Source organism: Streptomyces sp. BK208 (genome assembly GCF_004364245.1).
In the GTDB taxonomy this organism is placed as follows: domain Bacteria; phylum Actinomycetota; class Actinomycetes; order Streptomycetales; family Streptomycetaceae; genus Streptomyces.
Genome location: NZ_SOAV01000002.1, coordinates 399,839 through 515,181, shown reverse-complemented (window position 1 = coordinate 515,181; position 115,343 = coordinate 399,839). Strand labels below are relative to the sequence as shown.

The 115,343-nt window shown below is 72.6% G+C and carries 92 protein-coding genes and 2 tRNA genes (1 of these 94 cut by a window edge); 42 read left to right on the top strand and 52 right to left on the bottom strand.

The features are described from left to right. Positions 1-16 precede the first annotated feature (16 nt). The 6 genes from EV562_RS06860 to EV562_RS06835 all read right to left on the bottom strand — a co-directional run bounded on the left by EV562_RS06860 (position 17) and on the right by EV562_RS06835 (position 4,391). Entirely contained in the window at positions 17-688 is a 672-nt protein-coding gene (locus tag EV562_RS06860; protein ID WP_133885747.1) for a histidine phosphatase family protein, read from the bottom strand. After that, complete coding sequence (gene rsfS, locus EV562_RS06855) at positions 685-1,131, bottom strand: ribosome silencing factor (RefSeq protein WP_133885746.1); 447 nt, start codon at positions 1,129-1,131, stop codon at positions 685-687. The genes EV562_RS06860 and rsfS overlap by 4 nt, the downstream gene beginning before the upstream one ends. A gap of 91 nt (positions 1,132-1,222) precedes the next feature. Beyond that, positions 1,223-3,127, bottom strand: a complete 1,905-nt coding sequence (locus tag EV562_RS06850; protein ID WP_133885745.1) for an LCP family protein — start codon at positions 3,125-3,127, stop codon at positions 1,223-1,225. A 16-nt stretch (positions 3,128-3,143) separates the two neighbouring features. Next, positions 3,144-3,860: a nicotinate-nucleotide adenylyltransferase gene (gene nadD, locus EV562_RS06845; protein WP_133885744.1), complete on the bottom strand. Its 717-nt coding sequence runs from the start codon at positions 3,858-3,860 to the stop codon at positions 3,144-3,146. 58 nt (positions 3,861-3,918) lie between these two features. After that, positions 3,919-4,086 (bottom strand): hypothetical protein, encoded by a 168-nt coding sequence (locus tag EV562_RS06840; RefSeq protein ID WP_133885743.1) that lies wholly within the window; start codon positions 4,084-4,086, stop codon positions 3,919-3,921. Positions 4,087-4,229: 143 nt separating this feature from the next. Beyond that, positions 4,230-4,391 carry a hypothetical protein gene (locus EV562_RS06835; RefSeq protein WP_133885742.1) on the bottom strand — a complete coding sequence of 54 codons (162 nt, stop codon included), beginning with the start codon at positions 4,389-4,391 and terminating at the stop codon, positions 4,230-4,232. A gap of 162 nt (positions 4,392-4,553) precedes the next feature. On the opposite strand from EV562_RS06835, the gene EV562_RS06830 reads away from it, so the two are divergent. Further along, entirely contained in the window at positions 4,554-5,747 is a 1,194-nt protein-coding gene (locus tag EV562_RS06830; protein WP_133886056.1) for a M48 family metallopeptidase, read from the top strand. Positions 5,748-5,765: 18 nt separating this feature from the next. Here EV562_RS06830 and EV562_RS06825 read toward each other — a convergent pair whose 3' ends face one another. The 5 genes from EV562_RS06825 to proB form a co-directional block, all read right to left on the bottom strand. Further along, on the bottom strand, positions 5,766-6,836 hold the full coding sequence (locus tag EV562_RS06825) for a hypothetical protein (protein WP_133885741.1): 1,071 nt from the start codon (positions 6,834-6,836) through the stop codon (positions 5,766-5,768). An 86-nt stretch (positions 6,837-6,922) separates the two neighbouring features. Next, positions 6,923-7,492, bottom strand: a complete 570-nt coding sequence (locus tag EV562_RS06820) for a hypothetical protein (protein WP_133885740.1) — start codon at positions 7,490-7,492, stop codon at positions 6,923-6,925. 96 nt (positions 7,493-7,588) lie between these two features. Then, on the bottom strand, positions 7,589-8,875 hold the full coding sequence (locus EV562_RS06815; protein ID WP_133885739.1) for a glutamate-5-semialdehyde dehydrogenase: 1,287 nt from the start codon (positions 8,873-8,875) through the stop codon (positions 7,589-7,591). Positions 8,876-8,948: 73 nt separating this feature from the next. Next, entirely contained in the window at positions 8,949-9,479 is a 531-nt protein-coding gene (locus tag EV562_RS06810) for a hypothetical protein (RefSeq protein WP_133885738.1), read from the bottom strand. Positions 9,480-9,614: 135 nt separating this feature from the next. Further along, positions 9,615-10,718, bottom strand: a complete 1,104-nt coding sequence (proB, locus tag EV562_RS06805; protein WP_133886055.1) for a glutamate 5-kinase — start codon at positions 10,716-10,718, stop codon at positions 9,615-9,617. Positions 10,719-10,949: 231 nt separating this feature from the next. Between proB and EV562_RS06800 the strand changes: the two genes are divergently transcribed. The 3 genes from EV562_RS06800 to EV562_RS06790 all read left to right on the top strand — a co-directional run bounded on the left by EV562_RS06800 (position 10,950) and on the right by EV562_RS06790 (position 19,420). Further along, positions 10,950-13,082, top strand: coding sequence for a hypothetical protein (locus tag EV562_RS06800; protein WP_133885737.1), 2,133 nt, complete (start codon positions 10,950-10,952; stop codon positions 13,080-13,082). Positions 13,083-13,601: 519 nt separating this feature from the next. Next, complete coding sequence (locus EV562_RS06795) at positions 13,602-15,833, top strand: bifunctional glycosyltransferase family 2 protein/CDP-glycerol:glycerophosphate glycerophosphotransferase (protein ID WP_133885736.1); 2,232 nt, start codon at positions 13,602-13,604, stop codon at positions 15,831-15,833. 23 nt (positions 15,834-15,856) lie between these two features. Continuing rightward, positions 15,857-19,420, top strand: coding sequence for a bifunctional glycosyltransferase/CDP-glycerol:glycerophosphate glycerophosphotransferase (locus tag EV562_RS06790; RefSeq protein ID WP_133885735.1), 3,564 nt, complete (start codon positions 15,857-15,859; stop codon positions 19,418-19,420). A 124-nt stretch (positions 19,421-19,544) separates the two neighbouring features. Here EV562_RS06790 and EV562_RS06785 read toward each other — a convergent pair whose 3' ends face one another. The 18 genes from EV562_RS06785 to EV562_RS06700 all read right to left on the bottom strand — a co-directional run bounded on the left by EV562_RS06785 (position 19,545) and on the right by EV562_RS06700 (position 46,066). Beyond that, positions 19,545-21,584: a glycosyltransferase family 4 protein gene (locus EV562_RS06785; protein WP_243859983.1), complete on the bottom strand. Its 2,040-nt coding sequence runs from the start codon at positions 21,582-21,584 to the stop codon at positions 19,545-19,547. Positions 21,585-21,776: 192 nt separating this feature from the next. Continuing rightward, positions 21,777-23,213, bottom strand: coding sequence for a GTPase ObgE (gene obgE, locus EV562_RS06780; RefSeq protein WP_133885734.1), 1,437 nt, complete (start codon positions 23,211-23,213; stop codon positions 21,777-21,779). Positions 23,214-23,343: 130 nt separating this feature from the next. After that, positions 23,344-23,598, bottom strand: a complete 255-nt coding sequence (gene rpmA / locus EV562_RS06775; protein ID WP_003976205.1) for a 50S ribosomal protein L27 — start codon at positions 23,596-23,598, stop codon at positions 23,344-23,346. A gap of 14 nt (positions 23,599-23,612) precedes the next feature. After that, positions 23,613-23,933, bottom strand: coding sequence for a 50S ribosomal protein L21 (gene rplU, locus EV562_RS06770; RefSeq protein ID WP_003976204.1), 321 nt, complete (start codon positions 23,931-23,933; stop codon positions 23,613-23,615). 199 nt (positions 23,934-24,132) lie between these two features. Beyond that, positions 24,133-25,194 (bottom strand): iron-containing alcohol dehydrogenase family protein, encoded by a 1,062-nt coding sequence (locus tag EV562_RS06765; RefSeq protein WP_166661623.1) that lies wholly within the window; start codon positions 25,192-25,194, stop codon positions 24,133-24,135. 132 nt (positions 25,195-25,326) lie between these two features. Next, on the bottom strand, positions 25,327-29,271 hold the full coding sequence (locus EV562_RS06760; RefSeq protein WP_133885733.1) for an Rne/Rng family ribonuclease: 3,945 nt from the start codon (positions 29,269-29,271) through the stop codon (positions 25,327-25,329). Between the two features lie 271 nt (positions 29,272-29,542). After that, a complete protein-coding gene (locus EV562_RS06755; RefSeq protein ID WP_133885732.1) occupies positions 29,543-30,319 on the bottom strand; it encodes a TIGR03936 family radical SAM-associated protein in 777 nt (258 codons plus the stop codon). Between the two features lie 48 nt (positions 30,320-30,367). Continuing rightward, the gene (locus EV562_RS06750) at positions 30,368-31,576 is read right to left on the bottom strand and encodes a hypothetical protein (RefSeq protein ID WP_208298301.1); all 1,209 of its coding nucleotides are present in this window, start codon (positions 31,574-31,576) and stop codon (positions 30,368-30,370) included. 55 nt (positions 31,577-31,631) lie between these two features. Beyond that, the gene (locus EV562_RS06745; protein ID WP_166661622.1) at positions 31,632-33,575 is read right to left on the bottom strand and encodes a TIGR03960 family B12-binding radical SAM protein; all 1,944 of its coding nucleotides are present in this window, start codon (positions 33,573-33,575) and stop codon (positions 31,632-31,634) included. 100 nt (positions 33,576-33,675) lie between these two features. After that, complete coding sequence (gene rodA, locus EV562_RS06740; protein ID WP_133885729.1) at positions 33,676-34,872, bottom strand: rod shape-determining protein RodA; 1,197 nt, start codon at positions 34,870-34,872, stop codon at positions 33,676-33,678. Next, complete coding sequence (mrdA, locus tag EV562_RS06735; protein ID WP_133885728.1) at positions 34,869-37,169, bottom strand: penicillin-binding protein 2; 2,301 nt, start codon at positions 37,167-37,169, stop codon at positions 34,869-34,871. Before mrdA ends, rodA begins: the two co-directional genes overlap by 4 nt. 104 nt (positions 37,170-37,273) lie before the next feature. Beyond that, complete coding sequence (gene mreD / locus EV562_RS06730; protein ID WP_133885727.1) at positions 37,274-37,945, bottom strand: rod shape-determining protein MreD; 672 nt, start codon at positions 37,943-37,945, stop codon at positions 37,274-37,276. A gap of 13 nt (positions 37,946-37,958) precedes the next feature. Further along, the gene (gene mreC / locus EV562_RS06725; RefSeq protein WP_243859982.1) at positions 37,959-39,056 is read right to left on the bottom strand and encodes a rod shape-determining protein MreC; all 1,098 of its coding nucleotides are present in this window, start codon (positions 39,054-39,056) and stop codon (positions 37,959-37,961) included. A gap of 199 nt (positions 39,057-39,255) precedes the next feature. Then, a complete protein-coding gene (locus tag EV562_RS06720) occupies positions 39,256-40,275 on the bottom strand; it encodes a rod shape-determining protein (protein WP_007449816.1) in 1,020 nt (339 codons plus the stop codon). A gap of 319 nt (positions 40,276-40,594) precedes the next feature. Further along, entirely contained in the window at positions 40,595-41,008 is a 414-nt protein-coding gene (ndk, locus tag EV562_RS06715; RefSeq protein WP_133885726.1) for a nucleoside-diphosphate kinase, read from the bottom strand. A 395-nt stretch (positions 41,009-41,403) separates the two neighbouring features. Next, positions 41,404-41,760: a DUF4233 domain-containing protein gene (locus EV562_RS06710; RefSeq protein ID WP_133885725.1), complete on the bottom strand. Its 357-nt coding sequence runs from the start codon at positions 41,758-41,760 to the stop codon at positions 41,404-41,406. Positions 41,761-41,766: 6 nt separating this feature from the next. Further along, positions 41,767-43,281, bottom strand: a complete 1,515-nt coding sequence (locus tag EV562_RS06705; protein WP_133885724.1) for a folylpolyglutamate synthase/dihydrofolate synthase family protein — start codon at positions 43,279-43,281, stop codon at positions 41,767-41,769. Between the two features lie 160 nt (positions 43,282-43,441). Beyond that, positions 43,442-46,066 carry a valine--tRNA ligase gene (locus EV562_RS06700; RefSeq protein ID WP_133885723.1) on the bottom strand — a complete coding sequence of 875 codons (2,625 nt, stop codon included), beginning with the start codon at positions 46,064-46,066 and terminating at the stop codon, positions 43,442-43,444. A gap of 137 nt (positions 46,067-46,203) precedes the next feature. Here EV562_RS06700 and EV562_RS06695 point away from each other — a divergent pair, with 137 nt between their 5' ends. Then, positions 46,204-47,205, top strand: a complete 1,002-nt coding sequence (locus tag EV562_RS06695) for a hypothetical protein (RefSeq protein ID WP_133885722.1) — start codon at positions 46,204-46,206, stop codon at positions 47,203-47,205. A 76-nt stretch (positions 47,206-47,281) separates the two neighbouring features. Here EV562_RS06695 and clpX read toward each other — a convergent pair whose 3' ends face one another. The 5 genes from clpX to EV562_RS06670 all read right to left on the bottom strand — a co-directional run bounded on the left by clpX (position 47,282) and on the right by EV562_RS06670 (position 52,190). After that, positions 47,282-48,568 (bottom strand): ATP-dependent Clp protease ATP-binding subunit ClpX, encoded by a 1,287-nt coding sequence (gene clpX, locus EV562_RS06690; RefSeq protein WP_133885721.1) that lies wholly within the window; start codon positions 48,566-48,568, stop codon positions 47,282-47,284. Positions 48,569-48,759: 191 nt separating this feature from the next. Next, positions 48,760-49,464 (bottom strand): ATP-dependent Clp protease proteolytic subunit, encoded by a 705-nt coding sequence (locus EV562_RS06685; protein ID WP_133885720.1) that lies wholly within the window; start codon positions 49,462-49,464, stop codon positions 48,760-48,762. A gap of 50 nt (positions 49,465-49,514) precedes the next feature. Next, the gene (locus EV562_RS06680) at positions 49,515-50,120 is read right to left on the bottom strand and encodes an ATP-dependent Clp protease proteolytic subunit (protein ID WP_166661663.1); all 606 of its coding nucleotides are present in this window, start codon (positions 50,118-50,120) and stop codon (positions 49,515-49,517) included. Positions 50,121-50,505: 385 nt separating this feature from the next. Continuing rightward, complete coding sequence (tig, locus tag EV562_RS06675; protein ID WP_133885718.1) at positions 50,506-51,909, bottom strand: trigger factor; 1,404 nt, start codon at positions 51,907-51,909, stop codon at positions 50,506-50,508. 204 nt (positions 51,910-52,113) lie between these two features. Further along, positions 52,114-52,190: transfer RNA gene (locus tag EV562_RS06670), tRNA-Pro, on the bottom strand. Positions 52,191-52,352: 162 nt separating this feature from the next. Here EV562_RS06670 and EV562_RS06665 point away from each other — a divergent pair. Next, positions 52,353-52,423 (top strand) — tRNA-Gly (locus EV562_RS06665). 55 nt (positions 52,424-52,478) lie between these two features. Here EV562_RS06665 and EV562_RS06660 read toward each other — a convergent pair. After that, positions 52,479-52,673: a hypothetical protein gene (locus EV562_RS06660; RefSeq protein WP_007449834.1), complete on the bottom strand. Its 195-nt coding sequence runs from the start codon at positions 52,671-52,673 to the stop codon at positions 52,479-52,481. A 688-nt stretch (positions 52,674-53,361) separates the two neighbouring features. On the opposite strand from EV562_RS06660, the gene EV562_RS06655 reads away from it, so the two are divergent. Then, positions 53,362-54,606, top strand: a complete 1,245-nt coding sequence (locus EV562_RS06655; protein ID WP_133885717.1) for an acyltransferase family protein — start codon at positions 53,362-53,364, stop codon at positions 54,604-54,606. A gap of 10 nt (positions 54,607-54,616) precedes the next feature. Here EV562_RS06655 and EV562_RS06650 read toward each other — a convergent pair whose 3' ends face one another. Both EV562_RS06650 and EV562_RS06645 read right to left on the bottom strand, forming a co-directional pair. Further along, the gene (locus EV562_RS06650) at positions 54,617-55,084 is read right to left on the bottom strand and encodes an HD domain-containing protein (RefSeq protein ID WP_133885716.1); all 468 of its coding nucleotides are present in this window, start codon (positions 55,082-55,084) and stop codon (positions 54,617-54,619) included. Between the two features lie 25 nt (positions 55,085-55,109). Continuing rightward, the gene (locus tag EV562_RS06645; protein WP_133885715.1) at positions 55,110-56,297 is read right to left on the bottom strand and encodes a PP2C family protein-serine/threonine phosphatase; all 1,188 of its coding nucleotides are present in this window, start codon (positions 56,295-56,297) and stop codon (positions 55,110-55,112) included. A gap of 156 nt (positions 56,298-56,453) precedes the next feature. Between EV562_RS06645 and EV562_RS06640 the strand changes: the two genes are divergently transcribed. After that, positions 56,454-57,743: a GNAT family N-acetyltransferase gene (locus EV562_RS06640; RefSeq protein WP_133885714.1), complete on the top strand. Its 1,290-nt coding sequence runs from the start codon at positions 56,454-56,456 to the stop codon at positions 57,741-57,743. A gap of 27 nt (positions 57,744-57,770) precedes the next feature. Here the strand turns inward: EV562_RS06640 and EV562_RS06635 are convergent, their stop codons facing one another. After that, complete coding sequence (locus EV562_RS06635; protein ID WP_133885713.1) at positions 57,771-58,586, bottom strand: DNA-formamidopyrimidine glycosylase family protein; 816 nt, start codon at positions 58,584-58,586, stop codon at positions 57,771-57,773. An 843-nt stretch (positions 58,587-59,429) separates the two neighbouring features. Next, positions 59,430-59,915, bottom strand: a complete 486-nt coding sequence (locus tag EV562_RS06630; RefSeq protein ID WP_133885712.1) for a ribose-5-phosphate isomerase — start codon at positions 59,913-59,915, stop codon at positions 59,430-59,432. A 205-nt stretch (positions 59,916-60,120) separates the two neighbouring features. On the opposite strand from EV562_RS06630, the gene EV562_RS06625 reads away from it, so the two are divergent. Beyond that, positions 60,121-61,569: an amino acid permease gene (locus tag EV562_RS06625; RefSeq protein ID WP_133885711.1), complete on the top strand. Its 1,449-nt coding sequence runs from the start codon at positions 60,121-60,123 to the stop codon at positions 61,567-61,569. A gap of 95 nt (positions 61,570-61,664) precedes the next feature. Here EV562_RS06625 and EV562_RS06620 read toward each other — a convergent pair whose 3' ends face one another. Next, the gene (locus EV562_RS06620) at positions 61,665-62,249 is read right to left on the bottom strand and encodes a biotin transporter BioY (protein WP_133885710.1); all 585 of its coding nucleotides are present in this window, start codon (positions 62,247-62,249) and stop codon (positions 61,665-61,667) included. Between the two features lie 338 nt (positions 62,250-62,587). On the opposite strand from EV562_RS06620, the gene EV562_RS06615 reads away from it, so the two are divergent. From EV562_RS06615 to EV562_RS06580, 8 genes are all read left to right on the top strand, one after another. Continuing rightward, positions 62,588-63,973 carry an amino acid permease gene (locus EV562_RS06615; RefSeq protein ID WP_133885709.1) on the top strand — a complete coding sequence of 462 codons (1,386 nt, stop codon included), beginning with the start codon at positions 62,588-62,590 and terminating at the stop codon, positions 63,971-63,973. Between the two features lie 677 nt (positions 63,974-64,650). Continuing rightward, positions 64,651-65,847, top strand: a complete 1,197-nt coding sequence (locus tag EV562_RS06610; protein WP_133885708.1) for an ROK family protein — start codon at positions 64,651-64,653, stop codon at positions 65,845-65,847. Positions 65,848-66,109: 262 nt separating this feature from the next. Beyond that, entirely contained in the window at positions 66,110-67,174 is a 1,065-nt protein-coding gene (locus EV562_RS06605; RefSeq protein ID WP_133885707.1) for an ABC transporter substrate-binding protein, read from the top strand. A gap of 14 nt (positions 67,175-67,188) precedes the next feature. Then, positions 67,189-68,022 carry an ABC transporter permease gene (locus EV562_RS06600; RefSeq protein ID WP_243859996.1) on the top strand — a complete coding sequence of 278 codons (834 nt, stop codon included), beginning with the start codon at positions 67,189-67,191 and terminating at the stop codon, positions 68,020-68,022. Beyond that, a complete protein-coding gene (locus EV562_RS06595; RefSeq protein ID WP_133885705.1) occupies positions 67,998-68,729 on the top strand; it encodes an ABC transporter ATP-binding protein in 732 nt (243 codons plus the stop codon). The genes EV562_RS06600 and EV562_RS06595 overlap by 25 nt, the downstream gene beginning before the upstream one ends. Continuing rightward, positions 68,729-70,114, top strand: coding sequence for an LLM class flavin-dependent oxidoreductase (locus EV562_RS06590; protein ID WP_208298300.1), 1,386 nt, complete (start codon positions 68,729-68,731; stop codon positions 70,112-70,114). Before EV562_RS06595 ends, EV562_RS06590 begins: the two co-directional genes overlap by 1 nt. 13 nt (positions 70,115-70,127) lie before the next feature. Further along, the gene (locus EV562_RS06585; RefSeq protein ID WP_133885704.1) at positions 70,128-71,021 is read left to right on the top strand and encodes a TauD/TfdA family dioxygenase; all 894 of its coding nucleotides are present in this window, start codon (positions 70,128-70,130) and stop codon (positions 71,019-71,021) included. An 87-nt stretch (positions 71,022-71,108) separates the two neighbouring features. Next, positions 71,109-71,330 (top strand): hypothetical protein, encoded by a 222-nt coding sequence (locus EV562_RS06580; RefSeq protein WP_133885703.1) that lies wholly within the window; start codon positions 71,109-71,111, stop codon positions 71,328-71,330. Positions 71,331-71,388: 58 nt separating this feature from the next. Here EV562_RS06580 and EV562_RS06575 read toward each other — a convergent pair whose 3' ends face one another. After that, a complete protein-coding gene (locus EV562_RS06575) occupies positions 71,389-72,027 on the bottom strand; it encodes a DsbA family protein (protein ID WP_133885702.1) in 639 nt (212 codons plus the stop codon). A gap of 172 nt (positions 72,028-72,199) precedes the next feature. Between EV562_RS06575 and pepN (EV562_RS06570) the strand changes: the two genes are divergently transcribed. Both pepN (EV562_RS06570) and EV562_RS06565 read left to right on the top strand, forming a co-directional pair. After that, positions 72,200-74,782, top strand: a complete 2,583-nt coding sequence (gene pepN, locus EV562_RS06570; protein ID WP_166661621.1) for an aminopeptidase N — start codon at positions 72,200-72,202, stop codon at positions 74,780-74,782. Positions 74,783-74,997: 215 nt separating this feature from the next. Beyond that, complete coding sequence (locus tag EV562_RS06565; protein WP_166661620.1) at positions 74,998-76,080, top strand: hypothetical protein; 1,083 nt, start codon at positions 74,998-75,000, stop codon at positions 76,078-76,080. Between the two features lie 88 nt (positions 76,081-76,168). Here EV562_RS06565 and EV562_RS06560 read toward each other — a convergent pair whose 3' ends face one another. Together EV562_RS06560 and EV562_RS06555 are read right to left on the bottom strand one after the other, a co-directional pair. Continuing rightward, the gene (locus EV562_RS06560; RefSeq protein WP_133885700.1) at positions 76,169-76,924 is read right to left on the bottom strand and encodes a hypothetical protein; all 756 of its coding nucleotides are present in this window, start codon (positions 76,922-76,924) and stop codon (positions 76,169-76,171) included. 1 nt (position 76,925) lies between these two features. Then, the gene (locus EV562_RS06555) at positions 76,926-77,462 is read right to left on the bottom strand and encodes a sigma-70 family RNA polymerase sigma factor (protein ID WP_133885699.1); all 537 of its coding nucleotides are present in this window, start codon (positions 77,460-77,462) and stop codon (positions 76,926-76,928) included. A gap of 349 nt (positions 77,463-77,811) precedes the next feature. On the opposite strand from EV562_RS06555, the gene EV562_RS06550 reads away from it, so the two are divergent. Further along, positions 77,812-78,831, top strand: a complete 1,020-nt coding sequence (locus EV562_RS06550; protein ID WP_133885698.1) for an aspartate-semialdehyde dehydrogenase — start codon at positions 77,812-77,814, stop codon at positions 78,829-78,831. A 186-nt stretch (positions 78,832-79,017) separates the two neighbouring features. Here the strand turns inward: EV562_RS06550 and EV562_RS06545 are convergent, their stop codons facing one another. After that, positions 79,018-79,494: a DUF1203 domain-containing protein gene (locus tag EV562_RS06545; RefSeq protein ID WP_133885697.1), complete on the bottom strand. Its 477-nt coding sequence runs from the start codon at positions 79,492-79,494 to the stop codon at positions 79,018-79,020. A gap of 112 nt (positions 79,495-79,606) precedes the next feature. Here EV562_RS06545 and pepN (EV562_RS06540) point away from each other — a divergent pair, with 112 nt between their 5' ends. Further along, complete coding sequence (pepN, locus tag EV562_RS06540) at positions 79,607-82,180, top strand: aminopeptidase N (protein ID WP_133885696.1); 2,574 nt, start codon at positions 79,607-79,609, stop codon at positions 82,178-82,180. Between the two features lie 206 nt (positions 82,181-82,386). Here the strand turns inward: pepN (EV562_RS06540) and EV562_RS06535 are convergent, their stop codons facing one another. The 3 genes from EV562_RS06535 to EV562_RS06525 are packed head-to-tail and all read right to left on the bottom strand — an operon-like array spanning position 82,387 to position 85,320. Next, complete coding sequence (locus tag EV562_RS06535; RefSeq protein ID WP_133885695.1) at positions 82,387-83,319, bottom strand: LysR family transcriptional regulator; 933 nt, start codon at positions 83,317-83,319, stop codon at positions 82,387-82,389. Positions 83,320-83,328: 9 nt separating this feature from the next. Beyond that, on the bottom strand, positions 83,329-84,303 hold the full coding sequence (locus EV562_RS06530; protein ID WP_133885694.1) for a DMT family transporter: 975 nt from the start codon (positions 84,301-84,303) through the stop codon (positions 83,329-83,331). A gap of 33 nt (positions 84,304-84,336) precedes the next feature. Further along, on the bottom strand, positions 84,337-85,320 hold the full coding sequence (locus EV562_RS06525; RefSeq protein WP_133885693.1) for an EamA family transporter: 984 nt from the start codon (positions 85,318-85,320) through the stop codon (positions 84,337-84,339). A 122-nt stretch (positions 85,321-85,442) separates the two neighbouring features. Here EV562_RS06525 and EV562_RS06520 point away from each other — a divergent pair, with 122 nt between their 5' ends. Then, complete coding sequence (locus tag EV562_RS06520; protein WP_133885692.1) at positions 85,443-85,943, top strand: MarR family transcriptional regulator; 501 nt, start codon at positions 85,443-85,445, stop codon at positions 85,941-85,943. A gap of 115 nt (positions 85,944-86,058) precedes the next feature. Here the strand turns inward: EV562_RS06520 and EV562_RS06515 are convergent, their stop codons facing one another. The 3 genes from EV562_RS06515 to EV562_RS06505 all read right to left on the bottom strand — a co-directional run bounded on the left by EV562_RS06515 (position 86,059) and on the right by EV562_RS06505 (position 88,856). Then, entirely contained in the window at positions 86,059-86,352 is a 294-nt protein-coding gene (locus EV562_RS06515; protein WP_133885691.1) for a hypothetical protein, read from the bottom strand. 86 nt (positions 86,353-86,438) lie between these two features. After that, positions 86,439-88,547: a 4-alpha-glucanotransferase gene (gene malQ, locus EV562_RS06510; protein ID WP_133885690.1), complete on the bottom strand. Its 2,109-nt coding sequence runs from the start codon at positions 88,545-88,547 to the stop codon at positions 86,439-86,441. Between the two features lie 9 nt (positions 88,548-88,556). Beyond that, complete coding sequence (locus tag EV562_RS06505) at positions 88,557-88,856, bottom strand: hypothetical protein (protein ID WP_133885689.1); 300 nt, start codon at positions 88,854-88,856, stop codon at positions 88,557-88,559. Between the two features lie 443 nt (positions 88,857-89,299). Between EV562_RS06505 and EV562_RS06500 the strand changes: the two genes are divergently transcribed. From EV562_RS06500 to EV562_RS06485, 4 genes are all read left to right on the top strand, one after another. Next, positions 89,300-89,722, top strand: coding sequence for a hypothetical protein (locus EV562_RS06500; protein WP_133885688.1), 423 nt, complete (start codon positions 89,300-89,302; stop codon positions 89,720-89,722). A 235-nt stretch (positions 89,723-89,957) separates the two neighbouring features. Further along, positions 89,958-91,073: a hypothetical protein gene (locus EV562_RS06495; RefSeq protein ID WP_133885687.1), complete on the top strand. Its 1,116-nt coding sequence runs from the start codon at positions 89,958-89,960 to the stop codon at positions 91,071-91,073. Continuing rightward, positions 91,070-91,648 (top strand): hypothetical protein, encoded by a 579-nt coding sequence (locus EV562_RS06490; protein WP_133885686.1) that lies wholly within the window; start codon positions 91,070-91,072, stop codon positions 91,646-91,648. The genes EV562_RS06495 and EV562_RS06490 overlap by 4 nt, the downstream gene beginning before the upstream one ends. Further along, a complete protein-coding gene (locus EV562_RS06485) occupies positions 91,645-92,388 on the top strand; it encodes an ATP-binding cassette domain-containing protein (RefSeq protein ID WP_133885685.1) in 744 nt (247 codons plus the stop codon). The genes EV562_RS06490 and EV562_RS06485 overlap by 4 nt, the downstream gene beginning before the upstream one ends. 18 nt (positions 92,389-92,406) lie before the next feature. Here the strand turns inward: EV562_RS06485 and EV562_RS06480 are convergent, their stop codons facing one another. Further along, positions 92,407-92,943 (bottom strand): HNH endonuclease, encoded by a 537-nt coding sequence (locus EV562_RS06480; RefSeq protein ID WP_061444733.1) that lies wholly within the window; start codon positions 92,941-92,943, stop codon positions 92,407-92,409. Between the two features lie 256 nt (positions 92,944-93,199). On the opposite strand from EV562_RS06480, the gene EV562_RS06475 reads away from it, so the two are divergent. From EV562_RS06475 to EV562_RS06405, 14 genes are all read left to right on the top strand, one after another. Beyond that, positions 93,200-94,357 (top strand): mechanosensitive ion channel family protein, encoded by a 1,158-nt coding sequence (locus EV562_RS06475; RefSeq protein ID WP_243859995.1) that lies wholly within the window; start codon positions 93,200-93,202, stop codon positions 94,355-94,357. A gap of 219 nt (positions 94,358-94,576) precedes the next feature. Beyond that, entirely contained in the window at positions 94,577-95,794 is a 1,218-nt protein-coding gene (locus EV562_RS06470; protein ID WP_133885684.1) for an ROK family transcriptional regulator, read from the top strand. A gap of 70 nt (positions 95,795-95,864) precedes the next feature. Further along, positions 95,865-97,211, top strand: a complete 1,347-nt coding sequence (locus EV562_RS06465; RefSeq protein WP_133885683.1) for an ABC transporter substrate-binding protein — start codon at positions 95,865-95,867, stop codon at positions 97,209-97,211. A 17-nt stretch (positions 97,212-97,228) separates the two neighbouring features. Next, a complete protein-coding gene (locus tag EV562_RS06460) occupies positions 97,229-98,209 on the top strand; it encodes a sugar ABC transporter permease (RefSeq protein ID WP_133886049.1) in 981 nt (326 codons plus the stop codon). Continuing rightward, positions 98,206-99,096 carry a carbohydrate ABC transporter permease gene (locus EV562_RS06455; protein ID WP_133885682.1) on the top strand — a complete coding sequence of 297 codons (891 nt, stop codon included), beginning with the start codon at positions 98,206-98,208 and terminating at the stop codon, positions 99,094-99,096. The genes EV562_RS06460 and EV562_RS06455 overlap by 4 nt, the downstream gene beginning before the upstream one ends. 7 nt (positions 99,097-99,103) lie before the next feature. Then, positions 99,104-100,369, top strand: coding sequence for a 6-phospho-beta-glucosidase (locus tag EV562_RS06450; protein ID WP_133885681.1), 1,266 nt, complete (start codon positions 99,104-99,106; stop codon positions 100,367-100,369). Next, positions 100,360-101,331, top strand: coding sequence for a BadF/BadG/BcrA/BcrD ATPase family protein (locus EV562_RS06445; protein WP_166661619.1), 972 nt, complete (start codon positions 100,360-100,362; stop codon positions 101,329-101,331). The genes EV562_RS06450 and EV562_RS06445 overlap by 10 nt, the downstream gene beginning before the upstream one ends. Positions 101,332-101,646: 315 nt before the next feature. Then, positions 101,647-103,056 (top strand): hypothetical protein, encoded by a 1,410-nt coding sequence (locus EV562_RS06435; protein ID WP_166661659.1) that lies wholly within the window; start codon positions 101,647-101,649, stop codon positions 103,054-103,056. Between the two features lie 74 nt (positions 103,057-103,130). Continuing rightward, positions 103,131-104,180: a glutamate ABC transporter substrate-binding protein gene (locus EV562_RS06430; RefSeq protein ID WP_133886046.1), complete on the top strand. Its 1,050-nt coding sequence runs from the start codon at positions 103,131-103,133 to the stop codon at positions 104,178-104,180. Positions 104,181-104,300: 120 nt separating this feature from the next. Continuing rightward, positions 104,301-105,629 (top strand): hypothetical protein, encoded by a 1,329-nt coding sequence (locus tag EV562_RS06425; RefSeq protein WP_133885680.1) that lies wholly within the window; start codon positions 104,301-104,303, stop codon positions 105,627-105,629. Positions 105,630-105,680: 51 nt separating this feature from the next. Continuing rightward, complete coding sequence (locus tag EV562_RS06420; protein WP_133885679.1) at positions 105,681-108,383, top strand: serine/threonine-protein kinase; 2,703 nt, start codon at positions 105,681-105,683, stop codon at positions 108,381-108,383. 3 nt (positions 108,384-108,386) lie between these two features. Then, positions 108,387-109,781, top strand: coding sequence for a PP2C family serine/threonine-protein phosphatase (locus EV562_RS06415; RefSeq protein WP_133885678.1), 1,395 nt, complete (start codon positions 108,387-108,389; stop codon positions 109,779-109,781). Positions 109,782-109,894: 113 nt separating this feature from the next. Continuing rightward, a complete protein-coding gene (locus EV562_RS06410) occupies positions 109,895-111,244 on the top strand; it encodes a VWA domain-containing protein (protein WP_133885677.1) in 1,350 nt (449 codons plus the stop codon). A gap of 46 nt (positions 111,245-111,290) precedes the next feature. Then, the gene (locus EV562_RS06405) at positions 111,291-112,874 is read left to right on the top strand and encodes an FHA domain-containing protein (protein ID WP_133885676.1); all 1,584 of its coding nucleotides are present in this window, start codon (positions 111,291-111,293) and stop codon (positions 112,872-112,874) included. Positions 112,875-112,932: 58 nt separating this feature from the next. Here the strand turns inward: EV562_RS06405 and EV562_RS06400 are convergent, their stop codons facing one another. Then, the gene (locus EV562_RS06400) at positions 112,933-113,907 is read right to left on the bottom strand and encodes a methyltransferase domain-containing protein (RefSeq protein WP_133885675.1); all 975 of its coding nucleotides are present in this window, start codon (positions 113,905-113,907) and stop codon (positions 112,933-112,935) included. Positions 113,908-114,001: 94 nt separating this feature from the next. On the opposite strand from EV562_RS06400, the gene EV562_RS06395 reads away from it, so the two are divergent. After that, on the top strand, positions 114,002-114,406 hold the full coding sequence (locus tag EV562_RS06395; RefSeq protein WP_133885674.1) for a globin: 405 nt from the start codon (positions 114,002-114,004) through the stop codon (positions 114,404-114,406). A 167-nt stretch (positions 114,407-114,573) separates the two neighbouring features. After that, positions 114,574-115,343: the 5' portion of an ABC transporter permease gene (locus tag EV562_RS06390; protein WP_166661618.1), read on the top strand. The gene runs 2,563 nt beyond the window's last position; 770 of the gene's 3,333 nt are visible here — the first part of the coding sequence; its start codon is at positions 114,574-114,576; its stop codon lies off the right edge, out of view.

Below are 115,343 nucleotides of genomic sequence, written 5' to 3'. Positions count from 1 at the left end.
GGCCCGGCCGCCCCGCTCAGACGTCGTCGCCGAGCACCGGTTCCGGCAGGGTGCCGGCGTTGTGCTCCAGCAGGCGCCAGCCGCGGGCGCCCTCGCCCAGGACGGACCAGCAGCAGTTGGTCAGCCCGCCGAGGCTCTCCCAGCTGTGCGGTTCCAGGCCGAGCAGGCGTCCGATGGTGGTGCGGATCGTGCCGCCGTGGCTGACCACGACGAGGGTGCCGTCCTCGGGCAGCTTCTCGGCGTGCCTGAGCACCACGGGGGCGGCCCGGTCGGCGACCTCGGTCTCCAGCTCGCCGCCGCCGCGGCGCACGGGCTCGCCGCGCTTCCAGGCCGTGTACTCGTCGCCGTACCGGGCGATGATCTCCTCGTGGGTGAGGCCCTGCCAGACACCCGCGAAGGTCTCCCGCAGCCCCTCCTCCAGGGTGACCTCGAGGCCGGTGAGCACGGACAGCTCGGCGGCCGTGTCCGCGGCGCGCGCGAGGTCGGAGGCGACGATGGCGTCGGGCCTCAGGTGCACGAGCAGTCCGGCGGCGCGGCGGGCCTGGGCGATCCCGGTCTCGGTCAGCTCGACGTCCGTGCTGCCCTGGAAGCGGCGCTCCACGTTCCACGCGGTCTGGCCGTGCCGCCAGAGGATGACGCGCCGGCCACGGCCCGGCTTGCCGGCCGACACCTCGCCGGTGGCGCTCATCGCCAGTCCTCGTCGGTGCGCGTCGCCTCCTCGGCGGCCTGGAGCCTGGCGTGCTCCTCCGCCTTGCCGCGGGTCTCCTTGGCGTCGGCGGGCAGGTCCAGCTCGGGGCAGTCCTTCCACAGCCGCTCCAGGGCGTAGAAGACGCGCTCCTCGCTGTGCTGGACGTGGACGACGATGTCGACGTAGTCGAGCAGGACCCAGCGGGCCTCGCGGTCGCCCTCGCGGCGCACCGGCTTGGCGCCGAGCTCCTTGTTCAGCCGCTCCTCGATCTCGTCGACGATCGACTTGACCTGGCGGTCGTTGGGCGCGGAGGCCAGCAGGAAGGCGTCCGTGATCGACAGCACGTCGCTGACGTCGTAGGCGATGATGTCGTGCGCGAGCTTGTCGGCCGCCGCCTGTGCGGCGGCGTTGATGAGTTCGATGGAGCGGTCGGTCGCGGTCACTGCCTGGCTTTCGGGTCGGCGGTCGGTTGACCTCAAGGGTCTCACGACCGCCGACACGGGCCCACGCGGAAGCCGTGCGCCCCCGGGCCCCCTACGACGCCGGCTCGTAGTCCTGGCCGAGCACCACCGAGACCCGCGCGTTCGCGGAGACCTTGCCCTGGGAGACGGAGCCGGTGGGCAGGCCCAGGGTCTTGGCCACCTGGACGGCGTTCTCCTTGTCGGCGGCCGCCCCGTAGACGACCTCCGAGGTGGCCTCGGTGCCGGAGGCGGTGCCGCCCGACACGAAGGTGAAGCCGCCGTTGAGGAGCACGACGCGGGCCTTGGCGGTGCGGTCCTCCTCGCCGGTGGCGTTGCGGACGGAGACGCTGACGGCCGCGTCCTTGTCGGGGCTCTTGGCGGTGCCGCCGAGCACGTCCTTGACGACGCTGTCGCCGGCCTCGGCGCTGAGCCCGCCGTCGTCCTGGACGGGCAGCAGCGCGGTCTTGAAGTCGCCGCCCTTGGCGCGGTCGGAGAGCCCGGCGAGGAACGTGCCGAGGTCCTTCTCCGTCAGCGGCGGGTCGAGGATCATGCCGAGGGTCTGGACGGTGGTCGTCGCGGCCTGCGGGTCGGAGGACAGCTTGCGCAGCACGCCCTGCATGACCTGCCCGAACCGCTGCAACTGGGCGTTCGCCTGCTCGCCCGGGCCCTTGTACGTGGCGTAGGCGACGGCCGTCTTGCCGCTGAGGGTCTGGCCCTCGCCCTTGTGCACGAGGGGCGCGGCGCCCTTGTCCTTGGACTCCGGGTCGGGGACGTCGGCGTCGGTGTCGACGTCGATGTTGCCGACCAGGTCGACGAGGATCTGGAGGTACGGCGTGTCCAGGCGCCAGGTGCCCTCGATGTCGGTGCCGAGGGCCGTGTCGAGAGCGGTGCGGGTCGCGTCGGGCCCCTCGTCGCCGACGGACTTGGCCAGCGTGGTGGTGCTGCCGTCGTCGCCGGTCAGGGCGAGCGCGTTGGGCACCAGCACGGCGGTGCCCTGTCCGGTGGTGGTGTTGTTCACGAGCAGCGCGGTGGAGGTGCCGCCGCCCTTGGTGTCGTGCAGGTGCACGGCGATCACGTCGCGCTTCTGGGCGCCCGCCGTCGTCGCGGCGCCGCTCTTGTCGTCGGAGGAGGACAGCCCGGGCAGCTTCCCGGCGTACCAGAGGTAGCCGACGCCACCGGCCGCGACCAGGGCCAGGACGACCACCAGGGCGACGACACGCGTGCGTGCGCGCCGCCGGGCCTCCTCACGGCGCTCGGTGCGGTTCTCCGTGAACTTCATCCAGTCGATGACGTCCTCGGAGTCGCCGGCCGGTTCCTCGACGAAGGCGAACTGCTCGGTGCGGTACTCCCCACCGGGTTCGGCACCCCCGACGGTCTCGGCGCTCTCGGGACTCTCGGGACTCTCGGGACTCTCGGCGGAACGATCCCGCTGCCGTTCCCCGGCCGGGCCGGCCTGCTGCGGAATGTGGGCGGTCTGTTCGGCGACCCTGGGCTGCGGGCCGCTGGTCGCCGCCCGGCCGTACGGGTCGTACGGCTCCTGCGGGGCCGGCCCGCCCCCGTGCGGGCCGGAGGGGTGGCCGTCGTAACCGCCGTAGCCGGGCGCGGGCGGCTGCGCCGGCTGCTGACCGGTGTCGTAGCCGCCCGGGGAGCCGTAGGGGTCGTAGGGCTGCTGAAGGGGCGGCTGAACGGGCTGCTGGGTGCCCGTGGCGTACGGGTCGTACCCGTAGTCCTGCTGCCCGTAGCCCCCCTGCCCGTACTGCTGCTGGTACTGCTGCGCGTGCTGGTCGTACTGCTGCCCCTGCTGCCCGTAAGGCTGCCCCTGCTGCCCGTACTGCCCGTGGAAGTGGCCCTGGTCCTGGCTCTGGGACTGGCTCTGGGCCTGGCTCTGGGCCTGGCGGTACACGGGGCGGCCGTACTCGTCGTAGCCGACGAGTTCGTACTGGTCGTCGCCGTGTCCCGCGTCGTATCCGTCGTTCACCGGTGCCCCTCTCGGCTCACTCGCCGCGGTACAGGTGGCGTTTGTCGATATAGCGCACGACTCCGTCCGGCACCAGGTACCAGACGGGATCGCCCTTGGCGACTCTCGCACGGCAGTCCGTGGAGGAGATGGCGAGGGCGGGGACCTCGACGAGCGAGACACGGCCCTTGGGCAGTCCGGCGTCCGTGAGGGTGTGGCCGGGCCGGGTGACGCCGATGAAGTGGGCGAGCGAGAACAGTTCCTCGCTGTCGCGCCAGGTGAGGATCTGGGCGAGGGCGTCGGCCCCGGTGATGAAGAACAGGTCCGCGTCGAGATTGAGCGCGCGCAGGTCGCGCAGGGTGTCGACGGTGTAGGTGGGGCCGCCGCGGTCGATGTCGATGCGGCTGACGGAGAACTGGGGGTTCTCGACGGTCGCGACCACCGTCATCAGATAGCGGTCCTCGGCCGCGGAGACCGCGCGGTGGCTCTTCTGCCACGGCTGCCCGGTCGGGACGAACACCACCTCGTCCAGCTCGAACTGCGCGGCCACCTCACTGGCCGCCACGAGGTGGCCGTGGTGGATCGGGTCGAAGGTGCCGCCCATGACGCCCAGGCGCCGCCTGCCCGCCGACGGGCCGTCGCCCCGACCGCCGGCCGGGCCGGTGGCGCGGGCGGGCACCGCGTTCTGCGTGCCGCGCGCCGTCTGCGCCGCCGGCGCGTGCGCCGGGCCGGTAGGCGTGTCGTGCTCTCCCATGCGAGCAGACCCTACCGGCCCGCCCGGAGCGACCCGGTCGCGCCCACGGAGCCGGGGCTCAGCGGTCGCGGTTGAACCGGGTGGTGATCCACAGCAGGAGCAGCAGGATGACGAACGCGCCGATGCCGGTGACGTAGGGGCTGAGGCTCTCGTGGTTGCCACCGTGCTCCTCGCCGCCCTCGGCGGCGAGGGTGGCGAACTGGGCGGCGCTGAGGGGAAGGCTCATCTTCGGCAGGACCTATCCGGTGTGGGCGGGACAAGACGTCCGCTCATCGTATGCGGGCGCCCCGCGGGCGATCACGCCGACTCCGCCGTTGGGGACGGTCCGACGGCCCGCAGCCGGGGGTCAGGGGGAACCTTCGGATCCCCTCAGTCGTCCTTCTGCTTGTACCCGCGCAGCAGGAACCACGCCGTCAGTACGCAGCCCACCACCATGACGATCAGGACGATCCGGAGCAGATTCCCCGGCCCCTGCTGCTCGGCGGCGGTCGTGGCTGCGGCGAGCCGGTCGGCGTGGGAGATGTGCTGCATGGCGTGGGCTCCTTAGACGTACTGCCCGTCCACGGTATCTCCGCCTAGGCTGGGCCCGGCTCCGGGGGCGCAAAGGACCGCACAAGGGTTCGCAAAGGCCAGAGATGCACACAGGCCGGGCACACGTACATACAGGCCACACAGACGCACATGGGGGAAGACATGTCCGACGGCCACCACAACGGGCACGAGCACGTCCCGGGCAGACAGCGCAGGCGCTTCCCCGGCATCTCCTCGCGTGCCTACGAGCATCCGGCCGACCGCAGCGCGCTGGTGGCGCTGCGCAGGCTGAGCGGCTTCGACACGGTCTTCAAGGCGCTGAGCGGCCTGCTGCCCGAGCGGAGCCTCAGGCTGCTGTTCCTGTCCGACTCGGTGCGGGTCTCCGACCGGCAGTTCGCCCACCTGAACGTCATGCTGCGCGACGCCTGCTACATCCTGGACCTGGAGAAGGTCCCCGTGATGTACGTGAAGCAGGACCCGGCCCCGAACGCGATGTGCATCGGTCTCGACGAGCCGATCATCGTCGTCACCACGGGCCTGGTCGAGCTGCTCGACGAGGAGGAGATGCGGGCGGTCGTCGGGCACGAGGTGGGCCACGCCCTGTCCGGGCACGCGGTCTACCGGACCATCCTGCTCTTCCTGACCTCACTGGCCGTGAGGGTCGCGTGGATTCCCCTGGGCAACGTGGCGATCATGGCGATCGTGACCGCGCTGCGCGAGTGGTTCCGCAAGTCGGAGCTGTCCGCCGACCGCGCGGGGCTGCTGGTCGGCCAGGACCTGCGGGCCTCGATGCGGGGCCTGATGAAGATCGCGGGCGGCAACCACCTGCACGAGATGAACGTGGACGCGTTCCTGGAGCAGGCCGAGGAGTACGAGGCCGGCGGCGACCTGCGCGACTCCGTGCTGAAGATCCTCAACGTGCTGCCCCGCTCGCACCCGTTCACCACGGTGCGGGCCGCCGAGCTGAAGAAGTGGGCGGCCTCCCGGGACCACCAGCGGACCATGGACGGCCATTACCCGCGGCGCGACGAGGACAAGGACGCCTCGGTCCGGGACTCCTTCCGCGAGTCGGCGTCCAGCTACGCGACGCACGTGCGCAACTCCAAGGACCCGCTGATGAAGCTGGTCAACGACATAGCGGGCGGCGCCGGTGACCTCGGCGACCGGATGCGGCGGGGCTTCGGCGGCTTCGCGGGCTCCCAGCCGCGGCAGTCCGGGAACGGGGACGGTCCGGCGGAGGGGCCCGAGGACGGCTCGGGGCGCCCTGACGGGCCCGAGGGGCCGGGAGGGCCCGAGGGGCCCGGGGGCGACGGTCCGGGGTCTCCGCGGGACTCCGCGCCGCGCGACGGCGCCTGAACCCGCTCCCGCTCCCGCTCACACCTTCGGCTGGGCGTGCTGCGCGAGGCTGCCGCACAGGGCCGTGGCGTCGCCCGCGGCGTACGGGTCGGTGCCGGCGGGGACGCCGGCCCCGGCCTGCTGGCCGGCCAGCAGCGGGCGGAGGTGGTCCGCCGTGTCCTCGGCGCAGGAGAGCGGTCCGGCCTGGACGTAGGAGGCGACGAGCCGGGTCTGGTGGAGGCGCAGGTCGTCCCGGTCGAAGCGGAAGCGCAGCTCGCGCCGGACGGTGAACAGCGACTCCTCGGCCCGGGCGGCACCGGCGGGGCGCAGCGCGTACACCATGGTGTGGTCCGCGGCGACCTCCAGGGTGGACGCGTCGCTCTCCACGATGCGCAGGCTGCCGTCCACCCGGACGCCGGGGTCGGCCAGCTCGACGCGGCCGGGGTCGAAGCGGATCAGCCAGCCGGTGGGCGCGTGCCGGCCGTCAGCGGCGGGCCTGTCGAAGCTCTCGTCGAACTGTTCGAGCTGGTCCGGGTCGAGCAGCACCCGTACCGAGCGGACCTGGTCGCCGCCGAGCACGTCCGGGTCCAGCGCCGAGCGGACGATGTAGTTCTTGGCGGTGGTGAGCGCGTTGAGCACCTGGTCCTCGGAGAAGTGCGCCGTGCGCCGTGCCCCGGGCAGCGGGACGCCCTTGGCCGCGGTCCTGAAGTGCGCGGCGGGACTGTGCGCGTACAGGAAGGCGGCGTCCTCGGCGCCGGGCACCCGCTCCCGCGGGGCGAGCGGGACGACGGTCATCCGCACCGGCTCGGCGGGCCGCTGGCCGGCGGCGCTCTGGTAGGGGTGCCGTACACCCATGTAGATGGCGGTCCCGAAGGCGACGGCGATGAGCACGACGAGGATCAGCGCCTGCCGGGACAGTCCGGCCCGGCGCAGCGGCGTGCGGCGGCGTACGGCGGGCGCGTGGTCGGTGATGCGCTCCTGGGCGGAGAACTCCTGGAGCCGGGCAGCGCGCACGAACGATTCGTCGAAGACGACGGACCGGTACTCGTCCTCTCCGCCTCCGGGGGTGCCCTCGGGCGTTCCTCCGGGCGGACCGCCACGCCCTGCCATACCTTCAGAGTGGGTCTGCGGAAGGGCGCGTAAACGCGCTGCCACAGGTCAAGTTGGGACAGCTTGCCACCGCGCCCAGGGGCAGGTCAGGGGCTGCGCGGGAGCACCGGGACGGCGGGGCGGGCGGAGTCGGCGGCGGCCGAGGGCGTCACCGCGCCGCCCTGCTCCGGGCCGGTCGAGGCGGGCGGCGGCACCCGCTGCGGGCCGCCGCCCGAGGACGCGCCCCGGTAGACCGCCACGAAGGCCAGCGCGACCATGCCGATGCCCATCGCGAGGGCGAGCAGCCAGGCGACCGGGCGGTGCCACCGCACCTGCTTGCCGGAGGCCGGCGGAGCGCCGTACGGGCGGTCGAGGAGGTCGCGGTCGTCGTCCGGGTCGTCGAGGTCGGGATCATGGCCGAAATCGCCGTACCCGTCGTCGTAGCGCTCGGCTCTGCTGCGGCCGCGGCGGGCCGCTTCGGCCTCGGTGGCCTCGGCTCTGGCCTGCGCGGCGGCCAGGAGGCGCTCGACGGCGGTCGGCTCGTGCACCGCGGCCGCCTGTACGAAGGCCTCGTCGAAGACCACGGAGGCGAACTCTTCGTCCGACACCCCGCGGTCCTGGTCGTCGTCGGGCTCCCTGCCGTCCGGGAACGGCGTGCCCCCCACGTCCTCCGGCACGGGTCCAGCCTAGACCTGGGGGGTCGTTTTGGGCAGACGGCGGGGAAATTCTCCCGGTGGGTGAGATGCCCCGATCGGGGCATCCGGCACCGGCCGTCAGCGGCGTACGTGCCCGTCGCCGGTGACGATGTACTTGGTGCTGGTCAGCTCCGGCAGCCCCATCGGGCCCCTGGCGTGCAGCTTCTGGGTGGAGATGCCGATCTCGGCGCCGAAGCCGAACTGGCCGCCGTCGGTGAAGCGGGTGGAGGTGTTCACCGCGACCGTGGTGGAGTCGACCAGCTGGGTGAAGCGCCGGGCGGCCTGCTGCGAGGTGGTGACGATGGCCTCGGTGTGACCGGAGGTCCACAGCCGGATGTGCTCGACGGCCCGGTCCAGGGAGTCGACGACGGCGGCCGCGATGTCGTAGGACAGGTACTCGGTCTCCCAGTCCTCCGGGGTCGCCTCGACGACGGTCGCCCGGGAGTCCTTGGCGTACGCCGCCACGCGCTCGTCGGCGTGCACGGTGACCCCTGCCTCGGCGAGGGCGTCCAGCGCGCGGGGCAGGAAGTCGGCGGCGATGTCCTGGTGGACCAGGAGGGTCTCGGCGGCGTTGCAGACGCTGACGCGCTGGGCCTTGGAGTTGATCAGGATGTCGACGGCCATGTCCAGGTCGGCCTGCGCGTCGACGTAGACGTGGCAGTTGCCCGTGCCGGTCTCGATGACGGGGACGGTGGACTCCTGGACGACGGTGTTGATCAGCGAGGCGCCGCCGCGCGGGATGAGCACGTCGACCAGTCCGCGGGCCCGCATCAGCTCGCGCACGCTGTCGCGGCTCTCGCCGGGCACCAGCTGCACGGCGTCGGCGGGCAGCCCGGCCCCGCCCACGGCGTCGCGGACCACCCGGACCAGGGCCGTGTTGGACCGGTAGGCGGAGGACGAGCCGCGCAGCAGGACCGCGTTGCCGGACTTCAGGCACAGGGCGGCGGCGTCGACGGTCACGTTGGGCCGGCCCTCGTAGATGATGCCGACCACGCCGAGCGGCACGCGGACCTGCCGCAGGTCGATGCCGTTGGGGAGGGTGGAGCCGCGCACCACCTCGCCGACCGGGTCGGGCAGGGCGACGACGTCGCGCACGTCGGAGGCGATGGCGCGGACCCGCTCCGGGGTGAGGGTGAGCCGGTCGACGATGGCCTCGCTGGTCCCGGCGGCGCGGGCCTTGGCCACGTCCTGGGCGTTGGCCTCGACGATCTCGCTCGTACGGACCTCCAGCGCGTCCGCGACGGCGAGCAGCGCGTCGTCCTTGGCGGCCCGCGGCAGCGGCGCGAGGTCGGCCGCGGCGGACTTGGCCCGGTAGGCGGCCCGGGTGACGGGTGACATCGAGTCGTACGGCGAGAGCGTGGTCATGGGGGGAAGGGTAGTGCGCGCGGTCCGGGCGGTCGCCTGCCGTCCCATCCCGCGAGATAGGCCACCAGAAGGGTCAAAACGGGTGAACGCCGACGGGTGTCGCAGGCGCCGGCCCGTACCCCGCGGCGATGCGCTGGTGGTAGGTGACCCGGTCGATGACCTCCAGGCCGACGATCTCCCAGGGCGGCAGTCCCGCCGTCTGCCGGTGCTCGCCCCACAGCCGCAGGGCGACGGCGGCGGCGTCGTGCAGGTCGCGGGCCTCCTCCCAGTACCGGATCTCCGCGTGGTCGTCGGCGTACCGGCTGGTCAGCAGGAAGGGGTGGTCGTGCGCGAGCTGTTCGAGCGCCCGGCGCACCTCGGTGAGCGGGGCGCGGGCGCCGGAGACGCTGAGGGTGACGTGCCACAGGCGCGGGGTGTGCTCGGGCTCCTCGCCGCGGAAGCGGTCGCCGGCGGCGACGCTGGTGAGGGCGCGCTCCTCGCCGCCCGCGCGGTTCGCGCTCCGGGCGCCGCCGGGGCGCGCGCCCGTGGTGCCGCGGGCGCCCGCACCACCGCGGGAGGTGGTACCACCGCGGGCCGCCGCCGTCCCAGGGCGTACTCCGCTCACGACGGCCTCCTTCACGCGCACGGCTCGGCCCGGTGGTCGGCCGGACTTGTCCCTGAGGAAAGTTGAGCAGGCTACGTGAGATCGCGGGGCGGTTTTGCGGAACGTCCACCACCGATTCGGGGACGTTTCGACCTATTACGGGTGCAGGATCACCAGATCGTCCCTGTGTACGACCTCACGTTCGTACGCGGGTCCGAGTTCGCGCGCCAGTTCCCGGGTGGAGCGGCCGATGAGCCGGGGCATCTCCTTGGCGTCGAAGTTGACCAGTCCCCGGGCCACCGCACGGCCCGCGCCGTCGCGCAGCTCGACGGGGTCGCCCGCGGCGAAGTCGCCCTCGACGCCCGCGATCCCGGCCGGCAGCAGCGACTTGCGGCCCTCCACGACCGCCCGTACGGCGCCGTCGTCGAGGACGAGCGCACCCTGCGGCGCGGAGGCGTGCTGGAGCCACAGCAACCGGTCGGCGGAGCGCCTGCCGGTGGCGTGGAAGTAGGTGCCGGTGTCGCCGCCGGCCAGGGCGTCGGCCGCGTGGACGGCGCTGGTCAGCACCACGGGGATGCCGGCGGCCGCGGCGATCCGGGCCGCCTCGACCTTGGTGACCATGCCTCCGGTGCCCACGCCCGCCTTGCCCGCGCTGCCGATCTCGATGCCGGACAGGTCGGCCGGGACGCGCACCTCGGCGATCCGCGAGGTGCCCGGCCTGCTCGGGTCCCCGTCGTACACGCCGTCCACGTCGGACAGCAGCACCAGCAGGTCGGCGCGGACCAGGTGGGCGACGAGCGCGGCGAGGCGGTCGTTGTCGCCGAAGCGGATCTCGTCGGTGGCGACGGTGTCGTTCTCGTTGACGATCGGGAAGGCGCCCATCGCCAGCAGCTTGTCGAGCGTGCGCGAGGCGTTGCGGTGGTGGGCGCGGCGGCTCATGTCGTCGCTGGTCAGCAGCACCTGGCCGACGCGGACGCCGTACCGCGCGAAGGACGCGGTGTAGCGGGCGACCAGCAGCCCCTGGCCCACGCTGGCGGCGGCCTGCTGGCGGGCCAGGTCCCGCGGGCGGCGGCGCAGCCCCAGGGGGGCCAGGCCGGCGGCGATGGCACCGGAGGAGACGAGGACGATCTCCTTGTCGGTCCCGCGCACCTTGGCCAGCACGTCGACGAGTGCGTCGACCCGGTCGGCGTCCAGGCCGCCCGCGGCGGTGGTCAGCGAGGAGGACCCGACCTTGACGACGATCCTGCGGGCCTCGCCCACGGCCTGCCTGGCCCCCGGTCCTGTCCCCGGCCTTGCCCCTGCCACGGCCCCGTCCGCCTCTCCCGTCGACACGCGCCGATCCCTGCGCTCGCCAGGCAATCTACGCGAAGGGCGACGCGCGCCGCACCGGAGTTCAGGCCGCGGACGGCACCCCGGCCCCCGCCGCGCCCGGCGCCGGGGCCGGCACGTGCGTGTCGTCGGACGGTCACCGGCCGTTAACCCGGTTGTCCGATGCGCGACGAGCCTGGAGCGACCGTAGTGCCCCTGTCCCTGCCCCGCCGCCGTCTCCCCCGCCTTCCGGGGCGGCGGACCACCGTGAAACTGCTCGTCCTGGGCGTGCTGGCGGCCGCCTTCGCCGCACAGGCCCTGGGCGCGCTGCTGCCGCACGTACCGCTGCTGCTCGCCGCGAGCGCCGCCTCGCTGGCCGCCGAGGGGGCGCTGTACCGGTGGCAGCGGGGCATGGTGTCGCTGTTCGCCAAGTCGCACGCCGACGTCACGGTCCGGCACGTGCTGCGGGACCTGCTGCTGGTGGTGGGCCTGCTGCGCCTGGGCGAGCAGCACCGGGAGGGGGAGTACGCCCCGCTCGTCGCCGGTCTGCTCGTCTTCTACGCGCTGCACTGGGCGATCCAGGCGGTGTCCGTCCTGGTCCGGCGCAGCCGCACGCTGCCCGTGGTGACGCGGAACATCGACGCCTCCGCGCTGCGGCTGACCCCGGCGCCCCCGGTGCTGCTGCGCCGCCCCGGGCACCGGCTCGCGGCGTTCGGGCTGCCCGCGACGGCCGGACTGCTGGCGACGGCGGCGACCGACGCGCCGGCGTACGGGGCGGCGGGGCTCGCGCTGTCCCTGGTGGTGGCACTGACGGGCCTCGGCGCGCTGCTGCTGCGGCTGCTGCCGGGGCGCCGGCCCGCCGGTGAGCAGGAGGTGCTCGACTGGTTCGACGCGTGGCTGGCCCGGTACCGGCCCACCGTCGGCCTGTACTTCTCGGGCGGCGCGTCCTCGGCGTACCAGGCGAACATGTGGCTGGAGCCGCTGGCGCGCCTGGAGGGGCGTCCGGTGATCGTGCTGCGGGAGCGGCACATGGTGCAGCGGATCGCGGCGACCGACATCCCGGTGGTGTGCCTGCCGAAGGTGTCCACGCTGATGCGCCTGGAGCACTCCAGCCTCCGGGTCCTCCTCCACCCGTCCAATTCCGGGAAGACCTCGCAGGTCCTGCGCATCCCGACCATCAAGCACGCCTTCGTCAACCACGGGGAGAGCGACAAGCTGTCCTCGTGCAACCCGTACGCGAAGGCGTACGACGAGGTGTGGGTGGCGGGTCCCGCGGCGCGCGAGCGGTACGCACTGGCGGACGTCGGCGTCGAGGACAAGGACGTCGTGGAGATCGGCCGTCCGCAGCTGGACGCCGTACGGCGGCACGCCGGGCCGCCCGCGCCCGGGGCGGCCACGACCGTCCTGTACGCGCCGACCTGGGAGGGCTGGGACGGCAACCCCGGCAACACGTCGGTGGTGGAGGCGGGCGAGAACCTGGTGCGGGCGCTGCTCGCGGACCCCGGCGTCCGGCTCCTCTACAAGCCGCATCCGCTGACGGGGTCGGTGGACCCCCGGGCCCGGGCCGCCGATCTGCGCATCCGGGAGCTGGTGCGGGCGGCCAACCGGGGGCGGGGCGGGCCCCGGCCGGACGCGGCGGCGGCCGCCCGCCTGGCCCGGCGGACGGCGGAGCTGGACCGGCTCACCGCGGCCGGTTTCCGGGCGGCGGCGGACCAGGCGGAGCGGATGCTGCGGCAGCCGGCGCCGGAGCCCGGGCGGGCGGAGGCGGTACGGCGGGCGACGGCCGCGTGGGAGGAGGCGTACTGGGCGTCGCTGCCCGAGTGGGAGCACCAGGTCGTCACGGACGCCCGGCCACCGCTGTACGCCTGCTTCAACCGGGCCGATCTGCTGATCAGCGACGTGTCCAGCGTGATCAGCGACTTCCTGGCGAGCGGCAAGCCGTACGCGGTCGCCAACACCAGCACGCTGGCCGAGGACGTGTTCCGCAAGTCCTTCCCCACGGTGGCGGCGGCGACCGTGCTGGCGCCGGACGCGTCCGGGGTGCCGGCGCTCCTCGAGGCGGTGCGGCATCCGGAGCGGGACGAACTCGCCGAGGAGCGTGCCGCGTTGGCGCTGCGGCTGCTGGGCCCGGCCGAGCCGTCGTCCCGTGAGCGCTTCGCCGGTGCGGTGCGGGACCTGTGCGAGACGGCCGGGCGGCACCGGGCCCGCAGGGCGGAGCGGCTCGCCGCGGACGTCCCCGTGCCCGGCCCGCGCCGGGAGGAGGCCCGGCCGCCCGTCCCCTCGGCGGTCCCGGAGCCGCACCATCACCACCGCTGAGCCCGGTCCCCGGCCGGGACGGGCCCCGCGCCTGTCACAGCCTCGTCACGAATCACGCCTCCTGAAGGGGCGGCCGGTTCCGTTCCCGGCCACCGGCGGCACTCCCCCGCCGCCCCGCCGGGGCCGCACCCGTGCGCACCGGCGTGCCCGGCTCCGCCCCCGACCGGCCCGGCCGGTCCTCCTGCCTCCCGGGGCCGTGCCACTGGCCGCGGGCCCGTCCACGGGTTCCGGATATCGACTCGGGCACATGGGGCGCAAAGCGACGCACGTCGATAAAGAGGACAGGGAGGCCGAATGTGAGGAAGTTCTCCAGCCGCTTCGACGCGGCCCATTCGGGCGGCCGGTCCGGCCATTTCCCGCCGTGGCGGGGCACAGGGCGTCCGACTACCGTGCCCGCGGAAACTCCGCGTGAATCCTTTACGCTGATGCGGCGGCGCGCTCCAGGCCCGAACGGGGTCCGGGGCGCGTTCCGGTCCCAGCCCGCGGTCCCGTGGTCAGTTCTCGGAACAGGTTGTAAGGATGCCCAAATTCTCTCTCGTTGTCCCCGTGTACAAGGTGCAGGGCTATCTGCCCGAGTGCCTTGACTCCGTACTCGGGCAGGACTGCACGGACTTCGAGATCGTCGCGGTCGACGACTGCTCGCCGGACGGGTCAGGGGCCATTCTCGACGAGTACGCGAAACGCGACGACCGGATTCATGTGATTCACCTCACGGAAAACGTGGGCCTGGGTCGCGCGCGCAACGCCGGTCTCGAAAAGGCCACCGGCGATTACGTGTTGTTCCTGGACAGTGACGACACGTTGACCGAGGGCGCCCTGTCGGCCATTCGCGACCGGATCGAGGCCACGGGCGATCCCGAGATCCTGATCTTCGACTACGCGCGTACCTACTGGGACGGCCGCGTCCGCCCGAACCTGCGGACCGACCTGCTCAAGGAGAAGGGCCCGGACTCCTTCTCCCTCGCCGAGCGCCCCCAGCTGCTCGACCTGCTCCAGATCGTGTGGAACAAGGCCTACCGGCGCGACTTCGTCGCCCGGACCGGGCTCACCTTCCCGCCCGGGTACTACGAGGACGCCCCCTGGACGTTCTGCTCCCTGATCAGCGCCGAGCGGATCGCCGTCCTCGACCGGGTCTGCGTGCACTACCGGCAGCGGCGCGAGGGCGGCAACATCCTCAAGACGGTCAGCCGCAAGCACTTCGACGTCTTCGACCAGTACCAGCGGGTCTTCGACTACCTCGACGCGCACGAGGAACTCGCCACGTGGCGCGCCCCCTTGTTCCGCAAGATGGTCGACCACTACCTGACCGTCCTGGAGCGCCCGGGACGCCTGCCGCAGGACGCGCGCGCCGAGTTCTTCCGCCGGGCCTCGGCCGACTACCGCGCCCGTGTGCCGAAGGGCTTCACCCGCCCGGACGGCGGCCGCGGCCACAAGTACGGGATGCTGGAGCGCAACGCCTACACCACCATGCTGAGCGCCCTGGCGGCGGTGAAGCTGCGCCAGCGGGTCAAGTCCCGTACCCGCACCGCGCTCAACCGGTCCAAGCGCGGTGCGATGGGCGCCTTCTACCAGTCGCAGCTCAGACTGCCGCTGGACGACGACCTGGTGCTGTTCTCCGCCTACTGGAGCCGCAGCGTCTCCTGCAACCCCGCCGCGATCGACGCCGAACTGGCCCGCCTGGCCCCGCACATGCGCCGCGTCTGGGCCATCCGCCCGGACGGCGCGGACCGGGTGCCCAAGGGCGTCAGGACCGTCAGGGTGGGTTCCCGCGAGTACTGGGCGGCCGTGGCGCGCGCCAAGTACCTGGTGAACAACGTGAACTTCGCGGACTCCGTGGTCAAGCGCGAGGGCCAGGTGCATCTGCAGACCCACCACGGCACGCCGTTGAAGACGATGGGCCTGGACCAGCAGAAGTACCCGGCCTCCACCGACATGAACTTCGACAAGCTTCTGGAGCGCTGCGACCGCTGGGACTACAGCATCAGCGCCAACCGGTTCTCGACCGTGATCTGGGAGCGGGTCTACCCCTGCTCGTACACCACGCTGGAGACCGGCTACCCGCGCAACGACGTCCTGGTCAACGCCACGGCCGAGGACGTGCGCGCGGCCCGCGCCGCGCTCGGTCTGGCCGACGGCGCCAAGGCCTTCCTGTACATGCCGACGCACCGCGAGTACCAGCCGGGCTTCACGCCCCCCTTGAACCTGGCCGTGTTCGCCCGCGAACTCGGCCCCGACGTGACCCTGCTGGTGCGCGGCCACTACTTCTACGGCGACTCCCCGCACGTCGACGAGCTGCGCCGCACCGGCCGCGTCGTCGACGTCTCCGGGCACCCCCGGGTGGAGGAGCTCTACCTCGCGGCCGACGCCCTGATCACGGACTACTCCTCGGCGATGTTCGACTACGCCGTGCTGGACCGCCCCCTCATCAGCTACGTCCCCGACTGGGACGTCTACTCCGCGGTGCGCGGCACGTACTTCGACCTGCTCCAGGAGCCGCCCGGCGCGGTGGCCACCACGCAGGCGGAGCTGCTGCGGCTGCTCGCCTCCGGCGCGTACGACAGCCCGGAGACGACCGAGCGCCGGGACACCTTCCGCCGGCGCTTCTGCGAATTCGACGACGGACACGCAGCCGAACGGGTCGTGCGACGCGTCTTCCTCGGTGAAGAGAGCCTGCCGCCCATCGTCCCGTTCGACGAACGCCACCACGCCCCTACTCCCGCCCAGGCGCTCGCGCTGGTCGAGCGGGCCTGACCCCGAAAGGAGACCACCAAGCCATGGCCCCTCGGCTCAGTGTCATCGTCCCCATCTACAACGTCGAGCGTTACCTGCCGGCCTGCCTCGACTCGCTCGCCGCGCAGACCTTCCGGGACCTGGAGGTCCTGATGGTCGACGACGGTTCGCCCGACGGCTCGGCCGCGATAGCCGCCCAGTACGCGGACCGCGACGAGCGCTTCCACCTGATCCGCAAGGAGAACGGCGGGCTCGGAGCCGCCCGGAACACGGGCATCGCGCACATGTCGGCCGAGTCGGAGTACCTGACCTTCGTCGACAGCGACGACGTGATCCCGCCCGACGCCTACCGGCTGATGGTCACCAGCCTCGACGAGTCCCGCTCGGACTTCGCGACCGGCAACGTCTTCCACCTCAAGGGCGAGAAGTCCTGGCAGGTGCCGCTGCTGAAGATGCTGGCCGGCGAGGCCCGCAAGCGCACGCACATATCGAAGATCCCCCGCCTGGTGGCCGACCGCATCGCCTGCAACAAGGTCTTCCGGCGCACCTTCTGGGAGAAGCACCACTTCGCCTTCCCCGAGGGCATCCTGCACGAGGACATCCCCGTGGTGCTGCCCGCCCACTACCGGGCGGAGGCCGTCGACATCATCGGCGAGCCGACGTACTACTGGCGACTGCGCGAGGGCGAGTCGGCCCCGTCGATCACGCAGCGCCGCAAGGAACCGCAGGCCATCCGTGACCGGGTCACCGCGGTGAGCATGGTCAGCGACTACCTGTCCCAGCAGCCGGGCGCCGAGTACGCCGCGTACAAGAACCAGTACGACGAGCGGGTGCTCCGGGACGACCTGCGGCTGTTCATGCGGGTGCTGCCGGACGCGACGGCCGAGTTCCACGAGGCCTTCCTGGAGGCCGCCAACCGCTACCTCGACACCATCGACCCGAAGATCGTCCTGGGTCTGCCGACGGATCTGCGGGTCCAGTGGCTGCTGGTGCGCAAGCACGCCATGCCCGAGCTGATCGCCCTGCTCGCCTCCCAGCGCCGCAAGGAGCCGGTCGAGGTGTCGGGCTCCTTCCGCAAGTACGCCAGCTACCGCACGCTGGAGGAGAGCGGACTCGAACTGCCCAAGTCCGCGCTGCGCATCGACGGCGACCTGTCGCTGCGCGCACCGCTGCGGGAGGTGTCCTGGCAGGACGGCAAGCTCTACCTGTCCGGCAACGCGTACATCGACAAGATCGACATGCCGTCGAAGCGCAGCAGCGTCAAGGTCGTCCAGCTCAAGCGGGACGGCTCGCGCCGCCGCATGTACCTGCCGGCCCGCAACGTCCACCGTCCGGAGTGCACCACGGACTCCGGCCAGCAGCGCTACAACTACGACTGGGCCGGCTGGGAGCTGGAGCTCGACCCCGCCAAGCTGCGCAAGGGCGGCAGCTGGCAGGAGGGGCTGTGGCACGTCGGCATCAACGTCTACGCGTCCGGCCTGGTGCGCCGCAGCGGGGTCTGGGCCCGCGGCGGTTCCGCCGCCAACTTCCCGGCGTACCAGTGGCTCGACGACGACTTCCGGATGCTGCCGACCGTCGAGCGCGGTGCCTTCAAGCTGCGGATCGAAAAGGTCCGCGCCCTGATCACCGACCGCCGCCTGGACGGCGACTCGATCGCGGTCGCCGGTGACATCCGGGTGCCGCTGAAGCCGGGCGAGACGCTGGCGCTCCGGCTGACGAACGCCAGGAGCGGCGAGGTGCGCAAGTACCCCGTCGACGTGGCGCAGCAGGGCTCCCGGACCACCTTCGAAGCCCGGGTACCGCTGACCGACGTGGCGCTGCTCGGCGACGACACGGTCGACGAGAACGCCCAGCTGGACCGCCGGCTGTGGAGCACCGCCCTGCTGGCCACCGCGGCGGACGGCACGGAGCGCCAGTTCAGCAGCGTGGTCAAGGAGGGCCTGGCGGACCTGGCGTTCGACCTGCCCGCGTCCTTCGGTGAGCCCGGCGCGCACCGGGAACTCGCCCTCATCTCCGGGCACAACGGCTACCTGAAGATCGTCGGCCGGACCCGCCGGGCCACCGTCACCGGTGTCGCCCTGCGCGACGGCCGGATCGCGATCGAGGGCCGCACCAGCCCCGAGCTGATCGGCGCCGACCTGGTCCTCAAGGCCCGCAACCGCTACGACGAGCGCACCGCGTCCGTGGACTGGTCGGACGACGGCACCTTCCGCACGTCCTTCGACCCGTCGGTGATGGGCGGCTCCGGCGGGGTGCCGCTCAAGGCCGGCCGGTGGAACCTGCGGCTGCGCTCGGCGGACGCGGACGTGCCGGACGCCGAGTTCGTCATCGACCGCCTGGCCGTGGCCCAGTTCCCGCTGCACGCGGAGCTGAACGGGCGCCGCTACTGGTTCGAGAACCGCTGGGGCGACTTCCCGCAGCTCAACTGCCGCTCCGAGCTGAGCGACCTGGAGCGCGGCCCCTACCGCCAGCTCCAGCAGCGCCGCGAGGTCTACGAGCCCGGCCGTGAACTGCCGCTGCGCGACCAGGTGTTCTTCCTCAGCTACAACGGCAAGCAGTACTCGGACAGCCCGCGGGCGATGCACGAGGAGCTGCTGCGCCGCGACAGCGGCCTGAAGTACCTGTGGGCCGTGCGCGACAGCCAGGTCGTCCTGCCGCCGACGGCGGAGAAGGTCCGCATGTGGGGCCGGGAGTGGTTCGAGGCCCTGGCCACCTCCCGCTACATCGTCACCAACGGACACCTGCCCGAGTGGGTCGTGCGCCGTCCCGGCCAGGTGATCGTGCAGACCTGGCACGGCACGATGCTGAAGAAGATCGGTCACGACATCGAGACCCTCTACTTCGACCGCGAGTACCAGAACCGCCTGGCGCTGGAGGCGAAGAACTGGAGCCTGCTCGTCTCCTCGAACCGCTTCTCCACGCCGATCCTCAAGCGCGCCTTCTCCTACGACGGGGAGATCCAGGAGGCCGGCTACCCGCGCAACGACTACCTCTACTCCCCCGACCGGGACAAGATCGCCGAGCAGGTCAAGGAGACGCTGAAGCTGCCCGCGGGCAAGAAGGTCGTGCTGTACGCGCCGACGTGGCGGGACGACCAGTCCCACAGCGCGGGGCAGTACCTGTTCGACCTGCGGATCGACCTGGAGGACGCGCGCCGGCGCCTGGGCGACGACCACGTCCTGCTCATCCGCCGCCACTCCAACGTCGTCGACCAGGTCCCGGGCGCGGGCAACGGCTTCGTGTTCGACGTGTCGGAGTACCCGGACATCGCCGACCTCTACCTCGCGGCGGACATCATGATCACGGACTACTCGTCGGTGATGTTCGACTACGCGCACCTGAAGCGGCCGATGCTGTTCTTCACCTACGACCTGGAGCACTACCGGGACACGCTGCGCGGGTTCTACTTCGACTTCGAGAAGGACTCCCCCGGTCCGCTGATCGGCACCTCCGAGGAGCTGGTCGACGCGATCCGCGGCATCGACCAGGTCAAGGCGGACTACCAGGACCGGTTCGACCGCTTCCACCACCTGTTCTGCGACCTGGACGACGGGCACGCCTCCGCGCGGGTCGTCGACCGGATGCTGGAGCAGGCGAAGGAGAGCTGACCCCGGCGGTCACGGGACGGGCACAGGCGAAGGGGCGGGGCCCGGAGGATGATCCTCCGGGCCCCGCCCCTTCGCCTGCCGCCCGTCCCGTCGTCCGCGTCCGCGTCTGCTTCCGCGACGGTGGTCAGAGCCGTACGGTCTTCACCGCGAACTGGCACGCGGCGGTGAAGTAGGGGCGCAGCTCCGTGCGCCGGCGGGTGGGTGCCTGCGGGGCGGGCTTGCCGCCCAGCGCCCTGCGGGACTTGCGCATCGCGCGGGTCAGCACGGTCGGCCCCGGAGCCACGGTCTCGGTGAGCACGGGACGGGCGAAGGTGAACACGTCGATCGGCGCGAGTACGTCGGTCGCCAGCTTGGCCAGCTGCACCCTCGGGGCGCCGGGCGCCGCGCGCAGCCAGAAGTCCCAGACGACTTCCTTCTCGTCGTCGTCGGTGTGCTCCCGCACCAGCGCGGCGCAGTCCAGGTCCACGGCGACCCACCCGTCGCCCTCGTCGCGCAGCGGGAAGCTCAGCACCCGCTCCTTGTTCCGCCGGTGCACGGCCTCCACGACGGCGCCCGCTGCGGGCCGGGCGCCCCACAGCTCGGCGCGCACCGCGATGGTCCGCTCGTCGACCCTGACCGGTCCGACCTCGGCGTGCGCCTCGCGCAGCGCGCTGCGCAGCCGCAGCCCGCCGTCCTGGTGCAGGTGCGGCAGCATCAGCGCCAGGGCCGGGCCCTGGGCGCGCGGCAGCCGTACGGCGAGCAGGTCACGGGTGTCGCAGCCGTAGCCGTCGGTGGTCAGCGCCACCTCGCGCCCGCCCTCGCGGGTGGCCAGGGCGACCTCCCAGGTGCCGTGCGGCACCCCGGCGTCCCAGGGCACGACGGCATCGCCCTCGGCGGAGAACGGGAAGCGGTGCTCCTCGCTGCCCGCGCCGCCCTTGCGCAGGACCAGGTCGGCCTCTTGGGCGCTCGGCGGCAGCGCTCCCACGGCCACGTGGACCGAGCCCTCCCGGTCCACCCGGGCCGTGGCGTGGACGGGCAGCTCCTTGCGGGCGAAGGCCTCCTCCAGGATGGCCTCGAAGCGCTCGCAGCTGGCCCGCTCGTGGAACCGCTCGGCGTTGCGGATGCCGGCGGCGCCCATCTTCAGGCGCAGTTCCTCGTCCTGGACCAGGCTCCGGATCGCCTCGGCCATCGCGTCCACGTCGCCGCGCGGCACGATCAGCCCGTCCTCGCCGTCGGTGAGGATGTTGCGCGGCCCGTGGTCGGCGTCGGTGGCGACGACGGGGAGGCCGGCGGCCATCGCCTCGACGATGACGTTGCCGAACGCCTCCCGCTTGGAGGGCAGGACGAAGATCGAGCCCTTGCCGAACTCCGGGGTGACGGGGGAGGTCTGGCCCATCAGCAGGATGCTGTTGGACAGGCCCAGTTCCTCGATGCGGGTGCGCAGCTTCTTCTTCTCGGTGCCGTGGCCGTAGATCCGCAGGGTCCAGTCGGGCGCGTCGGCGTGGACCTTGGCGAAGGCCTCGACGAGCAGGGCGTGGTTCTTGTTGTCGGTCAGGTGACCGGCGGAGACCACCACCTTGTTGGTCCCGCTGGAGCGGATCGTGGAGGACGGCACGCAGTTGGGCATCACCGCGAGGCGGTTGCGCACCGCGGGCACCTGCCGGGCGATCGCGGCGACCTCCTCCGGGGTGAGCGCCGTCAGGGCGTGCAGGTGCCGGTAGGCCGGGAAGAGGCGCTGCTTGATGTCCGCGGCGTAGATGGCGGGCATCGAGTGCTCCTGGGTGACCTTCAGGTAGTCACCGCGCGCCTGCGTCAGCATGATCGTGTTGCGCGGGCTGGAACTGACCAGCACGTCGGCGTCGGTGGTGTCGAAGTACTCCAGCAGCCGCAGCTCCGCGAGCCGGCTCACCACCGGCGTCTTGGCACCGGCGTTGAGCGGGTAGACCAGCGGGAACTTGTCGGACAGCGGGTTGTCGACGTCCGAGACCGGGGAGTGCGGCCGCATGTCCGTGAGCGCCCGCACGGACACCCTCGGGTCCAGCGGGAAGTACGACTCGTCACGCACCTTGCGCAGCGCCACGATCTCCACGTCGTGCCGCTCGGCCAGGGCCCCGGCGAGGTTCTGCGTGGCACTGACCACGCCCCCCATGTGACACAGGTCCCGTACCAGGAATGCGATCTTCACTTTGCGGCTTCTCTCTGCTCCCGGGAAGCGGCTGGTCAGGCCGTCCCCCCTCCCCTGGCCACGCACGTGTGGCACATCCTTCTCACAAAGTACACAGGAATGTCGGCGGGCAGATCACAGCCCTGCCACACCTGTGTAACCCTGCGTCGGCAACGCGGTACCGAGGCGCCGGGGAGAGGGGAGAGAAGAGGGCTAGAACGGCTCGAAACCGTCGAACTCCTGCTGGGCCTCGTCCCGTTCGGCGTCCCGGTCCCGGCGGCGCTGTGCGGCCGGGCGGGGCGCCTCGAAGCGGTGGTCCTCGCCGCGGCGGCCGAGCATCTCGGCACCGGCCGACATCGACGGCTCCCAGTCGAAGACCACCGCGTTGTCCTCGGGGCCGATGGCCACGCCGTCGCCGCCGCGGGCGCCCGCCTTGACCAACCGCTCCTCGACACCGAGGCGGTTGAGCCGGTCGGCGAGGTAGCCGACGGCCTCGTCGTTGTTGAAGTCGGTCTGCCGCACCCAGCGTTCGGGCTTCTCGCCGCGCACCCGGAACAGGCCGTCCTCCTCGCGGGTGACGGTGAAGCCGGCGTCGTCCACGGCCTTGGGCCGGATGACGATGCGCGTCGCCTCCTCCTCGGGCCGGGCGGCACGCGCCGTGGCGACCAGCTCGGCCAGCGCGAAGGACAGCTCCCTGAGCCCCATGTGCGCCACGGCCGACACCTCGAAGACCCGGTAGCCGCGCGCCTCCAGGTCGGGGCGGACCATCTCGGCGAGGTCCTTGCCGTCGGGCACGTCGATCTTGTTGAGGACGACGATCCGCGGCCGGTTGTCCAGGCCGCCGTACTCGCGCAGCTCGGCCTCGATGACGTCCAGGTCGGAGAGCGGGTCGCGCTCGGACTCCAGCGTCGCCGTGTCCAGGACGTGCACCAGCACGCTGCACCGCTCCACGTGCCGCAGGAACTCCAGGCCCAGGCCCTTGCCCTGGCTGGCGCCGGGGATGAGACCGGGGACGTCGGCGACGGTGTACACGGTCGACCCGGCCGTCACCACGCCCAGGTTGGGGACGAGCGTCGTGAAGGGGTAGTCGGCGATCTTCGGCTTGGCCGCGCTGAGCACGGAGATCAGCGAGGACTTGCCGGCGCTCGGGTAGCCGACCAGCGCCACGTCGGCGACGGTCTTCAGCTCCAGGTGGATGTCCTGGAAGTCGCCGGGCTCGCCCAGCAGCGCGAACCCGGGGGCCTTGCGCCGCGCGGAGGCCAGCGCCGCGTTGCCGAGGCCGCCCCGGCCGCCCTGCGCGGCGACGTAGGAGGTGCCGTGGCCGACCAGGTCGGCCAGCACGTTGCCCGCCGCGTCGAGGACCACGGTGCCGTCGGGCACGGGCAGGACCAGGTCCTGACCGTCCTTGCCGGAACGGTTGCCGCCCTCGCCGGGCTTGCCGTTGGTGGCCTTGCGGTGCGGGGAGTGGTGGTAGTCGAGGAGCGTGGTCACCGACTGGTCGACGGTGAGGATCACGTCGCCGCCCCGGCCGCCGTTGCCGCCGTCCGGGCCGCCGAGCGGCTTGAACTTCTCACGGTGGACGGAGGCACAGCCGTGGCCTCCGCTACCCGCGGCGACGTGCAGTTCGACGCGGTCCACGAAGGTGGTCATGGGATGTGCCTCCAGTTACTACGTACTGCGGATTGCTACGCGTGACGACGAGAGCGTCTCTTGGGTAACACGCGAAAGGCGGACCCGCTTCCCGTGGGGGAAGTGAGGCCCGCCTCGCGAATGTGTCCGGTCAGGCGACCGGAACGATGTTCACGACCTTGCGGCCACGGTGGGTGCCGAACTGCACCGCACCGGCCTGCAGGGCGAACAGCGTGTCGTCGCCGCCACGGCCGACTCCGGCGCCCGGGTGGAAGTGGGTGCCGCGCTGGCGGACCAGGATCTCACCCGCGTTGACGGCCTGACCGCCGAAGCGCTTCACGCCGAGCCGCTGGGCATTCGAGTCGCGACCGTTCCGGGTGGACGATGCGCCCTTCTTGTGTGCCATGTCTCCTCAGTCCCTTACTTCGCAGCCGCGGGGATCTCAGTGACCTTGATCGCCGTGTACTGCTGGCGGTGGCCCTGACGACGGCGGTAGCCGGTCTTGTTCTTGTAGCGCAGAATGTCGATCTTCTGGCCCTTGTGGTGGTCCACGATCTCGGCCTGGACCTTGATGCCGGCCAGCACCCACGGGTCGCTGGTCACAGCGTCGCCGTCGACGACGAGCAGGGTCGAGAGCTCGACCGTGTCGCCGACCTTGCCGGTGGAAATCTTGTCAACCTCAACGATGTCGCCGACAGCAACCTTGTGCTGGCGACCACCGCTGCGCACGATGGCGTACACGCGGATCTCACTCTCTCGCTCAGAACGGCACCCCCGCAGTCCAGCCGCCCGGTGACACACGGACGGCCTCTCCCGGCCGAGCCCGCGAGGGCGCACACCCGGAAGGAAAGAGGTTTACGGGGATGTGACGTGTCAGTCGACACGCCGACGGTCAAGATTACGGGGCCGCACGACAGGGGTCAAACCGGGCCCCGGGGCGTCAGCCGGAGACGGCCGCGACGTACTCGGCGTACGCCTCCCGCGCCCGCGCGGGCGACAGACCCAGGTGCTCCAGGATCGTGTACCGGCCGGGCCGGGTCTGCGGCGCGAACTCCACGGCCCGTACGAACTCCTCGTCGCCGAACCCGATCTCCCCGGCCACCACGGGCAGCCCGTGCCGGCGCAGCGTGCCCGCCATCAGCAGGGAGCCCTCCCGGTCGCCGCGCAGGTACGTCGCGAAGGCCGCGCCGATGCCCACCTGCTCGCCGTGGCTGGCCGCGCGGCCGGGGTACAGCAGGTCGAGGGCGTGGCTGATCTCGTGGCAGGCGCCCGACGAGGGACGGGTGTGCCCGGCGATGGTCATGGCGATGCCGGACAGCACCAGGCCCTCGGTCAGCACGGTCAGGAAGCCGTCGTCGCCGCAGCCCCCGGGGTGGCGCAGCACGGCCTCACCGGCCTGCCGGGCGAGGGCGGCGGCCAGGCCGTCGACCTTCTCGCCGTTCACCCGGTGGGCCAGCTCCCAGTCGGCGACCGCGGAGACGTTGGAGACGGCGTCGCCGATCCCGGAGCGCACGAACCGGATCGGCGCCTCCCGGATCACCGCGAGGTCGACGACGAGCGCGATGGGCGTCGGCACGCCGTACGAACCGCGGCCCGCGTCGTTGTCGAGGATGGAGACCGGCGAGCAGATGCCGTCGTGGGACAGGTTGGTGGCCACCGCGACCATGGGCAGACCCACCCGGGCCGCGGCGAACTTGGCGCAGTCGATGACCTTGCCGCCGCCGAGACCCACGACCGCGTCGTACCGCCCCGACTTCATCCCGTCGGCGAGGCGCACCGCGTCGTCGATCGTGCCGCCGCCGACCTCGAACCAGGCGGCGCCCGGCAAGGACGGCTCGAGGCGTCTGCGCAGCCGCGCCCCCGAGCCGTCGCTGATCGCCACGGCCAGCTTCCCGGACTGCGAGATCCGCTGGTCCGCGAGGACGCTCGCCAGGTCGTCCAGGGCGCCCGGCCGGACGTCCACGACGAGCGGCGAGGGAATGAGCCTCGTCAGTACCGGCACGTGCTCTCCTCTCCTCGCCAGGGGGGACCCGGCTGTCACTGATGATGCGCGCGACGGCGGCCCGGGAAACGTGTGGCCCCGTCCGACCGGAATCCGGTCGGACGGGGCCACACGCTGTCGACAGGTGCCGGATCAGCCCTCGTCGGTGGCGGCCGTGACCGTCGACGGCGCCTGCTGGTCGGCCGCCGCGGTCTTCTTCGACGCCGTCTTCTTGGCCGTGGCCTTCTTGGCGGTCGTCGTCTTGGCCGCCTTCTTGGCCGTGGCCTTCTTCGCGGTCGTCGTCTTCTTGGCCGCGGTCTTCTTGGTGGCGGCCTTCTTCGCCGTCGCCTTCTTGGCCGTCTTGCGGGCCGCCGCCTTCTTGGCGGGGGCGGCCTCCTCGGCCTCGGACTGCGCCTGCGGTGCCTCCTCCTCCGTCGCGGCCGACGGGACGACCGTGACGGCCGCCTCCTCGGACGCGGTGGACGTGGTGGGCTTGCGCACCGCCCGGCGCCGCGGACGGGCCGGGGCCGCGCTCTCGGCGGGCTCGGCGGCGGCCGGGACCTCGGGCGCCTTCTCGGGCTCGGGCTGCTCGGCCGCCGGGGTCTCCGGGACCGTCAGCACGGCGGCCTCGGCACCCTCGGGCGAACCGGCCGGCGCGGACACCTTCCGGGTGGCCCGACGGCGGGTACGGCCCTTGGGCGCGGCCTCCTCCGACGCGGGCGCCGGGGACTCGGCCGGGGCCTGGGCACCGGAGACCGCGTCCTCGACGGCGGCGGGCTCGGCCAGCACCTCGGCGGCGGACTCGCGCCGCACGGGACGCTCGACCTCTTCCCGCACCGTGACGTCCTGCGCCGTGGGCGCCTCGGCGGGCGCGGCCTCGGCCTGCGCCGCCCCGGCCTTCTCGCCCTTGGCGGCCTTGGGCGCACCCGCCGGAGCGGAGGCCCGACGGCTCGCGCGACGCCGGCCACGACCACGCGTGGCGGCGGCCTCGGCCTCCGCGGCGCTGCTGTACAGCTCCTCGTCGGCGCTGAAGTCCGGCGCCGGAAGGGCGACCGGCTCGGCCACCTCGGCGGCGACCTCGGACTCGGACTCGGTGTCCGCCTCCTGCTCCGCCGTCGGACCGGTCTCGAACCCGGCGACGGCCTCGTGCTCGTGCGGCTGGTCGGCCCCGGCCCGCGCCCGCTTGCGGCGCTTGCCACCGCCACCGCCGCCGGCCGACGCCGGCTGGTCGAGGTGGACGATGACACCGCGGCCGTTGCAGTGGACGCAGGTCTCCGAGAACGACTCCAGCAGGCCCTGGCCGACCCGCTTGCGGGTCATCTGGACCAGCCCGAGCGAGGTCACCTCGGCGACCTGGTGCTTGGTCCGGTCCCGGCCCAGGGACTCCAGCAGGCGCCGCAGCACCAGGTCCCGGTTGGACTCCAGCACCATGTCGATGAAGTCGATGACGATGATGCCGCCGAGGTCGCGCAGCCTGAGCTGGCGCACGATCTCCTCGGCCGCCTCCAGGTTGTTCCTGGTGACCGTCTCCTCGAGGTTGCCGCCCTGACCGGTGAACTTGCCGGTGTTGACGTCGATGACGACCATCGCCTCGGTCCGGTCGATCACCAGCGAACCGCCGCTGGGCAGCCAGACCTTGCGGTCCAGCGCCTTGGCGAGCTGCTCGTCGATCCGGTACGTGGCGAAGACGTCGACCTCGCTGGTCCACTTGGACAGCCGCTCGGCGAGGTCGGGCGCCACGTGGGACACGTAGCCGTGGATGGTCTGCCAGGCGTCGTCACCGCTGACGACGACCTTGGAGAAGTCCTCGTTGAAGATGTCGCGCACGACGCGGACGGTCATGTCCGGCTCGCCGTACAGCAGCGTGGGCGCGTTGCCGCTGCCGCCCTTGGCCTTCTTCTGGATGTCCTCCCACTGCGCGTGGAGCCGCTCGACGTCGCGGCGCAGCTCCTCCTCGCTGGCGCCCTCGGCGGCGGTGCGCACGATGACGCCCGCGTCCTCGGGGACGATCCGCTTCAGGATCGTCTTCAGGCGGGAGCGCTCGGTGTCGGGCAGCTTGCGGCTGATGCCGGTCATCGAGCCCTCGGGCACGTAGACCAGGTAGCGGCCGGGCAGCGAGACCTGGCTGGTCAGGCGGGCGCCCTTGTGACCGATCGGGTCCTTGGTGACCTGCACGAGCACCGACTGGCCGGACTTGAGGGCGGACTCGATGCGGCGCGGGCCGTTCGCCATGCCCAGCGCCTCGAAGTTGACCTCACCGGCGTACAGGACGGCGTTGCGGCCCTTGCCGATGTCGATGAAGGCGGCCTCCATCGACGGCAGCACGTTCTGCACCTTGCCGAGGTACACGTTGCCGACGTACGAGGTGGCCTGCTCCTTGTTGACGTAGTGCTCGACGAGCACCCCGTCCTCCAGGACGCCGATCTGGGTGCGCTCGCCGTGCTGGCGGACGACCATGACGCGCTCGACGGCCTCGCGGCGGGCCAGGAACTCGGCCTCGGTGATGATCGGCACCCGGCGGCGGCCCTGCTCGCGTCCCTCGCGGCGGCGCTGCTTCTTGGCCTCCAGGCGGGTGGAGCCCTTGATGGACTGCACCTCGTCGGACGGCTCGGGCTTCGGGCGGGGCTCGCGGACCTTGACGACGGTGCGCTCGGGGTCGTCGGCGGAGGAATCTCCGTCGCCGGAACCGTCCCCGGCCCGGCGACGGCGGCGACGACGGCGACGGCTGCTGCTGGAGCCACCGCTGTCGCCGGAGGCCTCCTCGCCCTCCTCGGCGTCCTCGTCCGCCTGCTCGGCGGTGTCGTCGGCGTCCTCGTCGGCCCGGTCTGCGCCGTGCTCGCTCTCGTCGTCGGCCAGGTCGCCGTCGGCCGCGTCACCCCGGCGACGGCGACGGCCGCCCCGGCGACGGCGCCGGCGCGAACCGGACTCCTCGTAGCCCTCGGCGTCGTCGTGGTCCTCGCCCGACTCGTCGGACTCCGCCTCGGCGTCCGCGTCGGCCCCGGTCTCGGGCTCCGGCTCCGGCTGCTCCTGGGTGACGGCGGCCGTGGCCCGCTCCTCGGCGGCCTCCTCGGCGGCGGCACCCCGGCGCTTGCGGCGGCGGCGCGAGGCGGCGGGCTGCTCCTCCTGGACCTCCGCGCTCTCCTCGACCGGCTTCGCCGGCTCGGCACCGGCCGCCTCCGCGGCGGCCTCGGCCGCGGCCCGCTCGGGCGTCTGGAACTGGGGCTCGGCGAACACCGGCGCCTGGAACACGGCGACCGCGGGGCGCGACGGGCGCTTGGGCGCCTCGCCCTCGCCGGACGCGGCGGTCTGCGCCGGGGCGGCGAACCCGGAGGCGGCCTTACGGGTGGACCGACGGCGCGCCCGGCGCGGAGCGGCGTCCTCACCGGACTCGGCCTCGGCCGGTGCGGCGGTCTCGACGGCCTTCTCGGCCTTCGGCGCCTGCGTGGCCTTCGCGGGCTCGGGCGCCGCGGCGGCCTCGGGCTCGCCCGCTTCGGCGGCGGCCTCTGCGGGTGCGTCGGCCGGGGCGGACACCCGGCGCGTGGCGCGACGGCGGGTACGTCCCTTGGGAGCGGCGCTCTCCGCCTCGGCCTCTTCCGCGGCGGGCGCGGGCGCCTCGGCGGACTCCGGAGCGGCGGCGGCCGGCTCGGCGGCCGGTTCGGCGGCCGAGGTCACACTGCGGGTGGCGCGACGGCGGGTACGGCCCTTGGGAGCGGCGGTCTCGACGGCTGCTGCCGTCTCCTCCGGCTCCTCGGCCGGGGCCTGCGTCTCGGCGGCCGGGGCCGCGGACACGACGGTCTCGGCCGCCTCCGCCGCCTCGGGCGCACCGGCGGGAGCGGAGGCACGGCGTACCGCACGGCGACGCGGCCGGGCGGGAGCCGCGGACTCCGCGGCCGGCTCGGGGGCCTCGGCCACCTCGGCGGGGGCCGCCTCGGCCGGCGCGACGGTCTCCGCCGGCGCCTCGGAGGCACCGGACGGCGGACCCGCCGGGCGGGACGCGGCCCTGCGCCGACGGCGCGGCGGCAGGGTGTCGCTGGGGGTGTTCGACTCGGAGTCCGTGGACGTGGCGGCGGACTCGGTCGGTTCGGTCGGTTCGAGCATGCGGGGGTTTCTCCCGTCAGGCTCCCGGGCGCCGCGCCCGGTCCGGCATCGACATGTCGACCGCCGGTGACGTCCGCGGCTCGCGCGGTGCGCGGTTGCCGCCGTCCGGGGCGCGGGCGCCGCTCGGAAGCTCTCCGTGTCTTGTCTCGCCGGTTCCGTACCCCTTGTCGGGCACGGCCTGGCGAAAGTCTTGTGGTCGGTGCGCTGCCCGACCCAGGTGGCTCCCGAGTTCGAGGGCGGCGCTACGACTTCGTCCCTGGCGGAACCTTCCTTACGCCGGCGCCTTCGCGGCGGCGGAAGCGGCGGCCGGTTGCGGCTCGGGCGCTTCTGCCTCGCGGTCGGGCGCGAGCGGGTCGGTCACCGCACCGGTCTCTTCATCGAACAGCCCCTGCGCCAGCCTGGTCACCGCTGCGGGGACCGGCGGCGCCAGGTCGGCCACGGCGCGAAGACCGGACAGGACGTCGTCGGGTCGTACGGCAGGCGTCACGTGCCGAACAACCAGCCGCAGTATCGCACAAGGCCGGTCGCTCGGCCTATCAGCCGGTGAACCGTGCGTGGTGACGCTCTCCAGGTGCGCGACGGCGGAACGGGTGTCGAAGGTGCGGACACCGTTCTTCGTACGGCGCTGGACCTCCACCGCCGGGGCCTCGTTGAAGGCCGCGACGGCCCTCTGCGCCTCGGCGGGCTCCACACCGTCCAGCCGCAGCTCCCACACGGAGGCCGTCAGCCGGTCGGCGAGCCCGGAGGTCCGGGCCTCGACCGCCTCGACGACGTCGAGCCCGGCGGGCAGCGACTCGTCGAGGAGCGACCGCAGCCGCTCCGGGTCACGCGCCTCGGTGAGGGCGATCTCCAGGTACTCCGCCTCACTGCCCGTGCCGGTGGGTGCGGCATTGGCGTACGACACCTTCGGGTGCGGGGTGAACCCCGCCGAGTACGCCATCGGCACCTCGGCGCGGCGCAGCGCACGCTCGAAGGCGCGCTGGAAGTCACGGTGGCTGGTGAACCGGAGGCGGCCGCGCTTGGTGTAACGCAGTCGGATGCGCTGCACCGCGGGAACGGGCGGCGGGCCTACGGGCTGTCGCTTGCCCAGTGTCGTTCAGTCCTTCGTGAGAGCGGTCGTACTGCTACCAAGAGTACGTGTCTCGGCGCCGGATGGTTCCCGCCGGTCCACCGGCTGCCGCCGCACCGGCTCTCCGAAGAGCATCCGGCGCACGTCGGCGCGGGCCTGCCGCACGGACAGCCGGGCCGAGGCCAGCGCCTGCCGGGCCGCCCGCCCCGCACTGCGCGCCGCCTCGGCGAGCGGCCGGAGCACGGCGTCCCGCACGGCGTGTCCCACCGGGGTCAGCACACTCCGGTACACCCACCGCACCGGTTCCAGCACCGTCCACCGCAGGAGGGTGCCGAGGAACCGCCCGACGGCCCGCGAGACGTACCCGGCGATCCGCCAGGCGTGCCCGAGGGCGTCCGCGACCTCCCGCCCGACGACCGCCAGCGCGCGGCCGGCCGGCGCGAGCACCCACCGCCACACGGCGAGGACCGGCAGCACCACCAGCACCCGCACGGTCCAGTACAGAACGAACCCGACCCCGGTGACGACCAGCCCCGCACCCCGGACCACCTGCCTGCCGCACCACGCGAGCACGTGCCCGACCGGCGTCAGCACCCACCGGTACAACCACACCGCCGGCACCACCACCAGGTACCGCCCCAGCCACACCACCCCGGCGTACAACCCCCGCCCGGTCGCCGCGAGCACCGCGCCCACCCACCCGCAGAACCACGCGAGCGCGCGCCCCACCGGCGTCAGCACCCACCGGTACAACCACACCACCGGCACCACCACCAGGTACCGCCCCAGCCACACCACCCCGGCGTACAACCCCCGCCCCGTCGCCGCGAGCACCGCGCCCACCCACCCGCAGAACCACGCGAGCGCGCGCCCCACCGGCGTCAGCACCCACCGGTACAACCACACCACCGGTACGACGAGGAGCACGTTCCCCAGCCAGGCCGCGCCCTTGGCGAGCGGCACGACGACGTACCGCCACAGCCCGACCAGCGGCCACACGAACACGGCCCGCGCCAGCCACGCCAGCGCCCGCCCCGCAGGGCGCAGCACCGCGTCCCGCAGGAACCGCCCGGCGACGACCAGCGCGTCCCACACCAGACGCACCGGCACGACCAGGACCAGTACGACGATCCGCACCGGAATCCGGACCGCCACGGCCAGACACCCCTCGGCGTCCGACCGCCCCCCGGGCTCCCTCCGCGCTTCCGCGCCGGGCGCCTTCTCCAGTTCCACCATGTACACGAAGACGCCGCGGAACCCGATTCGGATCCCGCGGCGTCACACGTGACCGCTACTTGACCACGGTCAGCGGCAGCAGCTTCTTGCCGGTCGGGCCGACCTGGATCTCGGTGTCCATCGCCGGGCAGACGCCGCAGTCGAAGCACGGGGTCCAGCGGCAGTCGTCGACCTCGGTCTCGTCGAGGGCGTCCTGCCAGTCCTCCCAGAGCCACTCCTTGTCGAGGCCGGAGTCCAGGTGGTCCCAGGGGAGGACCTCCTCGTAGCCGCGCTCGCGGGTGGTGTACCAGTCGACGTCGACGCCGGCCGGCTCCAGGGCCTTGTCGGCGCAGGCCATCCAGCGGTCGTAGGAGAAGTGCTCGCGCCAGCCGTCGAAGCGGCCGCCGTCCTCGTAGACGGCGCGGATGACGGCGCCGAGGCGGCGGTCGCCGCGGGAGAGGAGTCCCTCGACGATGCCGGGCTTGCCGTCGTGGTAGCGGAAGCCGATGGAGCGGCCGTACTTCTTGTCGCCGCGGATCTTGTCGCGCAGCTTCTGCAGGCGGGCGTCGGTCTCCTCGGCGGAGAGCTGCGGGGCCCACTGGAAGGGGGTGTGGGGCTTGGGGACGAAGCCGCCGATGGAGACCGTGCAGCGGATGTCGCCCGAGCCGGAGACCTCGCGGCCCTTGGCGATGACCCGGGTGGCCATGTCGGCGATCTGCAGGACGTCGTCGTCGGTCTCGGTGGGCAGGCCGCACATGAAGTACAGCTTCACCTGGCGCCAGCCGTTGCCGTAGGCCGTCGCGACGGTCCGGATGAGGTCGTCCTCGGAGACCATCTTGTTGATGACCTTGCGGATGCGCTCGGAGCCGCCCTCGGGGGCGAAGGTGAGGCCGGAGCGGCGGCCGTTGCGGGTCAGCTCGTTGGCGAGGTCGATGTTGAAGGCGTCGACACGGGTGGAGGGGAGGGACAGGCCGATCTTGTCCTCCTCGTACCGGTCGGCGAGGCCCTTGGCGACGTCGGCGATCTCGGTGTGGTCGGCGGAGGAGAGGGAGAGGAGGCCGACCTCTTCGAAGCCGGTGGCCTTCAGGCCCTTGTCGACCATCTCGCCGATGCCGGTGATGGAGCGCTCGCGCACCGGGCGGGTGATCATGCCGGCCTGGCAGAAGCGGCAGCCTCGGGTGCAGCCGCGGAAGATCTCCACCGACATGCGCTCGTGGACGGTCTCGGCGAGCGGGACGAGGGGCTGCTTGGGGTAGGGCCACTCGTCGAGGTCCATGACGGTGTGCTTGCTGACCCGCCACGGGACGCCGGAGCGGTTGGGGACGACGCGGGCGATGCGGCCGTCGGGGAGGTACTCGACGTCGTAGAAGGCGGGGACGTAGACGCCGCCGGTCCTGGACAGGCGCAGGAGGAGTTCCTCGCGGCCTCCGGGGCGGCCCTCGGCCTTCCAGGCGCGGATGATCGCGGTGATTTCCAGGACGGCCTGCTCGCCGTCGCCGATGACCGCGCAGTCGATGAAGTCGGCGATCGGCTCGGGGTTGAAGGCGGCGTGGCCGCCGGCCAGCACGACCGGGTCGTCGATGCCGCGGTCCTTCGCCTCCAGCGGGATGCCCGCCAGGTCGAGGGCGGTGAGCATGTTGGTGTAGCCCAGCTCCGTGGAGAAGGAGAGGCCGAACACGTCGAAGGCGCCGACCGGCCGGTGGCTGTCGACGGTGAACTGCGGGACGGAGTGCTCCCGCATCAGCTCCTCCAGGTCCGGCCACACGCTGTAGGTGCGCTCGGCGAGGACGCCCTGCTGCTCGTTGAGTACCTCGTAGAGGATCATGACGCCCTGGTTGGGCAGGCCGACCTCGTAGGCGTCGGGGTACATCAGGGCCCAGCGGACGTCGCAGGACTCCCACTCCTTGACCGTGGAGTTGAGCTCTCCGCCGACGTACTGGATCGGCTTCTGCACATGCGGGAGCAGGGCTTCGAGCTGCGGAAACACGGACTCGGCGGCCGGGGCGGCTTCGGCAGGCATCTCACGGGACCTTTGTGTGCTGACAGGGGGGACCATCCAGCCTAACCCGGCCGGACCGGTCCCCCTCACCCGCTTGACCCGCTCGTCCCCCGGTGCGGGGTCACGCCGACATCGGTCTCTGCACGGTGATCGACTGGAGCAGGCCCACGGCCATCCACACGGCGAACATGGAGGAGCCGCCGTAGGAGACGAAGGGCAGGGGCAGGCCGGTGACCGGCATGATGCCGAGGGTCATGCCGACGTTCTCGAAGGCCTGGAAGGCGAACCAGGCGACGATCCCGGCGGCGACGACCGTGCCGTACAGGTCGGGGGTGCTGCGGGCGATGCGGCAGGCGCGCCAGAGGATCACGCCGAGCAGGGCGATGATGAGGCCCGCGCCGAGGAAGCCCAGTTCCTCGCCCGCGACGGTGAAGACGAAGTCGGTCTGCTGTTCGGGGACGAAGCGGCCGGTGGTCTGGGAACCGTGGAAGAGACCTGAGCCGGTGAGTCCGCCGGAGCCGATGGCGATGCGGGCCTGGTTGGTGTTGTAGCCGACGCCCGCGGGGTCGAGGGCGGGGTTGGCGAAGGCGGCGAAGCGGGCGATCTGGTAGTCGTCCAGGATGCCGAGCTGCCACACGGCGAGCGCCCCGGCGGTGCCGGCGCCGAGCAGTCCGAAGATCCAGCGGTTGCTGGCGCCGGAGGCGAGCAGGATGCCGAGCACGATGATGACCATGACCATGACCGACCCGAGGTCCGGCATGAGCATCACGATGAGCATCGGCACGGTGGCCAGGCCCAGGGCCTGGAGCACGGTGCGGTGGTCGGGGTGCGGCCGGTCGCCGGCGTCGACGCGCGCGGCCAGCAGCATGGCCATGCCCAGGATGATCGTGATCTTCACGAACTCCGAGGGCTGCAGGGAGAAGCCGCCGGGGAGTTTGATCCAGGAGTGGGCGCCGTTGATGGTCGAGCCGAGCGGGGTGAGCACCAGCAGGATCAGGAAGACGGACGCGCCGTAGAGGACGGGGACGGCGGTGCGCAGGGCGCGGTGGCCGAGCCAGACGACGCCGACCATCAGGGCGAGCCCGATCCCGGTGTTCAGCAGGTGCCGGGTGAGGAAGTAGTACTGGTCGCCCTGGTTGAGTTCGGTGCGGTTGCGGGTCGCGGAGTAGACGAGCAGCGAGCCCATCAGGGAGAGCGCGACGGCGGCCAGCAGTATGGGCCAGTCGAGCCGCCGGGCGATGGAGTCCCGGGCGAAGAGACGGGTCCAGCCGGCCTTCTCGGGACCGTATCCGGAGACCTGGAAGCTGTTGCCGGTCATGCGCGTGCCCTCCGGCTTCTGCCGTTGCCGCCGCGCCGGGTGCCGCGTCCCGCGCCGCCGCGTCGCCGGTGGCGGCGGGTGTCGCGGTTGTCCCCGTTCTGGTTGGGGGTGGTCGCCGGCTGGTCCCCTTCCTCGACGGGGGCGTACTCCTCGTCCGGGGAGGCCTTCTCGTCGGGCTGGAGTTCCTTGACGACGTCCTTGGGCATCTTCGGGGAGAGGATGGTGCCGTCCGTCTTGATCTTCGGCAGGCTCGCCTGGGGCTTGGGCAGCAGGGCCCTCTTCGGGTCGATGTCGCCGTCGTCGGAGACGCCGTACAGCGCGTCGTAGATGTTGCGGACGGCGGGTCCCGAGGCGCCGGAGCCGGTGCCGCCCTGGGAGATCGTCATGACGATCGAGTAGTCCTTGGTGTACGTCGCGAACCAGGACGTGGTCTGCTTGCCGTAGACCTCGGCGGTACCGGTCTTGGCGTGCATCGGGATCTTGTCCTGGGGCCAGCCGACCTGGGCGAAGCGCCAGGCGGCGGTGCCTCGGCTGGCGACGCCGGCGAGGGCCTCGTCCATCTTGGCGAGCGTGGTCTTGCTTATGGGCAGCTTGCCGTGGGCCGTGGGCTTGATCTGGCGGACGGACTTGCCGTCGGGGCTGACGACGGCCTTGCCGATGCTCGGGTCGTAGAGGGTGCCGCCGTTGGAGATGGCCGCGTAGATGGTGGCCATCTGGATGGGGGTGACGAGGGTGTCGCCCTGGCCGATGGAGTAGTTGATGGAGTCACCGGCGCGCATCTTGTTGCCTTCGAGGCAGTTCTCGTACGCGATCTTCTCGACGTAGGAGCCGTCCTTCTTGCCGGTCTTGCACCAGGCGTCCTTGTTGGCCTTCCAGTAGTCCTGCTTCCACTGGCGGTCGGGGACGCGGCCGGTGACCTCGTTGGGGAGGTCGACGCCGGTCTCGGCGCCCAGGCCGAACTGGTGGGCGGCCTTGTAGAAGTAGTCGTTGGGGTGCTTGGGGTTCATCCCGCCGTCCTTCTTCCACTCCTGGTGGGACAGGCGGTAGAAGACGGTGTCGCAGGAGAGTTCCAGGGCACGGCCGATGGTGATCATGCCTTCGTTGGCCGACTCGAAGTTCTTGAAGACCTGGCCGCCGACGTCGTAGGCGCTGGAGCAGTCGTAGTTGCCGTCGAAGTCGTAACCGGCCTCGACCGCGGCGGCCGAGGAGACGACCTTGAAGATGGAGCCGGGGGCCGCCTGGCCCTGGATGGCGCGGTTGAGCAGCGGGTAGTTGGACTCCTTGCCGGTGAGCTTCTTGTAGTCCTTGGCGGAGATGCCGCCGACCCAGGCGTTGGGGTCGTAGTCGGGGTTGGAGGCCATGGCGACGACCCGGCCGGTCTTGGCCTCCATCACCACGACCGCGCCGGAGTCGGCCTCGTAGGTCCGGTTGGTGTTGCGGTCCATCTCCTTGCGGGCGGCCTTCATCGCCTCGTTCAGCTCGTACTCGGCGACCCGCTGGACGCGGGCGTCGATGCTGGTGACGAGGTTGGAGCCGGGGGTGCCCGCGTCGGACTCGGCCTCGCCGATGACGCGGCCGAGGTTGTCGACCTCGTAGCGGGTGACGCCGGCCTTGCCGCGCAGCGCCTTGTCGTACTGGCGCTCCAGGCCGGAGCGGCCGACCTGGTCGGAGCGCAGGTAGGGCGAGTCGGTGTCCTGGGCCTTCTGCAGTTCCTCGTCGGTGACCGGTGAGAGGTAGCCGAGGACCTGGGCGGTGTTGGACTTGCCGGGGGCGGCGTAGCGGCGTACGGCCATGGGTTCGGCGGTGATGCCGGGGAAGTCCTCGGCGCGCTCGCGGATCTGCAGGGCCTGCTTGACGGTGGCCTCGTCGGTGACGGGGATCGGCTGGTAGGGCGAGCCGTTCCAGCAGGGCTGGGGGGTCTTGGCGTCGCAGAGCCGGACCTTGTCGATGACTTCCTGGGGCGGCATGCCGAGGACGCCGGCGAGCTTGGTGAGGACGCCCTTGCCGTCGTCCTTCATCTTCAGCAGGTCGGTGCGGGAGGCGGAGACGACGAGCCGGGTCTCGTTGTCGGCGAGGGCGACGCCGCGGGCGTCCAGGATCGAGCCGCGGGTGGCGGGCTGGACGACCTGCTGGACGTGGTTGCCGGAGGCCTCCTCGGCGTACTCGTCGCCCTGGCGGATCTGGAGGTACCAGAGGCGTCCGCCGAGGGTGGCGAGGAGGGAGAGGACGAGGATCTGGACGACGACGAGCCGGGTCTGGACGCGGGTGCTGCGGCCGGTCTCCGGGATGTTAGTCATGGGCGCGGCCCGTCCGGTCGAGGGTGGTGGTGGGCGACGGGTGGGCAGTGGTCACTGCTGCTGCCTCCCCCTGACGACGTGTGTACGAGGGTGCCGGCGTGCCGTCACAGCCGCTTGACCCCCTTGATGCGGCCGGCCTTGGCCACGCGGGCCCGTGCCGTCTTCACCCGCAGGGCGTTGCGCTGTCTGCCGATGCGCAGGCCGGTGCCTCCGGAGAGCCAGCCGGAGGAGATGTCCGGGCTCTGGGCGGCGGCGTTGGTGTCGGCCAGCGGGTCGTTGTCGGCGCGGCGGGCGAGCGCCATGATGCCGGGGACGACGAAGGGCGCGAGCAGCAGGTCGTACAGGGCGGCGGTGAACAGCAGGCTGGGCAGGCCGACGTGGCGGGCGGCGGTGTCGCCGACGAGGGCGCCGACGCCTGCGTAGAGCAGGGTGGTGCCGACGGCGGCGGCGACCACGACGACCATGGGGCCGGTGGCCGAGCGGAGCCGTCCGTTGTCCGGCTTGGCGAGGCCGGCCAGGTAGCCGATGACGCAGAGCACCAGGGCGTAGCGGCCGGCGGCGTGGTCGGCGGGCGGGGCGAGGTCGGCGAGGAGTCCGGCGCCGAAGCCGACGAGGGCGCCGCCGACGTGGCCGTAGACCAGGGCGAGGCCGAGGACGGTGAGCAGCAGCAGGTCGGGGACGGCGCCGGGCAGGTGGAGGCGGGCGAGGACGCTCACCTGGATCACCAGGGCGACGACGACCAGGGCGACGGACAGCAGGATCCGGTTGACGCGCATGGGGTGAAGGCTCCTACGGCTCGGTCTGCTCGTTCTGCTGGTCTGCCTGGCCGGTCCGGTCGGTCTGGCCGGTCTGGCCGGTCTGGCCGGTCTGGCCGGTCTGATCCGTCTGGCCGGTGGCGTCGTTCTGACCCGTGGCGTCGTTCTGCCCGGCCTCGTCGTTCCGGCCGGCCTCGCCGTCCTGTGCCTGCCCCTCGGGGTCGGCACCCGGGGTGACGGTGACCGTCACGGTCGGCGTGGGCTTGGGCTGCTTCTTCTCCGGGAGGACCGTGTCGCGCGGGTCCTTGGCCGGGGCCTGGACGACGACGCCGACGATGTCGAGCTTGGTGAAGCCGACGAACGGCGTGACGTCGAGGATCCGGGTCAGGTCGCCGCCGTTGGGGTCGACGCGGGTGATGGTGCCGACGGGCACGCCCGGCACGAAGGGCTTGTCGGCCTGCGAGCCGAAGGTGACGAGGCGGTCGCCCTTCTTGACGTCGGCCTTGCCGTTGAGCAGTTCGACGCGCAGCGGGCGGCTGCCCTGGCCGGAGGCGAAGCCGAGCTCGTCACCGGACTCCAGCCGGGTGCCGACGGTGAAGTCCGGGTCGTTGGCGAGGAGCACGGTGGCGGTGTTCGGGCCGACGGTGGTCACGCGGCCGACGAGTCCGTCGCCGTTGATGACGGTCATGTCGCGCTCGATGCCGTCGCTCGCGCCGGCGTCGATGGTGATGGTCCAGGAGAAGCCCTGGGCCGCTCCTATGGCGATGACCTGGGCGCCCTTGATGCCGTACTGGCCGGCGCCGGCGAGTCCGAGCATCTTGTCGAACTGCTTGAGCCGGCTGCGGCCGCGCTCGTCGCTGCCGAGCTTCGCCTTCAGGGCCGCGTTCTGCGTCTCCAGTTCGGCGAGCCGGTCGTGCCGGTCGCCGGAGTCGCGGATCGCGGAGACCGCGTTGCCGACCGGGTCGACCGCGGAGGAGACCCCGTTCTCGATCGGACCGAAGACGTTGGCCGCGGCCTGCCGGGCACCGTCGACCGGTGAGTCCTCCCCGCCGCGGATGTCCACCGTGATCAGCGCGAACGCGATGGCGATCAGCAGCACCAGGAGCAGCCGGCTCTCTTTCGTGTCCCTCACGTGCGGCGGCCGTGCCTTCCTCGTCGGAATTCGGGAATCTCGGAATGTACGTGGCAGTGTTCAGGAATTCAGGTGATTCGGTGTGCCTGGCGTGTGCGGCGCGCCGGGCCCTTCGCACACGCCGGCACCACAACCCTCTATATCAACGATCCGCCGCACGAGAGGAGATCGTCTCGTACGGCGGAGCCGAAGTGTTACGTCATCTGCGGGGCGAGGCGTCCAGCACCTGCTGGAGTGCCTCGAACTCCTCGACGCACTTGCCGCTGCCGAGCGCCACGCTGTCGAGCGGGTCCTCGGCGATGTGGATCGGCATTCCGGTCTCCCGGCGCAGCCGTTCGTCGAGCCCGCGCAGCAGCGCGCCGCCGCCGGTCAGGACGATGCCCCGGTCCATGATGTCGCCGGACAGCTCCGGCGGACACTTGTCGAGGGTGGTCTTGACGGCGTCGACGATCGCGTTGACCGGCTCCTCGATCGCCTTGCGCACTTCGGCGGCGGAGATGACGACGGTCTTGGGCAGCCCGGAGACGAGGTCCCGGCCGCGGATTTCGGTGTGCTCGTCGGAGTCGAGGTCGTACGCCGAGCCGATCGTGATCTTGATCTGTTCGGCCGTGCGCTCACCCAGCAGAAGGCTGTACTCCTTCTTCACGTGCTGGATGATCGCGTTGTCCAGCTCGTCACCCGCGACGCGGATGGACTGGGCCGTGACGATGCCGCCGAGCGAGATGACCGCGACCTCCGTGGTGCCGCCGCCGATGTCCACCACCATGTTGCCCGTGGCCTCGTGGACCGGCAGGCCGGAGCCGATGGCCGCGGCCATGGGTTCCTCGATGATGTGCACCTGTCGGGCGCCGGCCTGGGACGACGCCTCGATGACGGCGCGGCGCTCGACGCCGGTGATGCCCGAGGGCACACAGACGACGACCCGCGGACGAGCCAGATACCGCCGCTTGTGGATCTTCAGGATGAAGTAGCGGAGCATCCGCTCGGTGATCTCGAAGTCGGCGATGACGCCGTCCTTCAGCGGACGCACGGCAACGATGTTGCCGGGCGTGCGCCCGATCATCTTCTTCGCTTCGGCGCCGACCGCGAGGATGCCACCGGTGTTGGTGTTGATCGCGACGACGGACGGCTCGTTGAGTACGATCCCGCGACCCCTGACGTACACCAGCGTGTTGGCGGTCCCGAGGTCGACAGCCATGTCACGGCCGATGAACGACATTGAGTTCCCCATCAGGATTCGACTGGCCTTCCCAGGAGCTTTTGAGGGCTTTTCAGGTAGGCGAAGTGGGTGCAGTGACGCGTGGAGGCTTCCATGGTAGACGCGCTTTCGCGAACACTGCGCGAGGGTCTTCGCCATTGTCAGCAGATGGCGCGCCGCCTCGCTCGTGGAGACGGGCCAACGGTGGCATCCGTTCCCCCGAACAGGCGCGCATATGCCACAGGGCGGTCGCTTTTGCGCGACCGCCCCGGCTCCGTCCGGTCCATTCGACTGACAGCGCGTCAGAAAAAAGGCCTCTCCGGCGTGTCCCGGAGGAGGATCAGGCCCGGCCCGGGAAGAAGATCTTCAGCTCGCGCTCGGCGGACTCCTCGGAGTCGGAGGCGTGGATCAGGTTCTCGCGGACGATCACGCCGTAGTCGCCCCGGATGGAGCCGGGGGCGGCGGCGATCGGGTCGGTCGGACCGGCCAGCGCGCGCACGCCCTCGATGACCCGCTCGCCCTCGACGACCATCGCCACGACCGGCCCGGACGCCATGAACTCGACCAGCGGCTCGTAGAACGGCTTGCCCTTGTGCTCGCCGTAGTGCTGCTCCAGCGTCTCGGTGTCCAGGGTGCGCAGTTCCAGCGCGGTGATCTGCCAGCCGGCCTTGCGCTCGATACGGCTGATGATCTCGCCGGTCAGGCCACGACGGACGGCGTCGGGCTTGAGGAGGACGAGGCTGCGCTGGGTCACGAGGGCTCCCTTGGAGAGGTGCGGTTGTGCGGGTGATGACTGAGGTTACCGGGCGTGTCGCGACGCCGGTCACGCAGCGTCAGGCGGACCGGGGCCGGCCCTCCCCCGCCGTGCCGGGACCGGCCGTCCCGTCGGCCACGGCCGGGCGGGGTCTGTCGGCGCCTGGCGGCGCCGGGCGCGTCGAGGGGCCGCCACGTCGGACGGGGCCCGCCGTGTCGGGCAGAGCCCGCCGTGCCCGCCAAGGCCCCCGTGCCCGCCAGGTCTCGCCGTGTCCGCCAGGGCCCGCCGTGCCCGCCAAGGCCCGCCGTGTCAGGCGGGGCCCGCCGTGCCCGCCAGAGCCCGCCAGAGCCCGTCGTGCCCGCCAGAGCCCGCCCTGTCGGGCTGAGCCCGCCCTGTCAGGCGGGGTCGGGCGCGGAGGCCTCGGCCTGGGCGGCGAACCTCGCCTTCGCCTCGTCGATCTTCCGTCCGTAGTGCACGGAGGCCCACCACAGGGCGGCGAAGATCGCGCCCAGGAAGTACATGGTCGGCACGACGATGCCGGCGGCGATGAGCGCGACCTGCAGCGCCCAGCCGAGGGCGACGCCGCCCGGCCGGGTGATGACCCCGCACAGCAGCACGCTGAGGAACATCGCGATACCGCTGACGGTCCACACGGTCGCCACCGACAGGTCCGGGTCCTTCATGGCGACCAGTCCGGCGAAGCCGATCACGAAGAACTCGCCGATCAAGGTCGAAGCACAGAGCGTACGCACGGTTTCTCAGCCCCTCCCGAGGAGCAGTCGGGCCTCGCCGACGGTGATGACGGAACCGGTGACGAGCACACCGCCGCCCGCGAACTCGCCCTCCTCCTCGGCCAGCGTGATCGCGGCCTCCAGGGCGTCCGGCAGCCGCGGCTCCACCTGCACGCGGTCCTCGCCGAAGACCTCGACGGCGATCGCGGCCAGCGCGTCGGCGTCCATCGCGCGGTGGCTGGAGTTCTGGGTGACGACGACCTCGGCGAAGACCGGCTCGAAGGCTTCCAGCAGCCCCCGCACGTTCTTGTCGCCGCTGGCGCCGACCACGCCGATGAGCCGGCTGAACTGGAAGGCCTCCCCGACCGCCTCGGCGGTCACCCGGGCGCCCGCCGGGTTGTGCGCGGCGTCGAGGACCACGGTCGGCGAGCGCCGCACCACCTCCATCCGCCCCGGCGAGGCCACGGAGGCGAAGGCCTTGCGGACCGTGTCGACGTCCAGCGGCTCGGGACGCTGCGCGCCGACGCCGAAGAACGCCTCGACGGCGGCCAGCGCGACCACCGCGTTGTGCGCCTGGTGGGCGCCGTGCAGCGGCAGGTAGACCTCGGTGTACTCGCCGCCGAGCCCGCGCAGCGTCATCAGCTGCCCGCCGACGGCGACCTCGCGGGCGACGACGCCGAACTCCAGCCCTTCCCGGGCCACCGTGGCGTTGACGTCCACGGCCTTCTTCAGCATCACCTGCGCCGCGTCCACCGGCTGCTGGGCCAGGATCACGGTGGCGTCCTGCTTGACGATGCCGGACTTCTCGACCGCGATCTCGCCGGGCGTCTCCCCGAGCCGGTCGGTGTGGTCCAGGTCGATGGGGGTGACGACGGCGACGTCCCCGTCGACGACGTTGGTGGCGTCCCAGGAGCCGCCCATCCCGACCTCGACGACGGCCACGTCCACGGGCGCGTCGGCGAAGGCCGCGTACGCCATGGCGGTGAGCACCTCGAAGAACGACAGCCGGTACTCCTGCTGCGCGTCGACCATCTCGACGTACGGCTTGATGTCCTGGTACGTCTCGATGAACCGCTCGGCGGAGACCGGCGCCCCGTCCAGGCTGATCCGCTCGGTGACCGACTGCACGTGCGGCGAGGTGTACCGGCCGGTGCGCAGCTCGAAGGCGCCGAGCAGGGCCTCGATCATGCGGGCGGTGGAGGTCTTGCCGTTGGTCCCCGTGATGTGGATCGAGGGGTACGAGCGCTGCGGCTCCCCCAGCACGTCCATCAGCGCGGCGATCCTGCTGACGGACGGCTCCAGCTTGGTCTCGCCCCAGCGGGTCGCCAGCTCCGTCTCCACGGCGCGCAGGGCCGCGTCCACCTCGGGGTCCTCGGGGCGCCCGGGGACGTCCGCCTGCGGGGGGCCGCCCTGGGTGCGCAGGGTGCGGCTGCCGGCCTCGATGACGGCGAGGTCGGGGTCGCGGGTGGTCTCCGCGTCGATGATCTCGTCGAAGGAGTCGAGGGGGTCGGGCTGGTCGTTCTCGCCGGGGATGTCGCTCACGGGGCCCAGTCTACGTACCCGCTCTCCGCGGCCGGTCGTGCCCGCCGCCGCGGGCAGTCGCGCCGGCGGCGGAGCCGCACATCGATACGGCCCCGCGTCCCTGGATGACGAAGGCCCCCGGCGCAGGAACGCTCCGGGGACCTTCGTCGACGCACGGGCGTTACGCCTCCGGCAGCTTCTCGAGCTGGGCCTGGATACGGGCGATGTCCTCGTCCGCCTTGGCGAGGCGGCCCCGGATCTTGTCCACGACGTGGTCCGGCGCCTTGGCGAGGAACGCCTCGTTGCCGAGCTTGGCGTTGGCCTGGGCCTTCTCCTTCTCCGCCGCCGCGAGGTCCTTCGCCAGCCGCTTGCGCTCGGCGGCGAAGTCGATGACGCCGGACAGGTCGAGGGCCACCTCGACGCCCGCGACCGGCAGCGTCGCCGTCGCCGTGAAGGACTCGCCCTCCGGCTGGAGCCGCAGCAGCTGCCGGACGGCCGCCTCGTGGGCGGCGAGCGCGCTGCCCCCGAGGGTCAGCCGGGCGGGAACCCGCTGGCCGGGCTGGAGGCCCTGGTCGGCGCGGAAGCGGCGGACCTCGGTGATCACCGACTGGACGGTCTCGATCTCCCGCTCGGCCTCCGCGTCCCGGAAGCCCGAGTCGGACGGCCACTCGGCGATGACGACCGACTCACCGCCGGTGAGGGTGGTCCAGAGGGTCTCCGTGACGAAGGGGACCACCGGGTGGAGGAGACGCAGCGTCACGTCCAGGACCTCGCCCAGGACGCGCTGGGAGACCTCGGCCGCCTCGCCGCCCGCCTGGAAGGTGGTCTTGGACAGCTCGACGTACCAGTCGAAGACCTCGTCCCAGGCGAAGTGGAACAGGGCGTCGGAGAGCTTCGCGAACTGGTAGTCCTCGTAGTACGCGTCGACCTCGGCGACCACCGAGTTGAGCCGGGAGAGGATCCACCGGTCCGTGGACGACATCCGCGAGGCGTCCGGCAGCGGGCCCTCGACCGTCGCGCCGTTCATCAGCGCGAAGCGGGTGGCGTTCCAGATCTTGTTGGCGAAGTTCCGCGAACCCTGGACCCAGTCCTCGCCGATCGGGACGTCGACGCCCGGGTTGGCGCCGCGGGCGAGGGTGAAGCGCAGGGCGTCGGAGCCGTACTTGTCCATCCAGTCCAGCGGGTTCACCACGTTCCCGAAGGACTTGGACATCTTCTTGCCGTTCTGGTCACGGACCATGCCGTGCAGGGCGATGGTGTGGAACGGCGGGGTGCCGTCCATCGCGTAGAGGCCGAACATCATCATCCGGGCGACCCAGAAGAAGAGGATGTCGTAGCCGGTGACCAGGACGGAGTTCGGGTAGAACTTCGCGAGCGACTCGGTCTGCTCGGGCCAGCCGAGCGTGGAGAAGGGCCACAGGCCGGAGGAGAACCAGGTGTCCAGGACGTCGGAGTCCTGGTGCCAGCCCTCGCCGCTCGGCGGCTCCTCGCCGGGGCCGACGCAGACGACCTCGCCCTCGGGGCCGTACCAGACGGGGATGCGGTGGCCCCACCACAGCTGGCGCGAGATGCACCAGTCGTGGAGGTTGTCGACCCAGTCGAAGTACCGCTTCTCCATCTCCTGCGGGTGGATCTTGACCTTGCCGTCGCGGACGGCGTCACCGGCGGCCTTGGCCAGCGGGCCGACCTTGACCCACCACTGCATGGACAGGCGCGGCTCGATGGTGGTCTTGCAGCGCGAGCAGTGGCCGACGCTGTGGACGTAGGGCCGCTTCTCGGCGACGATCCGGCCCTCGGCGCGCAGCGCGGCGACGATGGCGGAGCGGGCCTCCAGCCGGTCCAGGCCCTGGAAGGGGCCGTGGGCGGTGATGACGGCGTGCTCGTCCATCACGGCGATGGAGGGCAGGGCGTGCCGCTGGCCGATCTCGAAGTCGTTCGGGTCGTGGGCGGGCGTCACCTTGACGGCGCCGGTGCCGAACTCGGGGTCGACGTGCTCGTCGGCGACGACCGGGATGGAACGGTCGGTCAGCGGCAGCTTGATGAGCTTGCCGACCAGGTGCTTGTAGCGCTCGTCCTCGGGGTGGACGGCGACGGCCGTGTCACCGAGCATCGTCTCCGCGCGGGTGGTGGCGACGACGATGGTCTCGTCACCCTCCCCGTACGTCATGGAGACCAGCTCGCCGTCGTCGTCCTGGTACTCGACCTCGATGTCGGAGATCGCGGTCAGGCAGCGCGGGCACCAGTTGATGATGCGCTCGGCGCGGTAGATCAGCTCGTCGTCGTAGAGCCGCTTGAAGATGGTCTGGACGGCCTGCGAGAGGCCCTCGTCCATGGTGAAGCGCTCACGGGACCAGGCGACGGCGTCGCCGAGGCGGCGCATCTGGCCGCTGATCTGGCCGCCGGACTCGGCCTTCCACTGCCAGACGCGCTCGACGAACGCCTCCCGGCCGAGGTCGTGGCGGGACTTGCCCTCCTTGCCCAGCTCGCGCTCGACCACGTTCTGCGTGGCGATGCCGGCGTGGTCCATGCCGGGCTGCCACAGCGTCTCGTACCCCTGCATGCGCTTGCGGCGGGTCAGGGCGTCGATGAGCGTGTGCTCGAAGGCGTGCCCGAGGTGCAGGCTGCCCGTGACGTTCGGCGGCGGGATGACGACGGTGTAGGGCGGCTTCTCGCTCTTCGCGTCGGCCTCGAAGTAACCCCGTTCCACCCAGCGCTCGTACAGCTGCCCCTCTACCTCGGCCGGCGTGTACTGGGTCGGCAGTTCGGTGTCGGGTGCGGGCTGCGGCTGCTGAGAGTTCTCGGTCACGGGGGTCAGTTTACGGGCGTCACGGCCCTGTCCCGAAACCCGTTTCCTCTGTAACGGTGCGGCCCCCGGTGACCTGCGCACGCCAGGTCTGGGTGAGGATGTCAGAACCACGTAAGCATCTGGAGGGGAACCCAGGAATGAGTCACAACCAGCCGGGCCCGTACGGCGGGCAGCCCCAGCAGCCCGGACCGTACGGCCAGCCGGGGCCGTATGGCCAGCAGCCGCCGCAGGCCCCCCAGCCCGGCTACGGCTACCCCCAGCAGACGCCTCCCCCGCAGCCGGGCTACGGCTACCCGCAGCAGCCCCAGCAGGGCGGCGTCCCGCCGCAGACTCCCCCCTACGGCCAGCAGCCTCCCTACGGCCAGCAGCCTCCGTACGGTCAGCAGCCCCCTTACGGCCAGCAGCCGTACGGCGCGCCGCAGCCGCCGGCGTCGGGCGGCGGCAAGAAGAAGGCCGGCCTGATCATCGGCGCGGTCGCCGTCGTGGCGGCGATCGGCGTGGGGGCCTACTTCGTGATCGGCGGCGGCGGTGGCGCGGGCGGCCTGGAGGACGACGGCGCGCACAAGCTGACCACGCCGGCGACGGCGCTGGGCGAGTACAAGAAGGTCCAGGGCCAGGAGAGCAGCGACTCCGACACCGCCAAGGACATGACGAAGAGCGGCGTCAAGGACGGGGCCGCCGTGATCGGGCAGTGGTCGACCGCCGACTTCAGCGAGTACGACCCCGAGGACCCCTCCACCCTGCCCGACAAGTCGGAGCTGCTGACCGCCAAGGGCTTCACCATGGTGGGCGGTTACGGCAAGATCGACGACCCGCAGGCGACGCTGGACAAGTTCTTCGCGAACATCCAGAAGGAAGTCGAGGAGAGCTCCACCAGCGACACCGGCGGCATGCAGAACGCCAAGCTGGTCGGCGACCCCGAGGAGGTCGAGATCGACGGCGCCGTCGCCAAGTGCCAGTCGACGAAGGCCACCAACGCGCTCACCAAGAAGGAGTCGACCGACTGGTTCTGCGCCTGGGCCGACTACAGCACGATCGCCATGGTCTCCCCCGGTGACAACTCCGGTACCGGCGTGAGCAAGGACACCGCGGTCGACATCACGACGAAGCTGCGGGGCGAGGTCCGCGTCAAGGCCTGACGCGCACCGGCCACGTATGCGGGAGGGGCCCGGTCGATGATCGACCGGGCCCCTCCGCACATGTGCCGCGTGCGCGCTACGCCGTCTTCTGCTCGCCCGGGCCACGGCCCCGCGCGTCGCGCGGGATCAGCGTCGGGTTGACGTTGGAGAGGACCACGTCGGCGGTGATGACGACGCGGGCGACGTCCTTGCGGGACGGGACCTCGTACATCACGCCCTGGAGGACCTCCTCCATGATGGCCCGCAGGCCGCGCGCGCCGGTCTGGCGGAGGATGGCCTGGTCGGCGATGGCCTCCAGGGCGCCGCGCTCGAAGTCCAGCTCGACGCCGTCGAGTTCGAAGAGGCGCTCGTACTGCTTGACGAGCGCGTTGCGCGGCTCGACCAGGATCTGGAGGAGTGCCTCGCGGTCGAGGTTGTGGACCGAGGTGATGACGGGCAGCCGGCCGATGAACTCGGGGATCATGCCGAACTTGACCAGGTCCTCCGGCATGACCTGCTCGAACTGGTCCTTGGACTCGATCTCCCGCTTGGAGCGGATCTGCGCGCCGAAGCCGATGCCCTTGGCGCCCGCCCGGCCCTCGATGATCTTCTCCAGGCCCGCGAAGGCGCCGCCGACGATGAACAGGACGTTCGTCGTGTCGATCTGGATGAACTCCTGGTGCGGGTGCTTGCGGCCGCCCTGCGGCGGGACCGACGCCGTGGTGCCTTCCAGGATCTTCAGCAGGGCCTGCTGGACGCCCTCGCCCGACACGTCGCGCGTGATGGAGGGATTCTCACTCTTGCGGGCGACCTTGTCGATCTCGTCGATGTAGATGATCCCGGTCTCGGCCTTCTTGACGTCGTAGTCGGCGGCCTGGATCAGCTTCAGCAGGATGTTCTCGACGTCCTCGCCGACGTACCCCGCCTCGGTGAGCGCCGTGGCGTCGGCGATCGCGAACGGGACGTTCAGCATGCGGGCGAGGGTCTGCGCGAGGAGGGTCTTGCCGGAACCCGTGGGTCCCAGCAGGAGGATGTTGGACTTCGCCAACTCGATGGCGTCCTCGCGGCCTTGGGCGCCGCCGTTCTCACCGGCCTGGACCCGCTTGTAGTGGTTGTACACCGCGACGGAGAGGGCCTTCTTGGCCGCCTCCTGGCCGACCACGTAGCTCTCGAGGAACTCGTAGATCTCGCGGGGCTTGGGGAGCTCCTCCCAGCGCACCTCGCTGGTCTCCGCCAGCTCTTCCTCGATGATCTCGTTGCAGAGGTCGATGCACTCGTCGCAGATGTACACACCGGGCCCTGCGATGAGCTTCTTGACCTGCTTCTGGCTCTTGCCGCAGAACGAGCACTTGAGCAGATCGCCGCCGTCACCGATGCGTGCCACGGTGTGCTTCCCCTTCGCCTGGGAGACTCCCGGTCGTCGACGTCACGTCAACGGCGGGCGGACTCCTGGTGCTGCCTTATGTCCGACGGTACCTTGCCGGGCCCCTCGTCCGGGCCCCCCTTGGCACGGTTCCCTTTGACGTGAATCGCGTCAAACCGTGCCAAGGAGCGGCAGACGATACAGCCTCCCGCCTAGCGGAGAGAGGAGTTGTCCATCTTCCGGGTGGTGATGATCTGGTCGATCAGGCCGTAGCTCAGCGCGTCCTCGGCCGTGAGGATCTTGTCGCGCTCGATGTCCTCGCGGATCTTGTCGACCGGCGTGGTGGAGTGCTTGGCCAGCATCTCCTCCAGCTGCGAGCGCATCCGCAGGATCTCGTTGGCGGCGATCTCCAGGTCGGAGACCTGGCCGCGGCCGGTCTCGCTGTACGGCTGGTGGATCAGCACGCGGGCGTTGGGCAGCGCCATGCGCTTGCCCGGGGTGCCGGCGGCCAGCAGGACGGCGGCGGCGGACGCGGCCTGGCCCATGCACACCGTCTGGATGTCCGGCTTCACGTACTGCATCGTGTCGTAGATGGCCGTGAGCGCGGTGAAGGAGCCGCCGGGGCTGTTGATGTAGACCGAGATGTCACGGTCGGGGTCCATCGACTCCAGGCACAGCAGCTGCGCCATGACGTCGTTGGCGGAGGCGTCGTCGATCTGGACGCCGAGGAAGATCACGCGCTCCTCGAAGAGCTTCGCGTACGGGTCGTACTCGCGCACGCCCTGCGAGGTGCGCTCGACGAAGCGCGGGATCACGTAGCGGGACTCGGCCTGCGGGCCGGTGTAGCGGCCCTGGGAGGCGGCGGCGCGCAGGTCCTGCGTGCGGTCGTACAGGCCGCTGCCGGGGAAGTCGTTCACAGTGTCTCCTGTAAAGGGGCTGAGGCGGTCGGCTCGGGGCGGGGGATGGCTCAGGCGCCCGTGCCACCGCCGCCCGGCATGCCGGCGGCCGTGGGGATGACGTCGTCGATGAGGCCGTACTCCTTGGCCTCGAAGGCGTCGAACCAGCGGTCGCGGTCCGAGTCGCGGGTGATCTGCTCGATCGTCTGGCCGGTGTGCTGGGCCGTGAGCTCCGCCATGCGCTTCTTGGTGTGCAGCAGCCGCTCGGCGTGGATCTTGATGTCCGAGGCCGAACCGGCGAGACCGGCGGAGGGCTGGTGGATCAGGATCTCGGCGTTCGGCAGCGCGAAACGCTTGCCGGGAGTGCCCGCGCTCAGCAGGAACTGTCCCATGGAGGCCGCGAGACCCATCGCGATCGTCACCACGTCGTTCTTGATGAACTGCATGGTGTCGTAGATCGCCATGCCGGCCGTGATCGAGCCGCCCGGGCTGTTGATGTACAGGAAGATGTCCTTGTCCGGGTCGGCGGCAAGGAGCAGCAGCTGTGCGGTGATCTTGTTGGCAATGTCGTCGTCGACCGGCTGGCCGAGGAAGATGATCCGCTCGCCGAGCAGTCGGTTGTAGACCTGGTCGCCGAGGCCGCCACCGATGGAGGGCTCGCCGGCGGCTGAGGGCATCAGATTCGTCACGTATCCACCTGCTCGTCTTACGACGGCGCCGGGCCGTCTCACGTTTCCCTGCGGGGCTGGAGCCGCTTTCGGGGACTCCCCTGCCCTCGTATTCATGGACCCTAACGCGGTGACCCTGCGGTGCCATCCCGGTTCCGCGGGTGTTCGCCGGGGGCGTAGCGCTCCGCGGTGGTGCGGTTGCGGGATCTCGCGCCTGCGGTGGGTGTCCGTCGCCGGTACGGGCCGTCCGTGGCCGGTCGGGCCCATGCGGCGGAGCCGCGCAGTGATACGGCCCCGCGCCCTCTGGCGGGCTGTCCGGCCCTATGCCGAACGGGCCCCGGCGTCGATCGTCCGGGGCCCGTTCCGCGTCCGTCTGGGGAGACGCGAGGGGGGATCAGCCCTCGGTCTTCTCCTCGGCCTTGTCGTCGGCCTTCTCGGCGTCGGCGGACTCGGCGGCGGCCTCGGGGGCCTCCGTCTCCTCGTCCTCCTCGTCGTCCAGGTCGACGACCTCGCCGTTGGTGTCCTTGACCGTGGCCTTCTCGACCACGGCGGCCAGGGCCTTGCCGCGGGCGACCTCGCCGACGAGGAGCGGGACCTGGCCCTGCTCGACGACGGCCTGGGCGAACTGGTCGGGGGACATGCCGGAGGAGGCGGCGCGGCGCATGAGGTGCTCGGTCAGCTCTTCCTGGCTGACGTTGAGGTTCTCCCGCTTGACCAGCTCGTCGAGGACGAACTGGGTCTTGATGCCCTTGACCGCGGCCTCGCGGGTCTCGGTCTCGAACTCCTCGGCGGTCTTGCCCTGGAGCTCCAGGTACTTCTCGAGGTCGAGACCCATCTGGCCGAGCTGGTGGTGCTCGAGGTTGTGCTTACGGGTGTTGATCTCGTCCTCGAGGAGCTTCTCGGGGACCGGGACCTCGACCAGGTCGAGCAGCTTGTCCAGGACGCGCTCCTGAGCCTGCGTGGCCTGGTCGTACTGCTTCATGTTGGCCAGGCGCTTGCGGCTGTCGGCGCGCAGCTCCTCCAGCGTGTCGAACTCCGACGCGAGCTGGGCGAAGTCGTCGTCCAGCTCGGGCAGCTCGCGCGCGGCGACCTGGGTGACCTTGACGGTGACCTCGGCCTCCTTGCCGGCCGCCGAGCCGCCCTTCAGCTCGGAGGTGAAGGTGGTCTCGCCACCGGCCTCCAGGCCCTTCACGGCATCGTCGATGCCGTCCAGCAGCTCGCCGGAGCCGATGGTGTAGGACACACCGTCGGCGACGCCGTCCTCGAGGACCTCGCCGTCGACCTTGGCCTGCAGGTCGACGGTGAGCACGTCGCCCTCCGCGGCGGCGCGCTCGACCGGGGAGGTCGAGGCGAAGCGCTCGCGCAGCTGCTCCACCGACTTGTCGACGTCCTCGTCGGTGACCTCGACGGCGTCGACCTCGACCTCGATGCCGGAGTAGTCCGGGATCTCGATGGAGGGGCGGATGTCGACCTCGGCGGTGAAGTTCAGCGTCTCGCCGTCCTTCAGCTCCGTGATGTCGACCTCGGGCTGGCCGAGCGGGTTCAGCTCGGCCTCGTTGACCGCGTCGGTGTAGAACTTGGGAAGCGCGTCGTTGACCGCCTCCTCCAGAACCGCACCGCGGCCGAACCGCTGGTCGATGACCCGGGCCGGGATCTTGCCCTTGCGGAAGCCCTTCACCGTGACCTGCTGGTTGATCTTCTTGTACGCCGCGTCGAGGCTGTCCTTGAGCTCCTCGAAGGGCACCTCGACAGTGAGCCGAACCCGGGTCGGGTTCAGGGTCTCCACGGCGCTCTTCACGGTTCGGTCTCCTTGGTGGCTGACTTCTTGGGTTCTGCCGGAACCAGAGAGTGTCCGGCAAATTTCGCCGCCCGGAGACTTCATACGCTGAGACACACGGGCGTGCAGCTTGCATAGTAACGGCAGCGACTACACGGCCCAAAAGGCGATCACCCGTCCTCCGCCGGGCGGCCGGCGCGACCGGGGGACGGATCGGCGGGACGATGGTCGGGGTGGCGGGATTTGAACCCACGGCCTTCCGCTCCCAAAGCGGACGCGCTACCAAGCTGCGCCACACCCCGTCTGGTGCGACACGTAGGGTACATGCCGCCAGGCACCGGGGCCGCAGACTTTCCCGGGCGTCCCTGAAGGTCCGGCGCGGACCGGAAGGGGTGTGCGGTGAGGGGTGACGACCCGCTACGATGCCTGCAGTGCCGCGGTCACCGACCTGCGGCGCCTGCTGTGCGGGCGTAGCTCAATGGTAGAGCCCCAGTCTTCCAAACTGGCTACGCGGGTTCGATTCCCGTCGCCCGCTCCGAGAGGCCTCCGGCCCGGTCCCCCAGGGATCGGGCCGGAGGTCTTCGTGCGGGCTAGAACTGGATCGAGTTGACCATGTCGGCTATCGAGTCCAGGAAGCGCTGGATGTCGTCGGCCATGCCGGTCGAGGCCAGGAAGAAGCCGAAGAGGACCGCGACGATCGCCGGTCCCGCCTTGATGGAGCCTCCCCGCAGCAGCACCACCAGGATGATCGCCAACAGCAGCACCACTGACAGCGAAATGGCCACAACTGATCACACCCTAGGTCGGTCCGCTCTCCCGGCCCGGAGGTGCGGCACCGCACACCCCCGCCAGAACCATCGTGCCACCAACCGGGCTTGGTCATGCGGCGGGTGACACATCGTCCGGTCGGTCTTCCCCGCGGCACACTCCCCGGCGCACGCGGGCGCACCCGGCCTCGGGGCCTCGTACAGCATTTCGACGGACCGCCCGTACGGGCAATTCCAGCGACTTCGTTTCCATGCCCACACAACGCGTTCGCAGGTAATTCGAATTGTCGCGGGGGACACATCGGCGAGAGCGTCGACAGGTTCATCACAGGGAGATCACAGGATCACCCGCGGGCCCCGTAAGGGCATTGAAGCGGACATTCCAGCGGAGTCGCCCGTCTGACTTATGCGTGGTTTAGTCGTGATGTGTCATGACAAGGCGGGTGCCTTCGGACCGGCTCAGGAGCGCGGCGACGCACGGGGTGTGGACACCGTCACGCGAACGGCGGGGCCGATTTTCCGTAATACGGGGGTACACGAACCGTACGCACACCGCGCTCAAGACCCGAAATGCAGGAATGACGTCGAGGGTTTTACGGAATCACACGGAGAACGCTAGGGTGCCTCAGATGTTCTACGCTGCCCCGTCCCCCATCAGAGCAGCGAGGTCCTGTGACCACTCGCCGAGTTCCCGGCGGGGGGTTGCATGACTGGCTCGCTGCGACCTCACGGCGACGACCGAAAGTCGCCGTCCCCACCGGACCAGCAGACACAGCAGGCCCGGCAGCCCCCCGGTGCACAGCCGGGCCGGCAGCGCGACGCGTTCTTCGACAACGCGAAGTACCTGGCCATCGTGTTGGTCGGGGTGGGCCACGCCTGGGGGCAGATCCTGGACGGGAACCGGACCGTGGAGGCCCTCTACCGGGTCCTGTACACGTTCCACATGCCGGCGTTCATCGTCATCTCCGGCTACTTCTCGCGCAGTTTCGATCTCAGCCCCAAGCGCGTCAAGCGGCTGATCACCGGTGTCGCCGTCCCGTACCTCGTCTTCGAGGTCGCCTACACGCTGCACCGCCGCGTCAGCGAGGACCCGCAGAGCGACTTCAGTCTGCTGGACCCCACCTACCTCCTGTGGTTCCTGTGCGCGCTGTTCGTCTGGCGGCTGACCACCCCCATCTGGCAGACGGTCCGCTGGCCGCTCCCGATCGCCCTGGGCATCGCCGCGCTCGCCTCCGTCACGCCCACCATCTCCAACGACCTGAACATGCAGCGCGTGCTGCAGTTCCTGCCGTGCTTCGTGCTGGGTCTGGTGCTGCGGCCCGAGCACTTCCGGATGGTGCGGCGCCGCTCGGTGCGGATCCTGGCCGTGCCGGTGGTCGCGGCGGCGCTGGTGATCGGCTGGTGGTCGGTGCCGCGCATGGAGACCGGCTGGTTCTACCGCAACGCCGCCGTGCAGGACACCGGCGGCCCCTGGTGGTCCGGGCCCGTCCTGACGCTCGCGCTCTTCGGCTGCTCCGTGGTGCTGACCGCGTGCTTCTTCGCCTGGGTGCCCGGCCGCCGCATGTGGTTCACGGCCCTCGGCGCCGGCACGATCTACGGCTACCTGCTGCACGGCTTCCTGGTGAAGGAGGGCAGCTACACCGGCTGGTTCCACCAGCCCTTCCTGGACCGGCCGCTCGGCGAGATCGGTCTCACCGTCCTCGGCGCCACCGCCGTGACCCTGCTGTGTACCAGGCCCGTCCAGCGGGTCCTGCGGTACGTGGTCGAACCGAGGATGGACTGGGCCTTCAAGCCGGATCCCGGCGGCGACGCCCGGGGACGTGAGAAGCGCGGTCCCGCCGGGACGGACCGCTCCCGTGCGGAGCATGCCGGGGCGGAGCACGCCGGGGCGCGTGGCACGGCCGTCGCGGCCTCCGTGTCGAACGGCAGCAGCGAGAAGGTCTCCGTCTAGGACCCGTGGGTCACTCCTGGCCGAGAAGTGCGCGCATACGCGCGTACTTCTCGGCCAGTCGCGTGCGGGTCGCCTCGTCGAGGACGGCGAGCCGGGCGGGGTCGGCGTTGTGCGCCAGGTCCGCCTCCTTGACCAGTGCCGCACCGGGCGTGGCGAGGATCCGCGCGGCGTACGCCTCGGGCGGCTCCCCGGCGCGCTTGGTGAGGGCGAGGACGATGTCCTTGGTGCGGCGGCTCAGCGGCGCCTCGTCCAGCCAGCGCTCGGTCAGCGCCTCGTCCTCGACGGCGTCGTGCAGCCAGGCGGCCGCGATCTGCTCGTCGTCGCCGCCGCGCGCCCGTACGCCCTCGGCGACGGCTCGCAGGTGTTCGGCGTACGGCCGGCCCGCCTTGTCGGTCTGCCCGGCGTGGGCGGCGCGTGCGGTGGCCTCGACCTCGGCCGGGGAGAGCGGCCGGGCGGGCGGTGGGGAGTCGTGGGACATGGGCCCAGTATGTGGGCGCTGACCCTCAGTCCGTCGCCGTCGCGGAATGGGCCGTGGGCCCCTCCCGGCAGATCAGCAGCAGCGCCCGGTCGTCGTTGACGTCCTTGGCCACCGCCTCGATCAGGTGCCAGGCCGCGCCGTGGAAGCCGCCCGCGACATAGCGGTCGGCCTCGCCGGTGAGACGGTCGATGCCCTCGGCGATGTCCCGGTCGGAGGTCTCCACCAGGCCGTCCGTGAACAGCATCAGCACGTCGCCGGGCCGCAGCGTTCCCTTCACCTGGTCGAACTGCGCGCCGTCGTACACGCCGAGCAGCGGGCCCTCGGCCGACTTCTCCTCCCAGCGGCCGGTGCCGGCGCTGAGCTGGAGACCCGGCGGATGCCCGGCGGAGTACAGCTCGTAGTCGCCGGAGTCGAGGTCCAGGACCAGGTGGATGGATGTGGCGAAGCCCTCGTCCCAGTCCTGGCGGAGCAGATAGCCGTTGGCGGCAGGCAGGAAGGCGTGCGGGGGCAGGCTGCCCAGCAGTCCGCCGAAGGCGCCGGACAGCAGCAGCGCGCGCGAGGCCGCGTCCATGCCCTTGCCGGAGACGTCGGTGAGGACGACCTCCAGCGTGCGGCCGCCGTTGGTGCGGGCGGCGACGACGAAGTCGCCGGAGAAGGACTGGCCGCCGGCCGGGCGCAGCGCCATCTCCCGGTGCCAGCCCTTGGGCAGCTGCGGCAACTTGCTCTGCACGCGGATGCGTTCGCGCAGGTCGAAGAGCATGGTGCCGCCACGCCGCCAGGGCACGCCGACCCGGCTGCGGAACTGGGCGACGAGGAGCCCGAAGAAGCCGCAGGCCGCGACGACCAGGACCGCGCCGGGGGTGACCCGGGACGGGCCCTCGGTGTAGGGGCCGAGCTGCACCGACTCCACGATCAGCGCGGTGGCCGCCGCCGCGTACAGGCCGAGCAGGCTCGCCGGGCGCAGCAGCAGGCCGCCCGCGACGATCGGGACGACCAGCGCGGAGGGTGCGCACCACACGGAGTTGGCCATGGTGGTGGCGGCGATGACGGGGATCGTCAGCAGCAGTCCGGCGAGCGCGATCCAGTCCGAACCGTCGCCGCGGAAGTAGTCGACGGCGGCCCGGCGCACGCCGACGCGGACCCGGTGCCACTGCTTCTTCCACCGGGCCGTGAACGTCTCGGCTTCCGCGCGCCGCTGTCGTCCTGCTGCCATTAGTTCGGGACCCTATCCATCGGACCGGCCGCTTGGCACGGGAGGTCCCACTTGTCCCCCGTCCGGGGCCGGACTTCACAGTGAACTTCACGAACGGCTCGCGCGCCGCAACCCTGCCGAAATTGCCTCGCCCGACTCGGGCGGCCCCTGGTACGCATGCGGTATGGACGGATCACGGACGAGGGCGGCGACGGCGTGACGACGAGGACGACGGAGCCGCGGGTGCTGCGGCGCGAGGAGTGGGACACGTGGTACGGGTCGCTGATCCGGGCCTTCGGCGGGATCCCGGAGCCGGCCGACGAACTGGAGCTGTTCCGGGAACTGACGCGGGTCGACCGGTCGATCGGCGTGTGGGAGAGCGACGGGGACGGTGAGGCCTGCGTCGGAACGGCGGGGGCCTTCGCCTTCGGGATGACCGTGCCGGGCGGCGCCCGGGTTCCCGCCGCCGGCGTGACGATGGTGAGCGTCGCCGCCACGCACCGGCGCCGGGGTGTCCTGACGTCGATGATGCGCCGGCAGCTGGACGACGTACGGTCCTGGGGCGAGCCGCTGGCGGTACTGACGGCGTCCGAGCCGGCGATCTACGGCCGGTTCGGGTACGGCGCCGCGACCTTCGCGCTCCACGCGGAGATCGACACGAGCCGGGTCCGGCTGTCGGTGCCACCGGGCACGGATGACGTACGTCTGCGGTACGCGGCGCCCGCCGACGTGCTCGACGCGTGTGAGGCGGTGTACGCGCGGCTGGTGCCGGGGCGGCCCGGGATGCTGGCCCGGCAGCCCGGCTGGGACCGGCTGGCGCTGCTGGATCCGGAGAGCGGGCGGGACGGCGCCTCGCCCCTGCAGTGCGTGATCGCCCGCCGGGACGGCGAGGTCACCGGGTTCGCGCGCTTCCGGGTGCGGCCGGCCTGGGGTCCCGAGGGGGCCGGGGGCACGGTGGTCCTGGACGGCCTGGCCGGTCTCGACGCGGCGACCGAGGCGGCGTTGTGGCGCTTCCTGTACGACATCGACCTCACCTCCAGGCTGTCGGTGCGGGGGCGGCCGGTCGACGAGGCGTGGCAGTACCAGGTGTCCGACATCCGGCGGTGCCGGCCGGAGCTGCGGGACGCGCTGTACGTACGGCTGGTGGACGTGGGGGCGGCGCTCGCGGCGCGGACCTACCAGGCGCCGGTGGACGTCGTGTTCGAGGTCGAGGACGCCTTCTGCCCCTGGAACGCGGGGCGTTGGCGGCTGAGCGGCGATGCCAAGGGGGCGTCCTGCGAGCGTACGGCCGACGCGGCGGATCTGGCCTTGTCCGTACGGGAGTTGGGAGCGGCGTACCTAGGCGGTGTCGGGCTCGGCGCGCTCGGGGCGGCCGGGCGGGTGCGTGAGGTACGGACCGGGGCGCTGGCGGAGACGTCGGTGGCGTTCGGGTCGGACGTGGCGCCGTGGCTGCCGCACGGGTTCTGAGCGGGTCCTGAGTCGGGGCACGGGGCCCTACCGCTGCTGGCAGGCGGGGCACCAGAAGAGGTTGCGGGCGGCGAGGTCGGCGGTGCGGACCGGGCTGCCGCAGAGGTGGCAGGGCTGGCCGGTCCGGCGGTAGACGTAGACCTCGCCGCCGTGGTCGTCGACGCGGGGCGGGCGGCCCATGGCCTCCGGGGTGTGCTCGGGGCGGACGGTGTCGATGCGGTTGTTCCGCACGCCCTCGCGCATGAGCCCGGTCAGGTCGTGCCAGATCGCGTCCCACTCGGCGCGGGTGAGGTCCCTGCCCGTGCGGTACGGGTCGATGCCGTGGCGGAAGAGGACCTCGGCGCGGTAGACGTTGCCGACGCCGGCGACGACCTTCTGGTCCATGAGCAGGGCGGCGACGGTGGTGCGGCTGCGGGAGATCCGGCGGTAGGCCGCGTCGGGGTCGGCGTCCGGGCGCAGCGGGTCCGGGCCGAGGCGGTCGTGTATCGCCTGCTTCTCCGGGTCCGTGATCAGGGCGCAGGTGGTGGGGCCGCGGAGGTCGACGTACGCGGTGTCGTTGGCGAGGCGGAGGCGGACGGTGTCCGTGGGCGGGGGCGCGGGGGCCGGGCCGAAGGTGACCTTGCCGAAGAGGCCGAGGTGGATGTGAACCCAGGCGGGACCGGCTGCGCCGAAGCCGAGGAAGAGGTGTTTGCCGTGGGCGTCGGCGGTGGTCAGGACGGTGCCGTCGAGGAGGGCGGCGGAGTCGGTGAACTTGCCCTGGGGGCTGGTGACGTGGACGGCCGTCCGGGCGAAGGCGGCGGTGTAGTCCTGGGCCAGCCGGTGGATCGTGTGCCCCTCTGGCACGGGGGTGTCCTTTCGTTTCCTTTGCCCACCCGCCCGCCCGTCTCGGTGGGTCGAGAGGCTCGACTCGTCCCGGGGCTCCGCCCCGGACCCCGGCGGGGACTCCGTCCCCTGCGTCCCTGCGGGCCCATCGTCCTGCCCGGCGAAGGCCCCTCCTCCGCCCGGCCGGCTCGCGTTCCCGGCCCGCGGGTCGCCCCGTGCCCGCCGGCGGGACCGGTCCCGGTCGGCGGATCGGCCCCGGTCGGCAGCGCCGATCCCGGTCGGCAGTGCCGGTCCCGGCGACGGGTACGCGTTTCCGCCTCGCGGGGGTGGCCCGACCGGCAGGCGCGCGTTCCGGACCCGCGGGCCCACGTTCCGACCCGTACGCCCGGCCCGACGGGCAGGCCCGCTGCCCGGCCTGCGGACTCACGTTCCCACCTGCACGCCTGTGCCCGACCGGCAGGTTCGCGTTCCCGCCAGCGGGCCCACGTTGCGACCCGCAGGACTGGACCGACCCGTGGGCCCGCGTTCCCGACCAACGGACTCACACACCAACCCGCAGACCTGCGCCCGACCCGTGGGCCCGCTTGCCCGGACCGTGGGCCTGGGGCCGGTGGCGGGGCCGTGGTTCCGCCGTGTCGGGCATGCGGGCGGCCTGCGGGCTGTGCCGAGGCCGTGGACCGCGTGGCCCGGTGGCCGGCTTGCGGCGCCTTCGGAGGAGGCGGGGGGTGTCGTTCCGTGCGGGGCTGCCCCGGTTCGTCCCCGGAGGAGAGAGCGAGTCCGCGGCGTCGGTCCCGCAGGGGGTGTGACGCCCTCGGTGTCCTACGGGGGCCTCGCGCGCGGTGCGGCGGGGCCCCGTCGGGGGGGCTACTGCTGGGGGTGGTGGGGCGGGACCGGGGGGAGGTCGCCCGTAGTCTCGTAGGAGGTGAGCATGTCGATGCGGCGGATGTGGCGTTCGTCGCCGGAGAACGGGGTGGCGAGGAAGGTCTCGACGAACTTCGTCGCCTCGTCCTGCGTGTGCATGCGGGCGCCGACCGCGACGACGTTGGCGTTGTTGTGCTGGCGGCCCAGCGACGCCGTCTCCTCGCTCCAGGCCAGCGCCGCGCGCACGCCCTTCACCTTGTTCGCCGCGATCTGCTCGCCGTTGCCGGAGCCGCCGATCACGATGCCGAGGGCGTCGGGGTCCGCGGCCGTGCGCTCGGCGGCGCGCAGGCAGAAGGGCGGGTAGTCGTCCTGGGCGTCGTAGATGTGCGGGCCGCAGTCGACGGGCTCGTGGCCCGCGTCCTTGAGCCACTCGACGAGGTGGTTCTTGAGTTCGAAGCCCGCATGGTCCGAGCCGAGATACACGCGCATGCGTCGAGTGTGACACGCGGGCCGGGAGGCGGACTCTTCGGGTGCCGACGGGGAATACGCAACGTGAAACTTTGAAACCTCAGGGAAAGCTCAAGTAACGATCCGGATTCAAAGGTTCCCAGATCTGTTCACCTCCGTTTCACTGGTCCGGCTCGTACACCGCTCGTACGGGACAGTGCTCGACCGGCGCAAAGGAAACCTCCCCATGACTTCGCAGCCGACCTTGACCAAGCCCGAGGACGGGCCCGCCGGGCCCGGAGAACCCGGGTCCGGGCTCCAGGCCGGGCTCAAGAACCGCCACCTCTCGATGATCGCCATCGGCGGCGTCATCGGGGCCGGGCTGTTCGTTGGCTCCAGTTCCGGGATCGCCACGGCGGGTCCCGGCATCCTTCTCTCGTACGCCCTCGTCGGCACGCTCGTGGTGCTGGTGATGCGGATGCTCGGGGAGATGTCGGCCGCCAACCCGACCTCCGGATCCTTCTCCGCCCACGCCGACCGGGCGCTCGGCCCCTGGGCCGGGTTCTCCATCGGCTGGCTGTACTGGTTCTTCTGGGTCGTGGTGCTGGCCGTGGAGGCCACGGCCGGGGCCAAGATCCTGGAGGGCTGGATACCGGCCGTGCCCCAGTGGGGCTGGGCCCTGATCGTGATGTTCGTGCTGACCGCCACCAACCTCGTCTCCGTCGGCTCCTACGGCGAGTTCGAGTTCTGGTTCGCCGGGATCAAGGTCGTCGCCATCGCCGCCTTCATCGTCGTCGGCGGGCTGGCCGTATTCGGCGTGCTGCCCGGCGTGGACAGCGACCAGGCGGGGCTCGGGAACCTGACCGAACACGGCGGGTTCCTGCCGCACGGGGCCGGGGCCATCCTCACCGGTGTGCTGCTCGTCGTGTTCTCGTTCATGGGCAGCGAGATCCCCACACTGGCCGCCGGCGAGTCCGAGGACCCGCAGCGGGCCGTGACCAAGGCGACCAACAGCATCATCTGGCGCATCGCCGTCTTCTACCTCGGGTCCATCTTCGTCGTGGTCACGCTGCTGCCCTGGGACGCGCAGTCGATCGTCGACCAGGGTTCGTACGTCGCCGCGCTTGACTCCCTCGGGATCCCGAACGCCGGCGAGATCATGAACTTCATCGTGCTGACGTCCGTGCTGTCCTGCCTGAACTCCGGGCTCTACACGGCCTCCCGCATGGCGTTCTCGCTCGGTGAGCGCGGCGACGCGCCGAAGGCCTTCGCCCGCACCACCCGGCGCGGGGTGCCGCGGACGGCGATCCTGTCGTCCGTCGTCTTCGGCTTCGTCGCGGTGTTCTTCAACTACAAGTTCCCCGACACGGTCTTCCTCTTCCTGCTCAACTCCTCGGGTGCCGTGGCCCTCTTCGTCTGGCTGGCCATCTGCTTCTCGCAGCTGCGCCTGCGGAAGATCATCCAGGCCGAGGCGCCGGAGAAGCTCGTGGTGCGGATGTGGCTGTACCCGTACCTGACCTGGGCGGCCGCCGCGGTCATCGTCTTCGTGCTCGGCTACATGCTGACCGACACCGAACACGACGGGCGCAGCACCGTCCTGCTGTCGCTGCTCGTCGCCGCGATCGTCCTCGCCGTCGCCTTCGTCAAGCAGCGGGTCACCGCGCGGAAGGCCGTGGCGGTCGGCGAGAAGGGCTGACCCGGCCGTCGCCGGGACGACGCAGAAGACGGAAGAGGCCCGCCGGGACGCTCGATGCGCCCCGGCGGGCCTCTTCGGTGGTCTCGGGCCCCGCGTTACCGCCTGTCGGCCAGCTTCCACGCGGTGGGCAGGACGCCCATCGCCAGCGCGGCCTTCAGCGCGTCGCCGATCAGGAACGGGGTGAGGCCGGCCGCGATCGCGGCGGTGAGGGACATGTCGGCGGCGAGGGCCAGGTACGGCACGCCGACGGCGTAGATGATCGCCTCGCCGAGCAGCATCGTGCCGGCCATGCGCAGCACCGAGCGGTCGGCGCCGCGGCGGGCCAGGGCGCCGACGGCCGTGGCGGCGAGCAGCATGCCGAAGACGTAGCCGAGGGACGGGGCGGCGGTGCCGGAGCCGCCCTCCGCGAACCACGGCACGCCCGCCATGCCGACCACGGCGTACAGCGCGAGCGAGAGCAGACCGCGACGGGCGCCGAGCGAGGTGCCCACGAGGAGCGCGGCGAAGGTCTGGCCGGTCACCGGCACGGGGGAGCCGGGCACGGGCACCGCGATCTGGGCCGCGATGCCGGTGAGCACGGCGCCGCCCGCCACGAGCGCGACGTCCCGGACTCGGGAGGAGGGGATGAGGTCGGCGAGGACCTGCCCGGAACGGCGGGCGGAAACGGCGGCGGTGCTCATGGGGACTCCGCGGTGGTGTGGACATGTCGGGACACCGCGACGCTATCCCAGCGGCAGGGGCCGATCACCAGCAGTGCTCGACAAAGGCCCGCGCGTCGGCTTGGTGGGCTCCCGACAAAGGACGCGGGATACACGTGGCCCCGGGTGACACCCGTCACCCGGGGGGCGAGGCGGACGTCACGGCACCCGGAGGGCGTATACGGATGATCACCTTCCGTATGCGGTCCGTCCGCATCGTGGGCAGCCGGTGTCGCGTGAGAGCGTGAGCCCGGAGACTGTGGGCGCTTTTGCCCTGCCCGAGTCCCCACCCGCCCCCCACGCATCGGACGAGCCGCTCCATGTCCAACAGCACCCCCACCGAGGCGCCCCCGCAGCCGGTGGACGCCTCCCTCTCCCACGGCCTCAAGCAGCGCCACCTGTCGATGATCGCCCTCGGCGGCGTGATCGGCGCGGGCCTGTTCGTCGGCTCCGGGGCCGGCATCGCCGCCGCCGGGCCCTCGATCGTCGTCGCCTACACCCTCTCCGGTCTCCTCGTGATGCTGGTGATGCGGATGCTGGGCGAGATGTCCGCCGCGTATCCGTCGTCCGGCTCCTTCTCCTCGCACGCCGAGCGGGCGATCGGGCCGTGGGCCGGTTTCACCGCCGGCTGGGCGTTCTGGGTGCTGCTGTGCACGGCCGTCGGCCTGGAGGGCATCGGCGCCGCGCAGATCGTGCACGGATGGCTGCCGGGCACGCCCGAGTGGGCGTGGGTGGCGCTGTTCATGGTGGTGTTCTGCGGCACGAACCTGGCCGCCGTGAAGAACTTCGGCGAGTTCGAGTTCTGGTTCGCCACCCTCAAGGTCGGCGCGATCTCGCTGTTCCTGGTGCTGGGCGTGCTGGCGATCTGCGGCGTCCTCCCGGGCACCGACTCCCCCGGCACCTCCCATCTGGGCGACTTCCTGCCCCACGGCGGCAACGGCCTGATCATCGGCCTGCTCGCCTCGGTGTTCGCCTACGGCGGCCTGGAGACGGTGACCATCGCGGCGGCCGAGTCGGAGAACCCGGTCCAGGGCGTGGCGAGCGCCGTCCGGACGGCGATGTGGCGCATCGCGCTGTTCTACATCGGCTCGATGGCGGTCATCGTGACCCTGGTCCCGTGGGACTCCCCCGAGGTCGTCGAGAAGGGCCCGTACGTGGCCGCCCTCGACGAGCTGGGCATCCCCGGCGCGGGCCAGCTCATGAACGTCGTGGTCCTGGTCGCGCTGCTGAGCGCGATGAACGCCAACATCTACGGCGCCTCCCGCATCGGCTACTCGCTGGTGGAGCGCGGGCAGGGCCCGAAGGCACTGGGCCGGGTCTCGGGCGGGGTGCCGCGGATCGCGGTGCTGGTCTCGTCCCTCTTCGGCTTCGGCTGCGTGCTGCTCAGCTACTGGCGGCCGGACGACGTCTTCTCCTGGCTGCTGAACATGATCGGCGCGGTCATCCTGGTCGTCTGGATCTTCATCGCCGCCTCGCAGCTGCGGCTGCGGCGCCGTCTGGAGCGGGAGGCGCCCGAGAAGCTGGTCGTGCGCATGTGGGGCTTCCCGTGGCTGACCTGGGTGGCGCTGGCGGGCATGGCCGCGGTGTTCGTGCTGATGGCCCGCGAGCCGGACACGCGGGTGCAGCTGTACTCGACGGGCGGGATGACGCTGTTCCTGGCCGCCGTCGGCTACGCCCGCCAGCGGCGGACCGCGGCCCGCGGCTAGGGGGTGCCGTTTGGATCAGGCCGGCTCCGGCCGGCGGTCCCCGCCAGACCAGGCGACCGCGGCAAGATCCAAACGACCCCCTAGCCCGGCGCCGCCGGTTCTCTCCGGAGGGCCCCCGCACGAGTCCCGTGCGGGGGCCCTTCGCCGTCCGTCGGCACGCCCGTCCACCCTTCCGGACCTATTGCTGATAACGTGCACTTGCAAGTGCTGTGCAATAAGGCGGACGGGATCCCGGTTCGTGCCGGCGATCCGTTGCCCGCGCCGTGCGCAGCGGCCCCCGGTCGCCCCGCCTCGTGATCGTCTTCTCACCCTTCACCAGGCGGGCGGAATGAGGAAGGCCCCCGCGAGGACGTGACTCGCGGGGGCTCTTCCGTCTCATCCGTCGGCGCCCTCCGTCTCGCCCGTCGGTCGCCTCCTGGGCAGGGCGGGGCCGTTGCGCTAGCTTCGAACACATGGTTGCCCAGGCCCGGAACTTCACGTCGCGTCGCTATGTCGACCTGCGACGCCAGGGCACTGCCACCTGTCGCCGTCCTCGCGTGAGCTGACGGGGCACCACGACACCGGATGCCCCCGGCCCACGAGTCAACAGAACCGTGAGGCAGGCGGGGTGGGCCCCGCGCGCCTCGACCCGTTCAGACGGCGCAGTGTCGGACCCGTTCCGGAGGAGACCCATCCCCATGCCCCGTACCACGGCAACCCTGACCCCTTCCCCCGTTCCACGCGGCGCCGACCGCGACCGGCGGCGGGCCACCGCCGGCGTCGTCCTGCGCTCCGTGCTGGAGCACGGGCCCGTGGCGCGCAGCACCATCGCCCGGCTGACCGGGCTGTCCCCGGCGTCGGTGACGGACTACTGCGCCCGCTTCACCCGGCTCGGGCTGGTGCGCGAGGCCGAGCCGCCCCGGCCGAAGGGGGTGGGCCGCCCGCACGTGCCCCTGGACCTCGACGACTCGCGGTTCGTGGTCGGCGGGCTGCACGTGGCCGTCCCCTACACCACCGTGGCGCTGCTCGATCTGCGCGGCCGGGTGGTGCGGCAGCGGGAGTTGCGGCACGAGCACACCGATCCCCGGTGGGTGCTGCCCCGCGCGGCGAAGGCGCTGGCCGGGATGCTCGCCGAGCGGCGCGACGCCCGGCCGCTCGGGGTGGGCGTCGCGGCCGGCGGCTGGGTCGACCGGGACTCCGGCGTGGTCGTCGAGCACGGACTGCTGGACTGGCGGGACGTGCCGGTGCGGGAGGTGCTCGAGGCGCACACCGGGCTGCCCGTTCACGTCGACGGTCACGCACGGGCGCTGGTCAACGGGGAGCGGCTGTTCGGGCGGGCGCGGGGCAGCGGGAGCGTGCTGCACCTGTTCGCCGGCAACGTGGTCGACGCGGCCTTCGCCACGCACGACGAGGTGCACCACGGGCCGCGTTCGCAGGCGGGCGCGATCGCCCACCTGCCGGTGCCGGGCGGCAGCGAGCCGTGCGCCTGCGGGCGGACCGGCTGCCTCCAGGCGGAGTTGAGCGAGCGGACCCTGTGCCGCCGGGCCCGCGCGGCCGGGGTCACGGACGGGCACAATCCACGGCACGTGCTCGCCGCCGCGGACGCCGGTGACCCGGTGGCCGCCGCGCTGCTGCTGGAGCGGTCCCGGGCGACCGGGCGGGCGGCGGGGCTGCTGGCGGACGTGCTCAACCCGGAGACGGTGGTGGTCACCGAGATCGGCGCCATGCACCGTACGGACTGCCTGGCCGCGCTGCGGGAGGCGGTCGGCACGGAACGCGCGGCGCACGTCTTCCCGACGAGTTTCCCCGATTCCGTGCTGGCCGTCGCCGGTGGCTCGGTCGTCCTGGACGTGCTGTACCGGGACCCGTTGGGCGCTTCACCTGAGGCTAATTAATTCAGCGCCTCGGAATGTTGACACGGATCACCGTCGACCGGAAGCATTCACCTCATGAGCTGTCGCACCTTCTGTTGCTGACGCCCCGGCGCGCCCGGAGCGCGTATCCCGCTGCGTGAATTCCCCTTTCTCCCGCACTTCCCCGGGCCGGAATTCCGCATGCCCCACTCCACTTCGCCCGTTCCACCCCGTGATGCCTTCCCGGCTGCCCTCGCGCCGTGTTCCGGCGCGTGCCGCCCGTATGAATTCAGGGAGTTCTCCCATGTCCGCACCGCCTGTCACAGGCATTGACCGCCGCTTGTTCCTCACCTCGGTCGTCGGCGCCTCGGCCGCCGTCGCCGGGCTCAGCGGCTGCGCGAACGGCAGTGCAGCCGCCGAGACGAAGGGGGCCGCCACCGCTCCGCTGGCCACCAAGGTGCCCGAGGGCACCAGCCTGAAGATCGCCTCCTATCAGGACACCCAGCAGCTCCAGTTCGAACTGGCCCGGCTGAAGGTTCCCTTCACGGTGTCGGACTGGCTGAACATAGGTGCGGGACCCGATGTCATCAACGCGTTCCGGGCGAAGTCCCTGGACCTCGCCAACAACGCGGGTATTCCGCCGATCCAGGCGTACTACCAGGGTTTCGACGCGAAGATCGTCGCGATCAACGTCACCCGCAGGCCCAACTACCTGTTCGCGACGAAACCCGGCAGCGACATCCGCGGCATCAAGGATTTCGAGGGCAAGAAGCTGGCCTTCTCGCAGGGCCAGGCGCAGGGCGTGGTGCTGCTGCGGGCGCTCAAGGAGGCGGGGCTCGCCTACGACGACGTGGACCTGGTGCCGCTGACCAGCAACCAGTTCCTGACCGCGCTCCAGTCCGGCCAGGTGGACGTCGCCCCGCTCGGCAACAGCCAGGCGCCCGCCTATCTGAAGCAGTACGGCTCCAAGGGCGCGCGCACCATCGCGACCGACGTGGTGGACCTGCTCAGCCTGCTGTGGGCGCCGCAGTCCGTCCTGAACGACCGCGCGAAGGCGGCCGCCGTCGCCGCCTACATCCCGCAGTGGGCCAAGGGCCTGGTGTGGACGTGGGAGCACCCGGACGCATGGAACCGGGAGTTCTACGTCAAGACGCAGAACCTGACCCTCGCGCAGGCCGAGGCCGTCACCGAGCTGGCCAACAAACCGCTGTTCCCGCCGAGCTGGGACGAGGCGATCGCGTGGGAGCAGGAGACGGCCGACCTGCTGGCGGAGGGCGGCTTCGTGAAGAAGTTCGACGTGAAGCAGCTCTTCGACCGTCGCTTCGAGGCCATCGCGGCGCGCGCCGTGACGGCGGAGTACCGGAGGTGAGCGCCGTGACGACCCTGACGGCCGCCCAGAGCGCGGTCACCGTGGAGCAGGACGGCCCCCAGGTGCGCAGGCGCCGGCGGCTGTCCCCGGGGAAGCGGTGGCCGGCCGCCCGGCTCACCGGGCCGCTGCTGGTCGTCGTGCTGTGGACCACCGCGTCCGCCGCCGGCACCCTGGATCCCGGCGCGATACCGGCGCCCTGGACGGTGGCCGAGACCGCCTGGCGGCTGTGGTCGGACGGGACGCTCGCCACCGACGTCGTCACCTCGCTGCGCCGGGCGGCGATCGGGTTCGCCATCGGGCTCGGCGCCGGGGTGGTGCTGGCGCTGGCCTCGGGCCTCAGCCGCGTCGGCGAGGCGCTGATCGACGGAACGGTGCAGCTCAACCGGGCGATACCGACCCTGGGTCTGATCCCGCTGTTCATCCTGTGGCTGGGCATCGGGGAGACCTTCAAGATCGCCATCATCGCGATCGTCGTGTACATCCCGATGTACCTGAACACCCATGCCGCGCTGTCCGGCATCGACAGCCGCTACGTCGAACTGGCCGAGGTGCAGGGGCTGTCCCGGCTGCGGTTCATCCGCCGGGTGGTCGTGCCCGGCTCGCTGCCCGGCTTCTTCGTGGGACTCCGGCTCAGCGTGACCGGCTCCTGGCTGGGTCTGGTGGTGCTGGAGCAGATCAACGCCACCAGCGGTCTCGGCTACATGATGTTCCAGGCCCAGAACTACGGCCAGACGGACGTGATCCTCGTCGGCCTGCTGATCTACGGCGTCTTCGGTCTGGTCTCCGACAGCGTGGTCCGTCTGATCGAGCGGAGGGTGCTGTCGTGGCGACGCACACTGAGCAACTGAGCCGTCCGGCCGTCCGGCTGCACGGACTGACCAGGTCGTTCAAGGGCCGTACGGTGCTCGACGGCATCGATCTGGAACTGCCCGCGGGCCAGTTCACGGCGCTCCTCGGGCACAGCGGCTCCGGCAAGAGCACGCTGCTGCGGGCCGTGGCCGGCCTCGACCACGGTGTCGAGGGCGAGGGACGGCTGTCCGCGCCCGAGCGGGTGTCGGTGGTCTTCCAGGACTCCCGGCTGCTGCCCTGGTCCCGGGTGCTGGACAACGTGCTGCTCGGCACGGAGGGCAAGGAGGCCGCCGAGCGCGGCCGGGCCGCCCTGGCCGAGGTGGGGCTCGCGGGCCGCGAACGCGCCTGGCCCGGCGAGCTGTCCGGCGGTGAGGCGCAGCGGGCGGCGCTGGCCCGGGCCCTGGTACGGGAGCCGCAACTGCTGCTCGCCGACGAGCCGTTCGGCGCGCTGGACGCGCTGACCCGGATCCGGATGCACCACCTGCTGCGGGAGCTGTGGGAGCGCCACCGCCCCACGGTGCTGCTGGTCACCCACGACGTCGACGAGGCGATCGTGCTCGCCGACCGGGTGCTGGTGCTGGACAACGGCCGTATCGGCCTCGACCTGACCATCGACCGACCTCATCCGCGCTCCTACCGGGAGCCGCTGCTGGGCGAGTACCGGGAGCGGCTGCTGGCCGCCCTCGGCGTGACGGAGGACCACTGATGACCCGCCGGCTGCACCTGAACGCGTTCTTGATGAACACCGGCCACCACGAGGCGTCGTGGCGGCTGCCGGAGAGCGACCCGTACGCGCACGTGAGTCTCGCGCACTACGTGAACCTGGCCCGGACCGCCGAGCGGGGCACGTTCGACTCGCTGTTCCTGGCCGACGGCCCGCAGTTGTGGAGCAACCTGGCGCAGCGGCCGGCCGGCGCGCTGGAACCGCTCACCCTGCTCACCGCGCTGGCCACGGCGACCGAGCACATCGGCCTGATCGCGACGGCGTCCACGTCCTACAACTCGCCCTACAACCTGGCCCGCAAGTTCGCCTCGCTGGACATCCTCAGCGGCGGCCGGGCGGGCTGGAACATCGTCACCACGGCGGGGGCCGAGGCGGCCCGCAACTTCGGTCTCGACGCCGAGCCCGCGCACGCCGAACGCTACGCACGCGCCGCCGAGTTCGTGGACGTGGCACTGAAGCTGTGGGACAGCTGGGAGGACGACGCGATCCTCGCCGACAAGGCGGCCGGCGTGTGGGGCGACGACGCCCGCATCCATCCGCCGCGGCACAAGGGGACGTACTTCAGCGTCGAGGGCGCGCTCAACGTGCCCCGCACTCCGCAGGGCTACCCGCTGCTGGTGCAGGCCGGGTCCTCGACGGACGGCAAGGTGTTCGCTGCCCGGTACGCGGAGGCGGTGTTCACCGCGCAGCAGACCATCGAGGACGCGCGCTCCTTCTACGCCGACATCAAGAGCCGCACCCGGCTCGCGGGGCGGGATCCGGAGCACCTCAAGGTACTGCCGGGCATCGTCCCGGTGATCGGGTCCACCGAGGCGGAGGCGCGCGCCGCGGAACAGGTCCTGGAGGACCACATCGTGCACACGCACGGCGTGCGGCGCCTGGAGGACCTGCTGCGGCTGGAGCCCGGCACCCTGGACCTGGACGGGCCGCTGCCGGACGACCTGCCGCCCGAGAGCGCCATCGAGGGCGCCAAGAGCCGCTACACGCTGATCGTGGAGCTGGCCCGGCGCGAGAGCCTGACCGTGCGGCAGCTGATCGGGCGGCTCGGCGGCGGACGCGGCCACCTGACCTTCACCGGGACACCGGAGCAGGTGGCCGACCAGATCGAGACGTGGTTCACGCGGGGTGCGGCCGACGGCTTCAACATCATGCCGCCGGTCCTGCCCTCGGGCCTGGAGACCTTCGTGGACCACGTCGTCCCGATCCTGCGCGAGCGCGGTCTGCTGCGCACCGCGTACGGGCCCCGGCAGACCCTGCGCGAGCGCTACGGCCTGCCCCGGCCCCGCAACCAGTACGTCACCGACGCCCCGGAACCGGACCCGGTCCCGGTCCCCGCCGGGGCGACGGCCGCACTCACCCGTATCTGAGAGAGGAACCGGCATGAGCGATCTGCGGATCACCAGGATCACTTCCCGTATCGGTGCGAAGGTGTCCGGTGTCGACATCTCCCGGCCCCTGGACGAGGCGACCGTCACCGCGCTGGGAGCCGCCCTGGCCGAGCACAAGGCGCTGGTCTTCGACGACGTGGACCTCGACGACGAGGGCCAGCAGGCCTTCGTGCGCGGCTTCGGGGAACTCACCACCGCCCACCCCACCGTGGGCGCGGTCGACGGCGCCCCGAACGTGCTGCCGGTGGACAGCGAGCGGGGCCGTGCCAACCACTGGCACACCGACGTCACGTTCGTCCTCAACCCGCCGCAGGCCACCTCGCTGCGCAGCCTGACGGTCCCGCCGTACGGCGGCGAGACCCTGATCGCGTCCTCGGCGGGCGCCTACCGCGACCTGCCCCAGCCGCTGCGGCTGCTGGCCGACAACCTGTGGGCTGAGCACACCAACGACTACGACTACGCGGTGGCCGACGAGGACATCGACGCGGAGAAGGCCGCGCACCGGTCCCGGTTCACCTCGATCGCGTACCGCACGGCGCACCCCGTGGTGCGCGTCCACCCGCTGACCGGCGAGCGGGGCCTGTTCATCGGCGGGTTCGCGCAGCGGATCGTGGGCCTGTCGGCGGGCGAGTCGCGCAAGCTGCTCGACCTGCTCCAGTCCTACGTCACCCGCCCGGAGAACGTGCTGCGCCACCGCTGGTCGGAGAACCAGCTGGTGCTGTTCGACAACCGCATCACCCAGCACTACGCCGTCGACAACTACGACGACCTGCCGCGCCGGCTGCACCGGGTGACGCTGGCAGGTCCCGTGCCGGTGGGCATCGAGGGCAAGGAGAGCTGGTCGATCGAGGGGGACGCCTCGCACTACACCCCGGTCGCCGCGTAACGGCGGACCCGGCACGTCCCCTGTGCGCGCAGGGGTGGAGCGCCTCCTCACGGGGAAATGACCCCCCGTTCACCCGAGGAGGCGCTCATGGCGTACGTACGGTGTCCGAACTGCGGAGACACGATGCACGAGTTCCGGGAGCTGGAGGGGGACGCGGAGAAGGCGGCGGCGCGGCGGGCGCTCGGCGAGCTGCCGGCGGGGGAGGTCTTCGTCGCCCGGGCCTACCACCGCTGCACGTACAACGGCTGCCGCCGGATCCAGCGCAAGGACCGGTGGTGGGTCGGCGCGACCCTGCCCGAGGAGGACTGACCGCCGGTCCCGGCCGCCCGCGTCCCGGAGAGGGGGCGCCGGCGGCCGGGCGGCCGGGTCAGAGGTTGCTGAAGTCGGGGCCCTTGGTGCGGGTCCGCTTGATCTCGTAGAAGCCCGGCACGGAGGCCACGGCGAGGGTGCCGTCCCAGAGCCTGGCGGCGTCCTCGCCCTTGGGGGCGGGAGTGACGACCGGGCCGAAGAAGGCGAGCTGCTCGCCGTCGGCGCCGGGCACGGCGATGACCGGGGTGCCGACCTCCTGGCCGACCTTGTCGATGCCCTCCTTGTGGGAGGCGCGCAGCTGGGGCTCGTAGGGGGTGCCGTCCCAGTGGTCCATGAGGGACTCGGGCAGGCCGGCGTCCTTCAGGGCGGCGGCGACCGTCTCCCGGCCCGGGCCCTCCTCCTGGTTGTGGATGCGGGTGCCGAGCGCCGTGTAGAGGTCGCCGAGCACGTCGGCGCCGTGCTCCTCCTGCGCGGCGATCACGACGCGCACCGGGCCCCACGCCTTGACCTCGAGCATCTCCCGGTACTCGGCGGGCAGCTCGTCGAGCTTGTCCTCGTTGAGGACGGCGAGGCTCATCACGTGCCAGCGGACCTCGATGTCCCTGACCTTCTCCACCTCCAGGACCCAGCGCGAGGTCATCCAGGCCCAGGGGCACAGCGGGTCGAACCAGAAGTCGACGGGCGTCTTCTCCGACATGTCTCTCCTCGTGAGGCGGCGCGGGCAGGCGTCCTACCGGCCAACCGACGGGTGGGCCCGTCCATTCCCGGCTGCCGCGCGTCAGGGGCGCATGGCAGGATCGGTGCTGTCCGCATGCTGAACACCACGGAACACCAGCCGTCCATCGAACACCATCCGAGGAGTGCCGCCCGTGCCCGGTGAGAATCTGTCCCGCGACGAGGCCCGGGAGCGGGCCGCTCTGCTGTCCGTCGACGGGTACGAGGTGTCCCTCGACGTGCGCTCCGCCACCGGTGACGCACAGGGTGAGGGCCCGCGCACGTTCCGGTCCGTGACCACGATCCGCTTCCGCTGCAACGAGCCGGGCGCGAGCAGCTTCGCCGACCTGATCGCGCCCAGCGTCACCGCCGTCTCCCTGAACGGGCGCGACCTCGACCCGAGCGAGGTCTTCGACGGCTCCCGGATCGCCCTGGAGGACCTGGCCGCCGACAACGAGCTGGTGGTCGACGCCCAGTGCGCGTACTCCCGCACCGGCGAGGGCATGCACCGCTTCGTCGACCCCGAGGACGGCGAGGTGTACCTGTACACCCAGTACGAGCCGGCCGACTCGCGCCGGGTGTTCGCGAACTTCGAGCAGCCCGACCTCAAGGCGCCCTTCCGCTTCGAGGTGCGCGCGCCCGAGGAGTGGACGGTGTGGTCCAACGGCGCGGGCGAACGCGTCGACGGGGTGTGGCGGTTCGCGGAGACGAAGCCGATCTCGACGTACATCACGTGCGTGGTCGCGGGGCCCTACCACTACGTCACGGACTCCTACGAACGCGTGTCCGAGGACGGTACGCGGCTGGAGATCCCGCTCGGTGCCCTGTGCCGCAAGGGTCTCGCCCCGCACTTCGACGCCGACGACGTCTTCCTGATCACCAAGCAGGGCCTGGACTTCTTCCACGACCACTTCGACTTCCCCTACCCCTTCGGGAAGTACGACCAGGCGTTCGTGCCGGAGTACAACCTCGGCGCGATGGAGAACCCGGGGATGGTGACCTTCCGGGAGGAGTACATCTTCCGCGGGAAGGTGACGCGGGCGTCGTACGAGGGCCGGGCCAACACGATCCTGCACGAGATGGCCCACATGTGGTTCGGCGACCTGGTCACCATGGAGTGGTGGGACGACCTGTGGCTGAAGGAGTCCTTCGCCGACTTCATGGGTGCGTTCGCCAACGTGGGCGCGACCCGGTTCAAGGATGCCTGGATCACCTTCGCCAACCGCCGCAAGGCGTGGGCCTACCGCGCCGACCAGCTCCCCTCCACGCACCCGATCACCGCCGACATCCGCGACCTGGAGGACGCCAAGCTCAACTTCGACGGCATCACCTACGCCAAGGGCGCCTCGGCGCTGAAGCAGCTGGTGGCGTACGTCGGGCAGGACGCGTTCCTGGAGGGCGCCCGCCGCTACTTCAAGCGGCACGCGTACGGCAACACCCGGCTCGGTGATCTGCTGTCGGTCCTGGAGGAGACCAGCGGGCGCGACATGGCGGCCTGGTCCCGGTCCTGGCTCCAGACGGCCGGTGTCAACGCGCTGACCCCGCAGGTGCTGCTGGACGGGGCGGGCACGGTCGACGAGCTGGCCGTGGTGCAGGAGGCCGCGGAGTCGCACCCCGAACTGCGCCCGCACCGGGTCGCGGTCGGCCTGTACCGGCGTACGGCCGAGGGCGCCCTGGAGCGGTACGCGCGTGCCGAGGTGGACGTCGAGGGGCCGCGCACGGTGGTGGCGGAGCTGGCCGGCGCCGAGGCGCCGGAGCTGGTCCTGGTCAACGACGACGACCTCACGTACTGCAAGACGCGCTTCGACGACACCTCGCTGGCCACGCTGCGCGAGCACCTGGGCGCGCTGACCGACCCGCTGGCCCGTGCCCTGTGCTGGTCGGCGCTGTGGAACATGACGCGGGACGCGCTGCTGCCGGCGCGGGACTTCGCGGAGCTGGTGCTGCGGTTCGCGGGGCGCGAGTCGGAGATCGGCGTGCTCCAGATGCTGCACGCCTGGACCGGTTCGGCGCTGGTGCACTACGCCGCCCCCGACTGGCGGGAGACGGGCGGCCGGCTGCTCGCCGAGGGTGCGCTGCGCGAGCTGCGGGACGCGGCGCCGGGCAGCGAGCAGCAGCTGGCGTGGGCGCGGTTCTTCGCGTCGGTGGCGTCCGGGGAGGCGGACCTGGCACTGCTGAGGGGGCTGCTGGAGGGCACCGAGAAGATCGACGGGCTGGACGTGGACCAGGAGCTGCGCTGGGTGTTCCTCGCGCCGCTCGCGTCCCACGGTGCCGCCGACGAGGGCGACCTGGCGGCCGAACTGGTCCGCGACGACACGGCCTCCGGCAAGCGGCACCAGGTGCGCTGCCTGGCCTCGCGGCCGTCGGACGTGGTCAAGGCGCAGGCCTGGGCGCAGGTCGTCGAGTCGGACAAGCTGTCCAACGCCCTGGTGGAGGCGACCATCGCGGGCTTCGCGCAGCCCTCGCAGCGGGAGCTGCTCGCGCCGTACACCGAGAAGTACTTCGCGGCGATCGAGCGGCTGTGGGCCGAGCGGTCCATCCAGATCGGGATGGACGTGGTCCGGGGTCTGTTCCCGTCCCTGCGGGACTCCCGGGAGACGCTGGACGCGACCGACGCGTGGCTGTCGGCGCACCGGGACGCGGCCCCGGCGCTGCGCCGGCTGGTGCTGGAGGCGCGGGACGACCTGGCGCGGGCGCTGCGGGCCCAGGCGTGCGACGGCGCGGCGGCCGGCCGCTAGCCCGCTGCCCGGAACCCCCGATCATTGGCCAATGATTGGGCGCTGAGTCATCGTTACACGATGCGTGCACTGTGGCCGTAACCCCTGGTCCGACCCTTTCGGACCAGGGGTTTTCGGCATCCGAACACCCGTCCTTTAGTCCGGGCTTGTCCCGGTTCGGCGATGGACGTGTAACAGCGGTTAAGAGGCGGTCGCGGCACGGGAAATTGCCGGTCATGACGCACAACACCCCGCTCTCCCCCCGCCCCCGCCCGCTGCACCACCTGGCCGAGGGCCGGCGCCCGCTGATGACGGCGGCCCAGCTCCGGGCGCACGGCGTCTCGGCCGCGGAGACCAACGAGCAGTGCCGGCCCGGCGGGCCCTGGCAGCAGCTCCTGCCGAACGTCGTCCTGCTGCACCCGGGCCCGCCGACCAGCGAGGAGCGCCTGCACGCGGTGCTGCTGTACGCGGCGCGGGACCGTGCCTGCGGCACGGCGTCCGGCGCGGGGCCGGGAGCGAGCGTCTCGGTGCCCCTCCAGCCGGGCGGGGGGCACCCGCCCGTGCCCGCCTACGCGGAGGCGATGATCACGGGTCTGGCCGCGCTGACGCTGCACGGCTTCTCCGGCGCTCCCCCGCTGCCGTCCCTGGACCTCATCGACGTCCTGGTGCCGCGGCTGCGCCGGCTGCGCACGACGGGCTGCGCGCGCATCGTCCGCACGGCCGCGCTGCCGACCGCCGTGGAGCTGACCGGAGTCCCGGTGGCCCCGGTGGCGCGGGCCCTGGCGGACGCGGTGGCGGAGTTGACCGATCCGGCGACCGTGCGCCGGCTGCTGACGGAGGCGGTGCGCGGCGGGCACTGCGAGCCGGCCGCGGTGGTACGGGAGCTGAACCGGGCCCGGCTGCTCAGCCGCCCGCACGTGGTGGACGCCGTGGACTCGCTGGTCGCCGAGGGGCGGGCACTGGCCGAGCAGCGCCTGTACCGGATGGTGCGCGAGCACTCCCTGCCGGAGCCGGTCTGGAACGTCGACCTGCGGCTGCCGGGCGGCCCCCACCTGGGCGGGGTGGACGCCTTCTGGCCCGAGCAGGCGGTGGCCCTGGAGCTGGACACCCGGGCGCACCGCACGCAGGAGGACGACGCCGACTGGGCGGAGCACGCCCGCAAGCGCGAGCACCTGGAACGGCTCGGCATCACGGTCGTGCACCTCACCCCGCGCAAGCTGCGCGACTGCCCGGAGCACCAGGCCGTCATCGTCCGGACGGCGCTGATGGCCGCCGGCGACCGGGAACCCGCGGCGTACGTCGTGGTACTGCCCCGGTAGTACCGACGGGGAGGACCGTGCCGGGACCCGGCACGCGAGGGCGGGCACGCCGGTTCGGGTGCCCGCCCTTCCGGGTGGTCCGGTGCGGTCAGTCGCAGGTGAGGGGGCGCGGCGTGGCGGGGGAGGCGGTGAGCCGGGCGCGGGCGGCGGTGATCTCCCGGTCGCCGGTGATCACCGTGTCGGCGGTGGGACGGTCGCGCGGGACGCCGACCAGGACCCGGTCGCCGGGGACGAGCCGGGCGAGGCCGTCGTCCAGGGCGAACGTCGCCGTCGGCCCGGGGCTCCCCTCCGGCCCCGCGCTCGCACCGGGCCCGTACGCCCGGGTCACCCGGAGCGTGATCCGGTGCCGGGCGGCGCCGGGTACCGGCTCGGCGCGGGTCACGGTGCCCTCGGCGACCAGACGGGCGCAGGCGAGGTAGCCGGGGCTGCCGAAGACGCCGGCGTCCTCCCCGCCCGCGGGCGGGCTCTGCGGGCGGGTCACGGCCTTGTCGGCCGCGCTGCCGCCCGCCGTGTCCTGGGCCGTACCGCCCGCGCCCTGCACCACCAGCCAGCCGAGGCCCGCGACGACCACCCCCGCGCAGGCCGCCGCCAGGACGCCCGGGGCGAGGCGGAAGGGGCGGCGGCGCGGTGCCGGAGCCCGGACGGGAGCCGGAGCCCGCTCTTCCGGCACGGCGTCGCCCAGGGCGTCGCCGAGCAGGTGCAGTTGCTCGCGCAGCAGCGCCACGTCGGCCGCCGCCGACCGGTACGCGGCCCGGGCGTCGGCGCCCGCGTCGGGCGGCGGCGGCCCGCCCGTCACGGCCGCCATCAGCGCGTCGTACCCACCGGGGTGCTGTTCGGCGGCCATCTCACACCACCTCGTCCTCGTGCAGGCGGGCGCGCAGGGCCCGTACCGCCGTGTGCAGCCTGCTCTTGACCGTGCCCTCGGGGATGCCCAGCTCCTCGGCGATGCCGCGCACCGGCAGGTCGGCGTAGAAGCGCAGGACGAGGACCTGGCGCTGGGCGTCCGGCAACTCGTCCAGGCCCTGGGCGACGGCGAGGGACAGGACGCTGCTGTCCTCGTCGCCGGGGTGCTCCGTCTGGCGCAGCCCGGCCAGGCGCTCGCCGAGCCGGTCCTGCCGGCGCCTGGCCCGGTGCCAGTCCATGGCCAGGTTCGAGGCGACCACGGCCGCCCACGCGGACACGTCGCGCGGAGCCTCGCGGCCACTGGCCGTCCGCTCCAGCAGCCGCAGGCGGACCTGCTGCACCCCGTCCGGCAGGTCCGCCTGCGGCACCCCGCCCAGCGCGAGCACCGCCCGCACCCGGCGTTCCTGTGCCGCGTCCAGGGGGTCGTCGCGCACGTCGTCCCCCTGGCCGCGGCGGGCCCTTCTGCGCAGCAAAGCCACCCCTCCCCCGGGCACGTTTCCCCTACGACGCGCGAGCGGCCCGAAACGTTCGCCCGGGCGGCCTCCTCTCGGCGCGAGGCGTACGTCACATCGCCGTATGGGGCGGGAAGGGATGGGCAGGGGCGGAACAGCACAGCTTGCGGCGCGCGGGCCGGGCGACGGAATTTCTGCAGCTCAGCCGGGGTTCGTGCGCAAGGACCACACCCACTGTCCGAGCAGCCGCGTTCCGGAGTGCGGGCACACCGCGCAAAGGATTGGACAGGCGGGCCGGACTTCGCCCCATGATGGAAAAGTCTCGGCCGAGCAAAGCGCGCGTGAAGACACGCGCACAGACGGAGAAGGAGTCACCGTGAGGGTCGGAATCGTCGGAGCCACCGGTCAGGTGGGCACGGTCATGCGCAGGATCCTCACGGAGCGGAACTTCCCGGTCACCGAGCTGCGCCTGTTCGCCTCGGCGCGCAGCGCCGGCAAGGAGCTGGACGGCGTGACGGTGGAGGACGCGGCCACCGCCGACTACTCCGGCCTCGACATCGTGCTGTTCTCGGCGGGCGGCGCCACCTCCAAGGCACTGGCCGAAAAGGTCGCCTCGCAGGGCCCCGTCGTGATCGACAACTCCTCCGCCTGGCGCCGTGACCCCGAGGTCCCGCTGGTGGTCTCCGAGGTGAACCCGCACGCGGTCGCCGACCGTCCGAAGGGCATCATCGCCAACCCGAACTGCACCACGATGGCCGCGATGCCGGTGCTGCGCCCGCTGCACGCGGAGGCGGGCCTGGAGGCTCTCGTCGTCGCCACCTACCAGGCGGTGTCGGGCTCCGGCCTGGCCGGCGTGGACGAGCTGTTCGAGCAGGTCCAGAAGGTCGGCGCGGACGCCCCCAAGCTGACCCACGACGGTTCGGCCGTCGAGTTCCCGAAGCCGGAGAAGTACGTGGCGCCGATCGCGTACAACGTGCTGCCGATGGCCGGTTCCCTCGTCGACGACGGTCTGCACGAGACGGACGAGGAGCAGAAGCTCCGCAACGAGTCCCGCAAGATCCTGGAGATCCCGGAGCTGAAGGTGTCCGGCACCTGCGTGCGCGTGCCCGTCTTCAGCGGCCACTCCCTGCAGATCAACGCCCGTTTCGCCCGCCCGATCAGCGTGGCGCGCGCCAAGGAGCTGCTGGCCGGCGCCCCCGGCGTCGCGCTCACGGAGGTCCCGACGCCGCTGGAGGCGGCCGGTCAGGACCCGTCGTACGTGGGCCGCATCCGCCAGGACGAGACCGTGGACAACGGCCTCGCCCTGTTCGTCTCCAACGACAACCTGCGCAAGGGCGCGGCCCTGAACGCGGTGCAGATCGCGGAGCTGGTGGCGGCGGAGCTGACCGCCCCCTAGGACGGCGCGCTTCCTCAGGGCGGTCACCCGGCAGGGGTGGCCGCCCTTCTTCGTGCGCGCCCCCTCGTCGCGGAGGACGACCGTCCGCCCCGGCGGCCGTGCCGGTCGTTCCGGTCGTTCCGGTCGTTCCGGTCGTGTGACGATCGGCCGTCGGCGGGTCGGGGCGGACGGCTGAGGCGGACCGGATCAGTCCCGGCGCACCTCGTAGAGGAAGCAGCCGTACTCGACGGCCCGGACGTGCACGAACGCCACCGCCGGGTCGCCGAGTGCTTCCCGAAGGGCGTACGGGAAGGCGCCGGGGTCCCCGATCAGCCGCCCGCCCAGGATGTGCCCGTCGGCGGAGTAGCGGCGCACGATGCGGTGCGAGCCGGTGAAGGGGAGGCGGTCCGTGTCCGGCCCCGGGCACTCCTCGGCGTGCACGAAGACCGGGCCCTGTTCGTCGTAGGCGCCCGGGTCGGCGCCCGTCCTCGCCGCCCAGCGGCGCAGCGGGGCGTAGGAGACCAGCGTGATCCTCTCGCCGGCCCGGCTGTGGCGCAGGCAGCAGCGCAGGGGCGCGCCGCCCTCGTCGTCGGTCACGGGTGCGGGGGTGCGGCCCGCGTCGTCGGCGAGGCGCAGTTCCCGGAGGGTGGCCGCGGGGATGGGGTGTGCGGTGTAGCCGTTCATGGCCCCAGGCTCGCGCGCGCGGAAGCCGGGCACCGGCGGGAAACGGACATCGCGCCCGGCGCGGATCACGTGGAAGGATGACGCAACCCACACATAACGAGGAGATGACCGCGTGCCTGGCACAAACCTGACTCGCGAAGAGGCGCGGCAGCGGGCGACGCTGCTGACCGTTGACTCGTACGAGATCGATCTCGACCTCACCGGCGCGCAGGAGGGCGGCACCTACCGGTCCGCGACCACGGTGCGCTTCGACGTCGCCGAGGGCGGCGGCGCGTCCTTCATCGACCTGGTGGCGCCGACGGTCCACGAGGTGACGCTGAACGGCGACTCCCTCGATCCCGCCGAGGTCTTCCGGGACTCCCGCATCGCCCTCGCGGAGCTGCTGCCGGGGCGCAACGTCCTGCGGGTGGTCGCCGACTGCGCGTACACCAACACCGGTGAGGGCCTGCACCGGTTCGTCGACCCGGTCGACGACCAGGCCTACCTCTACACCCAGTTCGAGGTGCCGGACGCGCGCCGCGTCTTCGCGAGCTTCGAGCAGCCGGACCTGAAGGCGACGTTCCAGTTCACCGTGCGGGCCCCCGAGGGCTGGACGGTCGTCTCCAACTCGCCGACCCCGGAGCCCCAGGAGAACGTCTGGGTCTTCGAGCCGACCCCGCGCATCTCGTCGTACATCACGGCGCTGATCGTCGGCCCGTACCACTCGGTGCACAGCGTGTACGAGAAGGACGGCCAGTCGGTGCCGCTCGGCATCTACTGCCGTCCCTCGCTGGCCGAGCACCTCGACTCGGACGCGATCTTCGAGGTGACCCGGCAGGGCTTCGACTGGTTCCAGGGGAAGTTCGACTACCCGTACCCCTTCAAGAAGTACGACCAGCTCTTCGTGCCGGAGTTCAACGCGGGCGCGATGGAGAACGCGGGCGCGGTGACCATCCGCGACCAGTACGTGTTCCGCTCCAAGGTGACCGACGCCGCGTACGAGGCGCGGGCGGCGACGATCCTGCACGAGCTGGCGCACATGTGGTTCGGCGACCTGGTCACCATGGAGTGGTGGAACGACCTGTGGCTCAACGAGTCGTTCGCCACCTACGCCGAGGCCGCCTGCCAGGCCGACGCGCCCGGCTCGAAGTGGCCGCACTCGTGGACGACGTTCGCCAACCAGATGAAGACCTGGGCGTACCGGCAGGACCAGCTGCCGTCCACGCACCCGATCATGGCGGACATCAGCGACCTGGACGACGTGCTCGTCAACTTCGACGGCATCACGTACGCCAAGGGCGCCAGCGTGCTCAAGCAGCTCGTCGCCTACGTCGGTGAGGACGCGTTCTTCCGGGGCGTGCAGGCGTACTTCAAGCGCCACGCCTTCGGCAACACCCGGCTGTCCGACCTGCTGGGCGCGCTGGAGGAGACCTCGGGGCGCGACCTGAAGACCTGGTCGAAGGCGTGGCTGGAGACGGCCGGCATCAACGTGCTGCGCCCGGAGATCGAGACGGACGCGAACGGTGTCGTCACGTCCTTCGCGATCCGCCAGGAGGCCCCGGCGCTCCCGGCCGGTGCCAAGGGCGAGCCGACCCTGCGCCCGCACCGGATCGCGATCGGCGCCTACGACCTCGACGGCGACGGCAAGCTGGTGCGCGGGGACCGCGTCGAGCTGGACGTGGACGGCGAGCTGACGGCCGTACCGGCGCTGGTCGGCAAGGCCCGCCCGGCGGTGCTGCTCCTGAACGACGACGACCTGTCGTACGCGAAGGTCCGCCTGGACGAGCAGTCCCTCGCGGTGGTCACCGAGCACCTGGGCGACTTCACCGAGTCGCTGCCGCGCGCCCTGTGCTGGGCGTCGGCGTGGGACATGACCCGCGACGGCGAGCTGGCGACCCGCGACTACCTGTCGCTGGTGCTGTCCGGCGTCGGCAAGGAGTCCGACATCGGTGTCGTGCAGTCGCTGCACCGCCAGGTGAAGCTGGCCATCGACCAGTACGCCGCCCCCACCGCCCGCGAGACGCTGCTCACCCGCTGGACCGAGGCCACGCTGGCCCACCTGCGGGCCGCCGAGGCGGGCAGCGACCACCAGCTCGCGTGGGCGCGGGCGTTCGCGGCGACGGCCAGGACGCCGGAGCAGCTGGACCTGCTCGACGCCCTGCTCGACGGCAGGCAGACGATCGAGGGCCTGGCCGTCGACACCGAGCTGCGCTGGGCGTTCGTGCAGCGTCTCGCGGCCGTGGGCCGGTTCGGCGGTTCGGAGATCGCCGCCGAGTACGAGCGGGACAGGACCGCCGCCGGTGAGCGCCACGCGGCCACCGCGCGGGCCGCCCGCCCGACCGAGGCGGCCAAGGCGGAGGCATGGGAGTCGGTCGTGGAGTCCGACAAGCTGCCCAACGCCGTCCAGGAGGCGGTCATCGCCGGCTTCGTGCAGACCGACCAGCGCGAGCTGCTGGCGGGGTACACGGAGCGGTACTTCGAGGCGCTTGAGGGCGTCTGGGAGTCCCGTTCGCACGAGATGGCCCAGCAGATCGCGGTCGGCCTGTACCCGGCGGTGCAGGTGTCCCAGGAGACCCTGGAGCGCACGGACGCGTGGCTGGCCTCCGCCGGTCCGAACGCGGCCCTGCGCCGGCTGGTCTCGGAGTCCCGCGCGGGCGTGGAGCGCGCCCTGAAGGCCCAGGCGGCCGACGCGGCGGCGGCCGAGTAGGCGGTACGCACACCGAGGGGCGTCCGGCGTCGCGCCGGGCGCCCCTCGCTCGTCCCGGTGCGGCGGGCCGTCGCGCCGGCCCGGGGGGGCCGAGCCCCGTCCGGGCCCGCCGCACGCGCGATCCGCGCCGCCCGGCCGGCCGCTCCCGCAGCAGGGGGGGCGGCCGTCTGCCGAGCGCTACCCGGCGCCCGGCGGGGTCTCGAGCGCTACCCGGCGCCCGGCGGGGTCTGTGGTCCGTCGGAGCGGGGTGCGGCGGATCCGCGCAGCGCGTCCAGCACCCTGGCCACCGCGGTGCCCTCCTCCGCGCCCCTGCGCACGGCCGCCACGACGTGCCGGACGGGGCGGTCGGCGCGCAGTTCGCGCATCACCACCCCGGCCCGGGGCACGGCCGCCATGCGCGGCACCAGGGCGACGCCCATGCCCGCCTCGACCATGGCGAGGATCGCGGGCCAGCCGGCCGCCGCGTGCCCCTGGTGCGGCCGGAACCCGGCGGCCTCGCAGGCTCCGCGGGTGATGTCGGACCAGGGTCCGCTGCCGCCGAAGATCCACGCTTCGGCGGCAAGGTCGGCCAGCCGCAGCGGCTCCGCGCGGGCCAGCGGATGGCCGCAGGGGAGGGCGACGTCCAGCGGGTCGGCGAGCAGCGGGACGCGGGTGAAGCGCGCGTCGACGGCGCTCGGTGCCTGCGCGGCCAGCGACAGCGCGAGGTCGACGTCCCCGGCGGCCAGCAGCTCGTACGCCTCCTGCGCCTCGGCCTCCCGCACCCGCACCGTGATCCCGGGGTGCGTGGCGCGCAGGGCGATGACGGCCGGGACGACGAGGGCGGGCACGGCGGTGGAGAAGGCGCCTACCCTGACCTCGCCCGCCTCGCCCCGCACGTGGGCCGCCAGCTCGGCGTCGGCGCGCTCCAGTTGCTCGAACACCGGCTCCGCGTGCCGCAGCACCAGCCGGGCCGCGTCCGTCAGCCGGACCCGTCTGCCCTGCGCCCGCAGCAGCTCCACGCCGAGCTGTCTGGAGAGGTTGGTCAGCTGCTGGGACACGGCGGACGGCGTCATGTGCAGCGCCTCGGCCGTCGCGGTCACCGTGCCCCTCTCCCGCAGCGTGCGCAGGATCCGCAGCTTGCGGATGTCCCAGTCGGCCATGGCGGCAACCTACCCGCGGGCGCCCGCGCCGAGGACGACGCCCGCGAGGATCAGCGCCATGCAGCCCGCCTGCGTCCAGCCGGTCGGTTCGGCGAGCAGGGCCCAGGACAGGAGGGCGACGCACACCGGCTGGAGGTAGTAGACGACTCCGGCGCGGGACGGGCCGATCAGGGAGATCGCCTTGTTCCAGGCGAAGAAGGCGACGGCGGAGGAGGCGACGCCGACGTACAGCAGCGGCCAGACGGTGCCCGGCGTCGGGTGGAAACCGCCCTGGACGGCGAGGCTGACGCCCTGGGCGGGGAGCAGCAGGACCGTGCCGAACAGGAACGTGGTGAAGAGGAAGCCGGCCCCGTCCAGCCCCTCGGGCCTGCGCCGCAGCAGGGCGCTGTACGACCCGAAGCAGCAGGCGGCGGCGATCATCCACAGGTCACCGGCCGAGAAGTCCGCCCCGTCCCCGCCGACGAGCAGCAGGACGCCCGCGCAGGCGACGACCAGCCCGGCGATCCGGCGGGCGCCGAGCCGGACGCCGCCCGCCCGTTCCCAGAGGGCCATCAGCACCGGTGACGCCGCCATGATCATGCCCATGTTGGCGGCGGGTGTGGTGACGCCGGCCTGGTTGACCAGGGTGTTGTAGACGGTCACGCCGAGCAGGGAGGCGAGGACCACGAAGCCGAGGTGGCGCCGGATCAGCGCGCGCTGCCGCCAGGCCCGCCGGGCCCCGAAGGGGGCGACGACGGCGAGGGCCACCACCCAGCGCCAGAACGCGTGCTGGACGGGCGGCACGCTGTCCCCGAGGGCCCGCGAGGTGACGAAGCTGCCGGACCAGACGAGGGTGGCGAGAACGGCGAGCGCGAGTCCGGCGGCGACGGGCGCCGTGGGCCGCGCGGTGACGGGCGGCACGGTGGCGGGCGCGGTCGACGGCGCGGGAGAGGGCGCGGAGGCTTCGGCGGAGCGGGCGGCGGTGCGTCGGGCGGCGGTGGCCACGAAGGTCCTTTCCTGGTCGGAGGCTCGGCGTGCCTACCGTCGCAGTGCCTGACCCGTCAGGTCCATCGAATCTTTACGACCGTTCTGTGAAGCGGAACTGAAAGGTACGGCCCCACGGCGACCGTCCGCCCGCGCGGCCGGGGCCACCGCGACCACCCGCGTGCGCACCGCCACCTGCCCCGCGAGGGTCGCCCCGAACGCCAGCGCCATCCCCGCCAGCTGCACCGGGCCGAGCGCCTCCCCCAGCACCGCCCAGCCGATCACGGCGGCGGTCAGCGGCGAGAGCGGACCGAGGAAGGTGACCTGGGTGGCGGAGAGCCGGCCGATGCCGCGGAACCAGAGCCAGTACGCCAGTGCCGTGTTGGCCAGCGCCAGGTAGAGGTAGCCGCCGACCGCCGGACCGTCCAGGGCGGGCGGGGCCCCCTCGACGAGGAGGGCGAGCGGAGCGAGGAGCAGGCCGCCCGCGGTCAGCTGCCAGGCGGTGAGGGCGAGCGGGCCGACGCCGTCGGGGCGGCCCCAGCGCTTGGTGAGCACGGTGCCCAGGGACATGGACGCGGTGGCGGCGACGGCCGCGAGCACGCCGATCGCGTCCAGTCCGCCGGCCGCCTCCAGCACCACCAGGCTGACGCCGAACGCGGCGGCGACCCCGGTGAGCACGGACCGGGTGGTGGGCCGCTGCCCGAGCAGCAGGGCCGAGAGGGCGACGACGAGAAGCGGGCCGATCGAGCCGACGACGGCGGCCATCCCGCCGGGCATCCGGTAGGCGGAGAGGAACAGCAACGGGAAGAAGGCGCCGATGTTCAGCGCGCCCAGCACCGCCGCCTTCCCCCACCAGACACCGCGCGGCAGCACCCGGGCGAGGGCGAGCAGCAGCAGTCCGGCGGGCAGGGCACGCATCAGCCCGGTGAACAGGGGCCGGTCGGCCGGCAGGAACTCGGTGGTCACGGCGTAGGTGGTGCCCCAGGAGACGGGGGCGAGGGCGGTGAGCGCGATGACGGTGGGACGGGTGGCGGCCATGGGGCACCCTTCGGGGTCGGGAGAAGCCCAGCAGAAGCTCAGCAATAAGTAGCTTACTGCTAAGCAAGTTTCCGTCAAGCTACTTTCTTGCGGCCGAGTGGAATTGCTCCGATACTCGTCCCATGACTGAACCCCGCAGGGACCCCGTCGACGCGATCATCGACCAGTGGGCGGCGGTCCGGCCCGACCTGGACACCGCGGCCATGGAGGTGTTCGGCCGGGTCTTCCGGCTGGCGCGGGCGATGGGTGACCGGATGGAGCAGGCGTACGCGCGCTTCGGCATCTCGCGCGGTGAGTTCGACGCCCTGGCCACCCTGCGCCGGTCCGGCGAGCCGTACACGCTCTCCCCGCGGCAGCTCTCGGCCACGCTGATGCTCACCACCGGCGGCATGACGGGCCGGCTGGACAAGCTGGAGCGGGCGGGCCTGGTGCGCCGCTCCCCCGACCCGCACGACCGCCGGGGACTCCAGGTCACCCTCACCGAGCGCGGGCTGGAGCTGATCGACGAGGCGGTCGGCGCGGGACTCGACGCCCAGACCGAGGCACTGGCCTCGCTCGACCCGGAGCGGGCCGGTCAGCTCGCCGACCTGCTGCGGGACCTCCTGGCCGGCACGGAGCAGTAGCGCCGGCCCGCACCGACGCCGGAGGGCGCCGTCCCCGTCCACGTACGGCGGATGCGCGTACGTGCGGCGGGGGCGGCGCCCTCGGTGGAGCTGGGGGGGACGGCCGGGCGGGAGGTCAGGCCTTCGCGCCGACCTCGGCCTTGGCCTTGGCCTTCGGCTTCGAGCCGGGGGTCGACACCCGGTGGTCCGGGTGGGACCGGTCCAGGACCATGACCAGGCCCGCGATGATCGCGAACAGCGCGATCGGGGCCAGGACGTAGAGGCCCAGCGTCTCGACGACGCTCAGGCCGGTGCCGGGGTCGTCGCCGTCGTCGCGGGTCAGCGCGAGCGCGGGGGACGACATGAGCAGCATCATCAGCGTCGTACCGGCTGCCAGGGCGCCGGCGCGCAGGGCGTTCTTCTTGTCCACGGTGCCAAGTTAGCGAACGGTCCCGGTGACCGCGCGCCCGGGGTGCCCGTACGGGGCCCCGCGGGCGCGCGGCCCGGCCGCGCCGCTCAGCCGTCCCGGCCGCCGCGCTCCCGTACGACGTCGATCAGGGCGTGCAGGCGCGGCGAGGCGGCCAGGTCCTCCAGCGTCACCGGGCGCCCCTCGGCGTCGGCGACGGGCAGTCGCCAGTTCGGGTACTGGTCCCAGGTGCCGGGCAGGTTCTGCGGGCGGCGGTCACCGACGGCGTCGGGGAGCCAGATGCCGACCATCCGGGCGGGGGTGCGCAGCAGGAAGCGGTGCACGGCCTGGATCTCCGCCTCCTCGGCCGGGGTTCCGGTGTCCCCGCCGGTGGCGTGCAGCAACCCGAGCCGGGCCAGGACCTCCAGCCACTCGGCGGTGTCCGCCGACGCCTCGGCGCGTTCCTCCTCCAGCGGGCGGGTCAGCAGGCCGAGCCGGTGGCGGAGTTCGACGTGTTCGCCGGTGAGACGGGCGGCGGTGGACGGCAGGTCGTGGGTGGTGGCGGTGGCCAGGCAGTCGGCGCGCCACCGCTCGGGCGGCAGGGGACCGCCGTCGCCGGTCCAGTCCCGCTCGAACCACAGCACCGACGTGCCCAGCACGCCGCGCTCGCGCAGCGCCTCGCGCACGCCGGGCTCCACGGTGCCCAGGTCCTCGCCGATCACGACGGCTCCGGCCCGTCCGGCCTCCAGGACGAGGACGGCGAGCATCGCCTCGGCGTCGTAGTGGACGTAGGTGCCCTCGGTGGGCGGGCGCCCCTCGGGGACCCACCAGAGCCGGAACAGACCCATGACGTGGTCCACGCGCAGGGCTCCGGCGTAGCGGAAGAGGCCGCGCAGCAGCCCCCGGAACGGCGCGTACCCGCACTCCGCCAGGCGGTCGGGGCGCCAGGGCGGCAGGCCCCAGTCCTGACCGAGGGCGTTGAAGGCGTCCGGCGGTGCGCCCACCGACATCCCGGCGGCGTAGTACTGCTGCTGGGCCCAGGAGTCGGCGCCGCGCGGGTGCACGCCGACGGCCAGGTCGTGGACGAGCCCCACCGGCATGCCCGCCTCGCGGGCGGTGCGCTGCGCGGCGGTCAGCTGGGTGTCGGTGAGCCAGGTGATGCGCGCGTGGAAGTCGACACGGTCCATCAGCTCGGTGCGGGCGCGGTCGGTGTCGGCCGAGCGCGGGTCGCGCAGCCCCTCGGGCCACAAGTGCCAGTCGGGGCCGTGGACCTCGGCGAGGGCGCACCAAGTCGCGTGGTCCTCCAGCGCGGTGCCCTGTTCGGCGAGGTAGTCGCAGTAGGCGGCGCGGCGGCCGGGGCCGAGCGGGACCTCGTGGAGCAGTTCGAGGGCGTCGCGCTTCAGCTCCCACACCGCGTCCCGGTCGATGAGGGCGCCCTCCTCCAGCACGCCCGCGCGCAGACGCGCGGCCCGCTCCCGCAGGGCCCGGGCCCGCTCGGGGTCGGTGACGTACGCGTACTCGGGCACGTCCTCGATCCGCAGGTGCACGGGGTCGGGGAAGCGCCGCGAGGAGGGCCGGTAGGGGGAGGGGTCGGTGGGCGCGCCGGGCACCGCCGCGTGCAACGGGTTGACCTGCACGAATCCGGCGCCGAGGGACCGACCGGCCCAGGCGGCCAGCTCGCCGAGGTCGCCGAGGTCGCCCATGCCCCAGGAGCGGCGGGACAGCAGGGAGTAGAGCTGGACGAGGAGGCCGTGGGCGCGGACGCCCGGGTCGGGCAGCCGGGCCGGCGCGACGATGAGGTGAGCCTCGGCGCTCCGGCCGTCGGGCGCGGTGGCGGTCAGCCGGTGGACGCCCGGCGGGAGCGGTCCGGCTCCGTCGAGGCGCTCGCCCTGCTCGGTGTCCACGCGCAGCCGGGTGCCCGGCGGGAGTGCGGCCAGCGCGGCCGGGGTGGCACCGCCTTCCCACCTCACCACGGTGGGCGGCAGCAGGCGCGCGCGCAGCTCGTCCTCGCGGGCGGTGAGGGCGGTCCGGACGGCCGCGGGGGTGCTCGCGTCCACGCCGAGCGCGGCCAGCGCGAGGGTGACGGCGGCGGCCGAGGCCGGAACGGTGCGGTCCGGGGAGGGGCGGTAGGAGGTGGCGACGCCGTGCAGGGCGGCGAGCCTGGTCAGATCCTCGGGAAGGTCTTCGGCGGGGGGCTCGGCCGACCGGTCTGCGGGCATCTGCTTCCTCTACGACCTCGTGGATTCCGGGACGGCGAAGGAGGGGCCGCCCTGCTCCGGCACGTCGGCCGTGAGTTCGGGCGAGGACTCGCTGGTCAGCGGTACGGCGTCGGCGAACGGCGACTCGCTGGTGAGGGGCTCGGCGTCGGGCAGCGGCGGTTCGCTGGTCAGCGGGGTCTCGGCACAGCTGCCGGTGGCGCCGAAGACGCAGTAGTGCGGGGTCTCGGAGGCGGCGGAGGGCTCTGACCAGGGGGTGGACGGCTCCGCCACGGGTTTGGAAGGGGCCGGGAGCAGGAGGAGTGCAGCCACGGGAGTCTCCTTTTGTTGCGACGGTTGTCGGGTTATGGCAGCCCTACCCAGTCGGGGCCGACGCAGACATGGAACGGCCGACAACGTGCGCCTCGTCACATTGTCGCCCGGGCGGCCGTTCCTCGCCCACCGCTCACCCGAACGGGCGAACCACAGGTGAACTTTCGGGCGAGCAGGCGCCAAACGGAACATTTCACGGGGGCAAACGGAACATTCCCTGACCTTCACGAAATCCACTCCGGCAAAAAAACGCCCAAGGCGATCCATGCGGACCGAACCGCAGCCAATCATCGGCAGGAAATTCGAAGTTGCCCGGCCGGTAACCGCTGCGCTAGATTCCACTCGCCGGGGCAACAGCCCCCGCGCTCACGGGGGGTGGGGGGAACACCATGCATTTCGCTTCACACATACCTGCCCATTCCCCAAAGGGGAGGATAGTTATCATGAAGCGCAGTGCCCGTATTTCTTTGGTGACCGGTTCGGCCGCCGTGATCACGCTCGCCCTGGCCCCGATCGCCGAGGCCAACTGGAGCAGCTCGATCACGGCCGCCAGCGCGTCCTTCGAGTCCCGCCGCTGGTCGGACGAGCTGTACTCGCAGGTGCAGTTCACCGGTTGCACCACGGACGGCTCGAAGAGCACCGACGTGCAGATATGGAACGACATCTCGCTCCAGCCGGACGAGTCCTACGACAACAAGACGTTCACCGCCTGCTTCAACGGCGGGACCAGCAACGGAGAGTGGACCGACCTGCCGTCCGGCAAGCGGAACTACTACTTCAAGATCATGAAGATCGGCGGCTCCACCTTCGGCCCGCAGCTGAGCGTGCGCAGCGTCACCGTCGACACCACCAAGGCCGACGGCTGATCCCAGCTCGAAAGGGGCGCCCCGTCCGGGGCGCCCCCGCCCCGGCCCGAAACGTGGTCAGTGAGAAACCATGAAATTCAGCACCAGCTTGCGCAGCGGTAGCGTCCGATGGGCCGGGCCGATCGTCCTGGCCCTTACTCTTCTTTATTATCTGGTGGGCGAGACGGCCCCCCTTTCCAGCTACCACAATTACGCGCCGAGCATTGTCGCAGAGCCCCTGAAAACGCTTTATGCGTTGGCCTACGCGACGGCCGCCGCATTGTCCTGCTGGGAAAGCGGACGCCTGCGGAACGCCCGTGTTCTGGCGCTGGCGCCGGCGCGTTCGAGATACCGCATCGCTTTCAACGCCGTCGCCCCGGTGATCGTGCTGTCCTGGCTGGTGCTGCTCCTGCCCGCGGCGGTGTCGCTGGCGCGCTCGGCGACGCTGCCCACGCTCGACGGGCTGCGGCTGCCGCTCGCCGGACTGGTGCTGTGCGTCGCGCACGCCGTCCTCGGGTTCGCCGTCGGCTGCTGGGTGCCCCGCGTCATCGCCACCCCGATCGTGGCCGTGGCCGACTGGATCACCGTCGCCTTCACCCGTGCCGTGCTGCCGTACTGGCCCCGCCACGTCTCCGGTCAGTTCGGGAGCGTCGGCTACGGCGAGGTGCCGGACCTGGTCACGGCGGCGGTGCCGGTGCTGCTGGCCGGGGGCGTCGCCGTGGGTCTGCTGGTGCTCTGGCTGCCGTTCGGCCCGCGGACCGTGCGGGCCGTCGTCGCCACCGCGCTCGCCGTGACCGGTGCCCTCGGCGCCTACCGCACCGCGTCGGGATGGTCGGCCACACCGCCGCTGACCAGTGGGAACGTCGCGATGGCCTGCGCCGGCCAGGCGCCCCGCATGTGCGTCCCCGAGTTCGACGCGCGGGGCCTGCCGCAGGTCCAGCGCGAGACCGCGAAGGCACTGGCCGTGCTGCGCGAGGCCGGAGCGACCGAGGCGAGGCCGGCGCTGATCACCGACAGCTACGCCGACGGGCGCCTGCACAGGCCGTCCACGGACACCGAGTGGCGCATGATCCTCGCCGGTTCGGTGGGCAGCGGCGACGCCACGTACCGCGTCGTCATACGCTCCCTGCACTTCCGCTGCGAGCAGGTCCCCGCGCGGGACGCGCACGCGGCCTGGCTGTGGGCGGCCGTCAGGACGGACCAGGAGGACGCGTACCGCGCGCGGCGGGAGCAGGAGGGCCGGGACCCCCTGGCGACGGAGCTGGAGAAGCAGGTGCGGACCGAGGTCGACGAGGTGCTGGCGAAGCCGGCGGCGGAACAGTCCCGGTGGATCGGGCGGATGCTCGACAGCTGTCAGGCGAAGACCTCGTGAGGTGGTGGTTCAGGGCCCGCCGGGGACACCAGCTGCTCCCCCTCGCGCTCCTGGTCTTCGCCGCCGCGCTCTACGCGGTGCAGGGCACCACGGTGCTGCTGCCCTCCATCACCGGCGCCCCCCGGGTGGCGCTGTCGATGTTCGTCCCCGTACCCCTGTTCGCCTGTCTGATGGCGGCGCTCGAGTCCCGGTTGCCCGCGGCGGAGGTCTCCGGGGTGCGCTCGCTGACCCGGCTCGACAACCTGCTCGTGCTCGCGGTCGTCGGCGCCGCGGTGCTGTGCAGCGTCCTGGTGGCCGTCGCCGAGGGCGGCAGCGGGGCCGTGGCCGGCGGGCGCAACGCGGTCTTCCTGACCGGGCTGATGCTGCTCGGGCGGGCGTGGACCGGCCAGTCCGCGGTGATGATCCCGGTGGGGTGGCTGGTCACCGTCGTGGTCGTCGGGTTCCGCGGGAACGTCCCGTACCTGTGGACCGTCGTGGCGCTCCCCGCGGACAACCTGTTCGCGGCGGGCGCCTCCGTGCTCGTGCTCGCCATCGGCCTAGCCGCCCAGATCCGTTCGTCGAGGAAGACAGCGTGACACTCGAACTCAGCAACTGCACCTACGGCTACCGGCGCTGGAAGCAGCCCGTGCTGCGGGACTTCTCGTACGCCCTGCCGGACGGCCTCACCGTCCTGCTCGGCCCCAACGGCGCCGGCAAGTCCACCCTGCTGAAGCTGGCGGCGTCGGTGAACCGGCCGCAGCGGGGAAGGGTGACGCTGGACGGTGGTCCGGCCGGCACCTCCTCCTACCGGCAGGCGGTGGCGTGGATGCCGCAGGACATCGTGCCCATGCCCACCCTGACCGCGCGCGAGTACGTCGCCTACATCGGCTGGCTCAAGGGCATGAACCGCGCCGAGGCCTGGCAGCAGGCCCGCCGGGCGCTCGGCCGGGTGAACCTGGCCGACCAGGCGGGCACCCGCACGAGCCGGCTCTCCGGCGGTCAGCTGCGGCGGGTCGGTGTCGCGGGCGCCCTGGTGCACAACGCGCGGGTCCTGCTCCTCGACGAGCCCACCGCCGGTATGGACCCCTACCAGCGCCGGGTCTTCCGGGACATCCTGCGCACGCTCACCGACGACGTGCGCGTCCTGCTGTCCACCCACGACGTGGCGGACCTCGCCGAGGAGGCCGACCACGTGACGGTCATGTACGGCGGCAGCGTCCTGCACCACGGGAACACCGACAGCTTCCTGACGCACACCCCGCCGGGGACCGTGGAAGGGCGCGCGGCCGAGGCGGCGTACACCGCGCTGCTGCGGGACCGCGGGGTGGCCGCCTGACGTGCGAAGGCCCGGACGTCAGGCGGAAATGCCGTCGATCCGGGCCATGGCGTCCTCCGCGCCGTACGGCTGCAGGTACGGCAGCCAGCGCGGGTCCCGGTGGCCGGTGCCGATGATGCGCCAGGCCAGTCCGGTCGGCGGGGCCGGTTTGTGGCGCAGCCGCCAGCCCAGCTCGACCAGGTGGCGGTCGGCCTTGACGTGGTTGCAGCGGCGGCAGGACGCCACCACGTTGTCCCACGCGTGCAGGCCCCCGCGACTGCGCGGGATCACGTGGTCGACGCTGGTGGCCACGGCGCCGCAGTACATGCAGCGGCCTCCGTCGCGGGCGAACAGGGCACGGCGGGTGAGCGGGACGGGGCCCCGGTAGGGCACCCGTACGAACCGCTTCAGCCGGACCACGCTGGGTGCGGGCACGGTGACGGTCGCGCTGTGCAGGTAGGCGCCGGACTCCTCGAGGCACACGGCCTTGTTCTCCAGGACGAGGACGAGCGCGCGGCGGAGCGGTACGACGCCGAGTGGCTCGTACGACGCGTTGAGGACCAGGACATGCGGCACGGGTGCCTCCTTGGGCGTCGGCGGCGCGTGGCTCGCGCCGGGACGATCTGGTTCAGTCTCCCCTCATGCCTGGTCGTAGCGCCACCATGTGCCGGTAACGGGCTGGAAGTGTTTTCGACCACACGGCTCCCATGACCGTGGGCGTGACCAGTTCAGGCGTGGGTGAGCAGTGTCTCCCCCGCCCTTTTCGGGCCGAACCGTGTCCGGTGCCCCGTTAGTGTGGTGCTTCTGCCCGTCCGGTGACCTTTCCGTGACCTTGGACCGGACCTCGGACCGGACCGCGCAGGACGGGCCGCCGCACCTGGAGGTTTCCGCCGTGTCCCTGTCCGCCGCCGTCCTACTGGCCGCCGGTTCGTCCCCCTCTCCGTCACCGACCCCGACCGCCCCGACCGTGCCCTCGCTGCGCGAGGCCCACGAGAGCGCGACGAACGCCGCGGGCTGGGTCGAGGAGAACTGGTCGACGTGGCTCGCGATCGGGCTGCGGGTGCTGCTGATCGTGGCGATAGCGGTGGTGCTGCGCGCGGTGGTGCGCCGGGCGATCACCAAGCTCATAGACCGGATGAACCGCAGGACCGGGACGTCCGGCGGCACCGCGCTGAGCGGGCTGCTGGTCAACGCGGAGCGGCGCCGTCAGCGGTCGGAGGCCATCGGCTCCGTCCTGCGCTCGGTGGCCAGCTTCCTCATCCTGGGCACCGCGGCCCTGATGGTCCTGGGCACCTTCCAGATCAACCTGGCCCCGCTGCTGGCCTCCGCCGGTGTCGCCGGTGTCGCGATCGGCTTCGGCGCCCGCAACCTGGTCACCGACTTCCTGTCCGGCGTCTTCATGATCCTGGAGGACCAGTACGGCGTCGGCGACAGCATCGACGCGGGCGTGGCCTCCGGCGAGGTCATCGAGGTCGGACTGCGGGTGACCAAGCTGCGCGGCGCCGACGGCGAGATCTGGTACGTGCGCAACGGCGAGGTCAAGCGCATCGGCAACCTCTCCCAGGGCTGGTCCACGGCGGGCGTCGACGTGACCGTCCGCTCCGACGAGGACCTGGACAAGGTGCAGGAGGCGCTCACCGCGGTCGGTGAGCGGATGAGCAAGGAAGAGCCCTGGAACGAGATGCTCTGGGGGCCGATCGAGACCCTGGGCCTGGACTCCGTCCTGCTCGACTCGATGGTGGTGCGGGTCTCCGCCAAGACCATGCCCGGCAAGGCCCTGACCGTCGAGCGTGAGCTGCGCTGGCGCATCAAGCGGGCCTTCGACGGGGCCGGCATCGCCATCGTCGGCGGTGCCACCGTCCCGCTGGAGGGGGCCCCGGCCGCCGCCGATCCGGCGGCGGGCGTCGCGGCGCCGTCGGCGTACGCGAACACCGTGTCGCCGCAGTCCGTGGCGGCCTCCCCGATCCCACCGCCCAGCACCAGCAAGTAACAAGCCCGGCCACCCGCCCCCGGGACGACCACCGCGTCGTCCCGGGGGCGGTCTCTTGACGGCTGCTCGCGGGCGGGCCTACGTTCTCCGTCCAACAGGAAACTTTCCTAACAGACGCTCTCCGGACGTCGGCCGGGGACGTCTCCCGTGATCCCCGCGGTGGACTTCCGCCACCGCCCCCTGAAAAGCTGAGCGGTCGAGAGGCAGGTGTGGACACGCATGGCAGGAACCGCCGGTACGCCGGGCACCCCGCGCGTCCTGCGCGCCATGAACGACCGGGCCGCCCTCGACCTCCTGCTGGAGCACGGCCCGCTGTCCCGGACCCGGATCGGCAAGCTGACCGGCCTGTCGAAGCCCACCGCCTCGCAGCTGCTGGCCCGGCTGGAGGCGGCGGGACTGGTCCTGGCCGGGGGGACGACCGAGGGTCGCCCCGGGCCCGGCGCCCAGCTCTACGAGGTGAACCCCGCCGCCGCGTACGCCGCCGGCCTCGACGTCACCCCGGACCGCGTGCTGGCCGCGGTCGCCGACGTCACCGGGCGCACCGTCGGCCGGTACGAGCTGCCCACCCCGGGCCGGCGCCCCGCCACCCCGGTCGTCCAGCAGGTCACCGACGCCCTCGACGGCGCGGTGAAGGCCGCCGGACTCGCCCGCGACGACGTCCACCGCCTCGTCATCGGCACGCCGGGCGCCTTCGACCCGGGCACCGGACGGCTGCGCTACGCCTCCCACCTGCCCGGCTGGCACTCCCCGGCCCTGCTCGACGAAGTCGCCGCCGCCCTGCCGATGCCGGTCGAGTACGAGAACGACGTGAACCTCGCCGCCGTGGCCGAACAGCGCCTCGGTGCGGCCCGCGGCCACGAGGACTTCGTGCTGCTGTGGAACCAGGAGGGCCTGGGTGCCGCCCTGGTCCTCGGCGGGCGGCTGCACCGCGGCTGGACCGGCGGCGCCGGCGAGGTGGGGTTCCTGCCGGTGCCGGGCGCGCCGCTGGTCCGCAAGGTCAGCCGGACCGGCAGCGGCGGCTTCCAGGAGCTGGCCGGCTCGCAGGCGCTGGCGGGACTGGCCCGTGAGCTGGGCGTCACGGACGTGCCCTCGGGGCCGTACATCGAGGTCGCCGCGGCCCTGGTCGCCCGCGCCGCGCAGGCCGGCCCCGACGACACCCCGCACCGCCGGCTGCTGCAGACCTACGCCACCCGCCTGGCCACCGGCCTCGCCTCCCTCGTCTCGGTGCTCGATCCCGAGCTGGTGGTGCTGAGCGGCACCTCGCTCACCGCCGGCGGCGAGGCGCTGCGCGACCTGGTCCGCGACGAGCTGGAGGAACTGGCCGCCTCCCGGCCCCGGCTCGCCGTCGGTGACGTGACCGGGCACCCCGTCCTGCGCGGCGCACTGGAGAGCGCGCTCGCTACCACCCGCGACGAGGTCTTCGACACCTCGCGCTGACCCCGCGCCACCCCACCGGTCCCACCCGCGCCACCCGTCCCTGTCCCGCCCTGCCCCTGGGAGCTTCGCCATGCCCGGAATATCCAGGAAAGCGGCCCTCGCGGTCGCCGTCTCCGCCTCCCTCGCCCTGCTCGCCACCGCCTGCACCGGTCAGGCGGACTCCTCGGCGGACGGCGCCTCCGACGACCCGAACGCGGAGACGACCATCACCTTCTGGCACGGCTGGAGCGCGCCCGCCGAGGTGAAGGCCGTCCAGGCGAACGTGGACCGCTTCGAGAAGGCGCACCCCAACATCACGGTGAAGGTCGTCGGCAACATCAACGACGACAAGCTCAACCAGGCGCTGCGCGCGGGCGGTTCGAGCGGTCCCGACGTGGTGTCCTCCTTCACCACCTCCAACATCGGCAAGTTCTGTTCCTCGGGCGCCTTCCTCGATCTGAAGCCCTTCGTCGAGAAGTCGAAGCTCGACCTGGACGCGCTCATCCCGAAACCGATGCTGGACTACACCCAGTTCGAGGGGACGCGCTGCGCCCTGCCGCTGCTCGGCGACGCCTACGGCCTCTACTACGACAAGGACGCCTTCGAGGCGGCCGGGATCAAGGCCCCGCCGAAGACCTGGTCGGAGTTCGCCCGGGTGGCGAAGAAGCTGACGAAAACCGAGGGCGACGGGTACGAGCAACTCGGCTTCATGCCGAACTACCACGGCTACGAGACGGTGGTCGACCACTACATGTCCCAGTGGGACCACGCCTACTTCGACGAGGACGGCAGGTCCGCCGTCGCGAAGGACCCGGCGTTCGCCGAGATGTTCACGTACCAGAAGAAGCTCGTCGACGACCTCGGCGGCTTCGAGAGGCTGGAGAGGTACCGCAACACCTTCGGTGACGAGTGGGGCGCCAAGCACCCCTTCCAGACCGGCCGGGTCGCCATGCAGCTGGACGGCGAGTGGCGGCTCGGCATGGCGAAGGACGCGGGCGTCGACTTCGAGATCGGCACCGCGCCGATGCCCGTCGCCGACGACGAGGTGGACGAGTACGGCAAGGGGTTCCTGTCCGGCACCGTCATGGGCATCGCCCCGCGGAGCAAGAAGCAGAACGCCGCCTGGGAGCTGGTGAAGTACATGACGACGGACACCGAGGCCGTCGTCGCCTTCGCCAACGCCATCCGCAACGTGCCCTCGACCTTCCCCGCCCTCAAGTCGCCCGACCTGAAGACCGATCCGGAGTTCAAGACCTTCCTGGAGATCGCCCAGCACCCCGAGTCGAACTCCCCGCCCGCCTCCGTCAACGGCGCCACCTACCAGCTGACCCTCCAGGACTTCGGCTACCGGTACGAGTCGGGCAAGGTGAAGGACCTCAAGGCGGGCCTGGAGAAGACCGCCGCGCAGATCGACCGCGACATCGAGCAGACGAAGTAGCGGACATGACCACGTCCATGACCTCGTCCGTGACCACGTCCGTGGCCGCGTCCACGACCGCGAACACCCTCCGCGCCAAGCGCCGGCGCTCGGCGCTGCGCACGGCGGCCTTCATGTCCCCGTGGCTCGTCGGGTTCGGCGTCTTCTTCGCCTATCCCCTGGTGTCCACCGTGTACTTCTCGCTGATGAAGTACGACGGCTTCGGCGTCCCGGAGTTCCGGGGCCTGGACAACTGGGCGTACGTCTTCCAGGACTACCCCCTGTTCTGGCCCGCGCTGCGCAACACCCTGTGGCTGGTCCTGGTGATGGTGACCTGCCGGGTGGTGTTCGGGCTCGGCGTCGGGCTGCTCATCACGAGGATCAGGACGGGCGCGGGGGTCTTCCGCACCCTCTTCTACCTGCCCTACCTCGCCCCGCCCGTCGCCGCCACGCTGGCCTTCGTCTTCCTCCTCAACCCCGGTACCGGGCCGGTGAACTCGGTCCTGGAAGGGCTCGGCGTGCCGGCGCCCGGCTGGTTCACGGACGCCGCCTGGTCCAAGCCGGCGCTCACCGCGCTCGCGGTGTGGGGCGTGGGCGACCTCATGGTCATCTTCATGGCCGCGCTGCTCGACGTGCCGAGGGAGCAGTACGAGGCCGCCGAGCTGGACGGTGCCTCCGCCTGGCAGCGGTTCCGGTTCGTGACGCTGCCGAACATCTCCCCGATCGTGCTGTTCGCCGTCGTCACGGGCGTGATCCAGACCATGCAGTACTACACGCAGCCGCTGGTCGCCGGGAAGGTCGCCTCCGGGATCATCGGCGGCTCCGGTCAGTCCTTCGAGCCCGGTTATCCCGACCGGTCCACCCTCACCCTCCCCCAGCTCGTCTACAACCTCGGCTTCCAGCGTTTCGACTACGGCTCGGCCTGCGTGGTCGCACTCGTGCTGTTCGCCCTGGCCATGGCGTTCACGGCGCTGCTGATGCGCCGCCGGGGCGGTCTGATCCAGGCAGGTGACCGATGACCCGGGTACTGGACCGGCCCGCGGTGGCGGGCGCCCCGACGGCCGGGAGGCGCACCGCCCGCCGACGCGCCCTGCTGCACTGGATCGCCGTCCACGCCCTGGGCGTGGCCGCCGCGCTCTTCTTCACGCTGCCGTTCGTGTTCGTGGTGCTCACCTCGCTGATGAGCGACCAGCAGGCCCTCACCCGTGACCTGTGGCCGCACACCTGGGAGTGGGGCAACTACCGCACCGTGCTGGACACACCGGGCTTCCTCACCTGGTGGAGGAACACGCTGCTGTACGCGGGGCTCGGCACCGTGCTGACCGTGGCCTCGTCGGTCCCGGTGGCGTACGCGCTGGCCAAGTTCCGCTTCCGGGGGCGGCACCTGTCGCTGATGCTGGTGATCTCGATGATGATGCTGCCCCCGCAGGTGATCGTCATCCCGATGTACCTGTTCTGGGCCAAGCAGCTGGACCTGTCCGGCACGCTGTGGCCGCTGATCGTCCCGATGGCCTTCGGCGACGCCTTCTCCGTCTTCCTGCTGCGCCAGTTCCTGCTGACCGTCCCGGACGAGTACCTGGACGCGGCGAAGGTCGACGGCTGCGGGGAGCTGCGCACCCTGCTGAAGGTGGTCCTGCCGATGGCCAAGCCGGGCATCGCCGCGGTGGCCCTCTTCCAGTTCTTCTACGCCTGGAACGACTACTTCGGCCCGCAGATCTACGCCTCGGAGAACCCGGGCGCCTGGACGCTCTCCTACGGCCTGGAGTCCTTCAAGGGCGCCCACCACACCGACTGGAACCTCACCATGGCCGCGACCGTGCTGGTCATGGCCCCCGTGATCCTCGTGTTCTTCTTCGCGCAGAAGGCGTTCGTCGAAGGCGTCACACTGACCGGAGTAAAGGGTTGATGACTGCATGAAACTCACCGTGGTCGGCGGCGGTTCGACCTACACGCCCGAACTGATCGACGGCTTCGCCCGGTTGCGGCAGACCCTGCCGGTGGAGGAGCTGGTCCTCGTCGATCCGGCGGCGGACCGGCTGGAGCTGGTGGGCGGCCTCGCCCGGCGCATCTTCGCCAAGCAGGGGCACAGCGGCCGCGTGGTCACCACCTCCGACCTGGACGCGGCCGTCGACGGCGCCGCCGCCGTCCTGCTCCAGCTGCGCGTCGGCGGTCAGGCAGCCAGGCAGCAGGACGAGACCTGGCCGCTGGAGTGCGGCTGCGTCGGCCAGGAGACGACCGGCGCGGGCGGGCTGGCCAAGGCGCTGCGCACGGTGCCGGTGGTGCTGGACATCGCCGAGCGGGTGCGCCGGGCCAACCCGGACGCCTGGATCATCGACTTCACCAACCCGGTCGGCATCGTCACCCGCGCCTTGCTGAAGGCCGGGCACCGGGCGGTCGGGCTGTGCAACGTGGCGATCGGCCTCCAGCGCAAGTTCGCCGCCCTGCTCGGGGTGGCGCCGGCCGACGTCCACCTGGACCACGTCGGCCTCAACCACCTCACCTGGGAGACCGGCGTCCGGCTCGGCGGGCCCGAGGGCGAGGACGTCCTGCCCCGGCTGCTCGCCGAGCACGGGGAAGCCGTCGCCGCCGACCTGCGCCTGCCCCTCCCCCTGCTGGACCGCCTCGGCGTCGTCCCCTCCTACTACCTGCGCTACTACTACGCGCACGACGAGGTCGTGGACGAGCTGCGCACCAAGCCGTCGCGGGCCGCCGAGGTGGCCGCGATGGAGCGGGAGCTACTGGCCATGTACGGCGACCCGGCCCTGGACGAGAAGCCCGCCCTGCTCGCCAGGCGCGGCGGCGCCTACTACTCGGAGGCCGCCGTGGACCTCGCCGCCGCCCTGCTCGGCGGCGCGGGCTCCCCCCACCAGGTGGTGAACACGTACAACCGGGGCACGCTGCCCTTCCTGCCCGACGACGCGGTGATCGAGGTGCCGGCGGCGGTGGGCGGCGAGGGTGCCGCCCCGCTGCCGGTGGCGCCCGTGGACCCGCTGTACGCCGGTCTGATGGCGAATGTCACGGCGTACGAGGACCTGGCCCTGGACGCGGCCCTGCGCGGCGGCCGGGACCGGGTGTTCCGGGCGCTGCTCGCGCATCCCCTCGTCGGCCAGTACGCGTACGCCGAGCAGCTCACCGACCGGCTGATCGCGCACAACCGGGAGCACCTGGCGTGGACCTGACCGCGAGTGTCCTCGCCGTCGACGCGGGCAACAGCAAGACCGACGTGGCCGTGGTGGCGGCCGACGGGGAGGTCCTCGCGACCGCCCGCGGCGGGGCGTTCCGGCCGCCCGCCGTGGGTGTCGAGCGGGCCGTGGACACCCTGGCGGACGCGGTGGCACGGGCCTTCGCGGCGGCCGGGGTCGCCTCCGTCGAACACGTGTCGGCGTGCCTGGCCAACGCCGACCTGCCCGTGGAGGAGGAGCAGCTGGCCGCCGCCCTGCACGCGCGCGGCTGGGGAGCGGGCGTCGAGGTCCGCAACGACACGTTCGCCGTCCTGCGGGCCGGTGTCCGCGAGCCGCTGGGCGTCGCCGTCGTGTGCGGGGCCGGCGTCAACTGCGTCGGCATGCGCCCCGACGGCCGCACCGCCCGCTTCCCGGCCATCGGCCGCATCTCCGGTGACTGGGGAGGCGGTTGGGGGCTGGCCGAGGAGGCGCTGTGGCACGCCGCGCGCGCGGAGGACGGCCGCGGCGGGCCGACGGAACTGGCCCGGACCCTGCCGGCGCACTTCGGCCTCGGCTCGATGTACGCCCTCGTCGAGGCCCTGCACCTGCGGCGGATCGAGCCCGTGCGGCGGCACGAGCTGACCCCCGTGCTGTTCGCCACGGCGGCGGCCGGCGACCCGCTGGCGCGGGCGGTCGTGGACCGGCAGGCCGACGAGGTGGTGGCCATGGCCACGGTCGCGCTGACCCGCCTCGGCCTGCTGGCCGAGCCGGTGCCGGTCCTGCTGGGCGGCAGCGTGCTGGCGGCCCGGCACACGCAGCTCGACGACCGGATACGGGAACTGCTGGCGGCCCGCGCCCCCAAGGCGGTGCCCCGGGTGGTGACGGCCCCGCCCGTGCTGGGCGCGGTGCTGCTCGGGCTCGACCACGTGGGCGCGGCCGCCGCGGCCGGTGAGCGGGCCAGGAGGCACTTCGCCGCCTGAGCCGCCGGTGGCGCCCCCGTCGCCCGCGTCACCCGCGTCGCCCGCGTCACCCGCGTCGCCTGCTTCGCTCGCGTCGCCTGCTTCGCCCGCCGTGCCGGCGACCGGGACCGGCAGGGGAACCTGCGGAACCGAACCGGTTCCGGTGGCGTATTCATGGGCAGGGGTGGCGCGTTGCACCGGTGACACATCAAGATCGGGTGAAGGCCGGTGCGGAAGCCGGCGGGGCCAGCGATACTGGCGGCGACGGATGACCAGGGGGGGTCAGCAGTGACTCGACCGACGAGGGGCGGCGCGGCGCCGCCGCCGGGCCCGGGTGTGCCCGCCCCGCCCGCCGTGCCGCCGCGTTCCGGTCCCGTGCCGCGGCAGCGGCCGGCCGGCGCGCCCGCCGCTCCCCCGCCCCCGCCGGACCGGCGTCGTACCGCCTTCGCCGAGGGCGTGGACCGGCTGCGCGCGGCCGCGGTCACCGAGCCGGGAAGGCTGCGCATCATCGGCGCGCTGCTCGCGGTGCTGGTGATCGCCTTCGGCGCGGTCACCGCCTGGCAGACGAACGAGCGGGCCAGGGCGGCAGACGACGTGCTGACCCGCAGCCAGCCGCTCAGCTCCGCCGCGGCCGGCATCTACCGCTCCCTCGCCGAGGCCAACACCGCGGCCTCCAGCGGTTTCCTGGCCGGCGGCCAGGAGACGGAGGACTCCCGCACCCGCTACGACAACGGCATCCGCGCGGCCGCCGAGGGACTCGTGACGGCTGCCGCCAACTCCGAGCCGAAGTCCCCCGCGGCGACCACCATCGCCGAGCTGAACCGTCTGCTGCCCGAGTACAAGGGCCTGGTGGAACGCGCCCGCACGTACAACCGGCAGGGTTTCCCGGTCGGCGGCGCCTACCTGCGCTACGCCAACGAGAAGATGCAGCAGGAGATGCTCCCGGCGGCGGAGGACCTCTACACGAAGGAGAACCAGCGGCTGAGCGCCGACTACGGGGACGCGAAGCCCTACCCCTGGGCGGCGATCGCCCTCGGTGTCGTCCTGCTCGCCGCGCTGGCCTGGGCCCAGCACCGCAACTACCGGCGCACCAACCGGGTCCTGAACCACGGCCTGGTCGCCGCGACCGCCGCCTCCGCGATCGTGCTGCTCTGGCTGGTCGTCGGCCACGGCGTCGCGCGGTCGAACCTGACCGACTCCTACGAGCACGGCGTGCGTTCCCTCAACGCGCTGCACGAGGCCCGCATCGCCTCCCTCAAGGCCAGGGGCAACGAGAACCTGACGCTGGTCTCGCGCGGCGCGGAGACCACCAAGGTGGACGGCACCACGTACGACTCCTACGACCTGGCCTTCGGCAGGAACATGGACGCCCTCGGCACGGCGCTGGCCGAGGCGGGGCGGCTCGCCGACGACGCGGCCGGCGAACGTCCGGTCGACACGGCGAACGGCAACATGACGGAGTGGAAGAAGCGGCACACCTCGGCCCGCGAGCAGGACGAGAACGGCAACTACCAGCAGGCGCTGGACCTGGTGATCGGCGGTGACGGCGCCACGGTCGAGTGCTTCGACGGCGTCGACGCGGCACTCGCCACCGCGCTGGACCACGAGAACGCGGAGTTCGAGCGGGCGGCGGGCGACGGCCTGGACGCGATGGGCTACCTGCCGCAGGGCGCCGGCCTGCTGGCCGTGCTGGGCGCGGCCGGCGCGCTGATCGGCATGGGCCGCAGGCTCTCGGAGTACCGGTGAGGCGGGGCGCGGGCCGGGAGGGCCTGCCGGAAGGGGCGCCCGGGCGGGCGGTACCCGTGGAAGGGGGCGTGAGGATGCGCGCGGGACGGTTGCGGGCCGCTCTGCGGGGCTGGGGCGGCGTGGGGGCGATGGCCCTCGCCTGCCTCCTCGCGGTGCTGGCGGCCCTGCTCCTGCCGACGGTCCACCCGCACGGCGGGGGCGGGGGCGGGGGCGGCACGGCCGGGGACGACGGCGTCGCCCGCGGCAGCCAGGCGCGGGCCGCGCGGGAGTGCGCGGACCCGGAGAAGCAGACGCTCGCCCCGTCCGGGGACGGCGGGCCCACCATCGACGCGATCCGCTCCCGCGAGGGCGAGAAGCGCAAGCTGGTCGTCGGCGTCGACCAGAACAGCTTCCGCTGGGGCTACCGCGACCCGAACAGCGGCGGTGACGCCGAGCTGGAGGGCTTCGACATCGACCTGGCCCACCGGATCGCGAAGGACATCCTCGGCGACGAGGACGCCGTGCAGTTCAAGGCGATCCCCACCGACCAGCGCGTCCCCGCCGTCCAGGACGGCCGGGTCGACATGGTGGTCCGCACGATGACCATCAACTGCGACCGGCTGGAGGACGTCGCGTTCTCCGCCCCCTACTTCCGCACCGGCCAGCAGGTGCTGGCGCCCAAGTCCTCGAAGATCACGGGGTACGACGGCACGCTGGCCGGCAAGAGGATCTGCACGGCGGCGGGTTCGACGGCGCTGAGCACGCTGGAGCAGGACCAGGCGGCGGGCAGGCCCGCCCAGGGCGTCGACCTGCGCACCACCGTGCCCAACCAACTGGACTGCCTGGTAAGGCTCCAGCTCGGCGAGGTCGACGCGGTGGTCACCGACGGCGCCCTCGCCGCCAGCCAGGCCGCGCAGGACCCGACGGTCGAGCTGAAGGGCGACGCCTTCACCACCGAGTACTACGGCGTGGCGATGAAGAAGGACGCCGACGATCTGGTACGCCGGGTCAACCGGGTCCTCGAACAGTGGCGCGCGGACAAGGCCGACGGGTGGCAGCACTCCTACCGGACGTGGCTGTCGGAGACCATGGACGACCCGGCGAAGTCGCTGCCGCCGACCCCGCAGTACCTGCGCGAGAGCTGACCGGAGGCCGCGGCGCAGGCGTAAACGTAGGCGTAGGCGTAGGCGTAGGCGTAGGCGTAGGCGTAGGAAGAACGAACACGGGCGACGCGCACGCGGGTCCGCGACGGCGAGAGGTGATCGATGGGCGACACGGGACCCACCGGGCCGGTGATGGACCGGGACGAGGTGGACCGTGCGCTGGCGCGGCTCGGCGCGGAGCACGAGGCGATCGAGACCTCGCTCCTCGCTCTCCAGGACCACGCGGGCCGCAGACTCCTCGAGGGCGCCGAGCTGACCGGTGTCACCGCCGAGCGCTGGGCCGCGGCGGAGGCGTCGATCACGCTGCTGTGGTCCTGCTTCGACGCGTACGCGGGTGCGCTGCGCACCGCCCGGGAGACCCGGTCCCGGCGCCGCTGGTCCAGCCGCGAGGACCTGGTGGAGCTGACGGAGCTGCTGCGCGGCGAGGCGGTCACGATGCCCGGCACCGCCGCCGGCGCGCCGGGCCCGGACGGCGGGCCCGGCCGGCTCAGCGAGCGGTACACGCTGGCCGCGCTGGTGGACCGGATGAACCAGCTCTACGCCTCCTCCCTGGACCTGGTGGTCGCCGCCGACGCGGTGTGGTCGGCGCTGCCCGCCCGGATCGATTTACTCGCCGCCGAGCTCCGGCGCACCCGCGAGCTCGCGCACTCCGTGGGAGTGCGCCCCGGCGAGCACCCGTCCGGTGACGACCTGGAGCGGATCACCCGCACCCTGACCAGGCTGCGCGAGCAGGTGGTGTCCGACCCGCTGGCCTTCTGGGTGCCCGCGCAGGGCAGTTCGGCGCCGGGCGGCGGCCGCCCCGACACGACGGTGTACGACCGGGAGGCGCGCGCCCTGGAGGAGGTGCGCCGGGAGATCGACGCGGTGCTGGCCGTGCGCCAGGACGCCGAGCAGCGGATCGTGCGGCTGCGGGACGTGCTCTCGCGCGCGGACCGCACGCTCGCCGAGGCGCGCACCGCGCGCGGCGAGGTACTGGCGAAGATCGCCGCGACGGAGGTCCCGGTGGTCGGCGGGCCGCCGATCGTGCTGCAGGAGCAGCTGGCGGCGGCCGCCGAGTACCGCAGGCACGCCCAGTGGCACCGTCTGTCGCCGCTCCTGGAGTCCCTGGAGGAGAAGGCCGAGGACGAACTGCTGCGGGCCCGCGAGTCGTTGACGGCGGTCACCGCGCCGCTGGCGGTCCGTGCCGAGCTGCGCGGCCGGCTCGACGCGTACAAGGCGAAGATGGCCCGGCTGGGGTACGCGGAGGACCCGGAGCTGGCCGAGAAGTACGAGAGGGCGCGCCGCATGCTGTGGAGCGCGCCGTGCGACCTGCGCGTCGCCGAGCAGGCCGTGCTGCGCTACCAGCACGCGGCGGCCGAACTGCTCGGCGGCTCCGCGCCGCGCGTGCCCGGCCAGGGCGGACCGGTGGACCGGACGGGGCCCGGCGCATGAGCGGCCACCGGGCGGGAAGCGGCGCGGGAGCGAGAAGGGGGAGGCAGCGTCATGAGTGAGGCAGGGCGGACGTGCCAGCGTCCCGGCTGCGGCGGGACCTACGAGGACATGGGCGGCGGCGAGCTGTACTGCGACACGTGCGGTCTCGCGCCGGTCGTCGCGGCGGGCGGCGCGCTGGGTTCCGCGCCGACCGGTGTCACCGGGGGCGGGGGCCGGGGCTCGCGCGGTTCCTCGGGCAGCGGCAGCGCCCGCAGCTCCCGTACCTCGTCCCGCTCGTCGCGCTCGTCGAAGTCCCGGCGCTCGGTGTCGGGCCGGCTCTCGCGGGCGGTGTCGGGGCGCTCCACGGGGCGTTCGGTGTCGGTGCGCAGCTCCGGTTCCGCCGCCGGTTCCACCGGGCGCGGGCGCCTGGGCGCGGGTCTCGTCGAGGTGCCCGCGGTGCCGCGGCCCGACCCGCGCGCGATGGTCATGGACCGCCCGGAGGTGCCCGAGCGCAAGCGGTTCTGCTCGCGTTCGGACTGCGGGGCGCCGGTCGGGCGGTCACGCGGTGCGACCCCGGGGCGCACGGAGGGCTTCTGCACCAAGTGCGGCCACCCGTACTCGTTCGTGCCCAAGCTGAGCGCCGGCGACGTGGTGCACGGCCAGTACGAGGTGGCGGGGTGTCTCGCGCACGGCGGGCTCGGCTGGATCTACCTCGCCGTCGACAAGGCGGTGGCCGACCGCTGGGTGGTCCTCAAGGGCCTGCTGGACACGGGCGACCAGGACGCGATGGCGGCGGCGATCTCCGAGCGGCGCTTCCTCGCCGAGATCGAGCACGCCAACATCGTGCGGATCTACAACTTCGTCGAGCACCTCGACCAGCGCACCGGCTCCCTCGACGGCTACATCGTCATGGAGTACGTCGGCGGCAAGTCCCTCAAGGAGATCGCCAACGCCCGGCGTTCCCCGCAGGGCCGCCGCGACCCGCTGCCGGTCGAACAGGCCTGCGCGTACGGCATCGAGGCGCTGGAGGCGCTCGGCCATCTGCACAGCCGCAAGCTGCTGTACTGCGACTTCAAGGTCGACAACGCCATCCAGACCGAGGACCAGCTCAAGCTCATAGACATGGGCGCGGTCCGCCGCATGGACGACGAGGAGTCGGCCATCTACGGCACGGTGGGCTACCAGGCTCCGGAGGTCGCCGACGTCGGCCCGTCGGTGGCGTCCGACCTGTACACGGTCGGGCGGACCCTGGCCGTGCTGACCTTCGACTTCCAGGGCTACACCACCGTCTTCGCGGACTCCCTGCCGGACCCCGACAACATCGACGTCTTCCGGCGGTACGAGTCGTTCTACCGGCTGCTGGTGCGGGCGACCGACCCGGACCCGGCCCGCAGGTTCGCCACCGCGCAGGAGATGGCGGAGCAGCTGACGGGCGTGCTGCGCGAGGTGGTCTCGCTCCAGACGGGCCGCGCCAGACCCGCCGTCTCCACGCTGTTCGGGCCCGAGGTGCGGGTGACGGACACGGAGTTGTTCCCGCGCCTCGACGGCGAGGTGTCGCGCCTGGGGGCCAGGACGGTCCGCACGGGAGGGCGCGGACGCGGCCCGGCCGCGGCACCGGGCGGGGCGGACCCCGCGTCCGCGCCGCCGGGCGGGACCGGGCCGGTCGTGGGCGCGCCGGGCGGAACCGTCGCGCACGCCCCGCCGGTGGGTGCCGGCGCCGCGCCCACGGGCACGCCGACGGTGATGACGACGGCTGCGCCGGGCGGGGCGAGCGCGTCGCTGCCCGGTGCCGTGAGCGCGGTCGGCGGTGTCCCCGGCGCGGCGTCCGGCCTCGTCAAGGCGGCCGACGCGCCCACCGCCTCGCTCGCGCTGCCGGTGCCCCGGGTGGACGCGGGTGACCCCAACGCGGGCTTCCTGGCGGGTCTGATGGCGTCCGCGCCGGGCGAGCTGCTGACCGCGCTGGCCGCCGCGCCGGCGCCGTCGGCCGAGACGCGGCTGCGGCAGATCAGGGCCCGGCTGGAGAGCGGCGACGCGTCCGGCGCGCTGGAGACCCTCCAGGCCCTGGAGGACGAACGCCCGGACGACTGGCGGGTGGTCTGGTACCGCGGCCTGGCCGCGCTGGTGACCGGCGCCCACGAGGACGCGGCGCTGGCCTTCGACGCGGTCTACGACGCCTTCCCCGGCGAGATCGCGCCGAAGCTGGCGCTCGGGCTGTGCGCGGAGGTACTGGGGCAGCTCGACAACGCCGCCGAGTACTACCGGCTGGTGTGGTCCTCCGACCCGAGCCACGTCAGCGCGGCGTTCGGTCTCGCCCGGGTGCAGCTGGCGGGCGGCGACCGGGCCGGTGCCGTACGGACGTTGGAGTCGGTGCCCGAGTCGTCCGTGCACTGCACCGGCGCGCGGGTGGCGGCGGTGCGGGCGCGGCTGCGGCAGCGCACCGCGGCCCCGGGCGACCTGGGCTTCCTGGACGATCTGATCGCCGCCGCGCGGCAGGTCGAGGCGCTGGACGTGTACGGTCTGGATCCGGCGCGCCGCGAGCAGCTGTCGGTCGAGGTCCTCGGTTGTGCGCTGGACTGGGTACTCTCCGGAGGTCGGGGTTCCGTCCCTCCCGCCGCCGGGGGACGGACGCTGCTCGGCAGCGGCCTGGACGAACGCGGTCTGCGTTTCGGCCTGGAGCGTTCGTACCGCACGCTGGCTCGGCTGGCGCGGGGCGGCGAGGAGAGGATCGACCTGGTGGAACGTGCCAATCGTTACCGCCCCCGGACGTGGGTGTAGTTGATGTCGCAGATGCCCCAGCAGGCCGCTGTGTCGAAGTGCCCGAGCTGCGAGGAGCCCCTCGAGCCGGGTGACCGTTTCTGCGGTGCGTGCGGATACGACCTGTCCGTCGTGCCCGCGCGGCCCGAGGACAGCCCGACCCTGGCCGTCGGCGGCGCGGTGCACGCGCCGGACGGCCTGGACTGGCCGGTGGCCCGGGACTCGGACGGCCACGGCCGCCCCGCCCCGGTGCACGCGGCGGCCGAACTGCCGGGCACCGACTCGGGCGGCTCCCCGCTGCCCGGGCTGCCCGGCTCACCGCCCGCCGCTCCGCCTTCCGCTCCGGCGGGCGCGCCGGAGGCGCCCGCGTCCGGCGTGCGACTCGACCGGCCGGACGAGCTCGACGAGTACCCCTTGCAGGCGCCCGACCCGCGGCTGACCGCCGAGGGGGACGCGGCCGGCCGGGGCACGGTGCCGCGCCCGGCGGGCGAGCCGGCCCCGGCCGGAAAGGTGTGCGTGGCCTGTCGCGCGGGCCGGGTCGACGACGACGGCTACTGCGAGAACTGCGGGCACGCCCAGCCCCGCGAACGCGACCACATGGAGCAGGAGTCGGGCCCGGTGGCCGCCGTCAGCGACCGCGGCCTGCGCCATCACCGCAACGAGGACGCGTTCTCGGTGGGCTGCACCGCGCTGCCCGACGGCGCCCCCGCGACGGTGGCGATCGTCTGCGACGGCGTGTCCTCGGCGACCCGCCCCGACGACGCCTCGCTCGCCGCGTCCCGGGTGGCCGGCGAGTCGCTGCTCGCCGCCCTGCCGCGCGGCACGCACCCGCAGCAGGCCATGCACGACGCCATCCTCGCCGCCTCGCACGCCGTCAACGCGCTGGCCGACGAGCCCGCCACCGCCCGTGAACAGGCCCCGCACCAGAACGCGCCCGCCTGCACCCTGGTCGGCGCCGTGGTCACCGCCGGCCTGCTGGTCGTCGGCTGGGTCGGCGACAGCCGTGTCTACTGGGTGCCCGCCGACCGGGCCACGCCGCCCGCCCGGCTCACCGAGGACGACTCGTGGGCCGCGCAGATGGTCGCCGCGGGCCTGATGAGCGAGGCAGAGGCCTACGCCGACGAGCGCGCCCACGCGATCACCGGCTGGCTGGGCGCCGACGCCTACGAACTGGAGCCGCACACCGCGTCGTTCAAGCCGGACCGGCCCGGCGTGGTCGTGGTCTGCACCGACGGCCTGTGGAACTACGCGGAGTCCGCGCAGGAGATGGCCGAGGCCGTGCCCCTGGACGCCGCCGTCCGCCCGCTGCACGGCGCCCGCGTCCTGGTCGGTCACGCCCTCGACGGCGGTGGCCACGACAACGTAACAGTGGCCCTGCTGCCGTTCCCGGCACCGCCGCAGGGGGCAGGATCGGCCTGAGGCCCCCGCACGGGTACGGGTCGGGGGCGGCCTCGCGGACCGCAGGGGGCGGTCCGCGCCGAGCAAGTGAAGGCCCCCGTCACCGGGGGACGCAGAGGGGGATGCGATCCGGCATGGCCAATTTCTCGAAGTCGAACGTGCCGCAGTTCGCGGTGGACGTCTACCAGAACGAGTACCTGCCCGAGGGAGGCCGCGAGGTCAACGCCATCGTCACGGTCACCGCGACGGGCGGCGGCACGGTCGGGAGCGCGGTCGCCGCACCGCACCTCTACTCGCCCGGCCAGGGCCCCTCCGCCGCCGTGGCGTTGATGGTGGACTGCTCGGGTTCGATGGACTACCCGCCGACCAAGATGCGCAACGCCCGCGACGCCACGTCCGCCGCGATCGACACCCTGCGCGACGGCGTGCACTTCGCGGTGGTCGGCGGCACCCACGTGGCCAAGGAGGTCTACCCGGGCGGCGGCCGCCTGGCGGTCGCCGACCCCACCACCCGGGCGCAGGCCAAGCAGGCGCTGCGCGGCCTCGGCGCGGGCGGCGGCACCGCCATCGGCACCTGGCTGCGGCTGGCCGACCGGCTGCTGTCCACCGCGGACGTCGCCATCCGGCACGGCATCCTGCTCACCGACGGCCGCAACGAGCACGAGTCGCCCGACGACCTCAGAGCCGCGCTGGACTCGTGCGCCGGACGTTTCACGTGCGACGCCCGTGGCGTGGGCACCGACTGGGAAGTGAAAGAGGTCACAGGCATCGCCTCGGCGCTGCTCGGCACCGCCGACATCGTCGCCGACCCGGCGGGCCTGGCCGCCGACTTCACGCGGATGATGGAGACGGCCATGGGCAAGGAGGTCGCGGACGTCGCGCTGCGCCTGTGGACCCCGGTCGGCACCACGGTGAAGTTCGTCAAGCAGGTCGCCCCGACGGTCGAGGAACTGACCGGCCGCCGCACCGAGGCGGGTCCGCGGGCCGGCGACTACCCCATCGGTTCCTGGGGCGACGAGTCCCGTGACTACCACGTCTGCGTGGAGGTGCCGGCCGCGGGCCTCGGCCAGGAGATGCTGGCCGCCCGCGTCTCCCTGGTCATCCCGGAGCCCGGGGGAGAGAGCGTCCGGAACCTCGGCGCGCAGGGCCTCGTACGGGCCGTGTGGACGGACGACATGGCCGCCTCCACGTCGATCAACCCGCAAGTCGCCCACTACACCGGGCAGGCCGAACTGGCACAGGCCATCCAGCAAGGGCTGGATCTGCGCAAAGCGGGAGACATCGACGGAGCAACGGCCAAACTGGGCCGCGCGGTCCAGCTCGCCGGAGCCTCCGGAAACGCGGATACGGCGAAACTGCTTTCGAAGGTGGTGGACGTAGTGGACGCGGCGGCAGGTACTGTGCGACTGAAAGCGAAGGTCGAGGAGGCCGACGAGATGACTCTCGAGACCCGGTCGACCAAGACTGTTCGTGTAAAGAAGTGACGCACACCCACCGCGCGACACGCCCGCAAGAGAGGGAAGCTCCGACATGCCGACCTGCCCGAACGGACACCAGTCGGGTTCCGACGACTGGTGCGAGGTCTGCGGTCACCGCATGGCCGGTGCCGTGCCGCCCCCTCCGCCGCCCCCGCCGACCGGCGGCGGCTACGGCTTCCCGCCGCCCGGTCCCGGTGGGCCGGGTGGGCCCGGTGGCGGTCCCGGCGGCCCGGGCGGCGAGCCGCAGTTGTGCCCGCAGTGCCGCACGCCGCGTGAGGGCGGTGCGCCGTTCTGCGAGGAGTGCCGGTGGAACTTCCTGACCAACACCGCCACCTCGTACACCCCGGCCGCCCCGCGTCCGCCGGCCCCCGGCCCCGCGCCGCACTTCGGGCAGCCGCCGGCGGGTCCGTCCTTCGGCGGCGGTGACTCCTACGACTACCAGGGCTCCCGTCCGTCCCAGGTGAACCGCCCCGCCGAACCGATTCCCCCGGGCCCGCCGCCCTTCGGCGCCGACCCGTCGGGCCGCGGTGGCCCGGGCGGTCCCGGCGGCCCGGCGGGCGGTCCCGGCGGTGCGGGCGGTCCTTCCGGTCCCTTCGGCCCCAACGCCTCGGGCGGTCCCGGCGGTCCGAGCGGTCCGGGCGGCGGTCCGGGCGGCGGTCCGGGCGGCCCCTCCGGCCCCTCCGCTCCTTCCGGTCCCTTCGGCCCCAACGCCTCGGGTGGCCCCGGCGGGTTCGGGGGCCCCGGTGGACCCAACGGTCCCGGCGGACCGCACGGCCCCGGCGGCCCGGGCGGTCCCCACGGTCCGGGTGGCCCGCACGGTCCCGGCGCTCCCTCCGGTCCCCCGGCCCCGCCCGGTTTCGGCGATCCGTCGCGTCCGGTTCCGCCTCCGCCCGGCCCTGTCCCGCCCCCGCACGGCGGCCCCGGCGGCCCGGGTGGCCAGGGTGGCGCCCCGCAGGGGTTCCAGTCCGGTCCGCCGGCCCCGCCCGCCTTCCCGCAGGAGACCCACCGTCCGCAGCAGGGCGGCCCGGCCTTCGGCGGCGGTGACGACGACTGGGTGCTCTCCCCGCCGTCGTCCACCGGCCCGGCGGGCCCCGGAGCACCGGGCGGCCCCGGCGCTCCGAACGGCCCGGGCCCCCAGGGCGGCTACGGCTACCCGCAGCCCGGCGCAACCCAGGCTCCGCCCGGTCCCGGCCAGGGCTTCCCGCAGCAGCCGCAGCGGCCCCAGCAGCCGACGACCTGGTCGGCGACGATCGGCCCCGACCGCGAGTACTTCATGGCGATGATGCAGCGCTCCGGTCCCGAGGCCGCGGGCCTGAACCTGCCCGCGTACTCGCCCGAGCAGCAGCGCACGCTCACCGGGAACCAGATCACCATCGGCCGCCGCCGGCACTCCACCGGCGACACCCCGGACATCGATCTGGCCGTGCCCCCGGAGGACCCGGGCGTCTCGCACCAGCACGCGGTGCTGGTGCAGCAGCCGGACGGCGGCTGGGCGGTCGTCGACCAGAACTCGACGAACGGCACCACGGTGAACGGCGGCGAGGAGCCGATCCAGCCCTTCGTGCCGGTACCGCTCCAGGACGGCGACCGGGTGCACGTCGGCGCCTGGACGACGATCACCATCCGCCGGGGCTAGACGGGGCCAGACGGGGCTGGACCGGGCTGGACGGGACCGGCGCGACCGGTACCCGCCGTCAGGCGAACGGCCAGGCGTACGGCCCGTCGGGGTCGTCCAGCCACGCCCAGGCCCGTTCGCCGCTGACGGTGATGCCGTAGCGCTCGCGGCGGGGTGCGCCCTCGCGGTCCCACAGCGCGTACGCCTCCTGCGGGTCGAGTCCGCCCCGGCTCAGCGCCAGCAGGAAGCGGAACAGGTCGTCCTCCCGGGCCCGGCGCGGCACGCCGCCCAGGCCCGGTGTCTCGGGCTCGGCGCGGTCCGCGCCGCGCAGCGGCACGAAGTACGCGGGCGTGTGCAGGAAGCGCCCCTCGGCGTGTTCGGCGTCGCGGACGGTGAGGACGACGAGCCCGGTGGCGAGCGGGGCCAGGATCCGGCCGCCGGGGCGGCACTGGGCGGGCCACGCGCGCGGCACCGCGGGCAGCGTGCAGGTGGCCAGGATCCGGTCGTAGGGAGCGCGCTCGGGCACGCCGCGGGCGCCGTCGCCCGTGACGACGGCCGGGTGGTGACCGGCGGCGGCGAGGTGCCGGCGGGCCGACTCGGTGATCTCGGGGTCCAGGTCGACGGTGGTGACCAGGTCGTCGTCGCCGAGCCGGTGGGCGAGCAGGGCGGCGTTGTAGCCGGTGCCGGCGCCGATCTCCAGCACCCGGTCGCCGTCCCGTACGCCCAGCTCCACCAGCATCATCGCCATCAGCGAGGGCTGGCTGCTGGAGGAGAGCAGCTCGCCGTCGCGCATCCGCGTCGCCAGCGGGGCGTCGGCGTAGGCGCCGCGCACCCAGCGCTCGCGGGCGCCTGGGTCGGGGTCCTCGCCCCACCGGCGTTCGTAGCCGCCCCGGGCGCCGACGTAGTAGTAGGGCACGAAGAGGTGGCGCGGGACCGCCTGGAACGCCTCCCGCCACACCGGGTCGGCCGTCCAGGCGCCGCTCAGCTCGATCTCCCGCACCAGCTCCGCCCGCGCGGAGGCGGCGAGGCTGTCCAGGTCCTCGTACCCGCCCATGTCTCCACAGTACGGGCCGGGCGCACGGCGGGCAGGGCCCCGGAGCGGTCCTAGGACTTGAGTCCTATGCCCCCGTGTCTGAGACCATGGACGCGTGAACGAGATTCGGCGCGGCACGCTTCAGGAGCAGACGTTCTACGAGCAGGTCGGCGGGGAGGAGACCTTCCGCCGGCTCGTCCACCGTTTCTACGAGGGTGTCGCCGAGGATCCGGTCCTGCGGCCGATGTACCCCGAGGAGGACCTGGGTCCGGCCGAGGAGCGTTTCACGCTGTTCCTGATGCAGTACTGGGGCGGCCCGACGACGTACAGCGACAACCGGGGCCATCCGCGGCTGCGGATGCGGCACGCCCCGTTCGTCGTCGACCGGGCCGCGCACGACGCCTGGCTGAAGCACATGCGGGTCGCGCTCGACGAGCTGGGCCTGTCCGAGGAGCACGAGCAGACGCTGTGGAAGTACCTGACGTACGCGGCGGCCTCGATGGTCAACACCCCCGGCTGACCGCCCGCTGACCGCGGCCGGCCCCCGGCCGGTGCCCGGACGGCACGACCTGCGGCGCCCCGCATTCCGGTCGGTCGACACCGGATTCTGATCACGATCCGGTCAAGTCCGCCTCTCGGGCGGTTACTTCGGCACCGCCTCCTCTGACAGCATCCGGCCAGGTACGGATGACGGCGGGGGGCCGAGTGGCGGGGTTCGGGGGACTCACGGTGTTCGTCCTGCTGCGCGCTCGGGCGCACCGTCTGCTGCTCGCCGCAGCCCTGCTCACCGTCCTGCTGACCACGACCGTCCTCGCCGCCCTGACCGCCTACTCGGGCGCCGTCGGCGACGCGGCCCTGCGCCACGCCCTCGCCGACCCGCGCACCGGGGCCGAGGCGGCGCTGATCGTGCACGGGGACGTTCCCGCCGGACAGCGGCCGGCCGCGGACGCCGCCGTGCGCGAGGGCGCCGCGCGGACCTTCGACGGGCTGCCGCGCACGGTACGGACCCTGACGCGGTCGGGCCCGTACGCGCTGCCCGGCTCGCTGCGGCCCGCGACCGAGCGGTCCGGCGACCCCGACCTGACGTTCTTCGCGGCGCTCGACCCGTCGCAGGTCCGCATCGACGAGGGACGGATGCCCGCGGCCGCAGCCGCCGGGAGCGCGGTGGAGGTGGCGGTGCCCGTGGCCGCGGCCGAGCGCATCGGCGTCGGCACGGGCGACCGGCTCACCCTCACCGACCGGCTCGGCGGTCCGGCCGTGTCCGTGGTGGTGAGCGGCCTGTACCGGCCGGCCGACACCGGGTCGCCGTACTGGCGTCTCGACGACCTGTCGGGGCGCGGTGTCGCGCGCAGCGGCTTCACGACGTACGGGCCGCTGCTCGCCCCGCCCGGGGTGCTGAGCGGCGGCCGGGTCAGCGCGGGGGCGTCCGGGTGGGTGGTGACGGCGGACTACGCGTC

Excerpts from the sequence above, each read along its gene's own strand:
- EV562_RS06680 (WP_166661663.1), bottom strand. The coding sequence starts at position 50,120 with ATGCCCTCAGCCGCCGGCGAGCCCTCCATCGGTGGCGGCCTCGGCGAC.
- EV562_RS06860 (WP_133885747.1), bottom strand. The coding sequence starts at position 688 with ATGAGCGCCACCGGCGAGGTGTCGGCCGGCAAGCCGGGCCGTGGCCGG.
- EV562_RS06655 (WP_133885717.1), top strand. The coding sequence starts at position 53,362 with ATGACTGGCTCGCTGCGACCTCACGGCGACGACCGAAAGTCGCCGTCC.
- EV562_RS06825 (WP_133885741.1), bottom strand. The coding sequence starts at position 6,836 with ATGGCAGGGCGTGGCGGTCCGCCCGGAGGAACGCCCGAGGGCACCCCC.
- EV562_RS06410 (WP_133885677.1), top strand. The coding sequence starts at position 109,895 with ATGGCCAATTTCTCGAAGTCGAACGTGCCGCAGTTCGCGGTGGACGTC.
- EV562_RS06405 (WP_133885676.1), top strand. The coding sequence starts at position 111,291 with ATGCCGACCTGCCCGAACGGACACCAGTCGGGTTCCGACGACTGGTGC.
- EV562_RS06605 (WP_133885707.1), top strand. The coding sequence starts at position 66,110 with ATGTCCGCACCGCCTGTCACAGGCATTGACCGCCGCTTGTTCCTCACC.
- EV562_RS06615 (WP_133885709.1), top strand. The coding sequence starts at position 62,588 with ATGTCCAACAGCACCCCCACCGAGGCGCCCCCGCAGCCGGTGGACGCC.
- EV562_RS06585 (WP_133885704.1), top strand. The coding sequence starts at position 70,128 with ATGAGCGATCTGCGGATCACCAGGATCACTTCCCGTATCGGTGCGAAG.
- EV562_RS06630 (WP_133885712.1), bottom strand. The coding sequence starts at position 59,915 with ATGCGCGTGTATCTCGGCTCGGACCATGCGGGCTTCGAACTCAAGAAC.
- EV562_RS06695 (WP_133885722.1), top strand. The coding sequence starts at position 46,204 with ATGAGTCACAACCAGCCGGGCCCGTACGGCGGGCAGCCCCAGCAGCCC.
- EV562_RS06525 (WP_133885693.1), bottom strand. The coding sequence starts at position 85,320 with ATGGCCGCCACCCGTCCCACCGTCATCGCGCTCACCGCCCTCGCCCCC.
- EV562_RS06790 (WP_133885735.1), top strand. The coding sequence starts at position 15,857 with ATGGCCCCTCGGCTCAGTGTCATCGTCCCCATCTACAACGTCGAGCGT.
- obgE (WP_133885734.1), bottom strand. The coding sequence starts at position 23,213 with ATGACCACCTTCGTGGACCGCGTCGAACTGCACGTCGCCGCGGGTAGC.
- EV562_RS06795 (WP_133885736.1), top strand. The coding sequence starts at position 13,602 with ATGCCCAAATTCTCTCTCGTTGTCCCCGTGTACAAGGTGCAGGGCTAT.
- EV562_RS06560 (WP_133885700.1), bottom strand. The coding sequence starts at position 76,924 with ATGGCCGCCGAACAGCACCCCGGTGGGTACGACGCGCTGATGGCGGCC.
- EV562_RS06640 (WP_133885714.1), top strand. The coding sequence starts at position 56,454 with ATGCGGTATGGACGGATCACGGACGAGGGCGGCGACGGCGTGACGACG.
- EV562_RS06815 (WP_133885739.1), bottom strand. The coding sequence starts at position 8,875 with ATGACCACGCTCTCGCCGTACGACTCGATGTCACCCGTCACCCGGGCC.
- rodA (WP_133885729.1), bottom strand. The coding sequence starts at position 34,872 with ATGACCGGCAACAGCTTCCAGGTCTCCGGATACGGTCCCGAGAAGGCC.
- mreD (WP_133885727.1), bottom strand. The coding sequence starts at position 37,945 with ATGCGCGTCAACCGGATCCTGCTGTCCGTCGCCCTGGTCGTCGTCGCC.
- EV562_RS06590 (WP_208298300.1), top strand. The coding sequence starts at position 68,729 with ATGACCCGCCGGCTGCACCTGAACGCGTTCTTGATGAACACCGGCCAC.
- EV562_RS06625 (WP_133885711.1), top strand. The coding sequence starts at position 60,121 with ATGACTTCGCAGCCGACCTTGACCAAGCCCGAGGACGGGCCCGCCGGG.
- EV562_RS06645 (WP_133885715.1), bottom strand. The coding sequence starts at position 56,297 with ATGGCAGCAGGACGACAGCGGCGCGCGGAAGCCGAGACGTTCACGGCC.
- EV562_RS06575 (WP_133885702.1), bottom strand. The coding sequence starts at position 72,027 with ATGTCGGAGAAGACGCCCGTCGACTTCTGGTTCGACCCGCTGTGCCCC.
- EV562_RS06620 (WP_133885710.1), bottom strand. The coding sequence starts at position 62,249 with ATGAGCACCGCCGCCGTTTCCGCCCGCCGTTCCGGGCAGGTCCTCGCC.
- malQ (WP_133885690.1), bottom strand. The coding sequence starts at position 88,547 with ATGCCCGCAGACCGGTCGGCCGAGCCCCCCGCCGAAGACCTTCCCGAG.
- EV562_RS06545 (WP_133885697.1), bottom strand. The coding sequence starts at position 79,494 with ATGAACGGCTACACCGCACACCCCATCCCCGCGGCCACCCTCCGGGAA.
- EV562_RS06610 (WP_133885708.1), top strand. The coding sequence starts at position 64,651 with ATGCCCCGTACCACGGCAACCCTGACCCCTTCCCCCGTTCCACGCGGC.
- EV562_RS06745 (WP_166661622.1), bottom strand. The coding sequence starts at position 33,575 with ATGCCTGCCGAAGCCGCCCCGGCCGCCGAGTCCGTGTTTCCGCAGCTC.
- rpmA (WP_003976205.1), bottom strand. The coding sequence starts at position 23,598 with ATGGCACACAAGAAGGGCGCATCGTCCACCCGGAACGGTCGCGACTCG.
- EV562_RS06470 (WP_133885684.1), top strand. The coding sequence starts at position 94,577 with ATGGCAGGAACCGCCGGTACGCCGGGCACCCCGCGCGTCCTGCGCGCC.
- EV562_RS06800 (WP_133885737.1), top strand. The coding sequence starts at position 10,950 with ATGCGCGACGAGCCTGGAGCGACCGTAGTGCCCCTGTCCCTGCCCCGC.
- EV562_RS06565 (WP_166661620.1), top strand. The coding sequence starts at position 74,998 with ATGACGCACAACACCCCGCTCTCCCCCCGCCCCCGCCCGCTGCACCAC.
- EV562_RS06465 (WP_133885683.1), top strand. The coding sequence starts at position 95,865 with ATGCCCGGAATATCCAGGAAAGCGGCCCTCGCGGTCGCCGTCTCCGCC.
- EV562_RS06455 (WP_133885682.1), top strand. The coding sequence starts at position 98,206 with ATGACCCGGGTACTGGACCGGCCCGCGGTGGCGGGCGCCCCGACGGCC.
- EV562_RS06580 (WP_133885703.1), top strand. The coding sequence starts at position 71,109 with ATGGCGTACGTACGGTGTCCGAACTGCGGAGACACGATGCACGAGTTC.
- EV562_RS06840 (WP_133885743.1), bottom strand. The coding sequence starts at position 4,086 with ATGAGCCTTCCCCTCAGCGCCGCCCAGTTCGCCACCCTCGCCGCCGAG.
- EV562_RS06750 (WP_208298301.1), bottom strand. The coding sequence starts at position 31,576 with ATGGTGGAACTGGAGAAGGCGCCCGGCGCGGAAGCGCGGAGGGAGCCC.
- nadD (WP_133885744.1), bottom strand. The coding sequence starts at position 3,860 with ATGGGAGAGCACGACACGCCTACCGGCCCGGCGCACGCGCCGGCGGCG.
- EV562_RS06830 (WP_133886056.1), top strand. The coding sequence starts at position 4,554 with ATGTCCGACGGCCACCACAACGGGCACGAGCACGTCCCGGGCAGACAG.
- EV562_RS06760 (WP_133885733.1), bottom strand. The coding sequence starts at position 29,271 with ATGCTCGAACCGACCGAACCGACCGAGTCCGCCGCCACGTCCACGGAC.
- EV562_RS06450 (WP_133885681.1), top strand. The coding sequence starts at position 99,104 with ATGAAACTCACCGTGGTCGGCGGCGGTTCGACCTACACGCCCGAACTG.
- EV562_RS06415 (WP_133885678.1), top strand. The coding sequence starts at position 108,387 with ATGTCGCAGATGCCCCAGCAGGCCGCTGTGTCGAAGTGCCCGAGCTGC.
- EV562_RS06535 (WP_133885695.1), bottom strand. The coding sequence starts at position 83,319 with ATGGCCGACTGGGACATCCGCAAGCTGCGGATCCTGCGCACGCTGCGG.
- EV562_RS06425 (WP_133885680.1), top strand. The coding sequence starts at position 104,301 with ATGGGCGACACGGGACCCACCGGGCCGGTGATGGACCGGGACGAGGTG.
- EV562_RS06420 (WP_133885679.1), top strand. The coding sequence starts at position 105,681 with ATGAGTGAGGCAGGGCGGACGTGCCAGCGTCCCGGCTGCGGCGGGACC.
- EV562_RS06400 (WP_133885675.1), bottom strand. The coding sequence starts at position 113,907 with ATGGGCGGGTACGAGGACCTGGACAGCCTCGCCGCCTCCGCGCGGGCG.
- EV562_RS06720 (WP_007449816.1), bottom strand. The coding sequence starts at position 40,275 with ATGTCGTTCATCGGCCGTGACATGGCTGTCGACCTCGGGACCGCCAAC.
- EV562_RS06835 (WP_133885742.1), bottom strand. The coding sequence starts at position 4,391 with ATGCAGCACATCTCCCACGCCGACCGGCTCGCCGCAGCCACGACCGCC.
- EV562_RS06520 (WP_133885692.1), top strand. The coding sequence starts at position 85,443 with ATGACTGAACCCCGCAGGGACCCCGTCGACGCGATCATCGACCAGTGG.
- EV562_RS06500 (WP_133885688.1), top strand. The coding sequence starts at position 89,300 with ATGAAGCGCAGTGCCCGTATTTCTTTGGTGACCGGTTCGGCCGCCGTG.
- EV562_RS06460 (WP_133886049.1), top strand. The coding sequence starts at position 97,229 with ATGACCTCGTCCGTGACCACGTCCGTGGCCGCGTCCACGACCGCGAAC.
- EV562_RS06650 (WP_133885716.1), bottom strand. The coding sequence starts at position 55,084 with ATGTCCCACGACTCCCCACCGCCCGCCCGGCCGCTCTCCCCGGCCGAG.
- EV562_RS06430 (WP_133886046.1), top strand. The coding sequence starts at position 103,131 with ATGCGCGCGGGACGGTTGCGGGCCGCTCTGCGGGGCTGGGGCGGCGTG.
- mrdA (WP_133885728.1), bottom strand. The coding sequence starts at position 37,169 with ATGACTAACATCCCGGAGACCGGCCGCAGCACCCGCGTCCAGACCCGG.